This window comes from Kribbella sp. NPDC049227 (genome assembly GCF_043197265.1).
Taxonomy (GTDB): Bacteria; Actinomycetota; Actinomycetes; order Propionibacteriales; family Kribbellaceae; genus Kribbella.
This window is the reverse complement of record NZ_JBICST010000008.1, coordinates 564,818-676,074: the sequence shown is the minus strand read 5'-3', so window position 1 is coordinate 676,074 and position 111,257 is coordinate 564,818. Positions and strand designations below refer to the sequence as shown.

Genomic DNA, 111,257 nt, shown 5'->3' with positions numbered 1-111,257 from the left:
AGGGGATAGCCCCGGAGGTTGTCCCTTGTCGCCCCGTATTTCGGGCAGAGGACGGGGCAGCTGAAGGGATATCCGCTCAAATGCGCGTGAGGCGGAGCCTCGGCGCGCCTGGCTGTCTGACCCGCAGGCCGGGGCCGGTGCAGGGTGGTGGAGTCAGGCTGAGGGGATGTCCCCTCAGGTTGTGGGTTCTCTCCTCGCACACGAGGGGAGAACCCGGCATTCGAGGGGTTATCGCCTCGGGGTGGGTGGGTGGGATTAACCCCGGGCGAATTTGGTGTAGGCGGCGACGACTTCTTCGGCGGTGCCGTCGAGGCGCAGTACGCCGCCGTCCAGCCAGATCGCGCGGTTACAGGTGTCGAGTACGACGTCGAGGCTGTGGCTGACCAGGAACACCGTGCCGGCCTGGTCGCGCAGCTCGCGGATCTTCCGTTCGGATCGGACCCGGAACTCGGCGTCCCCTGTGGCCAGGGCCTCGTCGACGAGCAGGATGTCGTGCGTCTTCGCCGACGCGATCGCGAACTTCAGCCGGGCCGCCATGCCGGACGAGTACGTCGACATCGGCAGGTCGATGAAGTCGCCGATCCCGGAGAACTCGACGATGTCGTCGTACCGCTGGTGGATCTCGGCCGCCGACATGCCCATCGCGAGACAGCCGAGTACGACGTTCCGGTCACCGGTCAGGTCGTTCATCATCGCCGCGTTGACGCCGAGCAGCGAGGGCCGCCCGCCGGTGTAGACGACACCGGCAGCGGGCGGCAGCAGCCCGGCGATCGCCCGCAGCAGCGTCGACTTGCCGGAGCCGTTGCGGCCGATGACGCCGATCGCATCGCCCTTGTAGGCAGTGAAGCTGACGTCCTTGACCGCATGCACCTCGCGGATCGTCGGCCGGTCCTGCCGCTTCAGGATCCGCCGGAACGCCGTCGCCGCCGTACCCTTGCCGCCCTGCCCGGCGATCACCTTGTAGATGATGTCCAGGTGGTCGGCGATCACTGTCGGTTCAGCCCCGGAGTCAGCCACGCCCATAGCGGTCCTCCGCACGCCAGAAGTACACCAGTCCGGCGGCCAGCATCACGAACGACCAGACGATCGCGATCTTCCACGCATTCGGCAACTGGTTCGCCTCGTGCTCCGCGAGCAGCGATCTCCGGAAGATGTCGATGTACGCCGAGATCGGGTTGAGCGCGAGCACCTTGACCACCCAGCTCGGCGCGTCCACCTCAGTGAGCTTGGCCGGCAGGGAGAAGAAGATCCCGGACGCGTACAGCCAGGTGCGGGTGACGAACGGTAGCAACTGACTGATGTCGGACACGAACGTGCCGACCCGGGCGCAGACCAGGGTGATCCCGATGTTGAACATGGTCTGCAGCAGCATGGCCGGCGCGACGAGCACCCAGCGCCAGGTGACTCCGTCGGTGAACCCGACGATCACGAACAGCAGGCCCAGCGAGACCAGCATCTGGTTCAGCTCGTTCACCACGTAGGCGAGCGGCAGGGTCGCGCGCGGGAAGTGCAGGGTGCGGATCAGCGACAGGTTCAGCGCCAGCGAGCGGGACCCCTCGGTCATGCAGCGCTGGGTGTAGGTGAAGACGAAGATCCCGCTGAGCAGGAACGCGACGTAGTTGTCGATCCCGTTCTTGGTGCCGAGGAGGACACCGAAGGCGAGGTAGTAGACGGCCGCATTGAGCAGCGGCGTCAGTACCTGCCAGAGGGACCCGAGGCGGGCCCCGGCGTACATGGCATAGGTGCGGGCTCGGGCATAGCTGAGGACGAACTGGCGACGGCTCCACAACTCCCGCAGGTAGGAGTTGAGCGGCGGGCGGATCGAGCTCTGGGAGAGTCCGTAGCGTTCGGCCAGTGCCGCCGGGTCGGTCGCCCCGGTCGGCTCTGCGGCGGTCGGCATGAGCGCCAATGTACTGCCTTCGGTGACACCGCCGTCACTGCGGTCGGCTCCAGGTCAGCCGATCAGACGCCGGCGGAGGCGGTCGAGATCGTCGTCGGTGAGACCACCGTGCCGCAGGTATGGCTCGGGTCCGCCGTACTTTTCGTCGAGATGACGCAGGATCGCGACCATCGACTCGGCCCGGGTGTCGCGGAACTCGATCAGTTCCGGATGCTGTGAGGTGTCCGGTTCGGCCGCAAGTTGCTCGGCCAGCAGTCCGGCCATCCGCTCCTGGGTGAGGAAGTAGTCGGCCACGATCTCGTCCTCGGGCACGCCGGCGATGCTCAGGGCCAGCGCGACCACCATGCCGGTCCGGTCCTTGCCGCCGTGGCAGTGCACGACGACCGCGCCGTCGGGCTCGTCCGCGATGGCCTTCACGGCGGCCGCGAACAGCTCCGGCCGCCGATCCAGCATCCACGTGCACGCCGCGACGATCGTCGGCTGCCCGTGATCCGGGTCGGCCGGATCCTGCAGCGACTGCGCGACCAGCAGCGGATCGCCGACGAACGGGCTCGGCGCGGCGGCCGCCTCGGCCTCGCCCCGCAGATCCAGGATCCGGCTGACACCGGAACGCCGTACCGCCTCGACTCCCTCGGCGGTGAGATAGTGCAAGCTGTCCGACCGGATCAGCACCCCTTCGCGAACCCTCGCGCCGTTCGCCGTCGGCAATCCACCCACATCCCGCACATTCCGGCACCCCGGCCAGTCAAGATCCATACGCCCCATCCAAACAGAAACCTTGCTTGTCAGCGGTCCTGGGGACGGTCGGGGTTGGGACCGGGGTGGTAGGGGGGTGGGGGTGGGAAGGTGTTGGTCTGGGGGCCGGGTGGCGGCGGGTAGTTGCCGGGGGCACCTGGTGGTTGCTGCGGCGGGTAGGTGTTCGGCGGGCGGTTGCGGCGGCGGTTGCGGACGGCGCCGATGGTGAGCAGGACGCCGCCGAGGACGAAGAAGATCAGGAACGAGCCGATGGCACCGAAGATCGACAGCACGAACGCCACGACCGAGGACTTCGGTCCGGCGGCGTACGTGGCTCCGGTCGTGTCGTCGGTGCAGGAGATGCTGTAGTCCCCCGCGGGGACGGTGTCCACCGACCGCGCGACGACGTACCATGTCTCGTCGTTGATCGTGATCTGCTCGGAGCCGGTCGGCGCCTTCAGCGGTACGTCGCCACCGGACGCGTCCTTCGCCTCGCACGGCGGATTGAGCACCGGGACGGACGAGTAGATCGTCAGCCCCTCCTCCTTCAGGTGGACCACGCCGCCCTCGACCGACTGCGGCGACTCCGGCACCGTCTCGACGATCCGCCAGACGAAGAACAAGGTCAGCAGGGTACCGATCGCGAAGCACGCGATCGCGATCCAGGTCAGCGTCTTCTTCGGCGCAGCCGGCTGCCCGGGATAAGTGCTCATGGCAGCACCGTAGCCGCTGGAGTGGTTCGCTACGGTACGCCGAGCAGCCTCAGGCCCGCCGCGGTCGCGGCAGCCGCCACGACGACCAGCACGAACGGCGCCTTGCGCCACGCCAGTACGCCACCGACCAGTACGCCGGCCGGACGCGCGACGCCGGCAGGCCCGTGGCCGTCCGTCAGGGCAGAGGTCGCGACCAAGGCGGTGAGCAGCACGATCGCCGCCGCGGCAAGGAACTGCTGGGCCCGCTCGGGCAGCTCGAACCGGCTGCGCATCACCGGCCCGGCGAACCGCAGCGAAAAGGTGCCCACAGCAAGGATTAGGATGCCGACCAGCACCAGGGGCGTGTTGGTCATCGCGATACCTCCAGCGCAGGCTTGCCCGCGCGGTAGAAGAGCAGCCCCGCCAATGCGAGCAACACAGGCAGACCGGCCGGCAGGAAGGGAGTCGCCGCCAACGCGAACACGACCCCGACCAAGGCCGCCGTACGCGTCGCGCGATCACGCAATGCGGGCAGAACAAGGGCCAGCAGCACCGCTGGGAACGCGGCGTCCAGCCCGAACACGTCGGTGTCTGTGATGACCGATCCCGCCGCACCGCCCACGACGACGCCGATGTTCCAGCACACGAAGATGCCGATCCCACCAGCCCAGTACGCCGCCCGCTTCTGCCGCAGATCGTCCTGGCCCATGGCGAACGCGACGTTCTCGTCCGTCATCAGGTGGCTGCCCGGCAAGCGCCGCCAGCCGCTACCGATCACGTCACTGACCGCAAGGCCGAAGGCAACGTGTCGGGTGTTCACCAGCAGTCCGGCGACCATCGCCGCGATCGGACTGCCGCCTGCCGCCACGATCCCGACGAACAGGAACTGCGACGCGCCGGCGAAGACGACCAGCGACAGCAGCACCGGAACCCACAACGGCAGCCCACCGCCGACGCTGATCGCGCCGTACGAGAGACCGACCACGCCGTCGGCCAGGCAGACCAGCCCGATGTCCCGGGCCAGTCCACGGTCGAGTGTTCGCCAGATCGAACGCATGAGCATTATGATGAACAACACGCCCTGCGTTCGTCAAGCCGAACAAGTAGACCGATGGAGCGAACACGGATGGACACCAAGGCACCGCTCGACGTGATCGCGGCCTCGCTGCGCCGGTACCGCGCGCGAGCCGGACTGTCGTTGACCGAGGTGGCCAAGCGGGCCGGGGTCGCGAAGTCCACGCTGTCCCAACTGGAGTCGGGGTCCGGCAATCCGAGCGTGGAGACGTTGTGGGCGCTGGCGGTCGCGTTGGACACGCCGTTCGCCACGTTGCTCGATCCGCCGCGGCCGAAGGTGCAGGTGATCCGCGCGGGCGAGGGGCCGGTCCTGTACTCCGATCAGGCCGAGTACAGCGCGACCCTGGTCGCGTCCTGCCCACCGAACGCCCGCCGCGACATCTACCGCATCGTCGCCTCCCCCGGCCCCGGCCGGAAGTCCGAGCCGCACATGCCCGGCGTGGTCGAGCACGTCGTCCTCAGCTCGGGCCGTGCCCTGGTGGGCCCGGCCGACGACCCGATCGAACTCACTCCCGGCGACTACCTCGCCTATCCCGGCGATCTCCCGCACGTCTTCCAGGCCCTCGAGGAGTCCACCGCCGTCCTCGTCTCCGAACACGTCTGACGCTTGCCCTGAGCAACGAAACGCCCGGAACCACTGTGGTTCCGGGCGTTTCGGCGTACTGCGAGGTGTCAGAGTTTGCGGCCGACGGCGCCGGCGATGCACTCCTCCACCTGGTTGAGCGGCTTGATGCGCGGTCCGTCCGGCCACCAGTCGTCACACAGGACCAGGCCCGGCGGGACGAGCTCCTGGCCGGGGAACAGTTCGAGAAGTTGCTCGCGGGTGCGGAACACCCCGCTGCCCATCGGGCTGTGGACGAACCTCTCCTCCATCTTCCGGGCGACCTCGGAGTGCTCCGGCGTTTGCGGATCGTAGAAGTGCGCGATCACCGTGTACGACCCCGGCACCACCGCGTCGACGTACTTCTGCATGATCTGCGGGCCGTCGTTGCCGATGTAGTGGTGCAGCGTGCCGTTCTGGATCACTGCGATCGGCTTGCTGAAGTCGAGGAACTCCCGCACTTCGTCCCGGCCGAGCACCTGGTCGGGGTCGAAGATGTCGGCGCTGACGAACAGCGTGTTCTCGTTCTCCTCCAGCAGCGCGCGGCCGTGCGCGAGCACCACCGGGTCGTTGTCGATGTAGAGAACCTTCGACTCCGGCCGCAACCGCTGCACCACCTGGTGCGTGTTCTCCGCGGTCGGCAGGCCGGAACCGCAGTCGAGGTACTGCGTGATGTTCGTCTGGCCGGCCAGGAAGCGGCACGCCCGGATCAGGAAGTTCCGGTTCGACCAGGCCAGGTCGTTGACCTGGGGCGCGACGGTGGCGACCTGCCGCAGCACCTCGCGGTCGATCTCGAAGTTGTCCTTGCCGTTCAGCGCGGCGTCGTACACCCGGGCGATGCTGGCCCTCGTGGTGTCCACACCCACCGGAATCGAACTGGGTGCGTTGGTGGCATCGGGCATCAGCAGGACCTCGCAAAATGATCGGGATGTCGGTGGGACGACTCTACTGACAGTAGGGGCCGGTGAACACATGGTGTAAGCGCAAGGGCGTGCGGGTGGACGCGTTCACGTTCCGTTGTGAAATGATCTACCTGCTGTCTGCACCGGGTAGCTTGCTGTGGGAGGCGAGGCGTGACGGAACCGGGCGCGTACGGCGGTCCGACCGCCCTGCGCATCATGCTCGGCGTGCACCTGCGCCGTCTGCGGGAGGAGGCCGGGATCAGCCGGACCGACGCCGGCTGGGCGATCCGCGGCTCGGAGTCGAAGATCAGCCGGCTCGAACTCGGCCGCGTGGGCTTCAAGGTGCGCGACGTCGACGATCTGCTCACCCTCTACAAACTCGAGGACGAGAACGAGCGCGATCGCCTGCTGGCACTGGCGCGGGAGGCGAACAACCCTGGCTGGTGGCAACGGTACGACGACCTCACGCCGACCTGGTTCCATGCGTACCTCGGCCTGGAGATGGCGGCCGATCTGATTCGTACGTTCGAGTTGCAGTTCGTGCCCGGCTTGCTGCAGACGCCCGACTACGCGCGCGCCGTGGTCAGCCTCGGCCGGCTGGACGAGCCACTGGCGAAGGCCGAGGAGGACCGGCTGGTCGCGCTACGGACGACGCGCCAGCAGGTGCTCACCCGCCGGCGCCCGGCGCGGTTGTGGGCGGTCATCGACGAGTCGGTCCTGCGACGGCCGATCGGCAGCAAGAAGGTGCTCAAGGAGCAACTGGAGTACCTGATCGAGGCGTCGAAGCGGCACAACGTCACGCTGCAGATCATCCCGTTCGACAAGGGCGGTTACACCGCGACAGGTGGAGCCTTCACGCTGCTCCGCTTCACCGACACGGATCTGCCGGACATCGTCTACATCGAGCACCTGACCAGTGCGGTGTACCTCGACAAACGCGAGGAACTCGACGCGTACGTCGTCACCATGGACGCGCTGTCCATCGCCGCCTCCCAGCCCCGCCAGACCGAAGGCCTCATCCGCGCTGCCATCGACGCGCTCTGACCCACGGGTGGTTCAGCCCGCCAGTGCGCGGGGTTTCGCTGTGGGGCCGGGGCGGAGGGCAACTTCGCGCGGCGCGGGCTCGTGGCCGGCTTCGCAGCGGAGGACGACTGTGACGTGTGCGTCGCAGTCGCCGCGGTGGCGCGACTCGATGGGTGGGCCGCCGTCCAGTGGCAGGTACTGATCGCCCCACTGGATCATCGCGACCAGCACGGGATACAGATCCAGGCCGGCCTGGGTAAGGCGGTACTCGTAGCGTTCCCGCTGACCGGGCAGACGGTAGGGATGCCGGCGGATCAGGCCGCGCTCGATCAGCGCGGCGAGCCGATCGGTCAGGACCTGGCGGGGCACTCCGGCCCGCGTGCGGATGTCCTCGAAGCGCCGTACGCCGACGAAGAGTTCGCGCAGCACGTGGAACGTCCATTTGTCGCCCAGGATCTCCATCGTCCGGGAGATCGTGCAGTTCTCGGTCGACCAGCGCATCGCCTCAGGCACCTGCTCGTTCATGAGATCCAGGATAAGTCCGCTTGACAGACTCAGCCAACCCGAGCCAGGCTGAATCCGTGAACCAGACTCAGATGGGTACGCCGCTCATCCGCCGCGCCGGGGAACCCGACGCGGACGAGCTGGCGCGAATGCTGACCGGGCTGACCGACCTCAGCCTCTACTTCCGGTTCCAGACCGCGATCGGCCGGCCACCCCGGCCCGCGCTCTTGCTCCGGCTGCTCTGCCCCACCGGCGCGTCCTGGGTCGCGACCCGGGGTGACACGATCGTCGGGCACTCGATGTGGGCGTGGGCTCACGGCTACGAATCGACCGCCGAACTCGCGGTGATCATCAGGGAGGACGAACAGGGCCGCGGGCTCGGCGTGCGGATGCTGGCGACGGCCGCGGCCGGCGCGATCGCGGCAGGTGCCACCCGGTTCCTGTTCGTGGTCAGTCCGGCGAACGACCGGAGCCTCCGCATGATCCGCCGCCGGTGGCCGGAGGCAACGGTCGAGCGCGACGGCACGTTGCTGAACTTCGTCGTCGCGGCCCGCCTAACGGACCAGCCGGAAGAAGGCACGGATGTCGTCGACGAGCAGGTCCGGAGCCTCCAGCGCGGCGAAGTGCCCGCCGCGGTCGAACTCCGACCAATGGACGATGCGGTGCCGGCGGTCTAGCACCCGCCGGATCGCCGGATCGGTCGGGAACACCGCCACACCGGTCGGCACTCCGGACGGTTCGAGCGCGTCGTCGGCCGCGACCCGGTTCTCGTAGTACAGGTTGGCCGATGAGGCACTCGTGTTGGTGAACCAGTAGATCGATGCGTCCGTCAACAGATGGTCGAGGTCGACGGCGTCCTCGGGCAGCGCACGCGCCGGATCCGTCCACTCCCAGAACTTCTCCAGGATCCAGGCCAGTTGCCCGACCGGCGAGTCGCTCAACCCGAACGACACCGTCTGCGGTCGCGTGCCCTGCAGCTCGGCGTACCCGGTCCCGACCTCACGCAGCCGTTCGGCCGCCGCGAGCCGCTCCCGCTCGACCTCGGTCAGGTGCTCGACGTCCTCCGGCAGGATCGGTGGAAACGCCAGGCCGCCGTTGATGTGTACGCCGACGACGTGCGACGGATCGACGGACCCGAGCAGCGGGGACACGACCGATCCGGTGTCGCCACCCTGAGCGCCGTACCGCCGGTAACCCAACTCCCGCATCAGGACCGCCCACGCCTGCGCGATCCGGCGATGGTTCCAACCGGGGCTCTCGAGCGGGATCGAGAAGCCGTGTCCCGGCACCGACGGCGCCACGACATGGAAGGCGTCGCGCGGATCACCGCCGTACGACGCGGGGTCGGTGAGCGGACCGAGAATTGGGAGGAACTCCGCGACCGACCCCGGCCAGCCGTGCGTGAGGATCAACGGCAACGCAGCGGGCTCCGGCGAACGCACATGGAGGAAGTGGATCGTCTGCTCATCGATCCGCGTCGTGTACTGCGGATACGCGTTCAGCCGCGCTTCCCACGCCCGCCAGTCGTACGCCTGCCACCGCGCGACGATCCCCTGCAGGTACTCGACCGGTACGCCGCGATCCCACCCACTGCCCGGCAGTTGCCGTGGCCACCGAATCTGCCGCAACCGCGCGGCCAGATCCTCCAGTGCGGCGTCCGGAACGTCGATCCTGAAGTCGATCACGACTCAGAGATCGTGCGCGCGCTCATGCAACGGCTCGTAGAGCCCGAGCTCGCTTCCACCGGGCAACCGGATCGACGTCAGCACTCCCCACGGCTGGCGCTCCGGCGGCTTCACGAATTCCACCCCGTTCGCCGTCAACTCGGCGATCGTCGCGTCGAGGTCGTCGCACATCAGGAACAACTCGTGCGAGTCCACCTCGGCCGGATGCACCGCCACCTCGGCGGGCGGCAACTTGAAGATCAGCCAGCCGTGTCCGGCATCCACATGGGGATACCCGAGCACGTCCCGGAAGAAGTCCCGATCGGCCTCAGCATCGCGGCTGTAGATGATCACATGCGCACCGTTGATCATCTTCCGCACTGTAGTCGGCCCGCGCGGTTGGCGCGCGGGCCGACCGGTTCACGCTCAACCCCAATGTGCGCGTGGTGGCAGCGATCTCGGCTCCGAGTACGCCGTCACCCACGACAGCTCGGCGCCGAGGACGGCGATCGTGTCCCGATATCCCTTGCGCCGCAGGGCTTCCACAGTGGACAGCCCGGCCGCCGATGCACCGATGACCAGTGCCGTCACCGAGTCACCGGTGCGGTCCAGAGGCCTACGATGCCGTCGATCAGACCGGTCGCCATCTCCTGCCAACTGGCGCGCGCGGTCGGAGTGCCGTCGGCCAGAGCACGCTCGTACTCCGCCATCATCTGCACGATGAGGTTGCGAGCCATGTCGCCGCGCTCGATCCGCACCGGCAGCGGCAGCTCGGCGAGGCAACCGTTCAGGCCGTCGAGCACCTGCCGCATGGTCGGCGATGTCAGCGACTGCTCGACGATCACCTCGCGCAGCGACGGGTCCGTCATCAGTTGGGCGCTGAACCGGGCCAGCCAGGTCGGGCTGTCCAGACTGCCCAGGTAGTCCGTCGTCGACCGGACCAGGCAGGTGACCCAGTCCCGCACGTCGGGACTGCCGTCGATCCCGGCCAGCAGCTCGCGCCGCCGCTCCTCGATCGGCTCGGAGTGCCGCTGCATGATCGCCCGGATCAGATCGAGCTTGGTGCCGAAGTGGTACCCGACCGCGGTGTTGTTGCCCTGGCCGGCCGCCTCGCTGATCTGCCGGTTGGACACCTCGTGCACCCCGCGCTCGGCGAACAGCCGCTCGGCCGTGGTCAGGATCAGCTCGCGGGTCGCGTTCACCCGCTGGGTCCGCACCGTCTTCGCCATCATGCGACCGGACACCTCCCGTCTTCGTCACCGCGCGTCACGGACGATCACCTCCGCGTCGACTTCTCTTCCAGCTTGCCTCGCCGTCTTGTTTAAGTCAACCGCCTGACTTAACGTATGGTTGCGCAAACCAACTATCTTCTCGTCCCCTTCGGAGGCGTCGATGTCCGCTGTTCCCACCGAGGTCGATCCCGCCCCGGCGCCGGTTCGCACCGGTGCCGTCGTACCGGTGCTCGCTTCGGCCGGCATCACGGTCGCGCTGATGCAGACGCTGGTGATCCCACTGGTCCCGGAGTTGCCGCGGCTGCTGCACGCCTCGGCCGCCGGTACGGCGTGGGCGATCACCGCCACCCTGCTCGCGGCCGCCGTGGCCACGCCGATCATGGGCCGGCTCGGCGACATGTACGGCAAGCGCCGGATGCTGCTGATCAGCGTCGCGATGCTGGTCACGGGCTCAGTCGTCGCGGCGCTGAGCAGTTCGCTCACGCCGATGATCGTCGGCCGCGCCCTGCAGGGTCTGGCGTCCGGCGTGATCCCACTCGGCATCAGCATCATGCGCGACGAACTCCCCAGCGAGAAGCTCGGTACGGCGACCGCGCAGATGAGCGCGTCCCTCGGCGTCGGCGGTGCGCTCGGTCTGCCCGCGGCCGCGCTGCTCGCCGAGAACACCAACTGGCACAACCTGTTCTGGGTGTCGGCCGGCCTCGGGCTCGTCGTCTTCGGGCTGGTCCTGCGGTTCGTGCCGGAGTCGTCGGTGCGCTCCGGCGGACGGTTCGACGTACTCGGGGGTGTCGGCCTGTCGGCCGGACTGATCTCGTTGCTGCTGGCGATCTCCCAGGGCGCCGGCTGGGGCTGGACCAGCGGGCGGACGCTCGGTCTGTTCGCGTTCGCAGTCGTCGTACTGCTGGTGTGGGGCTGGTGGGAGCGCCGTACGACCGAGCCGCTGGTCGACCTGCGGACCACGGCGCGGCCGCAGGTGCTGCTGACCAACCTCGCGTCGATGGTGTTCGGGTTCGCGATGTTCGCGATGTCGCTGGTCCTGCCGCAGCTGTTGCAGATGCCCAAGGCAACCGGTTTCGGGCTGGGGCAGTCGATGCTCGCGTCCGGCCTGGTGATGGGCCCGTCCGGCCTGGTCATGCTGCTCACCGCGCCGCTGTCGGCCCGGATCTCGAAGACCCGCGGCCCGAAGGTCACGCTGATGCTCGGCGCCGTCGTCGTCGCGGCCGGCTACGGCTTCGGCAGCGTGCTGATGGGCTCGGTGTGGGAGCTCGTCCTGGTGTCACTGCTGATCGGCGCGGGCATCGGCCTCGCGTACGGCGCGATGCCGGCGCTGATCATGGCCGCCGTCCCGGTGTCGGAGACGGCGGCCGCGAACAGCTTCAACACCCTGATGCGCTCGATCGGTACGTCGGTGTCCAGTGCGGTGGCGGGCGTCATCCTGGCCCAGCTCACCATCAACCTCGGTGGCTACACGCTGCCGTCCCAGACCGGCTTCCGCGTGGTCCTGATCATCGGCGCCGGCGCGGCCCTGTCCGCCCTGGCCATCGCCTCGTTCATCCCGGCCCGCGGGGTCAGCGGATCGGTTCGAGGAAGGTGAGCACCCGGCTCGTCAGCAGCTTCGCCGCGGCTTCGTCGTACCCGGGCAGCGAGGAGTCGGCGAACAGGTGCACCTTGCCGGGGTAGAGGAAGAGTTCCGCCTCGTCGGTGCCGGCGACCAGGGCCCGTGCGGAGTCCAGGTCGCCGCCTTCCTCGGTGAAGAACGGGTCCTCGTCCATCCCATGGATCTGGACCGGTACGCCGGCCGGCCAGGACTCGCCGTACTCGGACACCGGCAGGCAGGCGTCGAAGAACAGCGCGCCCTTCGCGCCGGGACGCGTCTGCGCCAACTGCTGCGCCGGCATCACCCCAAGGGAGAAGCCCGCGTAGACGAGACCTTCGCCGAGCCCCTGGGCGGCCTGCACCCCGCGCTCGTGGACCACGCCGAAGCCGGTCTCCCGCGCGTACCCGATGCCTTCGTCGAGGGTGGCGAACGTGCGCCCCTCGTAGAGATCCGGCAGGTGGACGGTGTGGCCCGCCTGCCGTAGCTCGTCGGCGAAGGTCTTCACCCCGTCGGTGAGTCCCTGCGCGTGGTGGTACAGCACGACCTCGGCCATGATCCGCTCCAATGATCCAGATATTTCGAACAATCCGTGATGCTAGTCTAATCCGATCATGTCGATCAACAGCCCGGTGCCGGATTACGAGCTCGAGGACACCATCGAGCTGACGACGGCCGAGCAGGTCAGGGCGATCAGCGACCCGCTGCGGACGACGATCCTCGGCCTGTTGCACGAGCGCGCCGCGACCGTGACCGAGCTGGCCACCGCCGTCAAACGCCCGAAGAGCACCGTGGCTCATCACGTGAAGGTGCTGGCGGATGCCGGGATCCTGAAGGTCGTCCGGACCCGGCGGGTCCGCGCCATCGAGGAGCGGTTCTACGGCCGGGCCGCGCGGATGTTCTACGTCGGCCTCGGCCGGCGGGTGGACGGGGTCGAACTGCCGCCGGACTTCAACGACTTCGAGGTCGCCGCCGAGGAGTCCAGGACGGCGTACGACGCCGGACAGTTGCGGTCGTTCATCCGCCACGCCCGGATCCCGGAGGAACGCGCTGCGGAGTTCTGGCGTGCGGTCGACCGGCTGATCCACAGCTTCGACAAGCTGCCGCGCTCCGGCGACACCACCTATGGCTTCACTGTCGGTCTCTACCCGATCATCGATTACCCGACCCTGCCCCCACCGCCAGAGGACTGACTTGCTCCGCCGCCGCCCGATCGTCTCGGCCACGGCCACCTACCTGCTGGCGAGCGGTGTACCTCGGGATCGACCGCCGTGCTCGCGCCGCTGGAGTCACTCGCGCGCTGAGCGGTAGGCGCTCGGGGTGGTGTTGGTCAGTTGGCGGAAGACCCGGGCGAAGTGCTGGCTCGAGCTGAAGCCAAGGGACAGGGCCAGTGCGGTGATGGTCAGGTCGCTGGACTCCAGGAGCTGCCGGGCGCGGTCGATGCGGCGCTCGTTGAGGTAGCGGTGCGGCGGTTGACCGAGATGGTCGGCGAACAGCTCGGCCAGGTACGACGGCGCGAGGCCGACCCGGTCAGCGAGCCGTCGAAGCGTCCAGTGTTCGTGGAACTCCTGCTCCAGCAGGCGTTTCACGGTCCGCACCGCCGGATGCATCGCCAGTTGTGGCGCGGCGGTCGGCGCCATCGCCCGCGCGACCGACAGCACCAGGTGATCGACCGCGAGCGCCAGCCCGGTGTCGGAGTACTCGTAGCGGGTGGTCAGCTCCCGGACGAGTTGCGCGAAGGCATGCGCGACCTCGCCCGCCTCGCGGTGCACGACGGTTGTGGGCCAATCCAGGGTCAGCGCGGGCTGGCGTCGTACGACGGGATCCAGGTCGATGGCGGCGAAGTAGAAGTGGTGGTTGCCCGAACGACCGGCCAGATGATGCACGAGACCAGGAGGTACGGCGAACAGATGGCCGGGCTGGAGGAGGTAGCTCGCCTCACCGGCCACCCAGCGCGTCACACCGTGCAACTGCAGGTAGATCTCCCACACCGGATGCTGGTGTGGCTCGATCAGGAACTGCTCCGGGACCCACTGCTCACCGGCGTGCACGAGACCGCTGACAGGGTCGTGTACGTCGGCGTGGAAGCCCGCGCGCAGCCCATGAGGCTGGGTCAGAGACACCTGAAGATTGTGTCCAGTCGACTGAACAACGGCAACGCGGCGGATCGTCGCGCTTTCCTACAGTTGCCGGCATGACAGAACTTCCCGGGCCTGACGACATCGCCTTCTATCGCGAGCACGGCTACTGGATCTCGCCGGTGATCGTGCCACCCGACGTACTCGACGCGGCCGAGCGCGGCATGGAGCGCTTCTACGCCGGCGACCACGACCACTCCCTCCCCGACCTGCCGGCGACACGTGGCTGGCAGCCGTCGGACGGCGACGTACTGCGGAAGAACGACTACTCCTCGCTCCGCGTCGACGAACTCGCGGCGCTGGTCCGGCACCCGGCGATCGGTGCGACGGCCGCCACACTGTCCGGTGCGGACGGGATCCGGCTGTGGCACGACCAACTGCTCCGGAAGCCGGTGGGCGGCTCGGCGCGCGTGGGGTGGCACACGGACCGGCAGTACTGGCAGTCGTGTACGTCGGACGACATGCTCACCGCGTGGGTCGGGTTCCACGACGTCGACGAGGTCAACGGCGCAGTGTCGTTCCTGCCCGGCAGTCACCGCTGGGACATCACCGGCCTCGACTTCTTCTCCCAGGACGCCGATGCCCTCGAGGCCTCGATCGTCGCGCAGGGCTTCGACCCGACTCCCGTCGTACCCCGGATGCGCCGCGGCCAGGTCAGCTTCCACCACTGCCGCACCGTCCACGGCAGCTCCGCCAACCGCAGTACGTCGGCCCGCCGCGCGCTGGCCATCCACCTCCAACCCACCACCAACCGTTGGCGCCCCGGCGCGAGTCACCCGAACGACACCCTGGCCCGCACCGACCCCACCATCGACGGCCCCGACTACACCGACCCCGCGATCCAGCCGTTGCTCTGGCCAACCGATCCGAAATAGCCCCCAACGCCCCGTGGCCGCTGTTCGTCTGGATAGGTGACAGGACGGCGGCAGGAAGGTGTCGATGGCTGACTGGGAGCACGTCTTCAGAGACCTGCTGGCGGCGCGCGGCGCGTCCTTGCGGGCGTACGCGTACCTGCTGACGGGTGAGTCCGCCGCGGCGGCCGACCTGGTGCAGGACGCGCTGCTGCGGGTCTTCAGCCGGCTGCGGGTCAGCGACGACGTCTCACAGCTGGAGAGCTATGTCCGGCGCGCGATGCTCAACCAGTACGTCGACGGACACCGCCGAGCGCGGTTGTGGCGGGCGAACCGGCACCTGCTGGTGGACCCGGTCGAGTACCACGACGACGACCGGACCACCACCGACGAGGTCCGGCAGGCGCTCGCCACCCTGTCCCCCAAGCAGCGTGCCTGCGTCGTACTGCGGTACTACGAGGATCTGTCCGTCCTCGAGATCGCGGACCAGCTCGGCTGCGCGGAGGGCACGGTGAAGCGCCATCTCGCCGACGCCCGCGCCAAGCTCGCCACCCAACTCGCCGTACCAGAGGAGACGACGCGATGACTTCCGACAACCTGAGACACCTCTTCAAGACCGTGGCGGCCGAGGGCACCGACAAGGTCCAGCTCGACCAGGACCACCTGCTCCCACGCATCCGCCAGCGCCGCCGCCGGCGTTTCGCGATCACCGGCCTCACCGCCGTGGCCGCCACGGCCGTGATCGCCGCCGGCGCGTACGCCGTACTCCCGGGTGGAACCGATGCCGAGGTGGCCAAGAAGCCCGCTCCGGCCAGCCCGGCGGCGATGCCCCTGCCCAAGTGCGGATCGACGATCGCCAAGGGGTTCCCTCCGCACGTGCCGTCGGGTTTGGAGGGTCTGGTGCTGACCAGCCCGGCGGTAAAGGGAACCAAAACGGGCTGGGGTGGAAGCCTGAGCTTCGACGTCACGCTCCCACGTTCCCTCGAGTTCCTGGCCGACTCGGCGGAGCTGGCAGTGCTGCAGAACCACAAGGTGGTCGGGCATGCGGTCCTGACCTTCACGAAGCCTCCCGCCTCGCCGGAGCTCCTGACCAACCTCGACCTCCGGGCCTGCGGCTCCGGCCGCCCGGTGCCCGGCCCCGTCATCCTGTACGGCAAGTTGTTCCCGGGCCAGCACCCGGTCAGCTTCTTCCAGCTGGAGCTGGTTCCGCGCTGACCTTGAGAAACGGACCACGGTCCGTTAAGGTCGCTGGCATGGATGTCCGTGCGGGACTCGAGCTGATCAGGGAGCTCGGCAGCCAGGACTACTGGCTGGCCGTGCTCGTCACCCGTCGCCGGTCCGGGGAGCCGGCTGTCTCGGTCGTGAATGCGGGCGTCCTGCCGCATCCACTCACCGGTGAGCCGGTCGTCGCCCTGGTCGCACGCGGCCGGACGGCCAAACTCACCTATCTGCGCCGGGATCCGAATGCGACGCTCGTGTTCCGGGCGGGCTGGCGGTGGATCGGGGTCAGCGGGCCGGTCGAGCTGGCCGGGCCTGACGACCCGCTGCCCGGACTCGACGCGGAGCAGTTGCGGCTACTGCTGCGCGACATCTACCACGCGGCGGGCGGACAGCATCCGGATCTCGACGAGTACGACCGCGAGATGGTCGCGGACCGACGTACGGCGGTTCTGCTCAAGCCCGAGCACTTCACCAACAACCCGGCCGGGGCCGACCACGTGGAGGACGAATGATCGCGCCGGTTCCCGGGCCCGGGACGATCCAGGTCTGGTCGGATTTGCTGTGTCCGTTCGCGTTCGTGGCCGTTCATCGGCTCCGGACGGCGCGGGAGCGGCTCGGTCTTGACGGCCAGGTGCACCTCGATCACCACACGTTCGCGCTCGAGTTGTTCAACGGTCCGCACTCGAGGCCGGGCACCGACAGCGAGGCCGTCGGTCTCGGTCAGGTGGCGCCGGAGCTCGAGTTCCGGCTGTGGACGCAGCCGGACTGGACCTATCCGTCGACCGTGCTGCTCGCGGCCGAAGCCGTGCATGCGGCGAAGGAACAGGGGCTGCGCGAGTCGGAGGATCTCGACTACGCGTTGCGCTGCGCCTTCTGGCAGGAGTCGCGCTCGATCGGGCACCGCCAGGTGATCCTCGACGTCGCCAAGGAGGCCGGCTCGATCGACGTCACCGCACTCGCCGCGGCCCTGGACGACGGCCGCGCCCGAGCCACCGTCACGGCCGACCACGCCGTCGCGACCACCGACGCCATCCAAGGCAGCCCTCACCTGTTCCTCCCCGACGGCACCAACATCCACAACCCCGGCATCACCGTCCACTGGGAAGGTCCGTACGCCTCCGGCTACCCGATAGCCCAGAACACCAACCCCACCTGGCCCGACCACCTCCTGAAGCAGGCCGTCTGAGCTCCCAGCCACCCGTGATCCGGCCGAGGGTTACTGACGCGCCTCGGGGTGACTGACGACGTAGTCGCGGAAGCGGCGGGCGGCTGGGGAGGCGGCTGGGCCGGTGGGGAGGACGAGGTCTACTCGGCGGCGGAGGTCGGGGCCGGCTAGCGGGACCAGGCGTACGGCGGAGGTGTCGAGGGCCAGGCCCTCGGGGATGAGAGCGATGCCGACGCCGGCCGAGACGAGGTCGAGCAGCATCGTCCACTCGTTCACCTCGCACACGACGTCGCGCTCGATACCTGCCTCGTCGAAGGCGGTGTCGAGCACCTGACGAATCGCCCACTGGGGAGGCGTTTCGACGAAGCGCTCGGTGGCGAGATCGGTGAGCTTGACGGCGTCCGCCGAGCTGAGCGGATGAGTCGGAGTACAGGCGAGCACCAGCGGCTCGGCAACGAGCGGAACGACCTCGAGACCGGCGACCCGATCCGACACGAGTGACACGAGCGCACAATCAAGGTGGCCGTCGGCAACCATCTCCACCATCGCCAGCGCCGGCAGTTGCTGCACACGGATCCGCACCGACGGGTGATCAACAGCGAACGCGGCCAGCCAGGACGACACCGGTAGCGTGTGCCCGGCGGTCTGCAGGGCGCCGATGCGCAGTTCGCCGGCCATCACCCCCTGCGTGTCCTGCACGGCCTGCCGCGCGTTGACCGCCGCCTCCAAGGCCAGGCGCGCCGCCGGCAGCATCGCGAGCCCCTCGGCCGTCAGCCGGACCGGACGAGTGCCGCGCACGAAGAGCGGCGCACCGACTTCCTTCTCCAGCGCCCGGATCGACGTGGACAGACCGGACTGCACGATGTGCTCACGCTCCGCCGCCCGGGTGAAGCTCCGCTCCTCCGCGAGCGCGACGAAGTGGCGCAGATGCCGAAACTCCATCCCTCGACTGTATCTCTCTCAGAGATGGAATCCATCTAGAACTGTCCCACCAGAGCTGGTATGCCCGGGCAGCGCGGCCCTGTTCGGTCTCAGTAGACCGATGTCCCTCCAGAGAGGCCACGCCCGCGATGACTACCACCGCCGCACCTACGATCGCCCGTACGACGAGAGCCCGGCACCTGACCGGGTTCTGGTTCGTCGCCGCCGCGTTCCTGACCCTGATGGCGTTCGGGACCGTCCCGACGCCGCTCTGGCCGATCTACCAGGACCGCGACCACTTCGGTGCCACCACGGTCACCGTCGCCTTCGCGGTCCTGGTGATCGGCGCCGCGGCGGCCTTCCACCTACTCGGCCATCTGTCCGACCGGCTCGGCCGTCGGCGCATCATCGTCCCCGCGCTGCTCACCGGCATCCTGTCGTCCGCCGTACTCGCGATCTGGCCAGGCCTGCCGGCCTTGCTGGTGGGCCGCGTGCTCACGGGCGTCGCGGTCGGACTGATGGCGTCCACGGCGACGGTGTATCTGACCGACCTCCATCACGCCGCTCACCCCGACGAGCCTCGGTCGTCGATGCCGGCGCTGGTGGCGACCGCGTCGAATCTGGGTGGCCTCGCACTCGGTCCCCTGGTGGCTGGTGCGCTCGCGCAATGGGCACCGGCTCCGCTGCGGACGTCGTACACGATCTTCGGCGCGCTGATGATCGTGCTGCTCCTGCTCGTCCTGTCGACGCCGGAGACGGTGGACATCGAGGCCAGAGGCAACGATCGGCCGGCCAGGTTCGCACTGCTCCCCGGCCGGGGTGCGGCCTTCGGGTCCGCGGCCGCGGTGGGGTTCTTCGCCTTCGCGGTGATGGGGCTGTTCTCGTCGCTCGGCGCGATCATCGTCCGCGGTCAGCTTGGCATCACGTCGTACTTCGTCGCGGGACTGGCGCCGTTCACGGCGTTCGCGGCCTCGGCCCTCGCACAACTCGCCCTGCTCCGCGCGAGCCAGGCCGTGGCGCTCGTGACCGGGACCATCACCTTCCCGGTCGGCCTTGCCCTGACCGCGGTCTCGCTCTACCACCCGATGCTCTGGCTGGCGCTCGTCGCGGCGGCCTTGAGCGGTGGCGGCGCCGGCCTGCTCTTCAAGAGCGCGGTCGCCGAAACCGTCGGCGCCGCCGCCCCGGCCTCACGTGCGGGTGTGCTGGCGACGTTCTTCGTCATCGCCTACCTCGGCATGAGCCTCCCGTCGATCGCGTTCAGCATCGTGATCCACCAGGTCGCACTCCAGCCCGCGATGATCGGCTTCGCCGCAGTCCTGTCCCTCGGGGCGATCGCGGCCGTCATCACCGCGCGCCGACACAAGTGATCGCTTGACCTGGAGTGCACTCCAGATCGGATGATGGGAGGCATGACGTCATACGCACCGGCCGAGGCGTCCGAGCGCACCGGCCTCAGCCTGGACACCCTGCGCTACTACGAACGCCTCGGCCTCTTCGGTCCGGTACGGCGTACGACCGGAGGCAAGCGGATCTACAGCGAGCACGACGTGGCGTGGCTGCGGCTGCTGATCTGCCTGCGCCAAGCCGGCCTGGGGATCACCGACCTGCAGCGGTTCATGGGCAGCCTGCGGAACCGCACGAACGGCAACGCGGGCGTGGTCCAGCTGCTGGAGAGCCACCGCGACCGGCTGCGCGACGAGATCGCGAAGATGAACGTCGCGCTGGGTGTCCTGGACGACAAGCTCAACTACTACAGGACGGCGGACGCCCGTGAAACCGCTGATTCCACTCAGAGGAAGTAGGGGTACGGCAGCTCCGGCTCACTGGCCGTGTCCAGCCGTTCCACCTGTTCCGGCGTCAGCGACCATCCGACCGCGCCGAGGAGATCGTCGAGGTACCTCGGCAACCGCGGGCCGATGATGGGCGCGGTGACGCCGGGCCGCTGCATCAGCCAGCGGACGGCCACCTGCGGCATCGTCCGGCCGGCGTCCTTCGCGACCGCCTCCAGCTCGTCGATCACACCCCAGGTGTGGTCGTTGGCGTACCGGTCCCAGGAATGCGTTCCGGGCCCTGCGGCCTTGCTGTCCGCGGGCGGCGCCGTCATGCCACGCCGGAAGGCGCCCGACAACCAACCGGAACGCAGCGGGGACCAGGTGATCACGCCGAGGCCTTCGTTCCGGCAGACCGGAAGCAGTTCCCACTCCGGACTCCGGTCGAGCAGGGTGTAGAGCGGCTGCAGACTGGCGAAGGACTCCCAGCCGTTCTGCCGGCACAGGTCGATCGCCTTCTGCAGATGCCACGCGTGGAAGTTGCTGGCTCCGATGTAGCGGACCTTGCCGGACCGCACCAGGGTGTCGAGGGTCGACAGTGTCTCGGTGAGCGGCGTGTCGTTGTCCCACAGATGCAGCTGGTAGAGGTCGATGTAGTCCGTCCCGAGACGGCGCAGGCTCGCGTCGACGGCGTCGAGGATGTGCTTGCGGGACAGTCCGCGGTCGTTCGGCTGTGATCCCATCGGGCCCCAGACCTTGGTCGCGATGACGAGGTCCTCCCGCCGTTGCGTCTTCAGCCAGCCGCCGAGCACCTCCTCCGACCGGCCGGCGCCGTACACATCGGCGGTGTCGATGAACGTTCCGCCCGCGTTCGTGAACTTGTTCAGGATCTCCGCGCTGTCCTGCTCGTCCGTCTGCCCGCCGAACATCATCGCGCCGAGACACAGTTCGCTGACCTTCAGCCCGGTTGCTCCGAGGTTTCTGTATTCCATGTGTCGACGTTAGAACCTGGAGTGCACACCAGCTCAAGCCTTTTTCTGTTGACTTCACCGGTGCCTGGCGACCCTCGGATCCACCGATCGGGGGACGGTGGATCAGCCGGTGGATCGGCCGGTCGGTGGATCGTGGCGGCGGCCGGACGGGCGCACTGTTGCCTTATCGGGACGGATCAGCCGGACCCACAGCAGAAAGAAGAACCGAAATGCCCAGCACGACCGCAGCCGGCAGGCCGAAGGCCTGGATCATCGCTACCGTCGCCGCCAGCTGCCTCGCGGTGGCGGGTATCGCCACCGCCGCCGTCATCGGAGTCCGGGAGCCCGCGCACGCAAGTGCCGCGACCCCGCCGACCGGCGCCAGCTCGTCCGGCCAGTACCAGCCGGGCACTGGCGGCCACGGCCTGACGCCGGCGAACAATCCCGTTGTGGTCCCGTCGGCTGCCGTGAAGTCGCTGCAGCAGCAGCTCGCGCAGCTCAATTACTACGACGGGCCTGTCACGGGGATCGAGAACACGAACACCATGTACGCCATCCAGTACCTGCAGCGCGACGCGCACCTGCCGCAGACCGGCCAGCTGAACGCCGCGACCCGGGCCGCGCTGAACTCGATGCTGGTGCACGGCAACAACCAGATGGCCAACTGACCACAGACTTGCGGCCCGCTCCGGCGGGCCGCAAGCGCTGGGGAACTTAAAGGTATTCAGATTCTGAGTTATGCTCAGATCATGGCTCGATGGACCGCAGCCGACGTACCCGATCAGTCCGGGCGGATCGCCGTGGTGACCGGCGCGAGTGCAGGGCTGGGCCTGGAGACCGCGAGAGTGCTGGCCGCGCGTGGTGCAACGGTCGTGCTCGCTTGCCGCGACACCGCGAAGGGGGCGGCGGCGCTCGGTGGGGCGCGTGTGGTGGAACTCGACCTGGCCTCGCTGCGGTCGGTTCGTGAGGCCGCCGAGAACATCCGTTCGACCTGTCCGCGGCTGGATCTGCTGGTCAACAACGCCGGTGTGATGAATGTGCCGTTCCAGCGCACCGAGGACGGCTTCGAGCTCACGTTCGGCACCAACCATCTCGGACATTTCGCACTCACCGGGCTGTTGCTCACCCACCTGTTGCGGACGGCCGGATCGCGGGTCGTCACCGTCACCAGCAACGCCCACCGGCGTGGACGCCTCGACCTGGATCCAGAGCAGGAGTACAAGCCTGGTACGGCGTACGACCGCTCGAAGCTGGCAAACCTCTTGTTCGCCTACGAACTGCAGCACCGCCTGGATGCCGCCGGAGCCACGACCGCCTCGCTGGCCACGCACCCAGGCAACGCCCGCACCGACCTGTGGCGAACGAGCTCGCGACTCGAACGGGTCCTGATCGGGCGAGCCCTGCGACCGGTCAACTTCTGGCTCGCCCAGGACGCCCACCAAGGCGCGCTGCCGCAGCTCCGCGCGGCGACCGACCTGTCCGCGCGCGGCGGCGAGTGCTACGGGCCGGACGGTTGGTTCCAGTACGCCGGCTCGCCGGTCCGGGTCCGGACGAGCCCTTCGTCGTACGACGGTGAGGCGGCGATGCGGCTGTGGACACTGTCCGAGCAGCTCACCGGGGTCAGCTATCCGGTGGCCGCATGAGTCGGCCGTCCTACCACCACGGGAGTCTCAGGGCGGCACTGATCGACGACGCGATCGAGCTCATCACCGAGCGCGGCGTCGCGGCCTTCTCCCTCGCGGAGTCCAGCCGCCGGCTGGGGGTCGCCGTCAGCGCGCCGTACGCACACTTCGCCGGCCGCGCCGACCTGCTCGCCGCGGTGTGCGTCCACGCCCTCGAACTCTTCCGCGACGAGCTGGAGCCGAGACTCGCACGGTCGGCCACACCGGCCGACCGGCTCGCGGCGATCGCGCGGGCGTACGTCCGTTTCGCCTCTTCTCACCGGGCGTTGTTCCAGCTGTTGTTCTCGACCGAGTTCGGATCGAGCTTGGACAAGACCCGTCATCCCGAGATCGCGGCTGCCGAACGGCCGATCGACGAAGTGTTCCTGGACTCGGTGAAGGCCTTCACCCCGGACGGACTCGCGGCGGAAGCCCTGGCCGGCGCCGTCGAGGCGACCGCTCATGGTCACGCGACGCTTCTCCTCGACGGCCGCTTCGGCACCGGACCCCGCGCGACCACCCGGGCCGCCACCTCCGCCGCCCGCGCCACTCTCGCGCTACTCGACGGCCGCGACCAGCTCCGCCCACCACGACCCGCCCGGAAGCCGACGTAGTATCCAGCCGGTTGGCAGCAGTGAACCAAGGAGGGCACATGACCGATCGACCGAGCACCGACGCGGACCGCGGTGCCTCGTCCTCACCAGTGCCGGTGATCGACGCGGTGGCCTTCGACGCATCGGACCCGGACGCGCTCGCACGTTTCTGGCAGTCACTGCTCGGCGGCGAACTGCGCCCGGCCGAGGACGGCGTCACCGAGCTGCACGGCGCCGCCGTCCGCCTCGACTTCGTCCGGGTCCCGGAGACCAAGCAGGCCAAGAACCGCCAGCACCTGGACCTGTACGTCCCACCCGACACCCGCAACGACGCCATCGACCGCGCCCTCCAGCTAGGCGCCTCCAAAGCCGACGACATCTACGACGGCGGCCTCTGGCAATGCATGCGAGACCCCGAAGGCAACGAATTCTGCTTCGTCTGGGGCGCAACCTCCGGCCCGGCCGGCGACTAGCGGTCCTCGGCGACCACAAGGATGGCGCCGGCGGGTACGACGACTCGGCCGGCGACTCGGTCGCCGCTCACCAGGTCGGTGCCGGTGGTGACGACGTGACCGTCCGCATCCTCGTGATTGATGACGAAGAGGTAGCGTCCGCTCTCCCCGCTGCGGCGTACCACCTCCACGCCGTCCGACGCCTCGGCGACCGGAGCGACGTCGACGTACTCGAGCACCAGATCGGCGAAGCGCTGCAGGTCGTCCTCCTCGAGGTGAACCGAAAGGTAGGTCACGCTGCCCAACCCGAGCGTGCGGCGGGTGACGGCCGGCACGCCCTCGAGCTCGCCCTCGGCGATCGACGCGAGTACGTCGGCGTCGCGGACGTGCAGGTGCTCCGTCCAGACCGTGGCGGTCCAGCCGTTGTCGAGGCGGCGGCTGTCGCCGTGCAGCAGCGGGTGGAACTCCTCCGCGACGACACCGACGAGGTCCCGGAACGCGCCCGGGTAGCCGCCCGCGATGATGCGGTTGGCGGGGTCGGCGATCCCGGACAGGTAGGTGACGACGACATGGGCACCGGCGCGCGCCGCGCGCTCGAGCCGCCCGGCGAGCCCGGGCTGCTGCAGGAACAAGTTCGGAACGACGATCAGGCCGTAGCCGTCCAGTGCGGTGTCGGGCGCCACGACGTCGACGACACGGTGGCGGCGGGTCAGGGCACGGTGCAGCAGCATGGGTGTCTCGAGGTAGTCGACGTCGACCGTCGGCTTGCGGCCCGAGCGCAGCGCCCAGAGCGACGAGTAGTCCCAGAGCATCGCGATCGAGCCGCGGTCGACGGTGGTACCACGAACTTCACCCAGCCGCTCCAGCATGGCGCCGAGATCCCGCGACTCGCGCCAGACCTTCGACGACGTGCCGGCGTGCGGCAGCATCGCCGAGTGGAACTGCTCGGCACCCGCCGTCGACTGCCGCCACTGGAAGAACATCACGCCGTCGGCGCCGCGGGCCACGTGCGCGATGCTGTTGCGCAGCATCTCGCCCGAGGCTTTGGCGCGGTTGCGCGGCTGCCAGTTCACGGCGCTTGTCGAGTGCTCCATCAGCAGCCACGGCCGGCCGCCGGCCAGGCCGCGGCACCGGTCGGCGCTCATCGCGAGCTCCCAGTGCCGCTCGGAGTCGTCGGCCCGGGTGTAGTGGTCGTTCGAGACGAGGTCGACCTCCTGCGCCCAGCGCGCGTAGTCGACGACGGCAACGTCGCGGTTGACCATGAAGTTCGTGGTCACCGGTACGTCGGGGGTGAGACGGCGCAACTGGTCACGCTCGGCCTCGTAGTGGGCGAGCAGTGCGTCCGAGGAGAAGCGCTCGAAGTCGAGCAGCAGGCCCGGGTTGTGCGAGCCGGCGTGCACCGACGGCGCCGGCACCTGATCGAAAGAGGCGTACCGGTGCCCCCAGAAGGCGGTGCCCCAGGCGTCGTTGAGGGTCGCGGGGTCGCCGTACCGCTCGCGCAACCACACCTGGAACGCGGCCGTCGAGGTCTCGCAGTAGCACCGCGCGTTCTCGTTGCCGATCTCGTTGCTGACATGCCACATCCGGAGCGCCGGGTGGTCGCCGTACCTCTCGGCGAGCACGCGGCCGATCCGCAGCGCGTACTCACGCAGCGCCGGAGAGCTCGGGCACCAGCCCAGCCGCGCACCGGGAGCGGAGCGCATCCCGCGCACGTCGACGCGGAGCATCTCCGGGTGGTCGCGGTACAGCCAGTGCGGCGGCACCGCGGTCGGAGTGGCCAGGATGGTGCCGATGCCGTGTTCGTGCAGCAGGTCGATGATGCGATCGAGCCAGCCGAACTCGTAGACACCGTCGGCGAGCTCGAGCTCGCCCCAGGCGAAGATGCCGAGGTTGACGGTGGTGACGCCGGCCTCGCGCATCAGGCGCGCGTCTTCGAGCCAGACTTCCTCGGACCACTGCTCGGGGTAGTAGTCGGCGCCGTAGGCCAGACCGGCCGCGAGCCAGCGGAACTCGCGGGGCGCGGTCTGGTCGGCGGCGACGCTGACGAAGGTTCCGCGCTGTTCGAGGGGCGGCTCCATGCGAGCCGGGGCGGGGGGTGTGGTGGTCATCGGATCACGATCGCGTCGAGGAGGCCGAGCTCGGGCAGGCGGAAACGCACCGTCTTGCCGTCGCCGGACTCGGTGGGGTGGATGGTGAAAGGGAGGTCCTGGCCGAGCGCGAGCGAGCGCACCTCGGCGGGCGTGACGTCCACGAGCAGCTCTACCTCGAGGTCGGCCAGGGTGGCGGGAGCGGTGAACTCGCGCCCGTGGTGCCCGGTGTAGTTGACGGCGTGCAGCACCGTCTCGCCGTCGGGGCGGCACATCACGGTGAACTCGACGTACGGCGAAGTGTTCGACTCGAGCTGACGGACCCCGCGCGCGGCCGCGACGACCGCACGGCAGATCACATCGCGGTGACCGGGCAGCCCGAGGTCGTGGAACAGCGCACCAGGCAACCACGGCAGGTACGCGACCCGGCCGCGACCGTGCTCGCGCCACAGCAGGCCGCTCACCTCGGTCTCGTGCTCAGGACTCCAGTGGATCTTCTCCGGCGGGCCGTACGGCGCCGGTGGGATCAGGCGCATCGCGCTGACGGCGTCCGGATGCGGCTCCACCTCGGCGAAGCGGCGATCCAGCATGAGCAGCTCGCGGCCGAGCACGGCCGCGCCGAAGCCTGGTACCTCGTCGCCGGGCAGCACGCGCAGGTACGAGCCACGCACGTCCTTCTCCGCGGTGAGCCGGCGCAGCACGCGGCTCGCGGGCAGGCTCGCGAGGGCGAACTCGTCGCCCTCCCCCGTGACGGGGTCGCCGAGCCCGGGCTCGCCCGTGACGACGAGCCCGCCGCCCGCGGCGACGTACTCGTCGAGCACCGCGGCGTCGGCCTCGCTGAGGCTGATCACGTTGGGCAGCACGACCACGTCGTAGCGGGCGAGCCGGCCGTCACCGATCGATGTCTCGGGCAACAGATCGAAGGGGAGGTGCCCTTCTCGCAGCGCCTTCGTGATGCCACGGCGCTCCGAACGTCCGCGGTCGATGCCGTCGGGTACGCCGAGGCGCCGCTCGGTGTCCGCGGAGGAGACGACCGCGACCCGGGCGGCCGGCACCGCATCGGTGTAGTGCTCGGCGTGATCGCGGTGGAACCGCAGCACGGCGCCCATCGCGTCGAAGCTCCCGGCCGGAATCGTGGCAGGAATGCCGATCTGGTACACGCACGGGTTTCCGCCGTACGCGATGGTTTGAGCGGCCTGCAGCCCGAGGAAGTCCTGCTGCTCGATCTCGAAGCGGTACGTCATGTCGGCGAACACGCCGAGCGTCAGCCACACCGGCCGCTCGGGGCGTTCGGTGCGATAGCGCAGTACGTCGTCGCCGGCGCCGTGGATCCAGAACGGCGCCGAGAGATACACACCGGTGCCCGACTCGCTGAACGCGATGTCCGCGTCCTGCCGCAGGCTCAGCGCGATCCCGGGGTCGCGGTCCGCGATGAACCGCCGGATGCGCGTCGACAGCGCGCTCATGACGTGGGCGATGTAGCGCTTCCACTCCAGGTACGCCGGGTCGTTCCAGTCCCGCTCGGCCGGCAGGGCCGACCCGGCGAAGTCGCGGAAGCCCGCCACGCAGCTGTCACAGCGGCAGATGTCGTACGGGTGGAGGGAGTAGTCGTGCTCGGTGAAGTGGAACCAGTTGAAGAACACGCCGTCCAGCGAGTACCGGTCGAGCGCCTCGGTGAGGATGTCGAACAGGCGCTCCTGGTAGTAGGGACCGCTCGGGCAGGTGCTGACCAGCCCGTTGTAGACAGGCGAGTTGCCGTTCCGGTCGCGGAACAACCACTCCGGATGCCGCAGCCCGATCTCCAGGTCCACCTTCGCGAAGTCGAAGCGCCCGATCAGCCGGATGCCGGCCGCGTGTGCGGCCTCGACGGCGTCGCCGATCAGGTCGCCGCTCGCCCGCTCCGCCAGCCACGGACTCCGGTGCTGGTACTCGAGGTCGCTCGGGTAGAACGAGACGATGCCGCCGGCGTTCAGCAGCCAGGCGTCGGCCCCGATCGAGCGCATGTGCGCGATGATCGCGTCCACGTCCAGGCCGGCATCGATCTCGCGAATGTTGGACTGGTACGCGCGCCATGGCCGCGACCACCACGGCGCGCGTTGCGGCATCTCCACCTGCCCTCTCGAACCGGTCACTTCGCCGCCGCGTAGGAGGCAGCGAATTCCTTCTTCATGGCGTCGCCGCCACCGGACTTCCAGCGCGAGCGGAGGTCGGCCAGCTCCTGGATGGAACGGCGGCCGGTCACGATGCCCGACTCGTAGTCGACGATCAGTTGCTTGAGCGCCGCCGCCTTCGAGATGGCGGTGTTGCTGACGAGGCCGATCGACGGGTCCGCGACCGCCACCGGTACGACGCGCTCGAGCTGCTTCTGCGCTTCGTTCGCGCGCTCCGGGTGACCCGGGAAGTAGACCTGTGCCTCGTACGTCTCGACCAGGTAGTAGAGGTTGCGCTCCGTCTGGATCTTCTCGTCCTCGGTCGGGACCGGCTGGTTGTCCTGCATGGCGAAGTGGCGACCCTGTTGGCCGTACATGAGGAACAGGTACTCCTCGCTCCCGAACGGCGAGGCCCACCAGTTCATGATCTGCAGCAGCTCGTCGATCCGCTGGTCGTCCTTGACGCTCGACGGGATCCCGGCGAAGCCGAACGCGCCGCTGTTGGACCACACGCCGGGCTTGCCGCCGTCGTGGCCCGGGGGCACGATCGTCTTCGCGCCCTCGACGAAGAAGCGATCGAAGAGCGGCACGATGCTCACGCCGTAGTACCCGGCCCGGCCGCTGAGCCAGAGGTCGTCGGCCGTGTTGTTGTCCTCGGCCGGCGCATCCGGATACCAGACGCCCGCCTTCCAGAGGTCAGCGGCGTAGGTCAGGGCCTGCTCGTACTCGTCCGACTCGACGAAGTGGCTGAACGCGCCGTTGTCCACGCGCCAGTTGTTGGGCACGCGGAACGACTCCTTGATGAAGTTCAGGCCGTTGCTCAGCGTCGAGAAGGCGTAGGTGTCGCCGGTGGTCTTGCCCTTCGGGTTGGCCTTGGTGAAGGCCACGAGCACCTGCTTGAGCTCGTCGGAGTTCTTCGGCTCGTTCGGGTACCCGAGCGCCGCCGCCCAGTCCTGCCGGTACAGCTTTCCGCCCAGCGGCTTGGTGATGGCGTGCGGTACGCCGTAGATCCGGTTCTCGACGGAGGCGTCCTGCCAGGCGTACGTCGGGATGCCGGCCAGGTTCGGGTAGGCCTTGACGCCGTCACCGGACAGCCGATCGGTCAGGTCGAGGAACGCACCCTGCTTGATGCTGCGAGCCGCGGCCGGGGCGATCACCGTCGTGACGAAGGTGAGGTCGGGCAGGTCGTTCCCGGCGATCGACGCGGCGAGCTTGTCGGCGTACGACGCGCTCGGGGCGAGCGTCGGCTTGATCTCGACCCCGAGGCGCTTGTTGAGCTCCTGCCACCACGGGTTGTCGCCGAGAGCCGGAGGCGGGGAGCGGAAGAGCGGCTGGAACGTGGTCACCGTGCCGCCCTTGCCCGGCACGTTCGGCACCGACTTGAACGGTGTGCCGAAGCTCGGGTAGGCGTTCGGGACGCCGTCGACCTTGCTGACGATCGCGCCGTCGACCTGCTTCGGCGCGACGTACGTGGGAAGCACGAGCTTCTTGCCGGCGGCGCCGGAACTCGACCCGGCGGTGTTCTGCGAGCAGGCCCCCAAGACCCCCGCGGCAGCGACGCCGAGCCCCAGCCTGAGTGCCGTACGACGCGAGAACGCGCGCGGCAGCCCAGGGACAGGTGTCCTCGAACTGTTCATCGTTTTCCTTTCGGTACAGGTGGATCCGTCAGCCTTTGATGGCTCCGGTGAGGACGCCCTTGGTGAAGTAGCGCTGCGCGAAGGGGTAGGCGATCAGGATCGGCAAGGTGGCCAGCGTGACGATCGCCATCTGAATGGTGCGCGGGGTCGTCAGTGAGTCCTGACGGTTGGAGAGCGCCAGCTGGTCGAGCGGCGATCCCTGGATGACGTACTGGTTCAGCACGAGCTGGATCGGCCACTTGCCGGCATCGTTGAGGTAGATCATCGCGTTGAAGAACTCGTTCCAGTACGAGACCGCGTAGAAGAGCGAGAGCACCGCGATGACCGCCCGCGAGAGCGGCACGACGACCCGCCACAGGATCTGCCACTCGTTCGCGCCGTCGAGGCGGGCCGAGTCGATCAGTTCCTGCGGCAGCTCCATGAAGAAGTTGCGGATGACAACGAGGTTGAAGGCACTCACGAGCCCGGGGAGGATCAGCGAGGCGAGTTGGTCGATCAGCCCGAGCTGCTTGACCAGAAGGTAGTTGGGGATGATGCCGGCCGAGAACAGCATCGTGAACAACACCATCAGCAGTACGGCGCGCGAGCCCGGCACCTCCTTGGTCCGGGTGAGGCCGTACGCGAGCAGGATCGTGAAGACCATCGACAGCACGGTGCCGACGGCGGTCACCCCGACGCTGACGATCAGCGCCTTGAGTACGACGTTGCCCGCGAGCACGGACTGGTAGGCGGCGAGTGTGAGCTCACGCGGCCAGAGCAGGAACCCCCGTGTCTCCCGCAGCGCGTGCGCGGTGGACAGGCTCGCCATCACCACGTAGATGAACGGGTACAGCATGACCACGACGATGATCGCGATGACGATCGCCTTGATCGCCCTGGTCCACCAGTGCGTCGGCTCCTGCCAGGCCGGGCGCAGACTGGGTTTGCGCACCCGGCGGACAGTGGCGTTGAGCTGTGCCATCAGAAGACCCCCTGCCCGCCGAACCGCTTGGCGACGCGGTTCGCCGCGATGACCAGCGCCGTACCGACGAGGCCCTTGGCGACTCCCGCCGCGGTGGCTATTCCCCAGTCGCCGCCGACGATGCCGCGGTAGTAGACGAAGGTGTCGAGCACCTGGGCGTTGTCCTGGCCGACCGAGTTCTGCTGCAGCAGGATCTGCTCGAAGCCGACGGTGAGCACGCTGCCCAGCCGCAGGATGAACAGCAGCACGATGACCGAGGTGATCCCTGGCAGCGTCACGTGCCACATCCGCTTCCACGGTCCCGCGCCGTCGACCGACGCCGACTCGTACTGCTCGGCGGGGATGAGGCTGATGGCGGCGAAGAAGATGATCGTGCCCCAGCCGATCTCCTTCCAGATGACCTGCGAGGTGACGAGCACCGGGAACAGGTCCGGGTTGGCCATGATGTTGATCGGACTTCCACCGAGCGACTCGACGAAACCGGTGAGCATGCCGTCGCCGCCGAGCACCTCCTGCCAGATCGAGACCACGACGACCCAGCCGATGAAGTGCGGCAGGTAGACGATCGCCTGCACGACGCGCTTGGTGCGTTCGGAGATCAGGCTGTTGAGCAGCAGCGCGAGGGCGATGGGCGCCGGGAACGCGAACACCAGCTGCAGGAAGCTCAGCACCAGGGTGTTGCGCAGCGCGATGCCGACGTCGGGGTCGGTGAACAGCGCGGCGAAGTTCTGCAGACCCACCCACGGGCTCGCGAAGCCCTGGAACGGCGAGTAGTCCTGGAACGCGATCACGTTGCCCAGGAGCGGCACGTACTTGAAGACGACGAAGAACAGGAACCCCGGGAGGATGAACAGGTACATCCAGCGCGCCGACCAGATCCGCTTGCGCAGCGGGTGTTTGGCGGCCGGCCGAACGGGCGCGCGACCGGCCGGCACGACCGGCGCGGGATCCGGCCGGGGTGCTGTGCCGGAGGCGGGCCGCACGGCTGCCGGTGATCCTCGGGGCATCTGGCACTCCAGGGTTCGGGCCGGCTGACTGCCGGTGGCATCTTCGCGATTGCCCGCCACAATGGCGCATTAGACCGGTAAAATCAACGGTTCTGAGGTCTTGATTTGACCGGTCAAACAGAGGCAGAGTGTGCAGGATGCGCCCGAGACCGCATCCCAGGGAGCCACCGATGCCTCGATCCGAGCGCCCCGTCACGCTCGTGATGCTGCCGCCCCAGACGGCCGCCACCCGCGCCTGGGCCCGCCGCCTCGAGCAGGATGTACCCAAGCTCGCCGTCCACGTTCCCGAGGACGAGGCCGGGGTGCGCGCGCTGCTGCCCGAGGCCGACGCCGCCTTCGGCACGCTCACGCCTGACCTGCTCGCGCTCGCCCCGCGGCTGCGCTGGCTGCAGGCACCCGCCGCCGGCCCCGTGCCCGGGTACTTCTTCCCCGAGATGGCCGGTCACCCGATGACCGTCACGAACCTGCGCGGCATCCACCGCGACGTCGTGGCGACCCACGCGGTCGCGCTCGTGCTCGCCCTGGCGCGACAACTCCCCCTGTATCTGCATCACCAGGTACGCCGGGAGTGGGTGCCGCATCCGGCCGCCCGCTCACCACTGCACTTGCCGAAGGCAACGGTCGTCCTCGTGGGCAGCGGCGAGATCGGTGCGGAGGTCGCCCGGATGCTCGCAGCCTTCGGCTGCCGCATCCTCGCGGTCGACGAACGCCGTACTTCGCCGCCGGCCGGCGCCGCCGAGTTGCACCCGGCCGCGGACCTCGACCAACTGCTACCCGCCGCGGACGTCGTGGTCGTGACCGTGCCGCACACTCCGGAGACCGAGAACATGTTCGACGCCAGCCGGTTCGCCCTCCTGCGCGACCACGCGTTCTTCGTGAACGTCGGTCGGGGTCCGGTCGTCGACGTGGACGCGTTGGCCGACGCGATCGAATCCGGCCGGCTGGGCGGGGCGGGCATGGATGTGTTCCCCGAGGAGCCGTTGCCCGCCGACCATCCACTCTGGGGTCTGCCGCAGGTGATCGTCACGCCGCACTCGGCGTCGTTCGGTGTCGACGACGTACTCGACGACCGGATCTACGACATCATCCGTACAAACGCCGAGTGCTTCGCGAACGACCGCGAGCTCGTCAACGTCGTCGACCCGGCACGCTGGTTCTGACGATGCGCATAGTCGACGCGCAGGTGCACATCTGGTCAGCGGACCCCACCGACTGGGTGCCGCTCGACGGCACAGCGCAGGCCCGCGCGTGGGGGCGGCGTTTTTCCCTCGACGAGCTGCTCGAAGCGATGCGAGCGGCCGGCGTCGCGGGCGCGGCGCTGATTCCACCGCGGTGGGAGGGCAGGGGCGACGCCGTCGTACTCGAGGCGGCCGACCGGCACCCCGAGGCGTTCATCGCGGTGAGCCGGCTCGACCCCTTCGCGCCTCACGCCGTCGGTCGCGCGGGCGACCCGGCGCGCGGCATCCGGGCTGTGCGCACGATGCTCGGCTCGCCTGCCGAGCACGAGCGGATCCTGAGCGGCCACGCGGACCCGGTGTGGGCCGCCGCCGAGTCCCGCGGCACACCGGTGATGATCTACCCGCCGCACGACCTCGGCGTGGTGGAGCGGCTGGCGGAGGCGTTCCCGCGCCTGCGGATCGCCGTCGACCACCTGGGGCTGCCGGTAGGCACCCGGATCGCGGAAGCGACCGACCGGCTGCGCCGGCTCGTCCGGTTGGCGCGGCATCCAAGCGTGTCGGTCAAGGCCACGGCGCTGCCCACAACCGCTGACGATGCCTTCCCGTTCGCGTCGACGCATGACGCGCTGCGCCGAGTAGTCGACGCGTTCGGGCCCGAGCGCGTGTTCTGGGGCTCAGACCTCAGCCGGCTGGAGTGCCCCTACGAGGACGCGGTCGGGCTCGCGCTCGAAGCGCTCGAGGACCACGGTGCAGCCGCTCGCGAACTCGTCATGGGCGGGGCGCTCGAGGCCTGGCTCAGCCCGCGGACCGCCGCCGGGACCGCCGCGTGACCGGCTTCGTGTCGACAGCCTTGGTGTCGAGCGCGCGCGTACTGAGGCGCTGCACCAGCATCGGCTCGAGGGTCGTGATCGCCTGCTCGGGCGGCACGGTGCCCCCGGTCGCGACCGTCAGGAGCCTGTCCACCGCCTCCCGAGCCATCGCCTGCGTCGGCAGCGCGACCGTCGACAGCGGCGGATGTGACTGGTGAGCCGCCTGGATGTCGTCGATCGAGACGATCGACAGGTCGTCGGGCACCGAGCGGCCGGACGCACGGGCTGCCTCGAGCATCCCCAGGGCCGCGATGTCGTGGGAGGCGACGATGCCCGTCACCTCCGGGTGCTCCTGCAGCAGCCGTACGCCGGCCTCGTAGGCGAGCGCCGCGGACGGGCCACCCGTCGCCTGCACCAAGTCGTCGGGCAGCTCGCCACCGAGATCCACGAGCTCTGCCCGCACGGCATCGAGGCGGCGGCGGTGCTCAGGCAGCTGGCCGAGCATGGCGATGCTGCGGTGGCCGAGGTCGTGCAGGTGCCGCGCGGCGAGGCGGCCGGCCGCTTCGAAGTCGAAGGTGACCGCGATGCCACCCTCGGGGATCTCGCCCTCCCAGGAGCAGAACACGTGCGGCACCCGGACGCGCTCCAGTACGTCGAGGTGCTCGGCCACCTGGTGCTCGGCGATCAGCAGCCCGTCGATCGAACGGCGCCTGAGGATGGTGAGCTGCTTCTGGATGCGATCGCTGTCCTCGCCGGTCGTACACAGCACGAGGTTGTAGCCCTGGTCCTCGAGCTGCCGGGCGACCGACTCGACGAGCTCGGCGTAGAACGCGTTCGAGATCGTCGGCAGCATGAACCCGACCATCATGGTGCGCCCGGTGGCGAGCCCGCGAGCGAGCAGGTTGGGCGTGAAGCCGAGCTCGTCGATCGCCTTGTCGATGCGCTCCAGAGTGCGCGGATCCACCAGGTGTGGGCGGTTCAGGGCGTTCGAGACGGTCTGCTTGGTCACGCCCGCGCGCGCCGCGACCTCTCGCATCGTCACCATGTCGGTCCCCTAGCCCTCGATCCGGCCGGCACGGGCCCGCTCTCTCGAATACTAACGCCACCCGCGCCGGGAACGAGCCCGAGCGCTTCCGTTGGACGAAAGGACGTCATGTCGCACCAGCCGCTGGTCCGGACCGATCCCGAGACTCCGATCACTACTCAGCCCGCCGCCACCTGGGCGGCCAACGCCCTCACCGAGCGGCTGCGGCAGCACCCTGGCGACGGCATCGGTTCCGTGCTCGTCCTCGGCACTGACTCGGAACGCGGAGCGGAGCTGTGGCGCGAGGCAACCGGCGACACCCCGTCGGGCGCTGAGGCCTTCGTCGTCATGGCCGATCCTGCCGAGCCCGGACGAACCGTGGTGGTCGGGTCCGATGCGCGCGGCATCGTCTACGGCACATTGGAGATCCTCGATCGGCTCCAGTACGGCGATTGGCAGCCCCTCGACCCCGGACAGCCACTGATCGGCACACCGGACAACCGCGTGCGCGGAATCTTCAGGTCGTATGTCAGCCGGGTCGAGGACTCGCCGTGGTTCCTGGACCGCGGATTCTGGGACGACTACCTCACCGAACTGGCCACCCATCGCTTCAACCGGCTGCAACTGGCCTTCGGGATCGGCGTCGAGTACGGCCACGACCCGGGCGTGACCGAGAACTACCTCCTGTTCTCCTATCCGTTCCTCGTCGACCTGCCCGAGTTCGGCGTCCGTGTGGCCGGACTCGACGACGCTGAACGCCGCGCCAACCTCGACGCCCTTCGCTACGCGAGCTCGGAGGCGGCACGCCGCGGCATCGACTTCTTCGTCGGCTTCTGGACCGCGGGGGTCGAACTGGACGACGGCATTGCCGGGGACTACACGATCGAGGGCATCACGTCCGACAACCACGCGGCGTACGTCGCCGCGGCGATCGAGACGATCCTGACCGAATGCCCCGGCATCGCCGGCATCACGCTGCGCGTGCACTACGAAAGTGGTATCCCCGAGCCTGCCACCGAATTCTGGAAGACCGCCTTCTCCGGCATCGCCGCGGTCGATCGACCGGTCGCGATCGACCTGCACTCCAAGGGACTCGAGGCTGCCACCATCGACGCCGCTCTGACGACGGGCGCGGACGTGTTCATCACGGCCAAGTTCCTCGCCGAGCACCTCGGACTGCCGTACCACCAGACCGCGATCCGGGCCAGCGAGCTACCCATCGAGACCTCCGATGCCGACTTCGCCTCGGTGACCCGGGCCTCGCGGCGCTTCACCCGCTACGGGTACGCCGACTACCTGCGCGATGATCGCCAGTATCGGGTCGTGTACCGGCACTGGCCCGGCACCCAGCGACTACTGCTGTGGGGCGACCCGGCGCTCGCAGCCGGCTTCAGCCGGGTTGCGTCGTTCGGCGGCGCCGACGGTGCGGAGTTCTTCGAACCGCTGTCCTACAAGGGACGCAAGGGCTCCGGGCGTCCCGGCGGACGACAGGTCTACCGCGACAAACATCTGGCCGACGGCGCCGCGGAATGGCGCAAGTATCGCTACACCTATCGGTTGCTCGGACGGCTGATGTACGACGCCAACGCCGATCCTGGCCAGTGGCGCCGGCTGCTCCGGTCCGAGTTCGGCCAAGCGGCGGGGTACGCCGAGGAGGCCCTGGCTGCCGCGAGCAGGATCCTGCCGCTGGTCACGATCGCCCACGGTGTCTCGGCCGCCAACAGTGTCTACTGGGCGGAGATGTACGAGAACCTCGGGATCGCCCGCGGCGGCTCGCCGAACCCCTTCTACATCAGCGATTCGCGGCCACCGCACACCTTCGGCGCCGCCGCCTCCCTCGACCCGGAAGCGTTCACCACGATCATCGAGTTCGTCGACGAGGTCCTCACCGGCACGCCGAGCGGACGGCTCACCACCTTCGACGTCGCCCGCATCCTCGACGACCTCGCGTCGCACGCCGAGCAGCAAGCGGCCGCCCTCGCCGGCTCCTTCACCGAGCCCCGGCCCGCCGAGGTGGATCGCTGGCTCGTCGACATCCGCGCACAGGTCGGTCTGGGCCGGTTCTTCGCCGACAAACTGCGGGCCGGCGCCGGTTACGAGTTCCATCAGCGCACCGGCGTACGCGATCACCTCGGCTATGCCGTGGATCGGCTGACCGAGGCATCAGAGCACTGGCGAGAGGTCGTCGCGGCGACCAGCGGGTACGAGCGTGATCTTGCCTTCGGCAAGGATTCGCACCTGCGAGGTCACTGGGCCGACCGCCAGGAGTCGATCGATCGCGATCTGACCGAACTACAGGCGGAGTACGCCGAAGCTCCGGAGTCCGCCGAGACGTCGATCAGCCTCGACGAGCTCGCTGCTCAATCGCCCGTCCCGCCGCCGGCGGTCACTCACATCCCGCCCTCCCACTTCACACCCGGCGAGGAACTCATCATCGAAGCGACGGCACCGGCCGGCCTGCAACTCGAGCTCCGCTACCGATCCGCCAACCAAGCCGAGTCCTACCGCTCCACGCCGTTCACGGGCAACAGCGACCGCCTACGCGCCACTATCCCTGGCCCGGAGACCGATTCCCCCTTTGACCTCATCTACTACCTCATCGCCCGAGACCCCGCCGGTCACACGTGGCACCTCCCCACCCACGGCCCCGACCTAGCCAACCAGCCCTACCACGCCATCCCCCGCCACACACCCGCCTAACCTCCCCAGCGCGGCTCGTGAGCCGACGGGTGTTCGGCTCGGGGGCCGTTCGAGCCGTCAGGTCCGTGCTGGGCTCGACCCGGTCGCCGATGAGCCGGGGGGCCCTGGTGGAAGGGGTCCCCGGGCTTGGCGCGCTTCGACGATGCCGAACCAGATTGCCCAAGCGGGATAGGCGAGGTAGATCCCGAGCCAGCCGAGCTGCGCGATCCAGATCCAGCCGGGTGCGGTCGCCATGTCGTCGAGACGGAGGAGAATCCCGGGCACCGCGACTACGCCGAGGGCCATCAGCGCACCGGCGAGAACACCCAGCGACCGGAGTCCTCGAGGCCACGCGCCGGCTTGGGGGTTGCTCCGGTTGAAGGTCACGAGCCACGCTCCGATTCCGGCGAACCCCAGGCTCGACACGAGCCCGGCGAGGAAGAAGCCGGTCGTCTCGGACATCACGAGCGCTGACCCGGCCACCGTGATCGGCGCACCGATGAGCGCCGCGCCGACGGCGAGTCGACCGGCGCGGCCCGCAATGTGCCGCCGGAGCTTCCACGCAAGGCAGGCACTCAGTACGCCGGTCGCAGCGTTGCCGATGTCGTTGATCGCGCCGAACGGACCACCCACGACGAAGTACGTCCCGAGCAACACCGCGCTGCCGGCGGCAACGACGCCGACGGCGACGGCCAGCCGCCCCGTGTCCCGATCCTCCGCGTAATTCATGCTCGACCTCCCCCGCCGAATGTGAACCTTCGTCCCCAGCAGCGAGTATTATTTGTCTGCCACCAACAGTCAATAGAATGGGACCATCGAATGCCTCGTCCCTACAACCTCGGCCGACGGGCCACCCCGAAGGCCGAAACCCGGGCACGGATCGTCGCCGCGGCCCTCGAGATCTATCGCGATCGCGGCCTGGCCGCCGCGTCCAACCTGGCGATCGCCCAGGCAGCGGACGTCGCCCCGGCCACGGTGCGAAACCACTTCCCGCAGCAGGACGACCTGGCGCGAGCGACGTTCGACGCCATGCTCGCCCAGCTCCGGATCCCGACCGCGGCGATCTTCGACGGTCTCGGAGGCATTCGCGAGCGCATCGAGCGGCTGGCCCGCGAACTGGCGGCTTTCTACGAGCGGAGCCGGCCCTGGTGGCGGGTGTACGAGCGAGAGCCGGAACTGATCCGGGCCTGGGGCGGCGGCGTCGACCGGTACTACGCCGACGTCGAGCGCCTGATGCTCGCCGCGCTCGGCGACCTGTCGTCGGACGAACGGTCGCTGGCGATCGTCGCATCATTCATCGGACCGCCGGCGTTCTTCGCCCTCAAGGAACGCGGCTTCAGCTCGGACGAAGCCGTCGAGTTGACGCTCGAGCTCGTACTCCCCTGGCTCGAACGGCGCCGCGACGACCTGGCTACCCGGAGTTGACGCAACCCTCCACGAGGCAACCCGGCAAAGCGCCGAGCAGAGGTCATCCGGCTGGGAGGATGTCGCGGCGTGCTCGCCGGGACCACACTCGAGGCGCGCGTCCAGCGAGACCGCCTTGTTTGGGGGTACGGATGTTCTTCGCCCTGCCCAGCCTGCTACTCGCCGTCACCCTGCTCGTCATCGTGCTCGGATCCTGCACCCTCGGCGTACTCATCGGCCGCCGGCTCCGCGGCCACCACGAACCCTGGCGCGAACCCATCGGAGTCATCCAAGCCGCCCTCCTCGGATTCGTCGCCCTCATCCTCGCCTTCGGACTCACCATGGCCGTCGGCCGCTACGAAACCCGACGCGTCGAACTCGTCACCGAAACCAACGCCATCGGCACCACCTACCTCCGCGCACAAACCCTGCCAGAACCCGTCCGCAGCCAGTCGCTGGAACTCCTCAAGCGCTACACCGACCTGGAGATCCGCCTGTCGACCACCCGCCCCGGCTCCCCCGCGGCCCGCCGCGTCATCGCCGACGGCGAAACCATCCAACGCCAACTCTGGGCACTGGCCGACGACGCACTCCGAGACGCCCCCGTCGCGAGCGCCCCACGCCTGTACGTCGACAGCCTCAACACCATGATCGACAGCCAAACCTCCCGCGTCGCCGCCCTCGGCAACCGCGTCCCCACCTCCGTCCTCATCCTCGAAGTCGTCGGCGCATCCGTAGCACTCGCACTACTCGGCCTCTACCTCACCGTCCTCGGCCGCGGCCTCCTCCCCGTCACACTCGCCGCCGTCTTCGTAACCCTCCTCCTACTAGTCACCTTCGACCTCGACCGCCCCACCCGCGGCATCATCACCGTCCCCTACACACCACTCACAGAACTACGCGCCTCAATGGACCTCCCACCCGCAGCCGGAGGCGGCTAGCCTCGGTCGGCTGGGTGCCGTGATTGGGTCATCGGTTGGTGGTTGCGATGAGGCGCTCGGCTACGTCGCGCAGCTTCACGTTGCCGTCCTGGGACAAGCGGGCCAGGAACGCGAAGGCGCGATCGTCGCGCAGGTGATAGCGCTCCATCACGATGCCGACCGCCGTACCGATCCGGCCACGGGTCCGGACCGCCTCGCGCAGATTGTGGATCTCGCGGGCGTAGTCGATCGCCATCGCCGCCTGGTGCCGGAACAGCTCACCGATCGTCCCGAGATCGCTGAACGCACCGAGCGTGCGTGCGTACAGGTTCAGTGCGCCACGCGACTTCGGAGCATCGAACAGGCGGATCCCCGCCTGTGCCTGGATCCCTTCGGCCACCGCGCTGACCGCGTAGCGCGGAAATCGCTCGTCGTGCGCCAGGTCAGGCGCCGCGACATGAACGGCGTCCGCCGCGGCGTCGTAGCACGGACCTTCACGCAGTTCGTACTGCGCAGCGTCGAGACCCCACAGCATGTCGTCGGTCGGCGCAGCCGTCTCCAGCCGGCCGTCGCTGTGCAGGATCGTGATGCTCGCGTAGTCGGTGTCCGGCAACGATTCGACCGCGGCGGCCGTGATGCGACTCAGCGTGTGGTCGAGGTCGCCAGGAGTCAGCGTCTTCGCCAGCTGCTGGGCGAGGTCCAGAAGTCCGTCGTCATTCACGGCATTCCCAGTACCCCGGATAACGACCCGAATGCACGCTCGTGCCTGGCATACATGGTCGGGGGATCGGCGGGAACCGGGCCGGCAGGTAGTTGAAAGGCCCGCGGGCTCGTCAGGTGCTGAGGTCGCGCGCGTTGAAGGAAGCAGCGCGCGCGACCGCCCAAAGTATCGCGCTGGAGGCCGGGTCGCATGGCCGTGGGTACAGCGCGGCCACCACACCCAGGGGAAAGGACACTGAGATGCCCGGAGATGTTGTCGATCTGATCATGCAGGACCACCGGGAGGTCGAGCGGCTGTTCGACGAGCTCAAGGACAGCCCGGAGAAGCGCCCGAACCTGCTGCCGGTGCTGACCACTCTGCTGACCGCGCACAGCCGCGCCGAGGAGGCCGAGGTCTACCCGGTCGCTGCCTCGGAGGCCGGTGAGAAGGAAGAGGTCTCGCACAGTCAGCAGGAGCACATCGAGGCCGACCAACTGCTCGCCAAGCTCGCCTCGACCGATCCGGAGTCGGCGAAGTTCGACAAGGTGCTGCAGAACCTCATCGATGCGGTGTCACACCACGTCGACGAAGAAGAGACGAAGGTCCTGCCCGGCATGCGCGCCAACCTCTCGGACGAACGCCGTGAGCAGCTCGGTGCAGCGTTCGTTGCCAGCCGCAAGCAACATCTCGGCGAACAGCCTGGCGACATGACCCGCGACCAGCTCGCCCAGCAGGCCAGCAACGCGGACATCCCCGGCACCTCGGGCCTCAGCAAAGCTGCCCTGAAGAAGAAGGTCGAACGCCAAGCCGACCTCTGATCCTGGTTCTGCACACAGACCGGATTCAGAAGCGCTACGGCCAGGTGCCGGCTGCGGTGAATCGCAGCCGTCTGAGTCGCGCGATGGTGTCGGGAGTCGAGTGATGGTGGATGGTCAGCCACCCGTGGTGTTCGGCGGCCGCACAGTTGGCGGGGTCGTCGTCGATGAGTAGTGCGCGCTGTCGGTCCGGTGCCGGCAGGACGGTGTCGGCGTACCGGAAGATCGCGGAGTCCGGTTTGGCGAGCCGGATCTCGTGGGACTTCACCGTCGCGGTGAAGACCTCCTGTCCGGCCAGCATGCGGGCGCGATGGGGTTCCCACTCGGCGACGCTGTTGGTGAGGAGACCGACCGGTACGCCGTGACCGGCGATGCGCTGCAGTTCGTCGAGGAAGGCCTGGCCGACCGGCCGATCGGCGTACCAGTACTCGTCCCACTGACGCAGGTCGATGCGCGGCGTCGTGGACAGGCACGCGGTGAGCCGGTCGGCCCACTCGCGCTGGGACAGGATTCCCAGTTCGAGCGGGCCCAGTCCGTGCAGGCCGAGCCGGCCCGCGACCTGCTCGGCGGCCGCGGCCAGTTCGGGCCACGAGACACCGCTCGCGGCGGCGACCCGTTCCGCGGCCTGCGCCACAGGTGGCGTCAGTACGCCGCCGAAGTCGGACCACACGACGCCCACCGTCGTACTGCTCATGGCAGCCGCGTGCCGTCGGGGCCGAAGCGATGCAGGCGTTCGGTCGGAACCGCGACGCGCGCGCTGTCGCCGGGCACGAGCCACCGCTCGCCCTCGCGCTGCACGAGCGTGAATCCGCCGTCCGGTCCAGTGCACCGCACGTGCTGCCCGTCGCCGGTGTACTCGCACGACTCGACGACGCCTTCGATCAGCAACGCATCGGCCGATCCGGGCTCCAGCTGACCGTCGGTGGGCCGCCAGCCGATCCGCAGACCATCCCGGTCGTGCAGGTTCATCGGCGGGAAGCCGAGGAACGCGGCGACGAACTCGCTGGCCGGACGCCGGTAGAGCTCGTCCGGGCTCCCGCTCTGCGCGACGACACCGCGGTCCATCACGACGAGATGGGTCGCCATCGAGAGCGCTTCCTGCTGGTCGTGCGTGACGAGGACGAGCGTCGTACCCAATTCCCTGTGCAGGCGGGTGATCTCGGCACGGGCCGACGCGCGCAGTTGCGGATCGAGTGCGGACAACGGTTCGTCCAGAAGCAGGAGCGAGGGCCGGCGCACGATGGCCCGGGCGAGCGCTACCCGCTGGCGCTGACCGCCGCTGAGTTGGGCCGGACGCCGTCCCAGCAGGTCGTCGAGCCCGAGGAGTGCGGCGACTTCGCCGACCCGGGTACGGATCTGCTGCCGCGTCGGCCCCGACCGCCGGTCGTGCCGGGCCTGGAGGCGGAGCCCGAACGAGATGTTGTCCTCGACGGTCATGTGTGGAAACAGGGCGTAGTCCTGGAACACCATCGCCACGTCACGCTCGCCGGGAGACCGCATAGTCACCTCGTCGGCTCCGATCCGCAGTACGCCGCGGTCCGGGACCTCGAGACCCGCGATCGTCCGCAGGATTGTCGACTTACCGCATCCCGACGGCCCGACGATCACGGTCAGCGAGCCGGCCGGGATGGTGAGGTCGACGCCGTCCAGAGCGACAACAGCGCCGAAGGATCGGGTCACGCCGACGAGTTCGACCTGGGCCGGGACGAGCGTCGGTCGGGGCGGGGACGAGAGAATGGTCATCGCAGTCCTGAGGTGAGGAAGGCGTCGGTGATCCGGCGCGAGGCGGCGAAGTACACGACCACGATGGGCAGACTCGTCAGGGTGGCGGCGGCGAGCAGGCCGCCGTAGTTGATGCCCTCGGCCGTCTCGAACTGGGCGAGTCCGACCTGCACGGTGGTGTGCAGCGCGTCGGGAGTGATGAGCAACGGCCACAGGTACTCGTTCCAGGTGGTGATGAACACCAGGATGCCGAGCGCCGCAATCGCCGGCCGCAGTCCGGGCAGCACCACGTGCCACAGCACCTCATGTGGGCGGGCGCCCTCCAGCCGCGCGGCAGCGGTCAGCGACGGCGGTAGCGCCTCGACGTGCTGCAGCAGCACCAGTACGGCGAGCGCCGACGAACCGAGCTGCGGAACGATGAGTCCCGCCTCGGTGTTCAGCCAGCCGAGCCGAGCCGCGAGCAGGAACTGCGGAACGATGAGCGCCTGCGGCGGGATCGCGAGCGAGAGCGTCGTGAGCAGGAGTACGACCGAGCGCGCCCGCCGCCGGGCGTGCGCGAGCGCGAAGGCGGCGAGTACGGCGATCACCAGTTGCCCGACGGCGACGCCGGTCGCCATCACCGCGGTGCGTCCGATCAGCTCGCCGGCCGGCCAGCGGGTCAGGACGTCGGTGTAGTTGGCGATCGTCGGATGAGAGCTGACCGGAGCGAGGTCGAACACCTCGTTCGCCGGTTTGAACGACGTCAGGATCGCCCACAGCAGTGGGAATACGGTCACCAGGGACAGCGCGACGAGGACGACGTGCCACCCGGCCGCGGCGAGCGGAACGGTTCGGTGGGTGGTCCGGCGCAGGTCAGTCATGCCGGCGTCCTCGCTGGACCAGCAGCACGGCCGCGCCGACGACGGTGAGCGCGAGCAGAACGAGCATCGCGGCAGCGGAGGCCTGGCCGATCTGGAAGAAGCCGAAGCCGAGCGTGTAGATGCGGTAGTACACGGAGTCCGTCGTGTGGTCGGGACCGCCCTGGGTGAGCACCGCGACATTCGTGAAGGGCCATTGCCCGGCCAGTACCAGGCTGAGCAGAGCAAGCACGATGGTCGGCCGGACCAGCTGTGGCAGGACGACGAACCGCATGGTCTCCCACGTGCTCGCCCGTTCGAGGCGGGCCGCTTCGAGCAGCCGCCGGTCGAGCCCCGACAGCGCAGCGCCGTACAGCAGCATGTTGAACGCCGTCACCCGGGCGGCCGTGATCACGACGATCGTGAGCAGTGCGGTCGACGGTGAGCCCAGGAGGTCGACCGGCGGCATACCCATCGCCTCGAGCACCCTGGCCAGCAGGCCTTGCAGCGGGTTGAGCAGGAACCGCCACGCCACGGCTGCGGAGACGGGGGCGATCATGACCGGAAGGAAGAGCAGCGATCGGTAGACCAGCGCGGAGCGCCCGGGACGCATCCACAGCATGGTCGCGATGCCGAGCGGTACGACCGTTGCGAACGGCAACAGCCCGAGCGCGTAGAGTACGGTCTGCACCGCGGAGCGGACGAAGTCGCGGTCGCCGAGCACGGCGCGGAGGTTGTCGAGTCCGGACCAGCTCGGGGCGTCGGTGAGACGCCAGTCGGCGAAGCTCAGTGCGAGGGTGACCAGCGCCGGCCCGTAGATCCACACCCCGAGCGCGACGAGCAGCGGGGCGAGGTAGCCCCACCCGCTGCGCGGCGTCGTACGAGTGGTCGCCTGAGTGCTCACTGACCGACCAGGTCGCGGATCCGGCCGGCCGTCGTGCCGAGGGTCGAGCGGACGTCCGCCCCGCGCATCACGATCGGCTCGATCGCGTCGTCCTGCATCATCACCACCGCCTGGTTGGCCCGCGGTCCGGAGAACGACTGGTACGGGCTCACCGCGGCGAGCTGCTTCAGCGGCGGAAGCAGCAGCTGGTGGTCCTCGAAGTACTTGCCCAGGTACTGTGGGTCGGCCACGATGTCGGCGCGCAGCGGCAGGTAGCCGAGGTCCTTGGTGATCATCGTGTATCCCTCCTTGCTGGTAAGGAACTTCACGAACTGCCAGGCCGCCGCCTGCTTCGCGGGATCCTTGCTCAGCACGATCAGGCCGGCCCCGGAGAAGGTCGGTCGCGGGACCGACCGGCCGAACGCGGGGAACCCGGTGCTGCGCAGCTCGAACTTGCCCTTGGCCGCGGCCTCGAGCTGACCGGACAGCGCCGTACTGACGACGAACATGCCGAGGTTGGCCTTCGCGAAGTCGCTCAGCGCGTCCTCCACCCGGACGGCGGGCTGCAGGCCCGAGGTGGTCAGGCCTTGCACGGCTTCGAGCCCCGCGACGGCCTGGTCGGAGTCGAGCGCCACCGAACCGTTCGCGCCGATCAGCGAGCCGCCGGCCGAGTCGATCACCGACTGGGTCAGGTAGTCCGACTTGCCTGGGTCGACGATCCCGAAGTACACGCCGTGATGACCGGCGGCGACGATCGCCTTGGCGCTGGTGCGGACCTCGTCGATCGTGGTCGGCGGGTGCGCCGGATCCAGGCCCGCGCGCTTGAACAGATCGGCGTTGTAGAACAGGGTCGGCACCGAGACGGTGTACGGCAGCGCACGGACCTCACCGCCGGAGGTCCCGGCCGTGAGGAAGCCTTGCTCGATGCCTTTGACCGACGCGTCCCAGTCGTTGCCGGCCACGGACTTCAGTGACTGCGTGGGCAGGGTCTCGAATGCTTCGGCGAGCTTGCTGTACCCGATCTGCACACGTCCGGTGCCGCCCCTGCCGCGACGGCGGCCTTGGTCTTGGTGAGAACGTCGGCGGTCGCCACACCCTGCGGCTTCACCGTGATCTCGGGGTGCAGTTGCGCGAAGCGGTCCAGCAGAGCCTGGGTGCCGGTACCCGCCGCGCCCTGGGTGCCGTAGTTGTACGACGTGAAAGTGATGGTGGTGTGGCCGGCAGCGGCCGAGCCGGACTGCTCGGCCGGCGAGCAGGCGACCAGGCCGAGCAGCGTGCCGGCCCCGAGCACTGCTGCGGACACGGTGTGAAGGCGCTTCATGCGGAGACCTTTCGAGTCGGTACGACGGGAATGCGGTGACCGGGATCGGCGATCCGGACCGGTCCCCCGAACTCGCCGGCGGCACGTTCGCGGTGCCACTCGAGGTCGAGTGGATCGGTCGACGAGAAATGCGTGAGGACGAGTTCAGCGGCCCCGGAGTCGGCCGCGGCCCGGCCGGCGTCACGCGAGCTGAGGTGGCCGTGGCCGCTGCGGTCGGATTCCCGCAGCGTGCTCTCGCTCAGCAAGAGTCCGGTGCCTGCGGCAAGGACTGGGAGAGTGTCGGTGACTCCGGTGTCGCCGGTGTAGACCAGGCTCGTCCGCGCGGACTCGACCCGGATACCGCAGTTCGGGGCGGCGTGGCGGAGCAGCTCGAACCGGACCGAGAGGTGGCCGACGGCAACTGTCTCGCCGGGCTCGTACTCATGGACGGCGAAGGCGACGTCGAAGGCGCGATCGAGCAACGGATGAGTGGTCACCGGGAAGAGCCCAGCCAGCGACTCGAGCACTTTGGTGGATCCACGAGGCACGAACAACGGCGTCCGTGGGACAGATTCGTCGAGTTCGAGGTCCGCGCTCTCGTCGGTCTGGCGGATCCGGCGGCGGAGGAGCAGTTTGCCCAACGGCAGCAGGTCGTAGACGTGGTCGGAGTGCAGATGGGTGATGGCGACCGCGTCGGGCAGGCTCGCCGGGCTGACGGTGCCGAGGCGCAGCGCCGTACCGGGGCCGGCGTCGAGTTGCAGCGCGATGTCGCCGTCGCGCACGAGGTAGCCGCTGCTCGCGTGGCCGCCGGCGGGCATACCGGCCATGATGCCGAGGGGATGAAGGTCCATGAACCGCTCTCGATCCGGGACGCCCGGGGCGGCGTCGCGGACCCATGCTCGGACGGGTCTCCGGCCGTCATCAACGACCGATTCGTGATCGGCCGATCGGTGCGGCCGATCGGTGATCAGGCTTTACGCACGGTCTCGGCCAGGCGGACGAGTTGTGCGACCGTGCTGTTCACCAGAGGTTCATCGGCCGACTCGCTCCAGGCCACGTGAATTGGCAGGCTCGGCTCGGCCGGGGCGAGCCGGAGCACGTGTACGCCGTTCGCCCGGTGCTGCTCCGCACGGGGCAGCGAGCAGAAGCCGATCGCGTCGCTGGTCTCCAGTTCGAGCAGGTAGCCCGACAGTTCGGTGGTGCTCGGCGTCCGCGGCAACTCGGTTCCGTAGCGGGCCGCGGTGGCGACGAGGGCTTCCTCGATCACGGTGCCACCGCCTTGGTATCCGGTCATCCTGGGGAAGCTGAGCACCTCGTCGTACCGCAGTCGCTCGCGCCCGGCCAGCGGGTGTCCCGGCCGGACCATCGCGACGACCGGTACGTCGAGCAGGTGTGCGCTGGTGACCCCGGGAACGACGACCGGCCCGTAGACGAGCGCGAGGTCGAGGTCGCCGCGACGCAACGCCCGGAGCTGTTCCGGCGAACCCATCTCCCGCAGCATCGTGGCCAGGCCCGGGTTCTGGGCACGCAGGTCCTCGAGCAACGGGAGCAGCAACAGCCGGCTGGCCGGGTAGTTGGTGGCGATCCGCAATGCGTCGTACCGGCCGGCCGCGACCTCACGGGCCCGATGTACGGCGTGGTCCGCCGCGGACAGCACTCGCTCGGCCTCGGCGAGGAACACCTTGCCCGCCGGCGTCAGCCGTACTGTCCGCGAACTGCGGTCCACGAGCCGTACGCCGACGTCGCTCTCCAACCGCTGCAACTGCTGGCTCACCGACGCCTGCGCCAGAAACATCCGCTCCGCCGCCCGGCCGAAGTGCAGTTCCTCGGCGATCGCCCGAAAGATCTCCAGCTGCCGCAACTCCATGCCCCCACGCAAACCGAACCACGTGAACAACAGGAGACCGGTCCGGCGGAGCTAGGTCGTGGCAACCTGGCGGGCATCTGACGAACGGGGCAGGCTCAGGACGGCACCGATGAGGAAGCACAGGGCGCCGAGTGCGGTGCACCAGTTCGCGGCGGCCAGGTCGAGGATCGAACCGGTGGACGGTACGACGAACGAGGCGATGGCCGAGATCCCGAACAGGACGCATCCGAGCAGGTTCACGGCGACCGTCGTCCACTCCCGGTCCAGGCGCTTCGGGCGCAGCCCAGGTCCGGCCGTGACCCGGTAGGCCAGCCAGCCGGACACGAGGAAGCATGCCGAGCCGAAGACGTCGGGCGTCCAGATCAGCCGGTTCTCCTGCTGCGTCGACAGGCTCTCCTGCATCGCGGAGAACGTACTGAGGTTGAACAGGAGAGTGCCGATGAACTGAACCGCGGCACTCCACCATGACGGGTCGCGACCCCAGCGATGCCCGCGCCGGACGGTTCCCTCCCGCAGTTCCATGGCTGCGGCGAGGGTGAAGAAGATCGAGCCGACGAAGAAGACCACACCGTCCGCCGCGGCCCCCACCAGCTGGACGAACCCGGGGAACGGTCCGATGAGGAAACAGGCCGACCCCACCGCGAACCCCACCGCGATCGCGCGGTCCCAACCCACCCGGGTGGCCGGCCTCCGAACGGAAACCAGCGCGTGACCTATCACGTGCACACCACCCTCACCCGCCGACCGTAGAGCCGCCCCCGGCACACACGCTTCCCCCGGCACGGATGACCTCAGCGGGAGACACCGGTTCCGCAAAGGCGCCGGCGTGCGGACACGCCGGCGCCTGGGTCGCTGAACCCGCTCACGGGCAAGGCGTCACCGGGAACGACGTACTCGGTCCCGACGATCAACCGTCAGCTGAGTGTTCCGTTCAGCCTGGTCAGGGTTGGGTGTTGGTCAGGAGGTGGTGCTTCGGTGGGGCGACGCGCATCGCCGCGGCTGTGGTGTCGGCCGGCACCTGGATGGTGTCCTTGCTGACCCACTCGGTGATGTTGCCGACGATCGCGCCGACGGCCTGCTGCGAGGCCAGGGACGGTGCGGGAACTGTCCAGTTGGAGGGGCAGCGGCGGACGAGGAAGCAGCCGTAGGCGAACGTCGAGCCGTTGACCACCCGGGCACCGGACGGTGCGGTATAGGCGGTCGTGTGCATCGGCACGGCCTGGTTGTTCGAGTGGCAGTTGCCGGTACCGCTCGCGATCGTGGTCAGCCCCGGATGCTTGTACAGCCCTGGCCAGACGTAGTCGACCTCGCCCGCGATGAACCCTGGCAGGGCCGTGCCTGCCGGGACGCCCGCGAACATCCAGCTCGTCCCCGTGGTCAGCGTTTGTCCCAGCACCGGACAGATGTACTCCGCACCGAGCAGCGGCTGCGAGGCATAGGCATCGCCCTGGTACCGCCACGTTGTCGAGTTGTAGCCGTCGGTGTACCGGTCGATGTCCCACGCCCGCCGGCTGTCGTCGGTGAACGTGATCAGCCGGTACGCCGTGTTCGCGCCGAGATTCGCCACATTCACACCACGAGTGATCGCCTGACTCAGCGCCGCACGCATCCGCAGCGAGTAGTACTCGTCGTGCCCCGGCAGGAAGATCGTCCCGGCCCGCGCAGGCAGCTGACCGCCGAACTCGTCCAGGTCGTTGTTGGTCCAGTACGTGACGTCGAGACCCTTCGACTCGGCCCAGAACACCAGCCCCTGCTCCAGCGTCAGGTACTGCCCCGACCCCTGGCCCTCGTTGTACGGACGATCGAAGGTCAGCCGACCGGAACCTCCGGCCACACCCCCGGAGTAGAAACCCAAGCCACCGTAGGAGTTGTAGGCCTGCCAGGTCGCGGTCGCCTGCTGGATCATCAGGGCGTGCTTGGTCCCGGTGTCGTCCCTGACGGTCAGCGGTGCGTACGACGCGTACTGGCCATCACTGACCTTGATCAGATACGTGCCAGGGATCCAGTCCTTGTCCACGGCAAGGGTCAGCGTCTTGGTCCAGTTCGCCGCGGACGTCATCCGCAACGCTTTCCCGTTGGCGGTGCCACCCGTGGTCGGTGCCGCCTGCACGACGGTCGGTACGTCGTCCTGCCGCCAGACCTCACGGGCACCGAGGCCCTGGTAGTAGCCCATCCGGTAGGCCACAACACTGACCGGTTTGCCCGAGGTCACCTTGAGGTCAACGGTGTCGCCACAGGTCGCCGAGACTTCGGTGAGGTACGCCGCGAGCGGGCCGTTCATCGACGTCGGGATGACCCACTCGTCGTCACCAGGCTTCGCGTTCTCCGCGGCGGTCGTCGGCCAGCTCGTCGGGCATCCCTCCGGGACAGCCGCGAAGCCCGCCGCCGACACCGCCGGCATCGCGGCCGGCGGAGCGATCAACGAGATGGTGCCAGACCCGGACAGCAGCAACGTTCCTGTCGAGGTCTGGGCGGACATGGCGAGGGTGAGGACACCGCCGTACTTGGACAGCACAAGTCCGTAGATCGGAATCCCCAGGCGCGCGCCGGCGGCAACGTTGATGGGGGCCTTGGGCGTCCAGATCACATAGCCGCTCGATGTCCTCAGCGTTCCGTTCACGCTGGTGATCGCACCGCGCGATCCCGCCGGCAGCTGCATGCGCACAGAAGACAGAACGCCGGCCCGCGTCACAGTACCTGAGTAGGTCAGCGTCGTCGTCTGACCGGGAATCGGTTTGGTCGCGGTGATGCGCACATCGGCCGTGTAGGTCTTGATCGGCTGAAGGACCCCAGTGCCGGAGGTCAGGATCTGCCCGGCCGTTCCGGTCGCCTTGAAGCTGAGCGTCCACGGCCCGCCGGCGGGCAACCGCAGCCCGTACAACGGGATGGAGAAACGGGCGCCGACGGCAACGGTCACGGTCTTGCTGGGCCGCCACCTCAGTACGCCGGGTGACACGGTGCTCATCGTCCCGTTGACCGAGGTGATCTGCCCGGTCGAGCCGGAAGGAATCGAGACGACGATGTCGCGCACGGTCCCGGCCCGGAGCACGCTCGCCTGGTACGTCACGGTCGTCGTACCGTTCGAGGCTCTGGTCGCCGTGATGGCCACATTGGCGCCGGCCGCGTCCGCGGACCGCAGAACGAACAACGTGGCTGACGCCACCACCAGGACGACGACAGCAGACGCCATCAACTTGCGGAACATGGAGACCCTTTCAGACCTTGCTCGACAATCCGGGCCAGCGGTTCCGCGCACGCCTCAGATCCGGGCCGGGCCCGACGCGTGAACAGTCGATCCCTACCCGTTCGCGGCCTATATCGGTCCAGACCACCCGTCCGTTACAAGATCAGGAAAGTTTTTTACGTAGCCCTGAGGCGTATCGGGAACGTGGTCAGCCGAGGCCCTTCAGGAGCTGCCTCGCCATGACGATGCGCTGGACCTGGTTGGTGCCTTCGTAGATCTGGGTGATCTTGGCGTCGCGCATCATGCGTTCGACCGGGTAGTCGTGGGTGTAGCCGTAGCCGCCGAGGAGTTGGACGGCGTCGGTGGTGACGGCCATCGCGACGTCGGAGGCGAAGCACTTGGCGGCGGCGCCGAAGTAGGTGAGGTCGGCGGCGTTGCGCTCGGAGCGGGCGGCGGCGGAGTACGTGAGCTGGCGGGCCGCCTCGATCTTCATGCCCATGTCGGCGAGCATGAACTGCAGGCCCTGGAACTCGGCGATCGCCTTGCCGAACTGCTTGCGCTCCTTGACGTACCCGAGCGCGTAGTCGAGCGCGCCCTGCGCGATCCCGAGCGCCTGCGCGGCGATCGTCACCCGGGTGTGGTCCAGCGTCGCCATCGCGGTGGCGAACCCGGTGCCGGGGTCGCCGATCATCCGGTCGGCGGGGATCCGGACGTTGTCGAGGTACACCTCGCGCGTCGGTGACCCCTTGATGCCGAGCTTCTTCTCCGGCGCACCGAAGGACACCCCGTCGTCGGCCTTCTCGACGACGAACGCCGAGATCCCGCGAGACCGCGCGTCCGGGTCGGTCACCGCGAAGACGGTGTAGTAGTCGCTGACCCCGGCGTTGGTGATCCACCGCTTCACGCCGTTCAGCACGTACGAGTCACCGTCGAGTACCGCGCGGGTCCTCATCGAGACCGCGTCCGAGCCGGCCTCGGGCTCGGACAGGCAGTACGAGAACATCGCGTCGCCCGCGGCCACCGGCGGCAGGTAGCGCTGCTTGACCTGGTCCGACGCGGACAGCAGCAGCGGCAGCGAGCCGAGTTTGTTCACCGCCGGGATCAGCGAGGTCGAGGCGCAGGCGCGGGCGACCTCCTCGATCACGATCACCGTCGCGAGCGCGTCCGCCCCGGCGCCGCCGTACTCCTCCGGGATGTGCGGCGCGTGGAAGTCCGACGCCTTCAGCGCGTCGTACGACGCCTTCGGGAACTCGGCCAGCTCGTCCACATCGCCCGCGTGCGGGGCGACCTTGGCGTCGCAGACGTCGCGGACCGCGGCCCGGATCGCCTCGTGCTCCTCGGACAGCGCGTACAGGTCGAATGAGTTACTCACGAGTTGCACTGTACGACGTACGCCCGTCCGCGGGGAGCCGAAAGTGACCAACAGCGCACGGCCCGGAGACTCCGTGGCCATGAGCCGGTCACCGGCTGATAACCGCGGTGGGTAGAGTCCCGGACATGAGTGAAGCGACCTCCCGCCCCCTGCGGATCGCCGTGATCGGCACCAGCTACCTCGGCGCGAACACCGCCGCGGGGATGGCCGAGTTCGGTTTCGACGTGATCGGGGTCGAGATCGACGAACACCGGCTGAAGCTGCTGAACGACGGCAAAGCGCCGCTGTACGAACCCGGTCTGGACCCGCTGCTGAAGAAGCACACCGACTCCGGCCGGCTGCGGTTCACCAAGGACTACCGCGAGATCGCGGACTGGGCCGACGTGCACTTCATCAGCGTCGGCACCCCGCAGCTCGAGGGCAGCGAGGCGGCCGACCTGTCCCAGGTCAACTCGGTCGTCGACATGCTGGCCCCGCTGCTGACCCGGCCGACCCTGGTGGTGGGCCGGTCGACGGTCCCGGTCGGTACGGCGAAGCACATCGAGCACCGTTTCCACACCGAGGCCCCGGCCGGTACGGCGATCGAGCTCGCCTGGCAGCCCGAGTTCCTCCGTGAGGCGCACGGCGTGGACGACACGCTGCACCCGGATCGGCTCGTATTCGGCGTGGAGTCGGCGACCGCGGAAGCCAAGCTGCGCGAGGTCTTCGCCACCCCCATCGCCGAGGGTTCGCCGGTCGTCGTGTGCAACCGGCCGACCGCGGAGCTGGTGAAGGGCGGGGCGAACGCCTTCCTGGCCACGAAGATCTCGTTCATCAACGCACTCGCCGAGCTGGCCGACGCGACCGGTGCCGACGTCACCCAGCTCGCCGACGCGCTCGGCTACGACAAGCGGATCGGCCGCGGCATGCTGAACGCCGGTCCCGGGTACGGCGGCGGCTGCCTGCCGAAGGACCTGCGCGCATTCATGCACCGCGCCGGTGAGCTCGGGGTCGAAGAGGTGATCACGTTCCTGCGTGAGGTCGACGACATCAACCAGCACCGCCGGGCCCGGATCGTCGACGTCACCCACGAGGTGCTCGGCGGCGAGTGGGTCGGCCGGAACGTCACCGTCCTCGGGGCCGCCTTCAAGGCCGGCACCGACGACGTACGCGACTCGCCGGCCCTCGACGTCGCCGGCCGCATCCAGCTCCACGGCGCGAACGTCACGGTCTACGACCCGGAGGCGATGGAGAACGCCCGCAAGGTCCGTCCGACGCTGCGCTACGCCGGCTCCGCCACGGAGGCGTGCGAGGGCGCTCACGCCGTACTGCACCTGACCGAGTGGCCCGAGTTCCGCGAGCTCGACCCGGCCGCACTGCGGGGAGTCGTCACCGCGCCGGCGATCATCGACGCCCGTCTCCTGCTCGACGCGGCGAAATGGCGCGCCGCCGGCTGGATCTACCGCGCCCCCGGCAAGCCGTAACCGCCGGCCCGCTGGCGGGTTGTTTCATCACTGGCGGCCTAGAACCGGTCAGCGAGCGAACAACCCGCTAGCCACCGGCGTCAGGTGACGGTGGCGTCGCGGAGGACGGGGCGGGTCAGTACGACGAGACCGGTGAGGGCGGCGGCGATGGAGATGCCGAGGCAGACGCCGTTGATGCCCACCGACTCCGCGAGGCTGCCGAGCACCGGGTTCATCACCACGAGCGCGAGGCTCTGGCAGAGCACCACGACGGACTGCAGGCGGGACTGGTAGTCGCGCTCGACCGAGTTCATCAGCATCGGCAGCACGTGGCCGGTGAACGTACCGACGCCGATCCCGCTCAGCACGCCGGCAGCGAACGCCAGCGGCAACGGATCGAGGAACGAGAGGCCGAGCAGACCCGCGGCCGCCACCAGCAGTCCGAGGGCGGCGAAGATCCCCGGCCGGGGAAACGCGCCGCGCAACAGGATGCGCAACGCGATCACCCCGACTCCGAGGCTCCGGCTCGCCACCAGCAGACCCGCGGTCGCGGCGTCCCAGCCGTGCGACCGGGCGAGCAGTGGGAAGAGCAGCGCGTCCAACGGCATCAGCAGACCGGCCGCGACCGTCATCGTGATCAGCAGCGCCCGGGTCAGCGGCCGGCCGAAGGCGACCCTGATCCCGTCCACGATCGACCGGAACATGCCGGTCTGCATCCGCCGGGGTGGGCTGATCGTGTTCCGGAGCAGCAGCAGTACGCCGATCATCACCGCGAAGGTGACGGCGTCGAACCCCGCCGCCGCGGTGAGCCCGGCCCAGCCGACCAGGACACCGCCGACCGCCGTACCGGTCACGGCGAAGACCACGCCGGTGACCTGGAAGCTCGCCAGCGCGCGCGGGACCTGCTCCGGCGGGACGAGCAGCCGGGGCATCGAGCGCGACGACGGCAGGAAGAACGCATCGATCACGCCGACGGTCAGCGCCAGCCCGAGCAGCAGCCAGATCGGCTCGCCGACGGCCAGGGTGGCCGGCACCAGCGCCACCGTCAGCAGGAACATCGCGGCACAACTGGCCAGCAGCACGCGGGGGGCGCCGAAGCGGTCGCCGACCGCACCGCCCACCAGCAGCAGGGCGGCCCGTGGCGCGGCGGCCAGGAGCAGGACAAGTCCGGCGATACGGCCACCGTGTTGGCTGGCCGACCATCCGATGGCGAACGTCATCGTCAGGTCGCCGAGGAGGGACACGGCAGCACCGAACAGCCAGATCCAGTAACGGACCGGGATGCGCTGCGTATCCGGTTCAGCGGGCGGAGTCACGATCGACGACCTTAGACGACATCGGTTGGGATCTCACGATCTACCCTGACCGGCCTGTGGAAAACAATTACATCGTCAGGATTTACGGAGCTCTGTCGCCCCGTCACGCACCGTGGCGCCCTTCGCCCGGGCCAGGTCGGCCAGCGACTCCTGGAAGGCGATCATCCGGTCCCGCAGCTTCTCGTCGGACGCGGCCAGGATCCGGACCGCCAGCAGGCCCGCGTTCCGGGCGTTCCCGATCGACACCGTCGCCACCGGGACCCCGGCCGGCATCTGCACGATCGACAGCAGCGAGTCCATCCCGTCCAGGTACTTCAGCGGCACCGGTACGCCGATCACCGGCAGCGGAGTCACCGACGCGAGCATGCCGGGCAGGTGCGCGGCCCCGCCTGCGCCCGCGATCAGCACCTTCAGGCCGCGCTCGTGCGCTGACCGTCCGTAGTCGAGCATCTCGGCCGGCATCCGGTGCGCCGAGATGACGTCTGCCTCAAAGGGCACGTCGAATTCCGCGCAGACCTCGGCGGCCGCTTTCATCGTCGGCCAGTCCGAATCCGACCCCATCACGATTCCCACGCTCATGCCGCAATCCCTTACTCGTCGATGGTTCCGGTCAGGTACGCCGCCGCGTGCCGGGCGCGCTCCCGGGTCTCCTCGAGGTCGTCGCCGTACGCCGTGACGTGGCCGACCTTGCGTCCGGGCTTCACCGACTTCCCGTAGAAGTGGACCTTCAACCCGGGGTCGCGAGCCAGGCAGTGCAGTAGCCCACGGTGCATGTCCTCGACGTCGCCGCCGAGCACGTTGACCATCACCGTGTACGGCGCCCGTGCGGCGGGCGACCCGAGTGGCAGGTCCAGCACCGCGCGCAGGTGGTTCTCGAACTGGGAGGTGACCGCGCCGTCGATCGACCAGTGGCCGGTGTTGTGCGGGCGCATCGCCAACTCGTTCACCAGCAGCCGGCCGTCGCGGGCCTCGAACATCTCGACCGCGAGGATCCCGACCACGCCGAGCTCGCCGGCGATCTTCAACGCGGTCTGCTGCGCCTGAGCGGCCTTGTCCGGCGCGAGACCGGGAGCGGGTGCGGTGACCTCGACACAGATGCCGTCCTTCTGCACCGACTCGACGATCGGGTACGCCACCGCCTGACCGTGCGGCGAACGGGCGACGATCGCCGACAGTTCGCGGACGAAGTCCACCTTCTCCTCGGCCAGGATCGGTACGCCGCTGCCGAACGCGGCCGCGACCGCCTCGTCGTCCGGGCCGTCGACGAACCAGACGCCCTTGCCGTCGTACCCGCCGCGGGTGGTCTTCAGGATGATCGGGAATCCGCCGACCCGCTTGGCGAAGTCGGCGATATCGGCCGGCGTCTCGACCACCTGGTGGGCCGGCGACGGTGCGTCGAACGTATCGAGGCGCCGGCGCATGACCGCCTTGTCCTGGGCGTGGACGAGGGCGTCCGGACCGGGGTGGACCTTGACCCCGTCGGCCTCGAGCGTGTGCAGCAGGTCGGTGGGCACGTGCTCGTGGTCGAACGTGACCACGTCACACTCCGCCGCGAACCGGCGTACCGTCTCGGGGTCCTTGTAGTCGCCGACGGGCGCGTCCGCGACCGCCTGGGCCGCCGACACCGTCGGGCCCTCGGCCAGCACCCGGAGCTGGATGCCGAGCGCGACCGCGGTCTCCTGCGTCATCCGGGCCAACTGTCCACCGCCGACCATGCCGACCACGGGCGTGCCGGCCGGGAGGTCCTTCCGCTCGAACTTCACAGGTTGGAGCCTAATGTCCATACAACAACCCGCCTGCAGGGGGCCACCGCGGCGCGCGGGCGATTTCGGAACCAGACCGTTCGCCGGGTACCGTGGGAAGCTGCCCTCCCGTCGCGGTGTGATCACAGAAGGTTCCGGAGACCTTGAAGCTCGTCACGAAGCTCTACGGCCAGGTCGAGCACCTGGTCCACGAAGTGGCCAAGTTCGGTCTTGTCGGTCTGCTCGGTCTGGTCGTCGATCTGCCGATCTACAACTGGCTGGTCTTCAACAACCCGCTGGTGCTCGCCGACTCCGGCGAGGGCATGCTGCACCACAAGCCGCTGACGGCGAAGCTGATCTCGACCACGGTGGCGACCGTCGCGACGTACTTCGGGAACCGGTACTGGACCTGGAAGCACCGTGAGCGCAGCGGGCTGCACCGCGAGTACGTGCTGTTCTTCGTGCTGAACGGGATCGGCCTGCTGATCGCGGCCGGCTGCCTGGCCTTCTCCCGCTACGTGCTCGACCTGCACAGCTGGCTGTCCGACAACATCGCCGCCAACTTCGTCGGCCTCGGACTCGGCACCCTGTTCCGCTTCTGGTCGTACCGCAAGTTCGTCTTCCGCGAGGAGATCGAACTCGACGAGGCCGAGCACACCCCGGACTCCCCCGCCGCGCTCGACCCGGAGAACACCGGCGACCTACCCGCCGTCCGCTGACCTCTGCGGCCGAAAGGCCGTTGGTTCCGTCGGCCGGTCGTGTGAGGATGCGGACGTGACCGACTTTGACGTGCGTCCGGCGGTGGACGGGGAGTACGACGACGTGCAGGCCGTGTTCGGCGGGGCGATGATGTTCGATCCGTCGCCGGACGATCTGAGCCGGCGGCTGTTCGAGCCGGACCGCGCACTGGTCGCGACCGACGGGCCGGCCATCATCGGCACCACGAGAGCGCTGACCCGTGATCTGTCCGTGCCGGGTGCGGTGGTGCCCGCCGCGCACGTGACCGGGGTCGGGGTGCGGCCGACTCACCGCCGCCGGGGCGTCATGGCGGAGTTGATCGTCCGCCAGCTGCGCGAGGTGCCGGAAGCGATCGCGGTGCTGTGGGCCAGCGAGCCGGGCATCTACGGACGGTTCGGGTACGGCGCCGCCGCCTGGGGTACGTCGTACGAGATCGACCTGCGCCGGGTCGGGCCGCCGGACGTCCGGATCCGTCCCGGAGAGATCACCGAGCTGGCCGCGGACGAGGCGATCAAGGAGCTGGCGCCGATCCTGCGGAGTCTGCAGGAACGGCGACCCGGTGTGTCCGGCCGGTCGGAGCTCCGGTGGGAAGGGCACCTCCAGGACAAGAAGGACGATCGCGACGGCCGGACGGCCCGCCAGATCCTGGTCCACCGCGACGAGACCGGGACCATCGACGGGTACGCGCTGTGGCGCGGCAAGCTCGAGTGGGGTCCCACGGGTCCGGCCAACCAAGTGATGCTGGAGGAGCTGGTCGCGCTCACCCCAGCGGCGTACAAGGCGCTGTGGCACTACGTGCTGACGCTCGATCTGGCCGCCACGCTCGGTTACGGGTACGCGGCCATGGACGAGCCACTGCAGCAACTGGTCGTCACCCCGACCGCGCTGAACCGGCGGGTGAACGAATCGCTCTGGGTTCGGGTGACGGACGTCGTCCGTGCCCTCGGGCAACGCCGGTACGCCGTCCCCGTGGACCTGGTGCTCGACGTGACCGACGAGCTGATCCCGGCGAACACCGGACGCTTCCGGCTCACCGCGGACGGCCCGAAGGTCCGGTGTGAGCGGACCGAGGACCCCGCCGACCTGAGCCTGTCGGTGACCGAGCTCGGCGCGGCGTACCTCGGCGGTCGTCCGCTCGCCGAATTCGCGGCGACCGGCCGGGTCACCGAGCACACTCCGGGTGCAATCGACGCCGCGACTGCCGCGTTCGCCTGGCCGGTCCTCCCGGTCAGCCTCGAGATCTTCTGATCAGCGCCTAACGGTCGCCGTCGTCGGAGCTGAACAGCGTCTCGCCGTCGTCGGACGTCGACCGCTTCTCCTCCTGCTGCGGCCGGCGGCGCATGTGCTCCGGCGGATCCTCGTCGGACAGGATGCCGTCGCCCGGCCGGCCCTCAGGCCCACCGAAGAGCAGGTCGGACATCTGCAGGTGGACGTGCTCGACATGCGGTACGTCGGGCAGGACCACCTGACCGCGCTCGCCCGCGGACTCGATGTGCAGGGTGCCGCAGCCGAGGATCCGGTCGACCAGACCGTGCTCGTAGGAGACGTCGTTGATCCGCATCAGCGGGATGTCCCGGCCGGTCCGGGTCAGGATGCCGTGCCGGGTGATCAGCCGCCGGTTCGTCACCGTGTACGTCGAGAAGAACCAGTTCAGGAAGGGCTTCAGCGCGAACGCCACCAGGATCACCACGCCGACCGCGAGGATCGCGATCCGGCCCGGCGTCTGCAGCGACCCCGACGGCACGATCGCGGCCAGGAACCCGCCCGCACCCGCCACCACCAGCAGCAGGAACACCGGGAAGATCAGCGCCTTCCAGTGCGTCCGGGTGCTGACGACGACGTACTCGTCCTCACCCAACAACTTCGCCGAGATCGCCATGCCCCCAGTGTCACAGTTCCCGGGTTCGGTTGTCCCGCCCCGACACGTTCGCCGAAAAAGTGGTTTAACACTTCACAAAGTGCATACAGTCCGCGAAGATGCGCGAGGGGTAAGCATCCGAACACCCTGGGGGGCCGAGAGAAGGAGCCGTGATGGGCATCTTGTCGGTACTGGATCGGGAGCACACCGTCGCACCACCGGGGTACAGCCGCTGGCTGATCCCGCCGGCTGCACTGGCGGTCCACCTGTGTATCGGCCAGGCGTACGCGACCAGCGTGTACAAGACGTCGATGGTCAAACACTTCGACACCAGCCAGACCGCGGTCGGTGTGGTGTTCAGCATCGCGATCGTGATGCTGGGCCTGTCCGCCGCCGTCGGCGGCACCTGGGTGGAGCGCAACGGCCCACGCAAGGCGATGTTCGTCGCCGCCTGCTTCTGGGCCTGCGGGTTCCTGGTCGGTGCCCTCGGCATCGGCACCGGGCAGCTCTGGCTGGTCTACCTCGGGTACGGCTTCATCGGCGGCATCGGCCTCGGCATCGGGTACATCTCGCCGGTGTCCACGCTGATCAAGTGGTTCCCGGACCGTCCGGGCCTGGCGACCGGACTGGCGATCATGGGCTTCGGCGGCGGCGCGCTGGTCGCGAGCCCGTTGTCGCGTCAGTTGCTGAGCCTGTACGACTCGGGCTACGACCCGGACGTCAGTACGTCGGTCGCCGGTGGCGGCGCGCTGGTCGGGCTGTTCCTCACCCTCGGCATCGTCTACTTCGCGATCATGATGTTCGGCGTCTTCAACATCCGGGTGCCGGCCGACGGCTGGGTCCCCGACGGCTTCGACCCGGCGACGGTCAAGCAGAAGACCATGGTGACCACCGCGAACGTGTCCGCCGCGAACGCGATCAAGACCCCGCAGTTCTGGCTGCTCTGGGTGGTCCTGTTCTGCAACGTGACCGCGGGCATCGGCATCCTCGAGCAGGCCAGCCCGATGATCCAGGACTTCTTCCGCGGGGACGACGGCAAGTCGAGCGTCGCGGTCGCCGCGGCGGCCGGCTTCGTCGGGCTGCTGTCGATCTTCAACATGGCCGGCCGGTTCGGCTGGTCGACCACGTCGGACGTGATCGGCCGCAAGCCCATCTACATGATGTATCTGGGCGTCGGCATCATCGCCTACTTCCTGCTCGCCACCGTCGGGCACAACAGCACGGCGATCTTCGTCCTGCTGGCCGCGGTGATCATCTCGTTCTACGGCGGTGGTTTCGCGACCGTTCCGGCGTACCTGCGGGATCTCTTCGGCACCTACCAGGTGGGCGCGATCCACGGCCGGCTGCTGACCGCGTGGTCGGCGGCGGGCATCGCCGGGCCGCTGATCATCAACGGCTTCCTGGACCGGGAGGGCAAGCCCGGCACGCTGACGGCCGCGGCGTACCGGCCGGCGCTGTTCACGATGGTCGGCGTGCTGGCCGTCGGGTTCGTCGCCAACCTGCTGATCCGGGCGGTCGCCGACAAGTTCCACGAAAGCTCCGAGACGACCGTGGAGGCATCACGATGAACCAGACCCCGCGCCTGGTGGTCTCCTGGCTGCTGGTCGCCGTGCTGCTCGGGTACGGCGTGATCGAGACCCTGATCACCGCAGTCAAGATCTTCACCAGCTGAAACAGCGAAAACGATCAAGTACTACGACGCAGGCGGCGGCACGATGGTGGCATGAGCACCGACGTGTTCGCCGCCTTCGTCGACGTACTGGCCGAAGCGCTGGACGACCCTGAGGCGAAGGCCTCCGACCTGGCCGCCCGGGTGCGGCTGTCCCGGTCGCATCTCGACCGGGTGGTCGCGACGGCCGCGGGCGAGCGGCCGGGGGCCTTCCGGCGCCGGATCCTGCTGGAGCGGGCGGCGTACCGGCTGCTGACCGGGCCGGGGCACATCCTCGACGTCGCGGTCGAGGCCGGGTACGGATCCCACGAGGCGTTCACCCGTGCCTTCCGCCGGGCGTACGGCGTACCACCGGCGGCTTGGCGTGGCCGCCCGGACCGGATCCGGATCGACGCGCCGAGTGGCATCCACTTCCATCCGCCGAACGGCCTGCGCGTGCCGGCCAGGGACAAGGTGAGCTCCATGGATCTTCTCCGCACGATCGTCGACCACCACGTCTGGCTCCTGGGCAGGATGCTCGACGAAGCCGGGACGCTGACCGACGAGCAGCTCGACACCAGGATCGAGATCTCGGTCGAGGGCATCGACGCCGATCCGACCCTCCGCTCGCTGCTGTCCCGGCTGATCGGTCAGCTGGGCATGTGGCACGCGGCGCTGGCCGGTCAGGAGTACGACTTCTCCGTCGAGCAGCGCGAAAGCGTGCAGAGCATGCGCCGCCGCCTCGACGAGGTCGGGCCGGCGTTCGCGGCCGAGATCGGCGAACTCTGCGCACAGGACCGCCTGGACGAACTGATCGTGTGCCCGGGCGAGAACGTCGAGGTCTACACGGCCGGCGCGATGATCGCCCACGTCATCACGTTCGCGTCGTACCGCCGTACCCTCGTCGCCGGCGCCCTCCACGACGCCGGGCGCGACGACTTCGACGGCGGCGACCCCATCCGCTGGATCACCACCCAGTCCCGCTGATGTCCGCGCGACTCCTGGCGGTCAACGTCGTCCACGAACTCATCCGCGGCCCGACCCGTTGGACGGCGATCGACAAGCGCCCGGTCAGCGGAACGGTCGCAGTCACCGAACTCGGGCTGGCCGGGGACGAGCAGTGCGACACCCGGTACCACGGCGGCCCGGACAAGGCCCTCTACGCGTACGCCGAGGAGGACGCCGACTGGTGGTCCGCCGAACTGGATCGCGAGATCCCACCAGGCCTGTTCGGCGAGAACCTGACCACCCACGGCCTCGACATCACCGGCGCCCGGATCGGCGAACGCTGGCGGATCGGCGGCCCGAAGACCGGCATCCTCGTCGAGGTCCGGTCGCCCCGCGACCCGTGCGGCAACCTGTCCGCCCGGATGGGGATCCCAAAGTTCCATCGCAGCTTCGTGGCGACCGGCCGCGTCGGCGCCTACCTCAAGGTGCTCTCCACCGGCTCGGTCCGGCCCGGCAACCGCATCACCGTCGTCCACCGCCCGAGCCACGGCCGGACCATCGGCGAGATCTCAACCCGCGCGTAGGTGGGTGACGTCGCCGGCAGCCAGGGGGCGGGGGCCTTCGGGGGTGTCGATGATGAGGCGGCCGTCGTCGGCCAGGTCGCGGGCGGTGCCTTCGAGGTAGGTGCCGTCGGGGAGTTCGACGCGGACCGACCGGCCCAGGGTGGCGGAGAGCTCGTGGTACTCCGGGAGGATCGTGTCCGGGTCGCCGTCCGCGGCGACCCACGCCTGGTAGCGCGTGGACAGCTCGCGCAGTACGGCGGCCAGGACGGTAGCGCGGTCGGTGGTCGCGGCGCCCTCCAGTGCAAGGGACGTCGCGGCTGGATGAGGCTTCTCGGCCTCGCGCAGCGTCACGTTGAGGCCGATGCCGACCACAGCGGCCGGACCTTCGACGCGCTCGAGCAGGATGCCCGCAAGCTTCCGATCCTCGACCAGTACGTCGTTCGGCCACTTCACCAACGCCGGGACCTCGCCAACCCGTCGTACGGCGGCTGCCACGGCCAACGGCACCAGCAGCCCCAGCCAAGGCCACCGCGCAGGGCTCACACCCGTTGGGCGCAGCAGAGCCGACATCAGCACCGCGGACCGGGCCGGAGTGGTCCACGTGCGCCCCAGCCGCCCGCGACCGGACGACTGGTGCTCGGCAGCGACCACCAGCCCCTCTGGAGCCCCAGCACTCGCAGCCGCCGCGACAACAGCGTTCGTCGACTCCGTCTCTTCCAGTACGTCGATCTGCGTCCAGAACGAGCCAGGTCGCACCAGCCGCCCGGCCAGAAAGCGTGCATTGAGAGGCGGCCGATCCAGGTCGCTGAACATCAGCCGGTGTTCTGCAGGCCGGCGGCGACGCCCGAGACGGTCAGCAACAGCAGCCGCCTGGTGCGGACGATCTGGTCTTCGTCGAGGGAGTCATCGGTACGCAGCGTCCGGAGCGCCCGCAACTGCAGGTAGCTAAGGGCGTCGACGTACGGGTTCCGCAGCTCGACCGCACGGCCCAGCACGCGACGCCCGGCCAGCAGCCGGTCCTGGTCGAGCACTCGCAGCACCCACTCCGTGGTCAGCTCGTGCTCGTCCAGCATCAGCTGGGTCAGGTCGGGCCGGTCGCCCAGCTCCAGGTAGCGCCCGAGGATGCGCCGGTCGGTCTTCGCCAGCGACATCTCGGCGTTCTCCAGCATCACCTGGAACAGCGGCCAGTTCTGGTTCGCGTCCCGCAGTACGGCGACGTCACCGACGGCCGACAGCGCGGACCCGAGGCCGTACCAGCCCGGTGCGTTCACGCGCGCCTGCGACCAGGCGAACACCCACGGGATCGCCCGCAGGTCCTCCAGCGACGAGACCGCCACACCGCGACGGGCGGGACGCGAGCCGAGAGGCAGCTGACCGAGCTCCTCCAGCGGAGTCACCCGGCCGAACCAGTCCGCGAAGCCATCCGCCTTCACCAGCCGGTGGTACGTCGTACGCGCCGCCTCGTCGAGCGTCTTCTCCATCACGGCGAACCGGTCCGCGGCCACGGCCGCCCGCTCCTCGACAGCAGGTGTGGACGCCAGCAGCGTCGCCGCGGTCACCTGCTCGATGTGCCGCTGCGCGATCGGAGCGTTGCCGTAGCGAGCCGGGATCGCCTCACCCTGCTCGGTGAGCTTGAACCGGCCGGCCACCGATCCAGGAGCCTGCGCCAGTACGGCGCGGTTCGCCGGACCACCGCCACGGCCGAGGGCACCACCACGACCGTGGAACAGCGTCAGCCGGATCGCGTTGCGCTGCGCCCACGCGGTGATGCGCGCCTGGGCGTCGTACAGCGCCAGCGTCGCCGACACCGGTCCGACGTCCTTGGCAGAGTCGGAGTACCCGAGCATGACCTCGAAGCGCCGGTCGTTGGCCGTGAGCCGGTGCCGGACGCGGGTGAGCTGGATCGCGTTGTCCAGCACCTCCACCGAGTTCTGCAGGTCCTCACCGGTCTCGAACAGCGGTACGACGTCCAGCTCGATCGGGCGACCGTCCATCGCGGCGTCCGCGAGCTCGTAGACGGCCGCGAGGTCACCGGCGTTCCGGGTGAACGAGACGACGTACCGGCGGCAGGCCTCGGGGCCGAAGCGCTGCTGGATCTGACCGATCACCCGCAGCGTCGCCAGCACCTCCTCGGTCTGGTCGGACAGCTCGCCGCCACCCAGCACCTCTTCCAGGGCCTTGGTGTGGACCGACGAGTGCTGACGGACCTCCAGCTCGGCCAGGTGGAACCCGAACGACGTCACCTGCCAGATGAGCTGCTGCAGCTCGCCGTACGCCTGCCGCGGGGCGCCTGCGGTGACCAGCGAGTCCTGCAGCACCTTGAGCTCGTGCGCGAAGTCGGCCGCCCGCGGGTAGCCGAAGTCGGCGTCGCGAGCGCGGGTCGCGGCCAGTCGGCGCGCGGCGAGAAGCAGGAGCTGCCGGTGAGGCTCGGCAGGCGAGCGGGTCTCGATGTCCGCGATCAGATCGGGGTTGACCGCCCGGGCGTCCTCCAGGATGCGGCGCACCGGCGCGGACGGCGGTGTGGTCGCGGCGTCGAGCGTCAGGGCCCGGCCGAGCTCGTCCGTGGCCTGTTCGAGCGCCCGCAGGACGTGGTCGGCCTGGATCTGCATCGCCTCGCGGGTGATCGCGGCAGTGACGTTCGGGTTGCCGTCGCGGTCGCCGCCGATCCATGAACCGAGCCGGACGAACGGCGCCACCACCGGTGGCCTGGTCCCGGCCGAGTCACCGGCCAGCGCGTCGTCGAGGCGGCGGTACACGTTGCCCACCACATCGAACAGCGTCTCCTCGAACACCGCCATCGCGGACCGCACCTCGTCCAGCGGCGACGGCCGGCTGGTGCGCAGTTGCGACGTACGCCAGAGGATGTCGACCTGCTCGATCAGGCGACGCCGGTTCTCGGCCAGTTCGCTGTCGCCGGCGCGCGGGTCGCTGCGCTCCTCCAGCAACGACGAGATGCGCCGGATCGTCGCCAGTACGGCGCGGCGGCGAGCCTCGGTCGGGTGGGCGGTCAGCACCGGGCGGAACTCCAGCCCGTTCAGCAGTGCGCGGGCCTGCTGCTCGCCGCTGTCCCGGGCGATCTGCTCGACCGCCTGGGCCAGCTCGGACACCGCCGGCGCGTCACCCGCGCGGTCGCGCTCGCGCAGGACGCGGGCCCGGTGCAGCTCCTCGCTGAGGTTGGTCAAGTGGAAGTAGCAGGTGAAGGCCCGGGCCACGTCCTCGGCCCGCTCGTGCGGCCAGGAGGCCACCAGCTGCTCGGCCGCGGCGCCGTCGCCGGCGATGGTGAGTTCGCGCAGCTTCTCCACGTCGTCGAGCAGCGGCTGTCCGGCGTACTCGACGAGGACACGTCCGAGCAGTTCGCCGAGCAGCCGTACGTCGGCACGGAGCTCCTCGGGGACTTCGAAACGTGCGCGGGTACGGGTGCGCGCGGTTGCCTGACTACCGGTCTCGGTCACGTTCGCCCACCCTATCGGCGGGGGCACATCGGCGCCGCTCAGTCCAACAGCTGGAAGCCGATCGTGACCGACTGCTCAGCTACTTCACAGTAAGGCGATCAGACGTTACGGAAGCCGCCACCGACGACCTGGGAGACCACCTTGGCCAGCTCGGGCGGGGTCCGGTCGGTGCCGTCGACCACGAGCATCCGGGCGCACGCCTCGGTCATCGAGGCGAGCAGCTCGGCCAGCACCGGCAGGTTCGCATCGGGATCGGTGACGCCCGGCAACGACTTGAGGAGGGTCAGACGCAGGCCCTCGACCAGGAACGCCCTGGCCGCGCGGACTCGCTCCGACACCGCCGGGGCGGCGCCGTACTGGGCTCCGAACACGATCCGCCAGGACTGCGGGTTCTTCGCGGCGGTGGTGAGGAACGCGGTCAGGCCGTCGAGCACCTGCTCCTCGGGGGTGCCGATGCTCGGATCGGCCGGCAGCGCGCTGACGATCGAGATGACGAGATGCTGCTCCTCACGAGCGAGCAGGGCCAGCAGCAGTTCGTCGCGGTTGGCGAAGCAGTCGTAGACGACCGGCTTGGTCACGCCGGCGGCGTCCGCGACCGACTGCATCGTCGTCCCGGCGTAGCCGTTCGCGGAGAACACCTCGAGTGCCGCGTCCAGGAGCATCGGGCGCCGCCGCTCCGGGCCCAGATGGGCCGCCCGGCGGCGTTTTTCCGTGTCCTCCACCACTTGACAAACCTACCAGCTCGTAGGAAATTCCTACAGTCCGGTAGGAACTGCCGCGGGGGTGGTCGATGGCCGAGCGAGGCAGTGCCGGTTGGCTCGAGTCCGAGGGCCTCACCGCCCTGGACGCGAGTGAGCTGGCCCGGCTGGTCGACCGGACCTCGGAGCGGGAGCTTCGGCATCGGCTCATCGGGGGTGTGCGAGAGATCGCGTTGCGCGAGATCTTTCGCCGGATGCCGGAGTATCTCCGCCCCGCCCGGGCCGCCGGGTTCGATGCGATCGTCGCCTGGCAGATCACGGGGGCCGGCGGGGACGGTCGTCCCGACGGCGTGGACGAGTACTGGATCCGGGTCTGCGACGGCCGCTGCCGGCTGCTGTCCGAGCCACCCGAGGCCGCCGACATCTCGATCCGGACCGACCCGGCCACCCTGCTGCGGGTTGTCACCGGCAACGAAGACCCCGTCCTCGCCGTGCTCAAGCAACGCCTGTCGGTCCGCGGTGACCTGGCGCTGGCGGCCCGGCTGACCAAGATCTTCGCCGTCGGGCCGGCCTGAGGACGGCGTACCCCTGGAAGCGGTGCGGCCGACGTCACAACACGTCACGGCGCGCTGCCGTTAGGCTGCCCGATTATGGGAGAGACCGTGAACATCCACACCACCGCCGGGAAGCTCGCGGACCTCGAGCACCGGCTCGACGAGGCGGTGCACGCCGGGTCGGAGCGCGCGGTGGAGAAGCAGCACGCCCGCGGGAAGAAGACCGCCCGGGAGCGGATCGCGCTGCTGCTGGACGAGGGCTCCTTCTCCGAGCTGGACGAGTTCGCCCGGCACCGCTCGACCTCCTTCGGCCTGGACGGCAACCGCCCGTACGGCGACGGCGTGGTGACCGGGTTCGGCACCATCGACGGCCGGCAGGTGTGCGTGTTCGCGCAGGACTTCACCGTCTTCGGCGGCAGCCTCGGTGAGGTCTTCGGCGAGAAGATCGTCAAGGTGATGGACCTGGCGATGAAGATCGGCTGCCCGCTGATCGGCATCAACGACTCCGGCGGCGCCCGGATCCAGGAGGGCGTGGTCAGCCTCGGCCTGTACGGCGAGATCTTCCGCCGCAACGTCCGTGCCTCCGGTGTGATCCCGCAGATCTCACTGATCATGGGCCCGTGCGCGGGCGGCGCGGTCTACTCCCCCGCGGTCACCGACTTCACCGTGATGGTGGACGAATCGTCGTACATGTTCATCACCGGGCCGGACGTGATCAAGACCGTCACCGGTGAGGACGTCAGCCAGGAGGAGCTCGGCGGCGCCCGGACCCACAACACCAAGTCCGGCAACGCGCACTACCTCGGCAGCGACGAGGAGGACGCGATCGAGTGGGTGAAGGCGCTCGTCGGCCACCTGCCGCAGAACAACCTCGAGGACCCGCCGGTGTACGACGCGCCCGCCGACCTCGAGGTGACCGAGACCGACCTGGCGCTGGACACGCTGATCCCGGACTCGCCGAACCAGCCGTACGACATGCACACCGCGATCGAGGCGGTGGTCGACGACGGCGACTTCCTCGAGGTACAGACGCTGTTCGCGCCGAACATGATCGTCGGGTTCGGCCGGGTCGAGGGCCGCCCGGTCGGCGTGGTCGCGAACCAGCCGATGCAGTTCGCCGGCACGCTCGACATCGACGCGTCCGAGAAGGCGGCCCGGTTCGTCCGCACCTGCGACGCGTTCAACCTGCCGATCCTGACCTTCGTCGACGTCCCCGGCTTCCTGCCCGGCACCGACCAGGAGTGGAACGGCATCATCCGCCGCGGCGCGAAGCTGATCTACGCGTACGCCGAGGCGACCGTGCCGATGATCACCGTGATCACCCGCAAGGCCTACGGCGGCGCGTACGACGTGATGGGCTCGAAGCACCTGGGCGCGGACATGAACATCGCCTGGCCGACCGCCCAGATCGCGGTGATGGGCGCGCAGGGCGCGGTGAACATCCTGTACCGCAGGGAACTGGCCGGCTCCGAGGATGCCGAGTCCCGCCGGCAGCAGCTGATCACGGAGTACGAGGACCACCTGGCGAACCCGTACATCGCGGCCGAGCGCGGCTACATCGACGCGGTCATCAAGCCGAGCGAGACCCGCGCCGAGATCATCCGGGCCCTGCGCCTGCTGCGCACGAAGCGCGACACCCTGCCGCCGAAGAAGCATGGGAACATCCCACTGTGAACAGCGAGCCGATTCTGCAGGTCGTCAAGGGTGATCCGACGCCCGAGGAGCTCGCCGCCGTGGTCGCCGTCGTCACGGCCCGCTTGTCGGCGGCCGCCGTACCGGCTGACCCGGACCGCGCGTCGGGCCGGGCGTCGGACTGGGCGACGTACTGGCGGCACGCCCGCCGGCCGCTGCACCCCGGCCCGGGTCGTTGGCGCGCGTCCGCTCATCCGTGACACTGAGGGCATGGCCAGATACGAGGTCAACCCTGAAGCCGTCGAGTACGCACGGAAGCTGATCGACGGACGGCAGTACGTGCTGGACAGTGACTGGGGCGAGGTCCAGCCGCGGGCGGACGACCAGAACGCCTTCCTGGACAAGCACAGCTGGGACGAGTACGCCGCCTGGCACCTCGGGCTGACCGACGGCGCGGGCGACGAGACCAAGGCGCGGTACGCCTTCGTCATGGGCGACTTCCGGCGCATCCATCGGACCGGGCTGATCGCCTGCGTCTACCGAGCCTCCGAATGGCGCCACAAGGCGGTCGAACTGGCCGCCCACGACCTCCTCCAGGAGCTGGACGCGAAGGCCGGCCTGACCGCCTAGTGCGGGGCACTAGAGACGCCGGAAGCGGACCAGGGGGTAGATCGGGGTCTGGTCGGTGTTGCGGGGTGGGCCGGGGAAGGTGGTGGCGCCGTCCAGGGTGAGGCCGTGGTGGGCTGCCCGGGCGACGAGGTGGGTGATGGCGTCCTCGGCGCGGGTGTCGTTGAGACCTCGGCCGTCGGCGTAGCGACCGGCGTCGGTCTTGTCGGTGGTGGTGACGAAGACACCGTCCGGGCGCAGGACTCGCGCTACCTCGGCCAGTGCGGCGTCGCTGTCCTCCAGCAGATGCAAGAACCACACGGCGACCACCGCGTCACACCGTCGGTCGGCGATCGGAAGCTTGGCGGCGTCGGCCGCCGCAACATGCCCGGGCAACCGGACCCGCGCCCGCCGGAGCATCGCGCTCGACAGGTCGACGCCGTGCACCAAGTTGCCCAGAGCAACAAGCTCCGCGCCCACGATCCCAGTACCTACAGCCAGTTCCAGCACTCTCCCACCCTTCGGCAGGAGCGAGTGGACGGCGAAGGCTGCCGCCTTGGCGCGTTCTGCGCCGCCGCGGGTGTCGTCGTAGCGGGCTGCTTCGGGTTCGTCGTAGGCGAAGGGGGTGGTGGATCGCCAGAGCGCCGGCCAGGGAATGCCTACCTCGGCCAGCATGCGGCGGAGCAACGGGAGGGAGAGACCGACAACATTGTGGTAGTCGCCCTGGATGCCGGTGACGAACGGACCGCCGAGACCATCGACGGTGAACGACCCCGCGACCACCAGCGGTTCACCGGTGGCGACGTACGCGTCGATCTCGTCGTCGGTCAGGTCGGCGAAGAACACCTCGGTCGACTCCAGCTCCCGCAGTTCCTGCTTGGAGTTCGTGTCGATCAGGCAGTGCCCGGTGTGCAGTACGCCGCTCCGCCCGCGCATCGACCGCAGTCGTTCCCGCGCGACCTCCGGCGTACCGGGCTTGCCGTAGGCGACACCGTCCAGCTCCAGCACCGAGTCGCATCCGAGCACGGTCGCGTGTTCGGTCAGGCTTGCCACGACTGCCCGTGCCTTCAGTGTCGCCAGCAGCCGGGCCAGCTCACCCGGGCTCTCCGCGGTGATGTCGTCCTCGTCAACGCCGGACACGATCACCTCGGGCTCGACCCCGGCACCACGCAACGTCTTCAGCCGCGCCGGCGACGCCGACGCGAGCACGAACCGCACGTTCACAGCCGCGTTGCTCACAGCCGCGTCGCTCACAGCTTGGCGAGGGCCCGGCGCAGCGGGTCCAGTCCGATCGAGCCCAGGTTCAGCGCGTCGGAGTGGAACGCCCGCAGGTCGAACGCGGCCCCCTTGCGCTGCTTGGCCTCCTCTCGCGCCTGCAGCCAGATCCGCTCGCCCACCTTGTACGACGGCGCCTGTCCCGGCCAGCCGAGGTAGCGGTTCAGCTCGGCCCGCAGGAACTCGGTCTCCATCCGGCAGTGGGCCCGGAGGAACTCGAACCCGAGCTCGGCGTTCCACCGCTCGCCCGGCCGCCAGCCGAACGGGTTGTCGCGCGGGATCTCCAACTCCAGGTGCATGCCGATGTCGATGATCACCCGGGCCGCGCGGAAGCCCTGCGCGTCCAGCATGCCGAAGCGCGCACCCGGGTCCTCGAGGTAACCCAGCTCCTCCATCAGGCGTTCGGCGTACAGGGCCCAGCCCTCGCCGTGGCCGGAGACCCAGCAGTCGAGCCGCTGCCACCGGTTGAGCAGGTCGGTGCGCAGCATGGTCTGCGCGCACTGGAGGTGATGCCCGGGCACGCCCTCGTGGTAGACAGTGGTGACCTCGCGCCAGGTCGCGAAGTCCTCGATGCCGCTCGGCACCGCCCACCACATCCGGCCCGGCCGGGTGGTCAGGTCCTCGCTCGGCTGCGTGTAGTAGATCGAGCCGTCCGAGGTCGGCGCGATCATGCACTCGAGCGTGCGGATCTCGTCCGGGATGTCGAAGTGCGTGGCGCCCAGCTCGGCCACGGCCGCGTTGGACATCTCCTGCATCCAGTCGCGGAACGCCTCCTTGCCGTGGATCTTGCGGCCCGGGTCGTTGTCCAGCAGCGTCGCGGCCGCCTCGATGGAGCGGTCGCCGCCGTTCAGGCCGGCCGCAATCGCCTGCATGTCCGCCTCGATCCGGGCGAGTTCCTCCCAGCCCCAGGCGTAGGTCTCCTCGAAGTCGATCGCGGCGCCGAGGAAGCTGCGCGAGGCCAGCTCGTACACCTCCCGGCCGCAGGCGTCCCGCTGCGGTGCACGCGGCGCGATCTCCGCGGTCAGCCAGGCCCCGAACTGCTCGTACGCCTTCCGCGCCGAGGCGGCCGCGGCGTCGACCTGCGACTTGACCGCGCCGTCGGGTGCCTGCGCGGCCAGTCCGGCGAAGAAGTCGTCGCCTTCGGCGCCGGTCCAGCTGGCGATCCGGGCGGCCAGGTCGTTCACCTGACGCAGCGCCGACACACGTCCGAGCCCGGCCTGCTCCAGCAACGTCTCGCGGTACCCGTCGAGCGCCGTACCGACCTGGTTGAGCCGGATCGCGACGGTCTCCCAGTCCTGCTCGGTCGCGGTCGGCATCAGGTCGAACACCGAGCGGATCTCGGACGGGACCGAGGCGATCGCGTTCAGCTGGTGCTGCGGGACGCCTGCCTGGTATCGCTCCAGCTCCAGTCCGAGTCGCTCGAGGAACGCGTCCTTGGCGACCTCCTCGCGCGGGCCGCTGGTCGCGGTGGCCTCGGCCTCGGCGACGGTCCGTTGCGTCAGCTCGGTCAGCGCCTCGAAGCCGGACGGCGTGTAGTCCGGCAACTCGTGGTCATGACCGGTGATGCCCAGGTAGGTCGCGGAGATCGGCTGCAGGACGACGTACTGCTCCAGATACCGCTCGGAGAGCTGGTCGATCGGGCTGTCCGGTGTGGTGGCTTCGCTCACCTGGCCGACCCTACCCGCAGCCGAGCTCGGAGCTGACCTGATATTCCCGGTACTGTGGCGACCGCTATCCATGGCTCTCCAGCGAAAGGAACGGGGTTGAGCCAGACACCGTACGGCGGGCCACCTGGCCAGAATCCGCCGTACCAGCAGCAGCCCGGCCCACCGCCGCAGCCAGGACCTTACGGACCGCCACCCGGCCAGTACGGCGGGCAGCCGCAGTACGGGCCACCGCAGTACGGGCCACCTCAGTACGGGCAGTCGCAGTACGGGCAGCTCTACCCGCCGGTGCACGTGGCGCCGCAGCAGGGATTCGGATGGGGACCCAACGTCGGACCGCCGCCGCGGAAGAAGTCCAAGGGCCCGGCGTTCCTGGTGCTGAGCCTGGTGGTGCTGGCCGTCGCCGGCGCGTGGATCTTCGGCACGATCAAGAAGAACGCCGACAACAACTACACGCCTCCGGTGAGTTCCGGCCGCCACACGCCCGCACCGACCGGGCCGACGTCCGAGCCGACCGAGCAGCCCACCGAGGAACCGACGTCGAGTACGACGACGCAGCCGAACGGATCGTCCGACGCGATGATCGTTGCCAAGAACAAGCTGTACACGGTCGGCCAGATGGCACCAGTGAACTGCAAGGAGCCGGGCGTCCGGCCGAACAACGCCCGCAACGCGGCGGCGTACTGGGCCGCGATCAAGCCGTGCCTGGACAGGTCCTGGGCGCCGATGGTGGCCAAGGCGGGCTACACGTTCCGGGCTCCGCAGATGGTCTACTGGTCCGGCACGAGCGTGTCGAACCCGTGCTCCGGCGGCGCGGTCAACGTGCCGTTCTACTGCTCGGCGAACCACATGATGTACATGAAGGTCGACGTCTTCGTGAAGGCGTACAACGAGTACTCCGATCCGGAGGCGAAGGCCTACGCGCGGATGTGGTACACCCGGTCGATCGCTCACGAGTACGGCCACAGCGTCCAGAACGAGACCGGGATCCTGCAGGCCTCCAGCCGGATGCGGTACGACGCTCCGGACACCGCGAGCCAGATGCGGATGACACGGCGGATGGAGCTGCAGGCGAACTGTTTCGCCGGGGTCTTCCTGGCCGTGAACAAGCGCAGCTACCCGATCAACGGCCTGATGCTCAGCGTCTGGAACAAGTACGTCGTCACCGCCGGCGACCCGCCGGAGCAGGGCGACCACGGCAGCAAGGCCAGCCAGGCGCGCTTCATGGGCAGGTCGTTCCGCACCGGGAACCCGGCCACCTGCAACACGTTCTCGGCCTCAGCGGCCAACGTCAGCTGACGGTCAACCCGGGCGGCGCGACCTGTCGCCAGGAGTCGATCAGGATGTCGTGCAGTTCGCCGGCGTCCTCGAGCGCGTCGAGGCGGGCCCGAACCCAGTTCGAACCCGCCTCGTGCGGCGGAACCCAGAACTTCCCGGGTTCCGCCGCGATCAGCTCTTCCCGCTCCAGCCGGGGACACCGGACCGCGAACGAGGTCTGGTCGTCCGGCACCGTCACGAACATCCGCCCCGCGACGTCGAACGTCGGGTGCCCCCACCGCTGCTTCTCCACCGTCTCCGGGAAGGACAGCGCAATCCGTCGTACGTCGTCAGCGTCCAGCACGCTGACACATTAACGCTGCTTGCGGCCTGGCAGCAGGAGCGCGACGACCGCACCGGCTGCAACGATCGCGGCACCGGTCCAGACCGCGGGGACCAGGCCGTCCGCGTACCGCGCCGGCGACTCGTAGGAGCCGGCCGAAGCGAACACGGAGGCCAGTACAGCCACGCCCATCGCGACACCGACCTCACGAATGGTGTTGTTCGTCCCCGAAGCCACACCGCGGTCGGCATCGGACGCACTCGCCATCACGACGCTCGCGGACGGTGCGAAGGTCAGTCCCATCCCGACACCGGCCAGGATGAACGGCAGCACCATCTCGCTGTACTGCGTCGACGCAGTGGTGATCAGAGCGAGCCAGCCGAGCGCCACCGCCAGGAACACCTGCCCGGACGCGATCAACGTGCGTGCCCCGACCCGGTCCACGATCAGACCGGCGATCGGCGCGACCACCATCGGCGCCATCGTCCACGGCATCGTTCGTACGCCGGACTCCAGCGGGCTGTAGCCCTGCACGACCTGGAAGAACTGCGCCAGCAGGAACACCGACCCGAACACGCCGACCGAGAACGTGAACGACGTGATGTTGATGACGCTGAACGCCCGTACCGAGAACAACCGCAGCGGCAGCATCGGCGACGTGGTCCGCCGCTCCCATCCGACGAACGCGGCCAGCAACGCCACACCGGCGACCAGCGAGCCCAGCACACCGGCAGAGGTCCAGCCGTCGTCAGCACCGTGCACAACGCCCCAGACGATGGAGAGTACGCCGGCAGCGGCCAGGACCAAGCCGAGCAGGTCGAGCCGCTTCGCCGTACCCCTGGACTCGGTCAGGACGCGTGCGGCCAGCACCACTGCGACCACGCCGACCGGCACGTTCAGCCAGAAGATCCACTGCCAGTTCAGACCGTCGACGACGGCTCCACCGACGACCGGACCGACTGCGACGCCCAGTCCGGAGATGCCACCCCAGATGCCGATCGCGGCACTCCGCATCCGCTCCGGTACGGCGCCTGCCAGCAGCGTGAGCGACAGCGGCATCACCGCGGCCGCGCCGACACCCTGGATCGCCCGGGCACCGATCAGCATCCACGGCTCGGTGGCCAGCGCACAGGCCGCCGAGGCGAGCGTGAAGAGGACGATCCCGGCGAGGAAGATCCGCCGGCGCCCGAGGCGGTCACCGATCGCGGCGGCCGTCAGCAGCAGGGCCGCGAAGGACAGCGTGTAGGCGTTCACGAACCACTGCAGGTCGGACAGCGACGCGCCGAGTTCCGCCTTGATCACGGGCAGCGCGTTCGTCACGACCAGGTTGTCCAGCGTGACCATGAAGGTCGGGATCCCCACCGCGGCGAGTACGGCGCCCAGCCCGGCGCGGCGAGCCCGCTGCGCGGGAGGTTCCAGCGTGGGTCCCAGCTCATCGAGAGCGGTCGACGTCATCTCGGTCTCCTAGTTGTAATTCACTGATAACAAGTTCGGTGAGACCAAAGTATGCATCCACTGATAACATGTCAAGCAGTAGCGCCCAGCTCGTCGCCTCTGGCGACGAAAAGACGAACGGCGCCGTCGGCGCCGGGAGTGCGAGGAGGCGTCGACCGTCGGAGAGGAGAGCGATGGGCACCAAGATGCGATTGACGGCGGCCGAGCGGGGTGCGGAGGTGCTGGAGGCGGCTGTGCAGGCGTTCGGCGCGTCCGGGTACGAGGGCACCAAGACGGACGAGATCGCCCGGCTGGCCGGCGTCTCGCAGCCCTACGTGATCCGCCTGTTCGGCACCAAGCAGCAGCTGTTCCTGGCCGCCGTTCAGTCGGTGTGCGACCGGATCGAGCAGATCTTCCGCGAGGCGGCCGAGGAATCACCCGAACTGCGCACCCTCGGGCACAACTACGAACGGCTCCTGGCCGAGCCCGAGCTGCTCCTCGTCCTGCTGCACGGCTTCTCGGCCAGCCGCGACCCGGCCATCGGCGACGCGGTCCGCGAGCGCTTCGGCCGCATCTACAGCCTCGTCCGTGAGCTCACCGGCGCGTCACCGACGGAGGCCCGCGAGTTCCTCGCCACCGGCATGCTGCTGACGGTGATGTCGGCCATGCAGGTGATCGGTCCCGACGCGGCGAGCCTGCCCTGGGCCGAGGAGCTCGCGTCCACCCTGGGCGACGCGAAGTAGTCAGTCCCGCCCGAGCTTCTGCCCGGAGGCGAACCAGATCGCCACCGTCGACAGCACCAGCGCACCCACGGTCACCACCAACGACCCACGCACGTCCACCCCACGCACCACCCCGACCGCCACCGCGACCACCGGCCCGATCAGCACAGCGATTGCCCCCGGCAACAACCATCGCCGGAGCGAATCCCGGTGCACCCGCGCGTATGACGGGATCTGTGCGGTGAACGCGGTGGCCAGATGCACCACCAGCAAGGCGATCCCGGTCACGACCAGGTTCCAGTTCACCTCGCTCGGCGCACGGAAGACCCAGCCGAGGGCGACCACGATGATGAAGACCAGCCCGGCCAGCGAGTCCGGCAGGATGACGGTTGCCACCAGCATCGGAATCGCGATCAGCGGGATCAGGTCCAGCTGATCCCACGGCTGCAGCCAGGAGATCAGCAGCGCGACGCCGCCCGCGACAGCGATCACCAACCGGGCGAGGAATGCCGCCTCCCCGGCCGCCCGCAGCTGCACCAGCCACAGGCTGATCCTCTCGGCGGCGGTCATGACCGCATCCTCGGCGCCGCCGCGAGTCGCGAGGCATCCCGCAGTACTTCGTCCAGCGTTCCCGCTCCCTGCCACGGCACAGTCGGTACGCCGAGGTCGCCGAGCCGGTCGAGCTCGCGCCGGCGCTCCAGCAACCGCAGTCGCCAGGCCAGCGGCCACGTCCGCGCGTCGTGCTCCTCGAGGTCGATCACCGACGCGACGTCCGGCGGCAGCGTGTCCACGGCGATCACCGTGCATCCCGAGTGCACCAGCGTCACGACGTACCCGAGGACTGTCTGCCGGAGCAGCGGGCTGAGCACCAGCACGAGGCTGTCGGACCTGATCCGGTGCCGCCGGGCCAACTGCTGCTCGTCCTGCTGGCGGCCCTGGCGGTCGGCGTGGGTCAGCGCGTCCAGGATCCGGCGCAGGTGACCGCGACCGCTGCCGGACCTGACGCCGCGGACCGTGTTCCCGGTGTCGATCAACCGGACCCGGTCGCCGTGCCGTAGGTAGTGCTCGGCGATCGAGGCCGCGGCACGGACTCCGGTGTCCAGGCTGCTGGACCGCCCGTCGATCCCTTCGCTGATGCCGATCTCGCCGCCGGTGTCGAGCAGGATCACGACCTCGGTGTCGCGGTCCGACCACGTCGACGTCACGTGCAACTCGCGGGTGCGCGCCGACACCGACCAGTTGATCCGGCGGAGCCGGTCACCGGTGCGGAACGGACGGACGCCGGCCAGCTCGGTCCCCTCACCCGGCCGCCGCGATCGGTGCAGCCCGACCAGGCCGGCCGGACGTGGCATGGCGTCGACCGCTTCGAAGCCCTCGCGCAACGGCAGCGTGGTCACGGACATCGCGCTGGCGGAGACCACCGGGACGCGATACGCACCCAGCATCGAGGTCGCGATGACCGTCGGCCGCTCCAGGGCACGGATCCCCCACCGCTTGGACCGCAGCCCGACCTCGAGGGTCACAGCCCCTTCGGACACCGGCTCAGCGATCGCGGCCTGCGCCGGGTCGTACTGGAACCACTGCGACCGCGGCAGCGCGGCCACGATCAGGTCGATGTCCGGATCGATCGTCCCGGCCACCTCCAACCGGTAGGTCGTCGCCTGGCCCTCGAACAGCACGTCGGTGTCCAGCTCGGTGCGCACCTCGGGGCGCTCCCGCGGACGGAAGTACCGGCCCCAGACCGCGACGAACGCCAGCGGCAAACCCAGCACGGCCGCATCGGGCCGTCGTGCCAGCACTGCGAGCACCAGCAACACCGCAGCCACGCTGACCGCGCGGATCTGCGCGTGCGTGGGCTTCCATCTCATCGGAGCGTTCCACTCACTGCGACGCGCCCTGGGATACGTCCTGGGTCCCGCCGACCACGGTGGGCGGGGTCGCGACCGAGCCCAGCACCGTGCGGACCACCGTCGCACCGGTCACCTCGTGCAGCCACAGCTCTGGACGGACCGTGATCCGGTGCGCTAGCGCCGGCACCGCGACTGCCTTCACATCCTCCGGTACGACGTAGTCCCGGCCCTGGATCACGGCGTACGACCGAGCTGTCAGCAGCAGCGCGAGAGAGCCACGCGGCGAGGCACCGACGAGGACCTGGGAGTCGCGCCGGGTGGCAGCGGCCAGGTCGACGCAGTACTGCCCGACGGTGTCGTCGACGGTGACGGTCTCGATCGCACGCTGCGCAGCGTGCAGTCCGGACGCGTCGGTGACCGCCTCGACGGTCTGGTCCTCCGTACGGCGGCTCATCCGGCGCCGCAGTACCTCCCACTCCTCCGCGGCGCTCGGGTAGCCGAAGCCGATCCGCAGCATGAAGCGGTCGAGCTGTGCTTCGGGCAGCGGATAGGTGCCTTCGTACTCGACCGGGTTCGCTGTCGCGAGGACGTGGAACGGGGTCGGCAGCGGGAAGGTCTGGCCCTCGACGGTGACCTGGTGTTCCTGCATCGACTCCAGCAGCGCTGCCTGCGTCTTCGGCGGGGTCCGGTTGATCTCGTCGGCGAGCAGCAACCCGGTGAAGATCGGGCCGGGCCGGAAGACGAACTCGGACTCCTTCTGGTCGTACACGAACGCACCAGTGACGTCCGACGGCAGCAGGTCCGGAGTGAACTGCACCCGCCGGAACTCCAGCCCGAGCGCCTGTGCGAACGACCGCGCCGCCAGCGTCTTGGCGAGCCCCGGGTAGTCCTCCAGCAGGACGTGCCCACCGGCCAGGATGCCCGCGAGCACGAGCTCGAGCGCCTCGGCCTTGCCGACCACTGCCTGGCTCACCCGGTCCAGCACCTGACGGCTCAGGTCGGACACCTCACCGAGCTTCAGCTCGCGATCAGTCACAGTTCCTCACAGGTTCTCGATGGTCTGGATCGCGTCCTCGATCTCGTCGAGGGACGCGGTGCGCTTGTCGTCTGCCGTGACCAGGGCCCACAGCCGGTCGCCGGTGATCGCGCGGGCGCGGTCCGGCTCCAGTGCGGGGTCGACGCCGTGCCGGTGCACCAGCCGGTCGGTGGTCAGCTCGAGCAGCAGCGGCCGGATCCGGCGGGCGAACGTCTGCGATCCCTCGCCGGCCCGGCGTTCGCGGCTCGACTCCTGCAGCCAGGTCGCGACGAACTGGGTCCTGTTGTCCGTGCTCCGGGTCCGCAGCGCGGCCAGCTTCTCGTCCTGCCGCGCCGGCCAGTTGGTCTCCAGCACCTGCGGAACGATCAGCCGCAGCGCCAGCGATCCGAAGCCGATGGCCAGCGCCATCGCCACGAACCACAGCGGCCGCGGCGCCATCCCGGCCGCACCGAACGCACCGATCAGCAGCAGACTCGCCAGCACGGTGAGCCCGACGTGTTGCACCAGCGCCTTGTCCAGCCGCATCGACCGACGACGCCGTTTCTGCCCGCCGCCTTGGTCACTGTTCCGTGGCGCGCTCTCGTCCAAGGGAGTCCAGCGGTACGACGTCATCCGGGCACCGCCTCGCTCTCGCTCGCCTGCTTCGCGGCCCGCGCGGAGCGAACGGCGGCCAACTCGTCACGCAGGCGCATCAACGCCGCCCGCGCCTCGGCCCTGGCCTGTTCGGTCGACCCGTGCGTCGAGTAGCGGGCCTCGCGGTACAGCTCACCGAGGCGATTCAGCTCCGGCTCGGAGATGCCGCCGACCCCCAGGACCCGGACCGTGAACTCGGCCGGTGTCTCCGACTGGTCCCGCGCCAGTCCCGCGGACGCGGCCGCTTCCTCCAGTGCGACCCAGCAAGCGATCACCGCATCGGTCGCCGTACCGGTGTCGATGCGCGCGAGGCCGGTGTCGACCGCCTCGGCCAGCCGGTCGGCCTTCATCCGCTCCCAGTCCGCGTCCGCGGTCTCGGCCTGCGGCAGCTCGACCTTGCGGAGGATCCGGTAGAGCAACCGGCCAAGGAGGAGCGCGATGGCCGCGATCACGAGGTAGATCAGCGCCTGCCACAGAGCCTTCAGCCAATCGGGCATCGGCCGGTTTTCCTTGTCCTTCTTCTCCGGCGGGACGAACGGCGTGGGCGGCTGGGCCCGGTCCGTCGGAGTCAGCGTCGGCAACGGCCTGGGCGACGACTTCAGCGTGCTCTCGCTGATCGGCCGCACCGAACCGCCGGCCGAGGCGAGCACCACGAATCCGGCCGCGGTGACCCCCAGGATCAGCACGACAGCCAGCGTCCACGCGCCCCGACGGTGGGTGTGCATCCAGGAAGGCTAACCGATCAGAAGCCCGTATCGAGCCACGGAAGCCGGCTCGTGGAAAACGCTTGCGCCGCGGCCTCGAGCGCACCGGCCGTGTGCTCCTGCGCCAGCCCGGCCGCACCGAGCCGGACGAACGACGGCTTGCCGAGATAGACCGAGGCCAGATCGCGGACGTCGACGGTGAGATCGGCCGGCCGGGTGGTCGACTCGCAGGTCGCCCCGGTCGGACCACCCGCGAGGTGCCACTTGCCCGCGTTCCAGGGAAGGAACCCGTCGGTCACCTCGAGGACGACGTCGATATCGCGGGCGTACGTCCGAGCCGCAAGCGCAGGGGCCAGGTCGACGAACCGCAGCCAGAGACCGTCGCGGGTGATCGGCGAGGGCGCCCGCTGGTCGACCAGCAGGTCCAGCAGCGGGTCGTCCGACGGCAGTGCCTCGTACCGCGTCTCGCTCAACAGGTCGGGCTCCAGCAGGTAGCGCCAGAGCGCCGCATGCGATGCCAGGTCCACGGCGTGCACGCGCCGTACCTCGACGAACCCCTTGTCGGCGCGCTTGGTCCGGTAGTGCGCGAACCCGGTCAGCTCGCCGCCACGCTCGGCCAGCACGCAGCGCAGCGCGGAGGCGTTGGACGGGTCGACCATCACGTTGTCGCTGACAACGAGCTCCTGCCACCGCTCGTTGTGCTCGAACATGCCGACCCGCTCGGTCGCCAACTTGTTGCGCAACGCGGCGGTCTCGGCCAGCGTCTCGCGCACACCGACGTACCTGATCCGTACGTCGTCGATGCCGGCGACCGGCCGCAGCTCGCGAGCGGGCTTCGGTACGACGATCTCCTGGTGGTCGCTGGCCAGGCCGTACCCGAACCGGCCGTAGATCACCGCTTCGCTCGCGGTCAGCCCGGCGAGCGGCTCGGTCCCGGCCTCGTGGATCTCGTTCAGCTGGGCCCGCATCAGGTCGCGCAGGATGCCACGCCGGCGGTGGGTCGCGCGGACCCCGACCATGGTCACCCCGGCCATCGGCACCTGCGCACCCGGCACAGTCATCCGGTGCGAGAACGCCGCGGTGTGGCCGACCAGTTGCTTCTCGTCGACCGCGACGATGCTGCGGTCCGGCTCCCAGACCTGCCGCTCCGCCTCGAGTTGCGCCTCACTCCACGGCGCCGAGAACGCCACGTCAATGAGCTCCAGGAGCTCGCCCCACTCACCCTCGAACCGCCCGATCTCGATCGCCATGCCCAACACCTACCAGACCCCGAGAACCACCCGCCCCACCTTTTGCGCGCGAAAACGCGGCAGGGCCGGGAATTTCCCGTCGCGACGGGAAAGTCGCGCGACTCCCGGTCTGGACTGATGAAAATCGTTTTCATATACTCGGGAGATGACCGCCCACTCGAAGACGCCGTTGTCCCTGCTGGTCGGGCTTTCCACGACACTGCGGGAACCTGTGCTGGACGCGATGCTGGACACCACCAGCGTGGCCGTGGTGGTGGACCAGGACGAGCTGCCCGGGCGGGGCGTGCTGTCCTGGCGCGTGCTGGACGCGTCCGGGCCGATCGACGCCGGCGAGTTCTCCGTGGGCGACGACTGTGGGGCGTGTCAGCTGATCGAGTCGCTGCTGCCGTTGCTCGAGGCCCTGGTCGCGCGGAGACACTGGGATCACGTCGTACTGGCGGCGCCGCCGGCGATGGAGGCACGGCCGCTCGCGGGCTCGCTGGTCGCGGCGCTGCCGGAGATCGTCGTCGACACGATCACCTGCGTGGTGGACGCCGTGCTGCTGGTCGAGCAACTGTCAGGTGACGAGCTCCTCGACGAGCGCGGTCTCGCACTCGGGCCGCCGGACCGCCGCAACGTCGCCGAGCTCACCGCGCGGCAGATCGAGTACGCCGACGTCTGCGTACTCGCCAACCTGCATCGCAACGCGGCGCCGGATCGACTGCACAACCTGCTGCTGCACCTCAACCCGCGGACCACAGTCGTCGCGGCGGACCCGGCCGGCGTACCGGAAGGGCCGGTGGCGCGGACCGGGCTTTTCGAGTTCGTCGCCGCCGAGGCGTGGGCCGGTGAGCTGGCGTCGTCCGATCGGGTCCAGCCGAGCGGTGACGGCGTGACCACCGTGCTCTGGCGGTCGACGCGGCCGATGCATCCGTCGCGGTTGAACGACGCACTCGAGGACATCGTGAACGGCGTCGTCCGCAGCCGTGGCGTGGTCTGGCTGGCGAACCGGCCGACGCAGCGCGTCCGCTGGGAGTCCGCCGGGTACAGCGCGTCGCTCGGCATGCTCGGCGAGTGGTCGGACACCGAGCACCTGGCCGAATGCACAGTGGTTGCGACCGGCATGGGTCTGGATCCGGCGCGGCTGCAGTCGATCCTCGACGCCTGCCTGCTGACCGAGTCCGAGCTGGCCAGCCTGGACTGGAACGACCTCGACGACCCGTTCGCCGGACTGCTCTGACGCCGCGGCCGGCTAGCCCAGCAACGGCAGCCGGTCCGCGTGTGGACCGAGCATGTCCAGGTCGTCCTCGTCCAGCGGCACCCGGCCGGTCGCCTTCAGCACGTACGTCGTCGTGTCCCAGCCGATCAGGTCCCACGCCTCCGGACCGAACAGTCCATCCAGCGTCCGCGCAGTGACCTGCAGCGCCTCCGGATCAGGCTCCGGTGCGTCCGGCAGGCCGACGGTCAGGTCGAGATGGTGGACCGTTGCCTCCAGCACCAACGTGGCCACGAAGTCGGTCGCCCGCAGTACGTGCCCCTGCGTCTCGATCCGCCGCCCCTTCTCCGACAGCCCGGCAGCGGCCGCCCGCACAGCAGCCTCGGACACCTCCCGCCAGTGCTGCACCAGCATCCCCGGCCTCCGGTACGAGGACGCGACGCCGCGGACGAAGCTCGTGTCCGGATTGTCGCCGTCCATCCGCGGCGGGAAGTCCTGCCAGTACGTGACGAAATCCCGGTCCGGCCCGACCACCGCCGGGCTCGCGAACGCGATCAAGGCACGCTCGGCGTCGTACAGCAGATGGACCAGCAGCGGCCCGACCGGCATCCCCGGGCACCTGGTCGCGAGCCCGAAGTCGGCGTCGCTCAGCCCCTGCACGACCTCCGTCAGCCGCCCGTACTCCCGGCCCAGCGTCGCCGCCAGCCCCAGCGGCAACGCCCCTCGCTCGGGTGCCTTCATCCACGGCCTCCTCGGTGTGCTCCCTTGAAGAAACCTAACCCGGGAGTACGCCGTGATGTTCCTAGGCGCGTGCGGTATCTAGGTGAGCCGCGGCGCTCGCCTCGAGGTGGCTGAGGTCCGACGCGACGGTCGCGAAGGTGTACCCCTGGCTCAGCCGCCGCCGGGCGGACTGCCCGTCCTGGGTGTGGATGCCCGCCGCGACCCCGGCCTCCTGCGCGGTCCGCGCGATCAGTGCGACCGCTTCCTCGAACGGCCCCTCGACCTCGGGGTCACCGGGGAAGCGAGCCCCGACCGACAGTCCGAGATCCGACGGCCCGACGTAGATCCCGTCAAGTCCCGGCGTCGCGCAGATCTCGACCACGTTCTTCAGCCCGAGCGGCGTCTCGATCATCGCGAGTACGACGGTCGCCGCGTCCGCGTCGGCCGGGACCGGGCCGATCCGCAGCGACGCCCGCATCGGCCCGAAGGACCGGACTCCGGTCGGCGGATACTTCGCCGCCTGCACGGCCCGGGTGACGTCCTCCGAGTTGTCCACGAGCGGCACGATCACGCCGGTCGCACCCGCGTCCAGGGCCCGGCCGATCGGCGTCGGATGGTTCGCCTCGACCCGCACGATCCCCACCGTCCCGCCGCCACCAAGAGCAGCGCCCGCGTCCACCGCGAGCAGCCCGTTCAGCAGGCCCTGGTACCCCAGCAGACCGTGCTGCCCGTCCAGTACGACGTAGTCGTATCCCAGCCTCGCGATCCGCTCGGTCGCCACCGGTGCATCCATCACCACCCAGTAACCGATCAACTGCTCCCGGGCCCGGATCCTGTTGGCGAAATCGTTTGCGCTCACACCGAGGAGACTATCTAGACCGGCGGTACGCCGTGGCGGCGGGTGGAGAAGTGGCGGTCTTTGGTCTGGGCCGCGGCGAGCCGGGCGATCAGGTCGGTGCGGAGGTCTTCCGGCTCGACGATCGCGTCGATGACGAGGTCGGCGGCCAGCCGGAGGATGTCGATGTCGGTCTCGTACTCCTCCCGCAGCCGGGACACGTACTCGACCCGTTCACCCTCGTCGGCGATCTCCTGGATCTTGTTGTAGTAGACGGCGTTGATCGCTGCCTCCGGACCCATCACCGCGATCTTCGCAGTTGGCAGCGCGACGCACGCGTCCGGCGAGAAGCCCGGTCCACACATCGCGTAGAGGCCGGCGCCGTACGCCTTGCGGACGATCACCGACACCGTCGGCACGGTCGCCTCCGACACCGCGGTGATCATCTTCGCGCCGTGCCGGATGATCCCCGCGCGCTCGACCTCGCTGCCGATCATGAACCCCGGTACGTCGCACAGGTACACCAGCGGCACGTTGAACGCATCGCACAGCCAGATGAACCGGGCCGCCTTGTCCGCGGAGTCGACGAACAGCACGCCGCCCTTGACGGCCGGCTGGTTCGCCACGATCCCGACCACCTGCCCCGCCAGCAGCCCGAACCCGGTGACGAGCTCCGGGGCGTACGCCGGTTTGACCTCGAAGAACGTGTCCGCGTCCACCAGCGCGTCGATCACGTCGTGGATGTCGAACCCGACGCTCTCCTCGGCCGGAACCAGGTCCCGGGTGAAGTCCCTGGCCGGCGGCGCGGCGTCGTACGACGGCGGCCGCGACTGCCACGAACCGGGCAGGTAGGAGAAGTACGTGCGGGCCAACTCGATCGCCTCGGCGTCGTCGGAGGCGAGCAGGTCGCCGCAACCGGAGACGCTGGTGTGCATCCGGGCGCCGCCCATCTCCTCCAGCGTGACCTTCTCGCCGACCACCATCTCGGCCATCCGCGGCGAGCCCAGGTACATCGAGGCGTTCCCGTCGACCATGATCACCAGGTCGCAGAACGCCGGGATGTACGCGCCGCCGGCCGCCGACGGACCGAACAGGCAGCAGATCTGCGGCACCTTGCCGGACAGCGCGACCTGGTTGTGGAAGATCCGCCCGGCACCACGCCGCCCCGGGAACAGGTCCACCTGGTCGGTGATCCGCGCCCCGGCGGAGTCGATCAGCCAGAAGATCGGCAGCTCGTCGCGGAGCGCGACCTCGGTGATCCGGACGATCTTCTCCACCGTCCGGGCACCCCACGACCCCGCCTTCACGGTCGGGTCGTTCGCGACGATCAGCGCCGGCCGGCCGTCGATCAGCGCGCGGCCGGTGACCACGCCGTCGGCGGGCAGGCCGGCGTTCAGGGCGTTGGCCAGCTGCGCGTCCTCGACGAAGCTGCCCTCGTCGACGAGCAAGGCGATCCGGTCCCGCACGTACAGCTTGTTCTGGCTGGCCAGCTTGGCCGCCGCCTTCTCCGGTGGCGCCATCGTCGCCTCGCGGGCGACCTTGACCTCGGTCCAGTGGTCGTGGGTCATTCAGCCATCATTCCACTGGGAGGCCGAGGCTTCGGGCGATCAGCATGCGCTGAACCTCCGACGTACCCTCGCCGATCTCGAGGATCTTGGCGTCCCGGTAGAAGCGCGTCACCGGGTACTCCTCCATGAATCCGTAGCCGCCGAACACCTGGGTGGCGATCCGGGTCGCGGTCACCGCGGACTCGGTCGCGTACAGCTTCGCCACCGACGCGGCCTGCTTGAACTCCTGCACCGACGCGCCGGCGTCCTTCAACGCCGCCGCCCGGTAGACGAGAAGCTCCGCCGCGTCCGCCATCACCTTGAGATCGGCGATCTGGAACGCGACACCCTGCTTGCGCCCGATCGGCACCCCGAACGTCGTGCGCTCACCGGCGTACTGGACCGACATCTCCAGGCAGGCCCGGATGCAGCCGAGCGCGACCGCGGCGATCGCCACCCGCCCGTCGTCCAGCGTCGCGAGGAACTGCGCGAAGCCCTTGCCGCGCTCGCCCAGCAGGTTCGCCTCGGGGACCCGGCAGCCGGTGAACGCGAGTGGATGCGTGTCCGAGGCATGCCAGCCGAGCTTGTCGTACGCCGCCTCGGCCGCGAAGCCCGGCGTACCACTCGGGACGATGATGGTGGAGATCTCCGCCTTGCCGTCCGCCTTCTCACCGGTCCGCGCGGTCACCGTCACGCACGAGGTGATGGACGAGCCGGAGTTGGTGATGAACTGCTTCGAGCCGTCGATCACCCACTCGCCTTGGTCGAGGACGGCCCGGGTCTTGGTCGCGCCGGCGTCCGACCCGGAATCGGGCTCGGTCAGGCCGAACCCGGCCAGCTTCTGGCCGGCCACCAGGTCGGGCAGCCAGGTGGCCTTCTGCTCGTCGGTGCCGAAGGTGAGGATCGGGTTGATCCCGAGCCCGACCGCCGCCTCCAGGGTGATGCCCATCGACTGGTCGACGCGGGAGATCTCCTCGATCGCCACGCACAGACTGGTGAAGTCACCGGCCGAGCCGCCGTACTCCTCTGGGGCGGTCAGCCCGAACAGGCCGAGCCGGCCCATCTTCTGCACGACCTCCACCGGGAAGTAGTGCTTGCGGTCCCACTCGGCCGCGTGCGGGGCGATCTCCGCCTCGGCGAAGTCGCGCACGCTGCGGCGGAACTCGCGGTGCTCCTCGGACAGCTCGTACATGACGCACTCCTCTGTGCTTGACGCTTACGTAAACGTAAAGCACAGTGGGGTGCGTGCACAATATCCGGGTGCCCGCTCAGACCTGGTCGATCGCCGAACTGGCGGCCGAGTACGACGTCACCCTGCGCACGATCCGGTTCTACGAGGACCGCGGCCTGCTCACGCCCGAGCGCCGCGGCACCGTCCGCGTGTACCACTCCCGCGACAAGGTCCGCCTCGGCCTGATCCTGCGCGGCAAACGCCTCGGCTTCTCCCTCGACGAGATCGCCACCATCGTCGACATGTACGACGCCGAGCCCGGCGAGGAGGGTCAACTCGTCTACCTGCTGGACCAGATCACCCACCGCCGCGCCGACCTCGAACAACGCCGCCGCGACATCGACGAAACCCTCCAGGAACTCGCCGAAGTCGAAGCCCGCTGCCAGTCCGACCTCAAGTCACTCCGCGGGTAGGACTCCGGACAGCTCGACAGGAGGTGTCCGGCCGTCTGCGCCCGACACGCCGTCACTCGCACCGAATTGAGGCAGACCTCCTGTCGATCTGCACGCTCGTGGTTCGTGTAGGGGGCGAGAAACCTACAAGGAGGTAGTCATGGGTGAGATCACGGTGGTGTGCAACGTGAGCCTGGATGGTGTGATGCAGGCGCCGGGCAGGCCGGACGAGGACCCGCGCGACGGATTCCGGTACGGCGGGTGGGCAACGCCGTACAGCCAGGACGCGATGGGTCGCGTGCTCGGGAGGGGCCGCGGGTTCGGCGGGATGCTGCTCGGGCGCCGCACGTACGAGGACTTCGCCGGCTTCTGGCCGAACCAGCCGGACAACCCGTACACCGAGGCGCTCAACAACCAGCAGAAGTACGTCGTCTCGTCGACCCTGCAGAACCCCGCCTGGGCCAACTCCCACGTCATCACGCTCGACGACATCCCCAAACTGAAGACCGAGCAGGACCTCATCGTCCTGGGCAGCGGCCACCTGATCCGCTCAATCCCCGACCTGATCGACCACTACATCCTCCTCATCCACCCCCTGACCCTCGGCTCCGGCCACCACCTCTTCGGCACCCACCACCAGCCCCTAACCCTGAACCACTCCGAAACCACCACAACCGGCGTAGTAATCAACACCTACAGCCCGGCGGCCTGAGCCAGCACCTGGACTTCGTCGTACCTGCGCAGGGCTAGTTCGGCTAGGCGGGGGTCGGGGCCCAGGGGTGGGCTGATGTGGTGGGTGGGGGCTCGGCGGTGGAGGAGGGTTTCGAAGAAGCCTGGGGCCAGGAGGTACGTCGCTATGGCTGTGCGGGCTGGGGTTCGGGAGAGGACTGTGGTGAGAGGGGCGGCGGTGCCGGAGATGTAGGCGACGTCGACCGGGCGGTCGATGCGGGTGGAGAGGAGTGAGGCCGCGGACGAGCAGTCCTGGTGGGCTCGGGGGTCTGAGGAGCCGGCTGCGGCGAGGACCACGTGGTCGACTCGGGAGAGGTCGCCCAGGCGGTCGGCGAGGATGTCGGCCAGGACCGGATCAGGGCCGAGTGCCGCCGCCGCGCGGACCCGGCCCGGGTAGCGCTCCATCTCAGCCGCCACGTCGACGTACACGTGATAGCCGGAGCTGAGCAGCAGCGGCACCACGACCGCCTGGTTGCTGTCGGCAACGACCCTCCGTACCAACGACGGCAACGCCGGTACGTCGACATCCACGAAGCCCAGCGACATCGGTACGCCGGGACGCTGCCGCGCCATCATCCGGACCAGTTCGTGGACGACCCGGATGCCCCGCGGATCGGCGGTCCCGTGCGCCACCGCGACCAGGTCGATCACGAAGGAACCCCGGCCGCCTCGACCGCCAGCCGGTACCCGCGCCGGACCACCGTCCGGACCAGTTCCGGTTTCCCGATCGCCGTCCGGAGTCTGTTCACCGTGACCTCCACCGCGTGCACGTCCTCAGCACCTGGGAGCACCGCGAGCAACGCCGGTCGCGACACCACATCACCTCCGGCCGCCACCAGTGCGGCCAGCACGGCCCGCGGACCCGGACCCAGTGGCAGTACGACGCCGTCCAGGACCGCGGCGCCACCACGGATCACCAACTGCCCGTGCTCGGTCTCGATCGACCGCGCGTTGTCGTCGGTGAGCCGGTCGGTCACGATCCGGATCAACGCACCCAACCTGAAACGGTCCGGCACCAGCGGCTCCAGCCCGAGGTTCACGAATGGCCCGGCGGTCACCGGACCCACACAGGCGTTCAGCACCCGGCCGGACTTCAGCGCCGCGATCAGAGCGTCGTACTGCCCGGTCAGATCCGCCGAGTCGAGCATGGCCTGCGCACCGGGCGCCGACGTGTGCACCACCGCGTCCACCGCACCCGCGCCGATCTGACCGATCATCCGCTCCACCAGAGCTGGGTCGGGCGCCGGACCCCAGCGGTACACCTCCAGCCCACGCACCGACGCCCCGGCCGCGCGCAGCGAATCCTGCAGCGCCGGATCCGACAACCCATGCAGTTGTACGACGATCTTCCGGCCGATGACACCCTGGTCGCGCAGCCAGTCCACCACCTCGGCCGTCGTCTCGGACCGCGCGGACCAGTGCTCGACCAGTCCGGCGGCCCGGATCGCGCCACGCGCTTTCGGCCCACGCGCCAGGATCCGCGACTGCTCCAGCGTGCCGAGCAGGTCCGCCGCCAGGCCGGCGCTGTCCGCGGCCTCGATCCATCCGCGGAACCCGACCGCGGTGGTGACGACGACGTCGTCCGGCGGGTTCGCGATCACCCGCCGGGTCGCCTCGAGCAGCGCGTGGTCGTCGCCGACCGGCACGATCTGCAGCGTCGGCGCGTGCAGGACCTTCGCGCCCCGCCGCTCGAACGCCGCGATCAGGTCGTCCGCGCGCCGGTGCGCGGTGACCGCGATCGTGCAGCCACTGAGTGGCCCGGGCCTAGCCGTGCTCACCGAGATTCACCATCACCTGTCCGTCGACGATCTCGACCTCGTACACGGGCAGCGACACCGACGGATCGTCCAGGCACTGGCCGGTGCGCAGGTCGAAGACCTGCTTGAACATCGGCGACGCCACCGTCGGCACCTCGCCTCTGCTCCCCACGATGCCACGCGACATCACGTTCGCCCCGCTGAACGGATCCTGGTTGCCCAGAGCAAACACCTCGCCATCGTGGGTCCGGAACACCGCGAGCTGCAGCTCGCCGGCCAGGGCGGCGACCCCACGCTCCGGCAGCAGTACGTCGTACTCACAGACCACAAACGCAGTCACCACGCTCATCGGCGTACCTCCAATCGGGGGCCGGCCAGCAGCACCGGCTCCAGCTGTCCGCGTTCGGCCGGGGTGGCGGGTCGCGGCTGGTTGCGCTCGACCACGTACCGCAGGTCGGCGTCCGGCTGGTCCGGCGCGTTCACGAAGGAGACGAACCGGGCCAGCTTGTCGGGGTCGTTGAGCGTGGCCCGCCACTCGTCGACGTACGAGTCGACGTGCGCGGCCATCGCGGCGTCCAGGTCGGCGGCGATACCGAGGCTGTCGTTCAGTACGACGTCGCGGACGTGGTCCAGACCGCCCTCGATGTCGTTGATCCACACCGCGGTCCGCTGCAGCCGGTCGCCGGTGCGGATGTAGTACATGAGGAACCGGTCGATCGCCTGGAACAGCTCTTCGTCGGTCAGGTCGGACGCGAGCAGTTCCGCGTGCCGCGGCGTCATGCCACCGTTGCCACCGACGTACAGGTTCCAGCCCTTCTCGGTCGCGATCACGCCGACGTCCTTGCCACGCGCCTCGGCACACTCCCGCGCGCACCCGGACACCCCGAGCTTGAGCTTGTGCGGCGACCGCAGCCCGCGGTACCGCAGCTCCAGCGCGATCGCCATCCCGACAGAGTCCTGTACGCCGTACCTGCACCAGGTGGAGCCGACACACGACTTCACGGTCCGCAGCGCCTTGCCGTACGCGTGCCCGGACTCGAAGCCTGCGTCGACCAGCCGCTTCCAGATCGCCGGCAACTGCTCGATCCGGGCACCGAACAGGTCGACCCGCTGGCCGCCGGTGATCTTCGTGTACAGGCCGAAGTCGCGGGCCACCTCGCCGATCGTGATCAGGCCCTCAGGGGTGATCTCACCGCCCGGGATCCGCGGGACGACGGAGTACGTGCCGTCCTTCTGCAGGTTCGCCATCACGTGGTCGTTGGTGTCCTGCAGCGTCGCCCGCTCGCCGTCGAGGACGTGACCGGCCGGGTCCAGGCTGGCCAGGATCGACGCGACCACCGGCTTGCAGATGTCGCAGCCACGTCCGGTGCCGTGCCGCTCGACGATCTCGCTGAACGTCCGCAGCCCGGTCACCCGGACGACGTCGAACAGCTCGGCGCGGGACAACGCGAAGTGCTCGCAGAGTGCCTTGCTGACCTCGACACCGGCCTTGGTGAGCTCGGAGTTCAGCAGGTTCTTCACGATCGGCAGGCAGGAGCCGCAGCTGGTCCCGGCCTTGGTCTTGCCGCACACCGACTTCATGTCGGTGCAGCCGTCGTCGCGGACCGAGCACCGGATCGCGCCGGCCGAGACGTTGTTGCACGAGCACACCGGCGCGTCGTCCGGCAACTCGAGCTTGACCGGCGCGGCGCCCTCGGGCAGCAGGAACGCGGCCGGGTCCGCCCCGAGCTCGCGCCCGACCATCGGGCGGAGACCGGAGTACGCCGACGCGTCGCCGACCAGGATGCCGCCGAGCAACGTCCGGGCATCGTCGGACAGCACGAGCTTCTTGTAGACGCCGGCGACCGGGTCGGCGTACACGATGTCCAGCGCGCCCTCGGTCGCGCCGAACGCGTCGCCGAAGCTGGCGACGTCGACACCGAGCAGCTTCAGCTTGGTCGAGGTGTCCGCACCCGGGAACGTCGCCGCACCACCGAGCAGCCGGTCGGCGACGATCTCGGCCATCGTGTAGCCGGGGGCAACCAATCCCCAGACCCGGCCCTCGATGCAGGCGACCTCACCGATCGCCCAGACACCCGGTACGGACGTCCGGCAGCCTTCGTCGACCACGACACCGCCGCGTTCGCCGATCTCCAGACCGGCCGCCCGGCCGAGCTCGTCCCGCGGCCGTACGCCGGTCGCGAACACGACCACGTCGGCCGGCAGATCGGGGCCGTCGGCAACGGCCATCGCCCGGGCCGCGCCTTGGGACGTGAGCTTCACCCGGTTGCACTGCGTCGACACCAGCACCTCGACGTCGAGTCCTTCGATCAGCCGGGCGAGTGCGGCGCCGCCGCCCTCGTCGACCTGCAGGGGCATCAGCCGCGGCGCGAACTCGACCACCTTCGTCGCAGCACCCAGCGCCCGCAGCGCCCCGGCCGCCTCCAGCCCCAGCAGGCCACCGCCGACGACCACACCGCTGACCTGCCGGCCCTCGGACTTCAGCCGCTCCACGTAGACGCGGAGCGCGGCCACGTCGTCGACGGTCCGGTAGACGAAGCAGCCCTGCGCGTCGTTGTTCTTCACCGGCGGGACGAACGCCGACGAACCCGTCGCCAGGACCAGCTCGTCGTACCCGATCTGCTCGCCGCGCGCTGTCGTCACAGTGCGAGCGGTGGTGTCGATCGACGTGACCTGCACGCCCTTGCGGAGCGTCACCGCCGGGTCGTCCCAGAGTTCCGGTTCGCCGAGCGACAGGTCGTGAGGGTCGCGGCCCGAGAAGTAGCTGGTCAGCGCGACCCGGTCGTAAGGCAGCCGGGGTTCCTCGGCCAGCACGGTGATGCGCCACTGGATCTCGGTGTCGCGGGATCGCAGTGCCTCCACGAGCCGGTGCGCGACCATGCCACCGCCCACCACAACCACGTGCCGGGCCTTCTTCAGCTCTGTCATCGTCGCCCTCCTGCTCGGAACTGGTTCGGTCTCGCCGCGCCGGAAGCGGTCGAGCAGTTCGCCGACGGCGCCGGTGCAACTGCCGCACCCGGTCGTCGCCCGCGTCGTGGCGGCGATGCCGGCGACACTGTCGGCACCCCCACGCCAGGCCGTCTCGATCGCGGCCCTGGTGACCCCGTTGCAACGGCAGACGGTGGTCACCTTCTTCTTGGGTACGACGGGTTCCGCCAGCAACCCGTCCGCCGCGACCGGCGTCCCGCGGTCCGCCAGCAGCACCAGCTCCGCGGCTACCTCCGGCGCCCCGATCGCGACCGCGGACCGGACCACGCCATCGCGCAGCACGGCCCGCACATACCGCTCCCCGTCCTCGAGCCGCACCACCTCCCCATCCTCGTCCTTGTTGCCCAAGGCAAGTACGTCGAGCCCGCCGGCGGTCAGCCGCAGTACGTCGTACTCCGGCACGCCGGCCGGCTCACCGTTCAGCTGCCGCGCCAGTGCCTCGGCCTGCCCCCACGCGGACGCGACCGTCCCGCTGACCCGGCCATCGATCTCGGCACAATCCCCGATCGCATGCACCCGCGGATCATCCGGACTCGTCAGCGTGCGGTCGACGACGATCCCGTCCCGCACCGTCAGCCCAGCCGCCAACTCAGTCCGCGCGCGCACCCCACAAGCCACCACCAACAAGTCCCCGAACACCTGTCGCCCGCCACGCAGGCTCAACGCCCGGAACCGCCCATCCCGCGACGCAACCCGTTCGACCGTCGCGTTGAGCAACACCTCCACGCCCAACTCGCGGACCGCCCGCGTGACCCGCCGCCCCGCTGATCCTCGAACCGCCTTGTCCAGCAGCGTTTCCCCGTCATGCACCAACGTGACCGGCACACCCCGCCCCCGCAGTGCACACGCAGTCTCAACGCCAAGCACACCACCACCAATCACGACCACCCGCCGCACCCGACCCGCCGCATCAACCAGGGCGCGGGCATCACCCACAGAACGCAAGGTATGCGCTCCGGTGGAACCAGCAACCTCGGAAGGCACCGCGCCGGTCGCAAACACCAGCCGGTCGTAGGACCACTCGTGTCCAGCGGAATCCGTTACAACGTGGCGGTTGCGGTCGACGGCTACTGCGGTGGTGACCGGCTCGTTGCCGAGGATTGGCTCGGGGGTGCGGCCGGCGACGTACTCGGTGAGGCGGCTGCGGTTGTACGACGGCTCGTCGCCCAGCACCGTCACGTCGTACGACGTCAACAGCTCGGCCAACCGCCGACCGGCCATCCCACCACCGATGATCACCACGCGCGGGCTCATGCTGAGACTCCAGTCGCCGGCAAACTCGCCGCGCTCACCTCGACCGCACACGCCTTGAACTCAGGCATCCGCGACACCGGGTCGAGCACATCGTTGGTCAGCTCGTTGACCGCCTCCGCACCACCGAAATGGAACGGCACGAACACCGTGTCCGGCCGCACGTCCGCCGTCACCCGCGCCGGCAACACCATCGACCCACGGGCGGTTCGCAACCGCATCGGCCGCCCGTCCGCGATCCCCAACTGCGCTGCCACCCGCGGATGGATCTCCGCGAACACTTCCGGCTCCGCGGACGCCAGCTCCGCCACCCGCCGCGTCTGCGCCCCACTCTGGTAGTGCTGCAACAACCGTCCGGTCACCAGATACATCGGCGCCGCGGCGTGAAGGTCATCCGCGACCGGCCGATGATCCACCGCCACCACGTGCGCCCGCCCATCCGGCGTACCGAACCCGTCCGCGAACAACCGCGGCGTCCCCGGGTGCCCTGGCGAGGGAACAGGCCAGAACAGCGCCTCCCCCGCATCGATCCGCTCCCAGGTGATCCCCGAGTAGTCAGCCTTCCCACCGGCGCTGGCCCGTCGCAGTTCCTCGAACACCTCGGCCGGATCAGTCGAGAACGCCGCCCCACACCCCAGCCGCGAGGCCAACCCGGCAAACACAGCCAGATCACTCCGTACGTCGCCAGGCGGTGCGACAGCAGCCCGCCGCCGCAGTACCCGCCCCTCGAGCGACGTCATGGTGCCCTCTTCCTCGGCCCACTGCGTCACCGGAAAGACGACATCCGCCAGCAGAGCGGTCTCGGACGGTACGACGTCCGCCACCACCAGCAAGTCCAATGCGGCGAGGCGTTCCCGCACCGAGGCGAGCCGCGGCGCCGACACCAGCAGATTGCTCCCGTGAACGAGCAGCGCCCGCGGACCACCCGTCGTACCCAGCGCGTTGATCAACTCGACCGCGCTCTTGCCAGGACCAGGCAGGTCGTCGGGATCCACACCCCACACCCGAGCAACGTGAGCCCGGGCGGCCGGATCGGCGATGCTGCGGTACCCGGGCAACTGATCGGCCTTCTGCCCATGCTCCCGACCGCCCTGACCGTTCCCCTGCCCGGTGATGCAGCCGTACCCACTGCCCAGCCGCCCGGGCAGGCCCAGCGCCAGAGCAAGGTTGATACAAGCAGTCACCGTGTCCGTGCCTTTGCTGTGCTGCTCAGCACCGCGCCCGGTCAGAATGAACACTCCGGCACCGCCGTGCACCGGTGCAGCAGCCGCAAGTACCCGGGCCGCCCGACGGATCGTCGAGGCCGGCACACCAGTCACCCGCTCGGCCCGCTCAGGCCACCAAGCCGCGGTCGAGCGGAACAACCCCTCCGGGTCGTCCGTCCGCTCACTGAGGTACGCCGTGTCCGCAAGCCCTTCCTGCAGTACGACGTGCGTCAGCGCGAGTACCAACGCCAGATCGGTCCCCGGAGTCGCCTGGAGGTGGATCCCCGCGGCTTCCGCAGTCAGCCCGGCAGTCGCCGTACGACGCGGATCGACGACCAGCAGCCCACCCGCGTCCCGCGCGCCCTGCAGATGCGCGACCGCCGGCGGCATCGTCTCGGCGATGTTGCTGCCGACCAGCAGCACCGCACCCGCACCACCGAGGTCGGCCAGCGGGAACGGCAGCCCACGATCGATACCGAAGGCACGGTTCGTCGCGGCCGCTGCGGACGACATGCAGAACCGTCCGTTGTAGTCGACGTTCGCGGTCTTGAGCGCGACCCGGGCGAACTTGCCCAGCGCGTACGCCTTCTCGTTGGTCAGCCCACCACCACCGAAGACCGCGACCGCGTCCTGACCGTACGAGGCCTGCAACGACCGGATCCGGTCGGCAACGAAGTCCAACGCCTCGTCCCAAGTCGCCTCCACCAACTCACCCGTCGCGTTCCGCAGCAGCGGCGTCGTGAGCCGGTCCGGCACCGTGAGAACCTCCGGCGCCGTCCAGCCCTTCCGGCACAGCCCGCCGCGGTTGGTCGGGCCACCCTCAAATGCTTGAATGGCTCGCGGCTGCACCGACACCGCACCCGGCCGGTCGACCGGGTGCAGGGTCGTCGCGCACTGCAGAGCGCAGTACGGGCAGTGAGTAGGGACAGCCGTCACACGCGCTCCCCACTCAGCGGGCCGCCCTTGCGCAGGTAGCAGAAGTACGTCACTGCCAGGCAGACCACATAGAAGCCGCAGAAGACGTACAGCGCCGGGATCAGCGAACCGAAGTGGCTCGTCGACATCGCGAAGCCGCGCGGGACCAGGAAGCCGCCGTACGCGCCGACCGCGGAGGCGATCCCGATGCAGGCCGCCGCCTCGCGACGTGCCCGGCCCGGGTCGCCCGGCGTGGTCAGCCGGAACACCGCCGGGATCATCCGGTACGTCGATCCGTTCGCGGCGCCACTGGCGACGAACAGGAACAGGAAGCTGATCAGGAACCCGGCGAAGCTGCCCGCGTTCAGCGAGACGATCGCGGCCAGGATGCCCAGGCCCATCACCACGAACGAGCAGACCGTCACCCGGGCCCCGCCGACCAGGTCGGCCAGCTTGCCGCCGAACGGCCGCGCCACCGACCCGACGAGCGCGCCGAGGAAGGCGATGTTGGCCCCGGTGACGTCCGGGAACGTGGTCTTGATCAGCAGCGGGAACGCGGCCGAGAACCCGATGAACGACCCGAAGGTGCCGATGTAGAGGAACGAGATGATCCAGGTGTGCGGCCGCTTCGCCGCCGTCACCGAGGCCCGGAACGACGAGGTCGCGACGGACAGGTTCGCCATCACCTTCCACGCCAGTACGGCGGCCAGCACGATCAGCGGGATCCACAGCAGCCCGGCCCGGTTCAGCGACAACCCGGCTCCGGCGACGATCACGATCGGCACCACCAGTTGGACCACGGCGACACCGAGGTTCCCGCCGGCCGCGTTGATGCCGAGTGCGAAGCCCTTCTCCTTCTCCGGGAAGAAGAACGAGATGTTCGTCATACTGCTCGCGAAGTTGCCGCCGCCGACACCGGCGGTGGCCGCGACCAGCGCCATCAGCCAGAACGGGGTGTCCGGCTGGGTCAGGAAGTAGGACAGTCCGGCCGTCGGGACCAGCAGGAGCAGCGCCGAGACGATCGTCCAGTTCCGGCCGCCGAACCGCGGTACCGCGAACGTGTACGGCAGCCGCAGCGTCGCACCGACCAGGCTGGGCAGCGCGACCAGCCAGAACAACTGGTCCGTGCTGTAGGTGAAGCCCGCCTTGGGCATCGACACCACGACGATGCTCCACAGCTGCCAGACCGAGAAGCCGAGGAACTCGGCGAAAATCGACGGCCACAGGTTGCGCTGGGCCACCCGGCGCCCGGTCCGCGCCCAGAAGGTGGCGTCCTCGGGGTCCCACACATCGATCCAGCGGCCGCGGCGCGGCGCGTCGACCGTGCCGACCGTCCCGGTCCGGTCGCGGGGAGTGACGACCTCCGGTCGTGCCTCGAGCGTCATCGTGCGTCTCCGATCATCCGGCCTCACTTAGTAGGCCAGGACGCTATGACCGGGGTGTTTCCGAGCGGTCATCTCGTTGTTACGCCGCAGAAACGGCTCCCGCACACCGGTCGCGGGGTGGTGAGAGATGACTGGGTACTGTGCCCGTACCGACGGCGAGGGGACAGCGGTGGAACAGGACGAACAGCGGGGCCCGGACAACGGCAACGGGCTTCGGAAGGGCCGGGGCAAAGGGCGCTGGGCGTGGCGGGCCGCGATCGCGGCGGTCCTGATCGGCTGGCTGGTGCTGGGGTCGCTCGGCGGCCCCACGGTCGGCAAGCTGAGCGAGGTTCAGGAGAACGACAACGCGAACTTCCTGCCCAAACAGGCCGAGTCGACCCTGGTCGCCAACGAGTCGGCCAAGTTCGTCGACTCCAAGGCCCTGCCGTACTTCGTCCTGATCGTGCGCGACTCCGGCATCACGCCGACGGACCTGGCCAACGCCAAGGCCTTCCTCGCCTCCGTCCCGGCGATGGACCTCGGCGACGGCAAGACCATCGGCGACTACCTCGCCGCACCGGCCACGACGATCGTCCCGTCCGAGGACAAGAAGGCGCTGCTGCTCACGGTCGAAATCGACGGCGACCGGGCCGATGAAGTGGTCAAGAACGGGGAGACCGTGCTGTTCGCGGTCGCCGACACGATGCGCACCGACATCAAACAGACCCTCACTCCGACCGGTCTCGAGGTCTACGTCACCGGTCCGGGTGGGGTGTTCGCGGACTTCGTGGTGGCGTTCAGCGGCATCGACGGGATCCTGCTCGGTGTCGCGCTCGCGGTCGTCTTCGTCATCCTGCTCATCGTCTACCGCAGCCCGGTGCTGCCGATCGCCGTTCTGCTCACCGCCGTCTTCGGTCTCGCCCTGGCCGCGCTGGTGGTGTACCCGCTGGCCAAGAGCGACGTACTCGAACTGAACGGGCAGAGTCAGGGCATCCTGTTCATCCTGGTCGTCGGGGCCGCGACCGACTACTCGCTGCTGCTGGTGTCGCGCTACAAGGAAGAGCTGCACGACTACGCCAGCAAGTACCAGGCGATGCGGATCGCGTGGCGGGCCGCGGTCGAGCCGATCGCGGCCAGCGCGGCGACCGTCATCCTCGGTCTGCTCTGCCTGCTGCTCTCCCAGCTCGGCAGCACCAAGGGCCTCGGCCCGGTCGGCGCGATCGGTATCGCCGGCGCCTTCGTCTCCGCGATGACCTTCCTGCCCGCGATCCTGCTGGCGTTCGGGCGGCGGATCTTCTGGCCGTCGATCCCGCGGCTCGACCACGTGCACGCCCGCGACCAGGTCGGCGGCCGCAAGCTCTGGGGCCGGGTCTCCGGACTGGTCGGCCGCCACCCGCGCCGGGTCTGGGTGACCACCGCGCTGGCCCTGCTCGCCTGTGCCGCGTTCCTGCCGACGTTCCAGGCCAGTGGCACATCGCAGGAGGACCTGTTCCTGAACAAGGTCGAGTCCGTCACCGGCCAGGAGGTGCTCGGCCGGCACTTCGACGCCGGCGCCGGTACGCCGGTCCAGATCCTCACACCGGCCGACCAGGCCGACCAGGTGGTCCAGACCGCGACGAAGGTCGACGGCGTCGCCACAGCGTCCGCCTCCGTCGCTCCCGGCGTACCGCCGAAGGTCGTCGACGGGAAGGTGCTGGTCCAGGCCACACTGAACGTCCCAGCGGACTCACCGGAAGCCACCAAGGTGGTCGAGCATCTGCGGACCGAGCTGGACACGGTCGGTCAGGACGTCCTGGTCGGCGGCAGTACGGCGATCAACCTCGACGTACTCGACGCCAGCAAACGCGATCTGCGCGTGATCATCCCGACCATCCTGGCGGTGATCTTCGTCGTGCTGATGCTGTTGCTGCGCTCGATCGTCGCGGCGGTGCTGCTGGTGGTCGCGAACGTGCTCTCGTTCGGCGCGACCGTCGGAGTGAGCGCGATCGCGTTCAACCACATCTTCGACTTCCCCGGCGCGGACCCGAGCATCCCGCTCTACGCGTTCGTCTTCCTGGTTGCCCTCGGCATCGACTATTCGATCTTCCTGATGACCAGGGTGCGGGAGGAATCCCAGGAACAGGGCACCAGACCGGGCATCCTGGTCGGCCTCGCGGTCACCGGTGGCGTGATCACCTCCGCCGGGGTGGTGCTCGCGGCCACGTTCTCGGCGCTCGCGGTGCTGCCGATCCTGTTCCTGGTCCAGATCGCGTTCATGGTCGCGTTCGGCGTACTGCTGGACACGACCGTGGTCCGCTCGCTGCTGGTGCCGTCGCTGGCCTACGACATCGGCAAGCGGGTCTGGTGGCCCAGCAAGCTCTCGTCCTAGTGCCCTGCGCCAAGGGATCTCCGACGCAGGGCACTAGGGTGCGAGACATGGAGACGTTCGAGGGCACGATCGTGGTGAACGACGGGGGCGGCGCCTGGGTGGAGGTGCCGGCCGAGGTGATCGCCGGGCTCGGCGGCGGCGGGCGGATCCCGGTGCACGCGACGTTCGACGGCGTCGCGTACCGCGGCTCGATCGCGTCGATGGGCGGCTGCATGGCGCTCGGCATCCTGAAGAGCATCCGCACCGAGCTCGGCAAGGGCGCCGGGGACCAGGTCACAGTCACGCTGGAGCGGGACGCGGCCGAGCGGACGGTGGAGGTGCCGGCGGATCTCGCCGCCGCGCTCGAGGAGGCCGGGCTGCGGAAGGCGTTCGACGCGCTGAGTTACAGTCACCGCCGCGAGCACGTGAACGCGATCAATGACGCGAAGAAACCGGAGACCCGCGCCCGCCGGATCGGCAAGGCGCTGGAGATGCTCAACCCCGCTTGAGCGACGCTCTTTTCCTGTAGTTGAAGCGATCTCGAAGATTCGCTCCCGCCGATACCCCGATCGCCGCCTCACACCTCACCTCATGACGCGCAGTCTGTCACCACGCCTGTGTCGGGTCGCTCGTGTCGACAGTATTCGTTAACCTCCGGAAAAGGGGGTCGAGGAAGTGAGGAGCCCGATGGCAGACACGAGAACGACTGACCACGGCAGATTCGCACTGCCCACCAAGAACCTGCCCGCACCGCAGGTCCGTGACCTACCCGAACCACCCAGCCAGACCTGGAAGATCGTCGGCCCCGGCATGGTCGGCGCGGGTGTCGGCCTGGCCTCCGGTGAGTTCATCCTCTGGCCGTACATCTCCAGTCAGGTCGGCCTGGTGTTCCTCTGGGGCGCCGTCGTCGGCGTGGTCGTCCAGTGGTTCCTGAACATGGAGATCGAGCGGTACACGCTGGCCACTGGTGAGACAGCGTTGACCGGCTTCAACCGCTACGGCAAGCACTGGGGCCTGTTCTTCGCGATCATGACCTACTTCGCGAACATGTGGCCCGGCTGGGCGACCAGCTCGGCCGCGATGCTGACGTACCTGTTCGGCGCCGGCGATCCGCGCTGGATCGCGATCGGCATCCTGCTCGTCATCGGCGTGATCCTGACCTTGGCACCGGTCGTCTACGTCATGCTGGAGCGGCTGATCCTGGTCAAGATCCTCGCCGTCACCCTGCTGGTGATCCTGGCGCTGGCCTTCGCGATCCGGGCGAAGACCTACCACGCGCTCGGCGACGCGGTCACCCACCCGGAGTTCCCGGCCGACCAGCTCGGATTCGCCCTGATCATGGGTGCGATCGCGTACGCCGGAGCCGGCGGCGGCCAGAACCTGGTGCAGAGCAACTGGATCCGGGACAAGGGTTTCGGCATGGGTGTCCACGTGCCGCGGCTGACGTCGCCGATCACCGGCGAGACCGAGGCCGACCCGACCGCGAACGGCTACGTGTTCGAGCCCGACGAGGCGAACATGGCCCGCTGGCGGCGCTGGTGGAAGTTCGCCAACATCGAGCAGCTCGCGACGTTCGTGGCGATCACGGTGCTCACGATCGTGTTCACCTCGATGCTGGCGCACGCGACGCTGTTCGGCGACGAGACCGTCAAGAACAGCATCAGCTTCCTGAAGATCGAGGGCACCACGCTGCAGTCCGCGGTCGGCGACTGGTTCGGCTACCTGTTCTGGGCGATCGGCGCGTTCGCACTGTTCGCGGCAGCGGCCGGCATCGTCGACTACACCTCGCGGCTGGCCTCGGACATGATCAAGGCCCGCTATCTGCGCGACTCGGCGGTCAGCGAGTCCAAGCTGTACTTCTGGCTGGTCTGGGGACTGGTTGCCTTCGGCATCATCGTGCTGCTGGCCGGCCTGGACCAGCCGCTGGTGCTGCTGGTGATCTCCGCCTGCACCGCGGGCACGATGATGTTCGTGTACTCCGGCCTGCTGTGGTACATGAACTCGCGCGCCCTGCCGCAGGCCATCCGGATCAACCTGGTCCGCACGCTGGTGATGGCCTTCGCCTTCCTGGCGTTCGGGTTCCTCGCCGTGTTCACCGTCATCGACCAGATCAAGAACAACTTCTAGTTCCTGGGACCCCGGGGTACGCCGTACCCCGGGGTCACTTGAAGTCGGTCAAGTAGTCGGTGACGACCTGCTCGGCCTCGGTACGGCGTTCGACCGCGACGCCACTGCGGTCGCGGACCTTGCGGTACAGCTCCACGCACGCCTTCAACGCCCGCAGGCAATCGTCTCGGTCCGCCGTCGCCACGGTCTCCCGCAACTCCGGCACAAGCTCCGGCACCAACGTCTCCAACCGCCGTACGCCGGACGGCTTCGGCGTACGACCGTGGACGGCGAGCGGCGCGATCGCGGCCGAACGCAGCGCACCCAGGCCTTCGATCGCCTCGAACAACTCGCCCCGCGCGATCTTCACGCCGATGTAGTGGACCCAGCCCCAGAACCGGTCCTCGATCCATTGCGGGTCCCGGTGCGGCCACTGGGCCGGGCCACCAGGAGTCAGGTCGACGGTGTCGTCCCGCTGCCATAGCACCAGGCCGTCCTCCACCCGTTCGCGCAGGTCCTCCTGCGTGACGAACTTCAGATCGACGTGCAGCAGGGGCGGGCCGTAGAGCGCGATCAGCAGCCGCCGCTCGCCGACGTGTTCGCCGGTAAAGCTCGTCAGCAGCGGGCCGAGCCGGCCGGCGAAGGTGCGGGCGTCGGCCAGGAGCGCCGCATGGCCCTCCGGAGTACAGACCAGCACCAGATCGAGATCCGAGTACTCGTCGCTCGTCCCGGTCGCGATCGATCCGCCGGCGACGACGGCCAGCAGCCGCTCGTCGGCCACGGCCTCGGCGACGACAGCCGCCGCGATCTCCCGAAGGTGCGCAGGAACCTGGTCGATCGGTGTGGTCACAACTCCTCCTCGGGATGCGTGGTCAGTGCGTGAGCATCAGGATCAGCCGGACGACGAAGGACAGCGCGAGGACCGCGACACAGGCGATCCGCCACGGCGTCGTACTCGGTCGCAGCGGCAGGAACACGCCCAGCAGCAACGGAATCGAGGCGATCATCATCCAGGTGTACGAGTCGTCCATGACGTCGAGAGTGCGGTGACTGCACTCCAGGTACTCCGTGACGTCCGTCGGGCAACTGGCGTCCGCTCCGGCGTAGTGGACGATCTCGACCACCGCGAGCACGAGATTCGCGATCACGATCAGAAAGGCCGTTGTCCGCCACACCTGATCCTTCGTCCGTACGTCGTCCTGAACCCACACCGCAGTCACGCTACTGCTTGTCCGGCGCAATCTCCTGGCAATTACCGGACGGCAAGACCGCCCCAGCGCGGCGCGTACGACGGCACGACCGACTGGCAGTCGACGATCTGCGGAGCGTCGGCGGCGAAGCCCCAGATCCAGCCCAGGCGGTCGATCCGCCCGTCCTTCAGCGAGAACGAGACCGGCTTGCCGACCTTCGCCGGGTCGTTCGACGCGGTCACCACGCCGGTCGCGACCGCAACGGGTCCGCCGGCGACCAGGCAGTCGATCCGGCCCTCGACGTCCACCCCGGACCCGCGCCGGTCCACGAAGTGGAAGTCCCCTTGAACTTCCGTCGGGTTGCCGCCGGCCGGGACCCGGGCCGCGAACTGGAACCGCAGCGTGGCATCACCGAGCAGCGCGGCGACCGTGGTCCCGTCGCCGGCGGCTTTGACCGCGACCGTCGTACCGCTCGCCTTCGCCGCGTGTCCGGTGCCGTGTACCTGGAAGCCGCCTTCGGTCAGCGGGAACGTCGGCGCGGTGCCTTGCAGCAGGCTCACCGGTGCGTCGAAGAATCCCCAGATCCAGCTGATCCGGTCCTGCCGGCCGCCGTCGTACACGGTCAGTGAGATGTTCTTGCCGATCATCTCCCGCGGCAGTCCCGGATGGTCGGCCGAGTCGATCACGCCGGTGACCACGGCCACCTCGTCGACCGCCTTCAGGCTGGTGATCGGGCCGCTGAACTCCGCGAGCAACTTCCCGTCCGGCTTGCGGTGTACGACGTGGAAGGTTCCGGACGGATGCAGCGGGTCGGTGGCCCGCCCGTCGATCTCGAACCTGACCGGATCGCCGGCGAAGGCAGGGCCCCACTCCGGTCCGAGCGTGCCACCACCTGCTCCGACCACCCGCATGACGCCCGTCGAACCGCCATGGTCGTTGCCAGCAGCAACCGCCGACGGCACGGCACCGGCCGTCACCGCCAACGCCACCGCCCCGACGACCAGCCGCCGTACGAATCTCCGGCTTTCCACGCGAACCCCTCCTCGGTCGGGCCCGCCGCGTGCGGGCCACCGAGAAGAGGCTTCCATCCGGACAGCGGCCGGGGATCCATCCCGAGAACCAACTGTCTCCCTCCGCCGGGGGAGATCAGCGCTGGTACGGCTGCGGTGCTCCGTTGACGGTGGTGAAGATCGAGTAGACCGAGGTGGTCGCGGTCACGAAGAGGCGGTTGCGCTTGGCGCCGCCGAACGTCAGGTTGGACACCGTCTCGGGGACGAGGAGCTTGCCGAGCAGCATGCCGTCGGGGTGGTAGACGTGCACCCCGTCCGCCGCCGAGGCCCAGATGCGGCCCTCGGTGTCGAGGCGGATGCCGTCGAAGATCCCGTTGCCGCACTCGGCGAACACTTCGCCGCCGGACAGCTTGTCGCCCTCGACGGTGAAGACGCGGATCGTCCCCTCCTCCGAGTCGGTGATGTAGAGCAACGATTCGTCCAGCGAGAAGACCAGCCCGTTCGGGCGGTTGAAGTCGTCGGCGACCCGGGTCAGCACACCGTCGGTCGAGACCCGGTAGACGTGACAGCCGCCGGTCTCGATCTGGCCCTTGTACCCCTCGTAGTCGCTGTCGATCCCGTACGCCGGGTCGGTGAACCAGACCGAGCCGTCCCGCTTCACCACGACGTCGTTCGGGCTGTTCAGCCGCTTCCCGTCGTACTCCGAGGCCAGCACCGTGATCGCGCCGTGGTGCGCGGTCCGGGTGACCCGCCGGTTCCCGTGCTCGCAGCTGACGAGGCGGCCCTCGGTGTCGAGCGTGTGCCCATTGGTGTTCCCGGCCGGCTGCCGGAACACCGACACCTGGTACGACGTCTCGTCCCAGCGCAGGATGCGGTCGTTCGGGATGTCACTCCAGAGCAGGTAACGGCCGGCCGGCGAGTACACCGGGCCCTCCACCCACCGGCCTCCGGTCCACAACCGCTCGAGCAACTTGTCCCCACGGATGCCGGCGAACCGGTCGTCCAGCGATTCCCAGACGGCCGGCGCGGTGCCGGCCAACGGCTCGAGGATGGTCATCAGCACTCTCCAAGGGCTCGACTGTGCGTCAGCCGGGAAGCCTATTCCCTCGGGGCCGCCCATGGTTGCGGTGCGCCGGATGCGGTCAACAGCCAAGACCAGACCGCGTTCGTCGCGGTGATGAACAGCCGGTTGCCTTTCGGTCCGCCGAACGTCAGGTTGGAGACGACGTCGGGCAGCAGGAGCTTGCCGATCAGCGTGCCGTCGGGGTCGAAGCAGTGCACACCCTCGTGCGTCGCGGCCCAGACCCGGCCCGCGTCGTCCAGCCGGATGCCGTCGAACATGCCGGCCTCGCAGGGCGCGAACACCTCGCCGCCGATCAACTTGTCGCCGTCCACCTCGAACCGGCGGATGTGCTTGCCCGGGGTGTCGACGACGTACAACTGGGACTCGTCGAGCGAGAACGCCAGCCCGTTCGGCCGGATGAAGTCGTCCGCGACCACGCTCAGCGCGCCGTCCGGGGCGATCCGGTAGACGTGGCAGCCGTCGATCTCCTGCCGGGCCTCGTGACCCTCGTAGTTCGAGGTGATCCCGTACGGCGGGTCGGTGAACCAGATCGAGCCGTCCCGCCTGACGACCACGTCGTTCGGGCTGTTCAGCCGCTTCCCGTCCAGGTGTGACGCCAGCGCCGTCCTCGTCCCGTCGTACTCGGTCCGGACGACCTGGCGCTCGCCCTGGGAACAGCTGACCAGGCGGCCCTCGCGGTCGATCGTGTTGCCGTTGACGTACCCCGACGGCTGGCGGAAGACGCTCACGTCGCCCGAGACCTCGTCCCAGCGCAGCAGCCGGTCGTTGGGGATGTCGCTGAAGATCAGGCAGCGCCAGGCCGGTGAGTACGCCGGTCCTTCCAGCCAGCGGCCGCCGTCGTACAGGCACTCGACGTACTCGTCCCCCGCGATCTTGCGGAACCGCTCGTCGAGCACCTCGAGCTCGGCCCGGATCCGGGTCGGTGCGGCGGACAGCGTGATGGTCATTTCCCTCCTTTGTCGAATGTCATCCTGCTACAGTTCTAGAGCACAGGATGAGGTTTGGTAAAGGGTGACAATGACCATAGACGAGACCGACCGCAAGCTGCTCGCCGAACTCCAGTTGAACGCGACCCAGTCGTACGCGACGCTCGGCCAGGTGGTCGGGATGTCGGCCGGGGCCACGCACGAGCGGGTCCGGAAGCTGAAGGCGGCCGGCGTGATCCGGCGCACCGCGGTCGAGGTCGACCCGGCCGCCGTCGGGCAGGGCGTACTGGCGTTCGTCCTGCTGGACGCGGACGCCTGGATGGGCGACGAGCCGACCCTCCGCGCACTGGAGGAGATCCCGGCGGTCCAGGAGGCGCACATCATCGCCGGCCCGGCGTCCGTCCTGGTGAAGGTGCGCACGGCGACCACCGAGGACCTGCAGGCGACCCTGCGCGCTCTGCACCAGGTGGACGGCGTCACCAGCACGCAGACCATCGTCGTGCTGGAGTCCTGCTTCGAGCGGCCGCCCGCTGTGATGTAGCCGGGATGTGAGGAACACCCTCCCCGCTGGAGGCCCGCTTCACCCTAGACTCAGGCTGGCCGAAGGGAGTCAGCTGTGTCCGACAGCAAGAAGATCACCAAGGTGCTGATCGCCAACCGTGGCGAGATCGCCGTCCGGGTCGTCCGGGCCGCCGCCGACGCGGGGCTCGGGAGCGTTGCCCTGTACGCCGACCAGGACCGCGACGCCCTGTTCGTCCGGCTCGCCGACGAGGCGTACGCGCTGGACGGGTCGACACCGGCCGACTCCTACCTGAACATCGCCAAGATCCTCGACGTCGCGGCCCGGTCCGGCGCCGACGCCGTCCACCCCGGCTACGGCTTCCTGGCCGAGAACGCTTCCTTCGCACAGGCCGTCCTGGATGCCGGACTGATCTGGATCGGCCCGCCGCCGTCGGCGATCGACTCCCTCGGCGACAAGGTCAAGGCGCGGCACATCGCCGAGAAGGTCGGCGCACCGCAGGTTCCCGGTACTCCGGACCCGGTCGGTGGGGCCGACGAGGTGGTGGCCTTCGCCGAGGAGTACGGGCTGCCGATCGCGATCAAGGCGGCGTACGGCGGTGGCGGCCGCGGGATGAAGGTCGCGCGGACGCTGGAGGAGATTCCCGAGCTGTTCGAGTCCGCGACGCGCGAGGCTGTGAGCGCGTTCGGCCGGGGTGAGTGCTTCGTCGAGCGGTACCTGGACAAGCCGCGGCACGTCGAGACCCAATGCCTGGCCGATGCCCACGGCAACGTTGTGGTCGTCTCCACCCGGGACTGCTCACTGCAGCGCCGGTACCAGAAGCTGGTCGAGGAAGCGCCCGCGCCTTTCCTGACCGCTGAGCAGCTCGAGACGCTGTACACGTCCTCCAAGGCGATCCTGCGTGAGGCCGGGTACGTCGGCGCCGGCACCTGTGAGTTCCTGGTCGGTCAGGACGGGCTGATCTCGTTCCTCGAAGTGAACACCCGCCTGCAGGTGGAGCACCCGGTCAGCGAAGAGGTCACCGGCCTCGACCTGGTCCGGGAGATGTTCCGGATCGCCGACGGCGAGGAGCTCGGGTACGACGATCCCCTCGTGGCGGGGCACTCGATCGAGTTCCGGATCAACGCCGAGGACGGTGGACGCGGCTTCCTGCCCGCACCGGGCACGCTGACCCGCTGGCACGCGCCGTCCGGCCCGGGCATCCGGCTCGACGGCGGCTACGACCAGGGCGAGACCGTGCCGGGCGCGTTCGACTCGCTGGTCGCGAAGCTGATCGTCACCGGCCGGGACCGGACCCAGGCGCTGGAGCGGTCGCGGCGCGCGCTCCGCGAGTTCGTCGTCGAGGGCATGCCGACGGTCATCCCGTTCCACTCCGCCGTGGTGTCCGACCCGGCCTTCGTCGGCGACGACGGCTTCAAGGTCCACACCCGCTGGATCGAGACCGAGTACGACAACCAACTCACGCCGTACGACGGACCCACCGCTGAGATCCCGGAACCCACCGAACGCGAGAAGGTGACCGTCGAGGTCGGCGGCAAGCGCCTCGAGGTCGTGCTGCCTGCTGGACTCGGCGCGTCCTCGGTCGCGGCGGCCGGCGGCGCCGGTGCTGGCGCTGGCGCTGGCGCCAGGAAGAAGCCTGCACGTCGGGCGGGCGGCTCGGGCAAGGCCTCGGCCGCCTCCGGCGACTCGCTGACCTCGCCGATGCAGGGCACCATCGTCAAGATCGCCGTAGAGGAAGGCGCGACGGTGGCCGAAGGCGACCTCATCGTCGTCCTCGAGGCCATGAAAATGGAACAACCCCTCAACGCCCACAAGTCCGGCACCATCACCGGCCTCACCGCCGAGGTAGGCGCCACCGTCACCGCCGGCGCAATCCTCTGCGAAATCAAGGACTGATCAAGCGCGCCTCGAGACCGTCGAGGATCGACTGCAGGCCGAACTCGAAGGTGCTGTCGGGTTCGGCGAGTTAGCCGGCCTCGCGGTCGTGCGCAACGGGGGCTCGCAGGCGGGGAACTCCCTGTCGAACTCTTCCCGACAGCCGGCCCGCCGGTGCGGCGACCTCACTGCTTTCGTCAGAGTTTCCTGCGTCGCCTGCTCGGGATCCCGTCCACCGCGGGCGCTGGGTGAGCGAGACGTTCGCCGCTGTCCCTCGTACGGCTGCCCACGAAGATGAAGACGACCGCCGCCGCGCGATCAGCTCGTGCTAGGTCTTGATGTGCCGGTAGATCGCGGTTTCCCCGATCCCAGCCTCTGGCCGAGCGCTCGCATGTTTGCTCGTCGAACCCTTCACTGTCTGGCGCCCCACAATCTGTTCCACTGTCAACGTGTTCCCACAGGCGTACCTCACGCTGGTCGAGCCAGTGCTCTCCGACCTGTTCCGGTTGTTGCTTTAGGCAACTTCCACAGGGATCCGCGACTGTGGAGAGCCATCACTCGTCTTGTGGACAACGAAGTACGTTGAAAACAAGGCCTTCTGGCGCCAGAAACTGTCGGAGGCGGTGTCTAGAGTTCGTGGCATGGAACTACTGGGTGAGCGACCGGTGTGGTCGATGAGTGGCGCGGAGAGACTCGCCACTCTCGACGCGCTGCATGCCGAGCTCGCACGCTTGGAGACCTACCGACTCCACGTGATCTCCGGCCTGGACGACATCGGATACGCCCAGGAGATCGGCGCCCACGACACCGCCCAGTTGCTGGCCTTCCGCTACCGGATCGACCGCCCCGAGGCGCGACGCGACGTACGTCTCGCCCTGGCTCTGTCCAAGTACGCCGAGGTGAACGCTGCCCTCCCCGCACCCGACCACCCCGTCGAGCTCCATCCGCCGGGAGACCCAACTCCGGATGACCCGAATGCCCACGATCCGGACCTGCGCGACGCCGCGAATGACGAGCGGTCCGAGGCGGCCGACGTGCACCTGCGTCCCGCCCAGGCCGACGCGATCGTCTCCGCGCTCGAGCGAGTCCCGTCCACGGTCCCGGCCGCGGACATCGCCGTCGCCGAACAGCAACTGGTCAACCTCGCCCGCCACCTGTCACCCGGCGAGCTCCGCAACGCCGGCCAGCGGATCCGCGACGTACTCGACACCGACGGCCCCGAGCCGGACGAACGGAAGGCGTACGACCGGGAGAGCCTGGTCCTGTCCACCGCGCCCAAGGGCGTCAAGTTCCGCGGGTACCTCGCCAACGAGAACGCCGAACTCCTCCGATCCCTCGTCCACGCCGGCGCCCGCCCCCGCCGCACCGTCGACGGCCAACTGGACCCCCGCCCCCGCGACAAACGCCAAGCCGACGCCCTGACCACCACCCTCACCATCGCAGCCACCGCCTATGACACCAGCCCAACCCATCCCCGGAAGCCCTCCACGCCCGCTCCCGCCACACCAGCCGCCGACCGCGCCCAAGGCGCCTACACACCAGACGCCAAGGGCAACTCGGGCAGCCACGCGACAACTGCTGACGGCAACCCAGCCGACCGCCCGGCAGGTGCTGACGGCAACCCAGGCGATCGGGCGGCAGGAGCTGACGGCAACCCAGGCGATCGGGCGGCAGGGGCTGTTCCTGGGTTTGGCGCGAAGGCGACGATCACGGTCACGATCGATCTGCAGGATCTGAAGTCGGCTGCCGCGGATGCGACCGGCGAGGTGGTGTACGGCGACAACCTGTCCGCGGCCGCGATCCGGCGGCTCGCGTGCGACGCAAAGATCATCCCGCTCGTCCTCGGTTCCCACTCCGAACCACTCGACGTCGGCCGCGCCGAACGCCTCGTCAACCGCGCGATGCGCCGCGCCCTGAACGCCCGCGACAAAGGCTGCGTGGTCTGCGGCGCCCCTCCGATCCAGTGCGACGCGCACCACGTACGCTCCTGGATCGACGGCGGCCCTACCGCGGTCTCGAACCTGGTACTTCTCTGCCGCCGCCACCACATCGACCTCCACGCAGGCGACTGGACCGTCACGATCACCGACGGCGTGGTCCATGTCTCCCGCCCCACCTGGGCCGACCCACCACCCATCCGGAGGGCGACACCGGCATCCCTCCGAGAAGCCGCGACCCGCGCGATCTGGGGCGAACCCTCCTCGACCGATCCGCGCGCGATCAAGCACACACCATCCCCCGACGATCGACCGCTCGAGCTCCATCCAGCCGGCGCCGTCCACACAGATCGCCCGTTCGATCCCTGGCGCGACGCCGCGACCACCTCAGGGCCCGCGCCGTAGCGGCCCGTGATCATCGCCGCCATCCCAGGACGACCGCTCGCCGAACCTTGCGCAGCTAACGGCCGCGACACGGCGAGGTGGTGGGCGACCACGCCCTCGCACGGGCTCCACCACCGCAGCCCGACGCAACGGCACCGACCCGGCGCAACGGCATAGACCCGACAC

At 69.2% G+C, this 111,257-nt stretch carries 108 protein-coding genes and 2 pseudogenes; 43 read left to right on the top strand and 67 right to left on the bottom strand.

The features are described 5' to 3' along the window. Window positions 1-255: 255 nt before the first annotated feature. The 6 genes from ACGFH6_RS36400 to ACGFH6_RS36375 are packed head-to-tail and all read right to left on the bottom strand — an operon-like array spanning window position 256 to window position 4,384. Window positions 256-1,017 (bottom strand): ABC transporter ATP-binding protein, encoded by a 762-nt coding sequence (locus tag ACGFH6_RS36400; RefSeq protein WP_393393523.1) that lies wholly within the window; start codon window positions 1,015-1,017, stop codon window positions 256-258. Continuing rightward, window positions 1,010-1,900: an ABC transporter permease gene (locus ACGFH6_RS36395; protein ID WP_393393520.1), complete on the bottom strand. Its 891-nt coding sequence runs from the start codon at window positions 1,898-1,900 to the stop codon at window positions 1,010-1,012. The genes ACGFH6_RS36400 and ACGFH6_RS36395 overlap by 8 nt, the downstream gene beginning before the upstream one ends. A 54-nt stretch (window positions 1,901-1,954) precedes the next feature. Then, window positions 1,955-2,656 carry a tyrosine-protein phosphatase gene (locus tag ACGFH6_RS36390; RefSeq protein WP_393393517.1) on the bottom strand — a complete coding sequence of 234 codons (702 nt, stop codon included), beginning with the start codon at window positions 2,654-2,656 and terminating at the stop codon, window positions 1,955-1,957. 29 nt (window positions 2,657-2,685) lie between these two features. Next, the gene (locus ACGFH6_RS36385) at window positions 2,686-3,348 is read right to left on the bottom strand and encodes a hypothetical protein (protein ID WP_393393514.1); all 663 of its coding nucleotides are present in this window, start codon (window positions 3,346-3,348) and stop codon (window positions 2,686-2,688) included. Between the two features lie 29 nt (window positions 3,349-3,377). Continuing rightward, window positions 3,378-3,701, bottom strand: a complete 324-nt coding sequence (locus tag ACGFH6_RS36380) for an AzlD domain-containing protein (protein ID WP_393393511.1) — start codon at window positions 3,699-3,701, stop codon at window positions 3,378-3,380. After that, entirely contained in the window at window positions 3,698-4,384 is a 687-nt protein-coding gene (locus ACGFH6_RS36375) for an AzlC family ABC transporter permease (protein ID WP_393393508.1), read from the bottom strand. The genes ACGFH6_RS36380 and ACGFH6_RS36375 overlap by 4 nt, the downstream gene beginning before the upstream one ends. Before the next feature lie 69 nt (window positions 4,385-4,453). Here ACGFH6_RS36375 and ACGFH6_RS36370 point away from each other — a divergent pair, with 69 nt between their 5' ends. Next, window positions 4,454-5,005: a helix-turn-helix domain-containing protein gene (locus ACGFH6_RS36370; protein WP_393393505.1), complete on the top strand. Its 552-nt coding sequence runs from the start codon at window positions 4,454-4,456 to the stop codon at window positions 5,003-5,005. 68 nt (window positions 5,006-5,073) lie between these two features. Here the strand turns inward: ACGFH6_RS36370 and ACGFH6_RS36365 are convergent, their stop codons facing one another. Beyond that, entirely contained in the window at window positions 5,074-5,904 is an 831-nt protein-coding gene (locus ACGFH6_RS36365; protein ID WP_393393503.1) for an SAM-dependent methyltransferase, read from the bottom strand. A 171-nt stretch (window positions 5,905-6,075) separates the two neighbouring features. Here ACGFH6_RS36365 and ACGFH6_RS36360 point away from each other — a divergent pair, with 171 nt between their 5' ends. After that, window positions 6,076-6,948, top strand: a complete 873-nt coding sequence (locus ACGFH6_RS36360) for a helix-turn-helix domain-containing protein (protein ID WP_393393500.1) — start codon at window positions 6,076-6,078, stop codon at window positions 6,946-6,948. Window positions 6,949-6,960: 12 nt separating this feature from the next. Here the strand turns inward: ACGFH6_RS36360 and ACGFH6_RS36355 are convergent, their stop codons facing one another. Continuing rightward, entirely contained in the window at window positions 6,961-7,452 is a 492-nt protein-coding gene (locus ACGFH6_RS36355) for a winged helix-turn-helix transcriptional regulator (protein ID WP_393393497.1), read from the bottom strand. Between the two features lie 71 nt (window positions 7,453-7,523). On the opposite strand from ACGFH6_RS36355, the pseudogene ACGFH6_RS36350 reads away from it, so the two are divergent. Next, window positions 7,524-7,907, top strand: a pseudogene (locus ACGFH6_RS36350) (GNAT family N-acetyltransferase); the annotation flags it as partial. 78 nt (window positions 7,908-7,985) lie between these two features. Here ACGFH6_RS36350 and ACGFH6_RS36345 read toward each other — a convergent pair. The 4 genes from ACGFH6_RS36345 to ACGFH6_RS36330 are packed head-to-tail and all read right to left on the bottom strand — an operon-like array spanning window position 7,986 to window position 10,327. Beyond that, a complete protein-coding gene (locus ACGFH6_RS36345; RefSeq protein ID WP_393393495.1) occupies window positions 7,986-9,116 on the bottom strand; it encodes an epoxide hydrolase family protein in 1,131 nt (376 codons plus the stop codon). A 3-nt stretch (window positions 9,117-9,119) separates the two neighbouring features. Next, on the bottom strand, window positions 9,120-9,467 hold the full coding sequence (locus ACGFH6_RS36340; protein WP_393393493.1) for a VOC family protein: 348 nt from the start codon (window positions 9,465-9,467) through the stop codon (window positions 9,120-9,122). Window positions 9,468-9,521: 54 nt separating this feature from the next. After that, on the bottom strand, window positions 9,522-9,686 hold the full coding sequence (locus tag ACGFH6_RS36335) for a hypothetical protein (RefSeq protein WP_393393491.1): 165 nt from the start codon (window positions 9,684-9,686) through the stop codon (window positions 9,522-9,524). Further along, window positions 9,683-10,327, bottom strand: a complete 645-nt coding sequence (locus ACGFH6_RS36330) for a TetR/AcrR family transcriptional regulator (protein WP_393393489.1) — start codon at window positions 10,325-10,327, stop codon at window positions 9,683-9,685. Before ACGFH6_RS36330 ends, ACGFH6_RS36335 begins: the two co-directional genes overlap by 4 nt. Before the next feature lie 160 nt (window positions 10,328-10,487). Between ACGFH6_RS36330 and ACGFH6_RS36325 the strand changes: the two genes are divergently transcribed. Beyond that, a complete protein-coding gene (locus ACGFH6_RS36325; protein WP_393393487.1) occupies window positions 10,488-11,921 on the top strand; it encodes an MFS transporter in 1,434 nt (477 codons plus the stop codon). Here the strand turns inward: ACGFH6_RS36325 and ACGFH6_RS36320 are convergent. Beyond that, the gene (locus ACGFH6_RS36320) at window positions 11,896-12,477 is read right to left on the bottom strand and encodes a dienelactone hydrolase family protein (RefSeq protein ID WP_393393484.1); all 582 of its coding nucleotides are present in this window, start codon (window positions 12,475-12,477) and stop codon (window positions 11,896-11,898) included. The two genes, ACGFH6_RS36325 and ACGFH6_RS36320, sit on opposite strands and share 26 nt — an antisense overlap. 58 nt (window positions 12,478-12,535) lie before the next feature. On the opposite strand from ACGFH6_RS36320, the gene ACGFH6_RS36315 reads away from it, so the two are divergent. Then, window positions 12,536-13,114: an ArsR/SmtB family transcription factor gene (locus ACGFH6_RS36315; protein ID WP_393393481.1), complete on the top strand. Its 579-nt coding sequence runs from the start codon at window positions 12,536-12,538 to the stop codon at window positions 13,112-13,114. Between the two features lie 96 nt (window positions 13,115-13,210). On the opposite strand, the gene ACGFH6_RS36310 is transcribed toward ACGFH6_RS36315, so the two are convergent. Beyond that, complete coding sequence (locus ACGFH6_RS36310) at window positions 13,211-14,044, bottom strand: AraC family transcriptional regulator (RefSeq protein WP_393393479.1); 834 nt, start codon at window positions 14,042-14,044, stop codon at window positions 13,211-13,213. A 71-nt stretch (window positions 14,045-14,115) separates the two neighbouring features. On the opposite strand from ACGFH6_RS36310, the gene ACGFH6_RS36305 reads away from it, so the two are divergent. The 5 genes and pseudogenes from ACGFH6_RS36305 to ACGFH6_RS36285 all read left to right on the top strand — a co-directional run bounded on the left by ACGFH6_RS36305 (window position 14,116) and on the right by ACGFH6_RS36285 (window position 17,317). Continuing rightward, window positions 14,116-14,934 carry a phytanoyl-CoA dioxygenase family protein gene (locus tag ACGFH6_RS36305; protein ID WP_393393476.1) on the top strand — a complete coding sequence of 273 codons (819 nt, stop codon included), beginning with the start codon at window positions 14,116-14,118 and terminating at the stop codon, window positions 14,932-14,934. A gap of 55 nt (window positions 14,935-14,989) precedes the next feature. Then, window positions 14,990-15,496, top strand: a pseudogene (locus ACGFH6_RS36300) (RNA polymerase sigma factor); the annotation flags it as partial. Further along, window positions 15,493-16,125, top strand: a complete 633-nt coding sequence (locus ACGFH6_RS36295) for a hypothetical protein (protein WP_393393473.1) — start codon at window positions 15,493-15,495, stop codon at window positions 16,123-16,125. The pseudogene ACGFH6_RS36300 and the gene ACGFH6_RS36295, both read left to right, overlap by 4 nt. Before the next feature lie 38 nt (window positions 16,126-16,163). After that, complete coding sequence (locus ACGFH6_RS36290; protein WP_393393470.1) at window positions 16,164-16,643, top strand: pyridoxamine 5'-phosphate oxidase; 480 nt, start codon at window positions 16,164-16,166, stop codon at window positions 16,641-16,643. Beyond that, window positions 16,640-17,317, top strand: coding sequence for a DsbA family protein (locus ACGFH6_RS36285; RefSeq protein WP_393393467.1), 678 nt, complete (start codon window positions 16,640-16,642; stop codon window positions 17,315-17,317). Before ACGFH6_RS36290 ends, ACGFH6_RS36285 begins: the two co-directional genes overlap by 4 nt. Before the next feature lie 30 nt (window positions 17,318-17,347). On the opposite strand, the gene ACGFH6_RS36280 is transcribed toward ACGFH6_RS36285, so the two are convergent. Then, a complete protein-coding gene (locus tag ACGFH6_RS36280) occupies window positions 17,348-18,238 on the bottom strand; it encodes a LysR family transcriptional regulator (protein WP_393393464.1) in 891 nt (296 codons plus the stop codon). Window positions 18,239-18,366: 128 nt separating this feature from the next. On the opposite strand from ACGFH6_RS36280, the gene ACGFH6_RS36275 reads away from it, so the two are divergent. Both ACGFH6_RS36275 and ACGFH6_RS36270 read left to right on the top strand, forming a co-directional pair. Beyond that, window positions 18,367-19,584, top strand: coding sequence for an MFS transporter (locus ACGFH6_RS36275; RefSeq protein WP_393393461.1), 1,218 nt, complete (start codon window positions 18,367-18,369; stop codon window positions 19,582-19,584). Window positions 19,585-19,626: 42 nt separating this feature from the next. After that, on the top strand, window positions 19,627-20,019 hold the full coding sequence (locus ACGFH6_RS36270; protein WP_393393458.1) for a MerR family transcriptional regulator: 393 nt from the start codon (window positions 19,627-19,629) through the stop codon (window positions 20,017-20,019). Here ACGFH6_RS36270 and ACGFH6_RS36265 read toward each other — a convergent pair. Beyond that, window positions 20,007-20,978 carry an aldo/keto reductase gene (locus ACGFH6_RS36265; RefSeq protein ID WP_393393455.1) on the bottom strand — a complete coding sequence of 324 codons (972 nt, stop codon included), beginning with the start codon at window positions 20,976-20,978 and terminating at the stop codon, window positions 20,007-20,009. The two genes, ACGFH6_RS36270 and ACGFH6_RS36265, sit on opposite strands and share 13 nt — an antisense overlap. 209 nt (window positions 20,979-21,187) lie before the next feature. Between ACGFH6_RS36265 and ACGFH6_RS36260 the strand changes: the two genes are divergently transcribed. The 4 genes from ACGFH6_RS36260 to ACGFH6_RS36245 all read left to right on the top strand — a co-directional run bounded on the left by ACGFH6_RS36260 (window position 21,188) and on the right by ACGFH6_RS36245 (window position 23,684). Next, window positions 21,188-21,625, top strand: coding sequence for a peptidoglycan-binding protein (locus tag ACGFH6_RS36260; protein ID WP_393393452.1), 438 nt, complete (start codon window positions 21,188-21,190; stop codon window positions 21,623-21,625). 81 nt (window positions 21,626-21,706) lie between these two features. Next, window positions 21,707-22,600 (top strand): oxidoreductase, encoded by an 894-nt coding sequence (locus ACGFH6_RS36255; protein WP_393393450.1) that lies wholly within the window; start codon window positions 21,707-21,709, stop codon window positions 22,598-22,600. Beyond that, window positions 22,597-23,232, top strand: coding sequence for a TetR/AcrR family transcriptional regulator (locus ACGFH6_RS36250; protein ID WP_393393447.1), 636 nt, complete (start codon window positions 22,597-22,599; stop codon window positions 23,230-23,232). The genes ACGFH6_RS36255 and ACGFH6_RS36250 overlap by 4 nt, the downstream gene beginning before the upstream one ends. A gap of 38 nt (window positions 23,233-23,270) precedes the next feature. Then, window positions 23,271-23,684, top strand: coding sequence for a VOC family protein (locus tag ACGFH6_RS36245; RefSeq protein ID WP_393393444.1), 414 nt, complete (start codon window positions 23,271-23,273; stop codon window positions 23,682-23,684). Here ACGFH6_RS36245 and ACGFH6_RS36240 read toward each other — a convergent pair. From ACGFH6_RS36240 to ACGFH6_RS36220, 5 genes are read right to left on the bottom strand one after another with little or no spacing between them, the layout of a single operon-like run. After that, a complete protein-coding gene (locus tag ACGFH6_RS36240) occupies window positions 23,681-25,771 on the bottom strand; it encodes a beta-galactosidase (protein WP_393393441.1) in 2,091 nt (696 codons plus the stop codon). The two genes, ACGFH6_RS36245 and ACGFH6_RS36240, sit on opposite strands and share 4 nt — an antisense overlap. Beyond that, window positions 25,768-27,855 carry an alpha-amylase family protein gene (locus ACGFH6_RS36235; RefSeq protein ID WP_393393439.1) on the bottom strand — a complete coding sequence of 696 codons (2,088 nt, stop codon included), beginning with the start codon at window positions 27,853-27,855 and terminating at the stop codon, window positions 25,768-25,770. Before ACGFH6_RS36235 ends, ACGFH6_RS36240 begins: the two co-directional genes overlap by 4 nt. A gap of 23 nt (window positions 27,856-27,878) precedes the next feature. Then, window positions 27,879-29,537 (bottom strand): extracellular solute-binding protein, encoded by a 1,659-nt coding sequence (locus ACGFH6_RS36230; RefSeq protein WP_393393435.1) that lies wholly within the window; start codon window positions 29,535-29,537, stop codon window positions 27,879-27,881. Window positions 29,538-29,565: 28 nt separating this feature from the next. Further along, window positions 29,566-30,498: a carbohydrate ABC transporter permease gene (locus ACGFH6_RS36225; protein ID WP_393393432.1), complete on the bottom strand. Its 933-nt coding sequence runs from the start codon at window positions 30,496-30,498 to the stop codon at window positions 29,566-29,568. Next, on the bottom strand, window positions 30,498-31,505 hold the full coding sequence (locus ACGFH6_RS36220) for an ABC transporter permease (protein WP_393393429.1): 1,008 nt from the start codon (window positions 31,503-31,505) through the stop codon (window positions 30,498-30,500). The genes ACGFH6_RS36225 and ACGFH6_RS36220 overlap by 1 nt, the downstream gene beginning before the upstream one ends. 170 nt (window positions 31,506-31,675) lie before the next feature. Between ACGFH6_RS36220 and ACGFH6_RS36215 the strand changes: the two genes are divergently transcribed. Both ACGFH6_RS36215 and ACGFH6_RS36210 read left to right on the top strand, forming a co-directional pair. Then, a complete protein-coding gene (locus tag ACGFH6_RS36215; RefSeq protein ID WP_393393426.1) occupies window positions 31,676-32,665 on the top strand; it encodes a D-2-hydroxyacid dehydrogenase in 990 nt (329 codons plus the stop codon). Window positions 32,666-32,667: 2 nt separating this feature from the next. Next, complete coding sequence (locus tag ACGFH6_RS36210) at window positions 32,668-33,513, top strand: amidohydrolase family protein (RefSeq protein WP_393393424.1); 846 nt, start codon at window positions 32,668-32,670, stop codon at window positions 33,511-33,513. On the opposite strand, the gene ACGFH6_RS36205 is transcribed toward ACGFH6_RS36210, so the two are convergent. Then, window positions 33,479-34,537, bottom strand: coding sequence for a LacI family DNA-binding transcriptional regulator (locus ACGFH6_RS36205; protein ID WP_393393421.1), 1,059 nt, complete (start codon window positions 34,535-34,537; stop codon window positions 33,479-33,481). The two genes, ACGFH6_RS36210 and ACGFH6_RS36205, sit on opposite strands and share 35 nt — an antisense overlap. A gap of 108 nt (window positions 34,538-34,645) precedes the next feature. Between ACGFH6_RS36205 and ACGFH6_RS36200 the strand changes: the two genes are divergently transcribed. Further along, window positions 34,646-37,216, top strand: coding sequence for a hypothetical protein (locus ACGFH6_RS36200; RefSeq protein WP_393393418.1), 2,571 nt, complete (start codon window positions 34,646-34,648; stop codon window positions 37,214-37,216). 57 nt (window positions 37,217-37,273) lie between these two features. Here the strand turns inward: ACGFH6_RS36200 and ACGFH6_RS36195 are convergent, their stop codons facing one another. Continuing rightward, window positions 37,274-37,924, bottom strand: a complete 651-nt coding sequence (locus tag ACGFH6_RS36195) for a hypothetical protein (protein WP_393393415.1) — start codon at window positions 37,922-37,924, stop codon at window positions 37,274-37,276. A 90-nt stretch (window positions 37,925-38,014) separates the two neighbouring features. On the opposite strand from ACGFH6_RS36195, the gene ACGFH6_RS36190 reads away from it, so the two are divergent. Together ACGFH6_RS36190 and ACGFH6_RS36185 are read left to right on the top strand one after the other, a co-directional pair. Beyond that, window positions 38,015-38,620 carry a TetR/AcrR family transcriptional regulator gene (locus tag ACGFH6_RS36190; RefSeq protein ID WP_393393412.1) on the top strand — a complete coding sequence of 202 codons (606 nt, stop codon included), beginning with the start codon at window positions 38,015-38,017 and terminating at the stop codon, window positions 38,618-38,620. Between the two features lie 131 nt (window positions 38,621-38,751). Further along, window positions 38,752-39,540, top strand: a complete 789-nt coding sequence (locus ACGFH6_RS36185) for a hypothetical protein (protein ID WP_393393409.1) — start codon at window positions 38,752-38,754, stop codon at window positions 39,538-39,540. A 28-nt stretch (window positions 39,541-39,568) separates the two neighbouring features. Here the strand turns inward: ACGFH6_RS36185 and ACGFH6_RS36180 are convergent, their stop codons facing one another. Then, window positions 39,569-40,240 (bottom strand): ANTAR domain-containing protein, encoded by a 672-nt coding sequence (locus tag ACGFH6_RS36180; protein ID WP_393393405.1) that lies wholly within the window; start codon window positions 40,238-40,240, stop codon window positions 39,569-39,571. A 239-nt stretch (window positions 40,241-40,479) separates the two neighbouring features. Between ACGFH6_RS36180 and ACGFH6_RS36175 the strand changes: the two genes are divergently transcribed. Beyond that, window positions 40,480-41,037 carry a hemerythrin domain-containing protein gene (locus ACGFH6_RS36175; RefSeq protein ID WP_393393402.1) on the top strand — a complete coding sequence of 186 codons (558 nt, stop codon included), beginning with the start codon at window positions 40,480-40,482 and terminating at the stop codon, window positions 41,035-41,037. A 34-nt stretch (window positions 41,038-41,071) separates the two neighbouring features. Here ACGFH6_RS36175 and ACGFH6_RS36170 read toward each other — a convergent pair whose 3' ends face one another. From ACGFH6_RS36170 to ACGFH6_RS36120, 11 genes are all read right to left on the bottom strand, one after another. Further along, window positions 41,072-41,728: an HAD family hydrolase gene (locus tag ACGFH6_RS36170; protein ID WP_393393399.1), complete on the bottom strand. Its 657-nt coding sequence runs from the start codon at window positions 41,726-41,728 to the stop codon at window positions 41,072-41,074. After that, window positions 41,725-42,777, bottom strand: a complete 1,053-nt coding sequence (locus ACGFH6_RS36165; protein WP_393393397.1) for an ABC transporter ATP-binding protein — start codon at window positions 42,775-42,777, stop codon at window positions 41,725-41,727. Before ACGFH6_RS36165 ends, ACGFH6_RS36170 begins: the two co-directional genes overlap by 4 nt. Continuing rightward, the gene (locus ACGFH6_RS36160) at window positions 42,774-43,616 is read right to left on the bottom strand and encodes a carbohydrate ABC transporter permease (protein WP_393393394.1); all 843 of its coding nucleotides are present in this window, start codon (window positions 43,614-43,616) and stop codon (window positions 42,774-42,776) included. The genes ACGFH6_RS36165 and ACGFH6_RS36160 overlap by 4 nt, the downstream gene beginning before the upstream one ends. Continuing rightward, window positions 43,609-44,496: a carbohydrate ABC transporter permease gene (locus ACGFH6_RS36155; RefSeq protein ID WP_393393391.1), complete on the bottom strand. Its 888-nt coding sequence runs from the start codon at window positions 44,494-44,496 to the stop codon at window positions 43,609-43,611. Before ACGFH6_RS36155 ends, ACGFH6_RS36160 begins: the two co-directional genes overlap by 8 nt. After that, on the bottom strand, window positions 44,493-45,503 hold the full coding sequence (locus ACGFH6_RS36150; protein ID WP_393393388.1) for an extracellular solute-binding protein: 1,011 nt from the start codon (window positions 45,501-45,503) through the stop codon (window positions 44,493-44,495). The genes ACGFH6_RS36155 and ACGFH6_RS36150 overlap by 4 nt, the downstream gene beginning before the upstream one ends. Continuing rightward, complete coding sequence (locus tag ACGFH6_RS36145) at window positions 45,443-45,796, bottom strand: extracellular solute-binding protein (RefSeq protein ID WP_393393386.1); 354 nt, start codon at window positions 45,794-45,796, stop codon at window positions 45,443-45,445. The genes ACGFH6_RS36150 and ACGFH6_RS36145 overlap by 61 nt, the downstream gene beginning before the upstream one ends. Beyond that, window positions 45,793-46,626, bottom strand: a complete 834-nt coding sequence (locus ACGFH6_RS36140; protein ID WP_393393384.1) for an MBL fold metallo-hydrolase — start codon at window positions 46,624-46,626, stop codon at window positions 45,793-45,795. Before ACGFH6_RS36140 ends, ACGFH6_RS36145 begins: the two co-directional genes overlap by 4 nt. Before the next feature lie 116 nt (window positions 46,627-46,742). Next, on the bottom strand, window positions 46,743-47,642 hold the full coding sequence (locus tag ACGFH6_RS36135) for a LysR family transcriptional regulator (protein ID WP_393393382.1): 900 nt from the start codon (window positions 47,640-47,642) through the stop codon (window positions 46,743-46,745). A 51-nt stretch (window positions 47,643-47,693) separates the two neighbouring features. Next, a complete protein-coding gene (locus tag ACGFH6_RS36130; RefSeq protein WP_393393379.1) occupies window positions 47,694-48,317 on the bottom strand; it encodes a hypothetical protein in 624 nt (207 codons plus the stop codon). Window positions 48,318-48,582: 265 nt separating this feature from the next. Then, window positions 48,583-50,847 (bottom strand): N,N-dimethylformamidase beta subunit family domain-containing protein, encoded by a 2,265-nt coding sequence (locus tag ACGFH6_RS36125; protein ID WP_393393377.1) that lies wholly within the window; start codon window positions 50,845-50,847, stop codon window positions 48,583-48,585. Window positions 50,848-51,034: 187 nt separating this feature from the next. Continuing rightward, window positions 51,035-52,198 (bottom strand): acyl-CoA dehydrogenase family protein, encoded by a 1,164-nt coding sequence (locus ACGFH6_RS36120; RefSeq protein WP_393393373.1) that lies wholly within the window; start codon window positions 52,196-52,198, stop codon window positions 51,035-51,037. 125 nt (window positions 52,199-52,323) lie between these two features. Between ACGFH6_RS36120 and ACGFH6_RS36115 the strand changes: the two genes are divergently transcribed. Then, a complete protein-coding gene (locus ACGFH6_RS36115; RefSeq protein WP_393393370.1) occupies window positions 52,324-53,661 on the top strand; it encodes a UDP-glucose dehydrogenase family protein in 1,338 nt (445 codons plus the stop codon). Window positions 53,662-53,741: 80 nt separating this feature from the next. Here ACGFH6_RS36115 and ACGFH6_RS36110 read toward each other — a convergent pair whose 3' ends face one another. The 3 genes from ACGFH6_RS36110 to ACGFH6_RS36100 form a co-directional block, all read right to left on the bottom strand. Beyond that, window positions 53,742-54,956 (bottom strand): MFS transporter, encoded by a 1,215-nt coding sequence (locus tag ACGFH6_RS36110; protein ID WP_393393366.1) that lies wholly within the window; start codon window positions 54,954-54,956, stop codon window positions 53,742-53,744. A 75-nt stretch (window positions 54,957-55,031) separates the two neighbouring features. Further along, complete coding sequence (gene purE / locus ACGFH6_RS36105) at window positions 55,032-55,535, bottom strand: 5-(carboxyamino)imidazole ribonucleotide mutase (protein ID WP_393393363.1); 504 nt, start codon at window positions 55,533-55,535, stop codon at window positions 55,032-55,034. An 11-nt stretch (window positions 55,536-55,546) separates the two neighbouring features. Continuing rightward, window positions 55,547-56,719: a 5-(carboxyamino)imidazole ribonucleotide synthase gene (locus ACGFH6_RS36100; RefSeq protein WP_393393360.1), complete on the bottom strand. Its 1,173-nt coding sequence runs from the start codon at window positions 56,717-56,719 to the stop codon at window positions 55,547-55,549. A 143-nt stretch (window positions 56,720-56,862) separates the two neighbouring features. On the opposite strand from ACGFH6_RS36100, the gene ACGFH6_RS36095 reads away from it, so the two are divergent. Beyond that, on the top strand, window positions 56,863-57,417 hold the full coding sequence (locus ACGFH6_RS36095) for a GtrA family protein (protein WP_393393357.1): 555 nt from the start codon (window positions 56,863-56,865) through the stop codon (window positions 57,415-57,417). A gap of 55 nt (window positions 57,418-57,472) precedes the next feature. Further along, window positions 57,473-58,684: a GNAT family N-acetyltransferase gene (locus ACGFH6_RS36090; protein ID WP_393393353.1), complete on the top strand. Its 1,212-nt coding sequence runs from the start codon at window positions 57,473-57,475 to the stop codon at window positions 58,682-58,684. Window positions 58,685-58,691: 7 nt separating this feature from the next. Here the strand turns inward: ACGFH6_RS36090 and ACGFH6_RS36085 are convergent, their stop codons facing one another. Beyond that, entirely contained in the window at window positions 58,692-59,315 is a 624-nt protein-coding gene (locus ACGFH6_RS36085; RefSeq protein ID WP_393393350.1) for a PH domain-containing protein, read from the bottom strand. A 152-nt stretch (window positions 59,316-59,467) separates the two neighbouring features. On the opposite strand from ACGFH6_RS36085, the gene ACGFH6_RS36080 reads away from it, so the two are divergent. The 3 genes from ACGFH6_RS36080 to ACGFH6_RS36070 all read left to right on the top strand — a co-directional run bounded on the left by ACGFH6_RS36080 (window position 59,468) and on the right by ACGFH6_RS36070 (window position 62,474). Beyond that, window positions 59,468-60,862 carry an OFA family MFS transporter gene (locus tag ACGFH6_RS36080; RefSeq protein ID WP_393393347.1) on the top strand — a complete coding sequence of 465 codons (1,395 nt, stop codon included), beginning with the start codon at window positions 59,468-59,470 and terminating at the stop codon, window positions 60,860-60,862. 155 nt (window positions 60,863-61,017) lie between these two features. After that, window positions 61,018-61,929: a helix-turn-helix transcriptional regulator gene (locus ACGFH6_RS36075; RefSeq protein ID WP_393393344.1), complete on the top strand. Its 912-nt coding sequence runs from the start codon at window positions 61,018-61,020 to the stop codon at window positions 61,927-61,929. Next, entirely contained in the window at window positions 61,929-62,474 is a 546-nt protein-coding gene (locus ACGFH6_RS36070) for an MOSC domain-containing protein (RefSeq protein WP_393393341.1), read from the top strand. The genes ACGFH6_RS36075 and ACGFH6_RS36070 overlap by 1 nt, the downstream gene beginning before the upstream one ends. Here the strand turns inward: ACGFH6_RS36070 and ACGFH6_RS36065 are convergent. From ACGFH6_RS36065 to ACGFH6_RS36055, 3 genes are all read right to left on the bottom strand, one after another. Continuing rightward, window positions 62,460-63,266: a biotin--[acetyl-CoA-carboxylase] ligase gene (locus tag ACGFH6_RS36065; RefSeq protein ID WP_393393339.1), complete on the bottom strand. Its 807-nt coding sequence runs from the start codon at window positions 63,264-63,266 to the stop codon at window positions 62,460-62,462. The two genes, ACGFH6_RS36070 and ACGFH6_RS36065, sit on opposite strands and share 15 nt — an antisense overlap. Further along, the gene (locus tag ACGFH6_RS36060) at window positions 63,266-65,905 is read right to left on the bottom strand and encodes a phosphoenolpyruvate carboxylase (RefSeq protein WP_393393336.1); all 2,640 of its coding nucleotides are present in this window, start codon (window positions 65,903-65,905) and stop codon (window positions 63,266-63,268) included. The genes ACGFH6_RS36065 and ACGFH6_RS36060 overlap by 1 nt, the downstream gene beginning before the upstream one ends. Window positions 65,906-66,003: 98 nt before the next feature. Continuing rightward, window positions 66,004-66,627: a TetR/AcrR family transcriptional regulator gene (locus tag ACGFH6_RS36055; RefSeq protein ID WP_393393333.1), complete on the bottom strand. Its 624-nt coding sequence runs from the start codon at window positions 66,625-66,627 to the stop codon at window positions 66,004-66,006. Between the two features lie 68 nt (window positions 66,628-66,695). On the opposite strand from ACGFH6_RS36055, the gene ACGFH6_RS36050 reads away from it, so the two are divergent. The 4 genes from ACGFH6_RS36050 to ACGFH6_RS36035 all read left to right on the top strand — a co-directional run bounded on the left by ACGFH6_RS36050 (window position 66,696) and on the right by ACGFH6_RS36035 (window position 69,419). Then, a complete protein-coding gene (locus ACGFH6_RS36050) occupies window positions 66,696-67,178 on the top strand; it encodes an SCP2 sterol-binding domain-containing protein (RefSeq protein ID WP_393393330.1) in 483 nt (160 codons plus the stop codon). Between the two features lie 75 nt (window positions 67,179-67,253). Beyond that, window positions 67,254-68,831 (top strand): acyl-CoA carboxylase subunit beta, encoded by a 1,578-nt coding sequence (locus ACGFH6_RS36045; RefSeq protein WP_393393327.1) that lies wholly within the window; start codon window positions 67,254-67,256, stop codon window positions 68,829-68,831. After that, on the top strand, window positions 68,828-69,049 hold the full coding sequence (locus ACGFH6_RS36040; RefSeq protein WP_393393325.1) for an acyl-CoA carboxylase subunit epsilon: 222 nt from the start codon (window positions 68,828-68,830) through the stop codon (window positions 69,047-69,049). The genes ACGFH6_RS36045 and ACGFH6_RS36040 overlap by 4 nt, the downstream gene beginning before the upstream one ends. A 10-nt stretch (window positions 69,050-69,059) precedes the next feature. Beyond that, window positions 69,060-69,419: a hypothetical protein gene (locus ACGFH6_RS36035; RefSeq protein ID WP_360438490.1), complete on the top strand. Its 360-nt coding sequence runs from the start codon at window positions 69,060-69,062 to the stop codon at window positions 69,417-69,419. 9 nt (window positions 69,420-69,428) lie between these two features. On the opposite strand, the gene ACGFH6_RS36030 is transcribed toward ACGFH6_RS36035, so the two are convergent. Beyond that, the gene (locus tag ACGFH6_RS36030) at window positions 69,429-70,634 is read right to left on the bottom strand and encodes a Maf family nucleotide pyrophosphatase (protein ID WP_393393321.1); all 1,206 of its coding nucleotides are present in this window, start codon (window positions 70,632-70,634) and stop codon (window positions 69,429-69,431) included. A gap of 11 nt (window positions 70,635-70,645) precedes the next feature. Further along, window positions 70,646-72,337, bottom strand: a complete 1,692-nt coding sequence (locus tag ACGFH6_RS36025) for a DUF885 domain-containing protein (RefSeq protein ID WP_393393318.1) — start codon at window positions 72,335-72,337, stop codon at window positions 70,646-70,648. A 96-nt stretch (window positions 72,338-72,433) separates the two neighbouring features. Here ACGFH6_RS36025 and ACGFH6_RS36020 point away from each other — a divergent pair, with 96 nt between their 5' ends. Beyond that, the gene (locus ACGFH6_RS36020; RefSeq protein WP_393393315.1) at window positions 72,434-73,633 is read left to right on the top strand and encodes a neutral zinc metallopeptidase; all 1,200 of its coding nucleotides are present in this window, start codon (window positions 72,434-72,436) and stop codon (window positions 73,631-73,633) included. Here the strand turns inward: ACGFH6_RS36020 and ACGFH6_RS36015 are convergent. Continuing rightward, window positions 73,626-73,955: an MmcQ/YjbR family DNA-binding protein gene (locus ACGFH6_RS36015; RefSeq protein ID WP_393393313.1), complete on the bottom strand. Its 330-nt coding sequence runs from the start codon at window positions 73,953-73,955 to the stop codon at window positions 73,626-73,628. The genes ACGFH6_RS36020 and ACGFH6_RS36015 overlap by 8 nt on opposite strands. 9 nt (window positions 73,956-73,964) lie before the next feature. Then, complete coding sequence (locus tag ACGFH6_RS36010) at window positions 73,965-75,389, bottom strand: MFS transporter (protein ID WP_393393311.1); 1,425 nt, start codon at window positions 75,387-75,389, stop codon at window positions 73,965-73,967. Between the two features lie 173 nt (window positions 75,390-75,562). On the opposite strand from ACGFH6_RS36010, the gene ACGFH6_RS36005 reads away from it, so the two are divergent. Further along, window positions 75,563-76,111 (top strand): TetR/AcrR family transcriptional regulator, encoded by a 549-nt coding sequence (locus ACGFH6_RS36005; RefSeq protein ID WP_393393308.1) that lies wholly within the window; start codon window positions 75,563-75,565, stop codon window positions 76,109-76,111. Here the strand turns inward: ACGFH6_RS36005 and ACGFH6_RS36000 are convergent, their stop codons facing one another. From ACGFH6_RS36000 to ACGFH6_RS35975, 6 genes are read right to left on the bottom strand one after another with little or no spacing between them, the layout of a single operon-like run. Then, on the bottom strand, window positions 76,112-76,660 hold the full coding sequence (locus ACGFH6_RS36000; protein ID WP_393393306.1) for a hypothetical protein: 549 nt from the start codon (window positions 76,658-76,660) through the stop codon (window positions 76,112-76,114). Further along, window positions 76,657-77,958 (bottom strand): DUF58 domain-containing protein, encoded by a 1,302-nt coding sequence (locus ACGFH6_RS35995; protein WP_393393303.1) that lies wholly within the window; start codon window positions 77,956-77,958, stop codon window positions 76,657-76,659. The genes ACGFH6_RS36000 and ACGFH6_RS35995 overlap by 4 nt, the downstream gene beginning before the upstream one ends. Before the next feature lie 13 nt (window positions 77,959-77,971). After that, window positions 77,972-78,976, bottom strand: a complete 1,005-nt coding sequence (locus ACGFH6_RS35990) for an AAA family ATPase (protein WP_393393301.1) — start codon at window positions 78,974-78,976, stop codon at window positions 77,972-77,974. 6 nt (window positions 78,977-78,982) lie between these two features. After that, window positions 78,983-79,588 (bottom strand): hypothetical protein, encoded by a 606-nt coding sequence (locus ACGFH6_RS35985; protein ID WP_393393298.1) that lies wholly within the window; start codon window positions 79,586-79,588, stop codon window positions 78,983-78,985. Next, entirely contained in the window at window positions 79,585-80,334 is a 750-nt protein-coding gene (locus ACGFH6_RS35980) for a DUF4129 domain-containing protein (protein ID WP_393393295.1), read from the bottom strand. Before ACGFH6_RS35980 ends, ACGFH6_RS35985 begins: the two co-directional genes overlap by 4 nt. 17 nt (window positions 80,335-80,351) lie before the next feature. After that, window positions 80,352-81,563 carry a GNAT family N-acetyltransferase gene (locus tag ACGFH6_RS35975; RefSeq protein WP_393393292.1) on the bottom strand — a complete coding sequence of 404 codons (1,212 nt, stop codon included), beginning with the start codon at window positions 81,561-81,563 and terminating at the stop codon, window positions 80,352-80,354. Window positions 81,564-81,708: 145 nt separating this feature from the next. On the opposite strand from ACGFH6_RS35975, the gene ACGFH6_RS35970 reads away from it, so the two are divergent. Then, window positions 81,709-82,782: a CobW family GTP-binding protein gene (locus ACGFH6_RS35970; RefSeq protein WP_393393289.1), complete on the top strand. Its 1,074-nt coding sequence runs from the start codon at window positions 81,709-81,711 to the stop codon at window positions 82,780-82,782. 12 nt (window positions 82,783-82,794) lie between these two features. Here ACGFH6_RS35970 and ACGFH6_RS35965 read toward each other — a convergent pair whose 3' ends face one another. From ACGFH6_RS35965 to ACGFH6_RS35950, 4 genes are all read right to left on the bottom strand, one after another. Then, window positions 82,795-83,499 (bottom strand): maleylpyruvate isomerase N-terminal domain-containing protein, encoded by a 705-nt coding sequence (locus ACGFH6_RS35965; RefSeq protein ID WP_393393286.1) that lies wholly within the window; start codon window positions 83,497-83,499, stop codon window positions 82,795-82,797. Between the two features lie 61 nt (window positions 83,500-83,560). Then, window positions 83,561-84,337 carry an HpcH/HpaI aldolase/citrate lyase family protein gene (locus ACGFH6_RS35960; protein WP_393393283.1) on the bottom strand — a complete coding sequence of 259 codons (777 nt, stop codon included), beginning with the start codon at window positions 84,335-84,337 and terminating at the stop codon, window positions 83,561-83,563. Window positions 84,338-84,351: 14 nt separating this feature from the next. Then, window positions 84,352-85,881 (bottom strand): acyl-CoA carboxylase subunit beta, encoded by a 1,530-nt coding sequence (locus ACGFH6_RS35955; protein ID WP_393393280.1) that lies wholly within the window; start codon window positions 85,879-85,881, stop codon window positions 84,352-84,354. 7 nt (window positions 85,882-85,888) lie between these two features. Beyond that, window positions 85,889-87,052 (bottom strand): acyl-CoA dehydrogenase family protein, encoded by a 1,164-nt coding sequence (locus ACGFH6_RS35950; RefSeq protein WP_393393277.1) that lies wholly within the window; start codon window positions 87,050-87,052, stop codon window positions 85,889-85,891. A gap of 68 nt (window positions 87,053-87,120) precedes the next feature. Between ACGFH6_RS35950 and ACGFH6_RS35945 the strand changes: the two genes are divergently transcribed. Next, a complete protein-coding gene (locus ACGFH6_RS35945) occupies window positions 87,121-87,504 on the top strand; it encodes a MerR family DNA-binding transcriptional regulator (RefSeq protein ID WP_393393273.1) in 384 nt (127 codons plus the stop codon). Between the two features lie 139 nt (window positions 87,505-87,643). Beyond that, window positions 87,644-88,195 (top strand): dihydrofolate reductase family protein, encoded by a 552-nt coding sequence (locus ACGFH6_RS35940; protein ID WP_393393270.1) that lies wholly within the window; start codon window positions 87,644-87,646, stop codon window positions 88,193-88,195. Here ACGFH6_RS35940 and ACGFH6_RS35935 read toward each other — a convergent pair. From ACGFH6_RS35935 to ACGFH6_RS35910, 6 genes are read right to left on the bottom strand one after another with little or no spacing between them, the layout of a single operon-like run. Continuing rightward, a complete protein-coding gene (locus ACGFH6_RS35935) occupies window positions 88,177-88,863 on the bottom strand; it encodes a sirohydrochlorin chelatase (RefSeq protein ID WP_393393267.1) in 687 nt (228 codons plus the stop codon). The two genes, ACGFH6_RS35940 and ACGFH6_RS35935, sit on opposite strands and share 19 nt — an antisense overlap. Beyond that, entirely contained in the window at window positions 88,860-89,990 is a 1,131-nt protein-coding gene (locus ACGFH6_RS35930; protein ID WP_393393264.1) for a uroporphyrinogen-III synthase, read from the bottom strand. The genes ACGFH6_RS35935 and ACGFH6_RS35930 overlap by 4 nt, the downstream gene beginning before the upstream one ends. Then, window positions 89,977-90,318 (bottom strand): nitrite reductase small subunit NirD, encoded by a 342-nt coding sequence (nirD, locus tag ACGFH6_RS35925; RefSeq protein ID WP_393393261.1) that lies wholly within the window; start codon window positions 90,316-90,318, stop codon window positions 89,977-89,979. Before nirD ends, ACGFH6_RS35930 begins: the two co-directional genes overlap by 14 nt. Further along, window positions 90,315-94,211, bottom strand: coding sequence for a nitrite reductase large subunit NirB (gene nirB / locus ACGFH6_RS35920; protein ID WP_393393258.1), 3,897 nt, complete (start codon window positions 94,209-94,211; stop codon window positions 90,315-90,317). The genes nirD and nirB overlap by 4 nt, the downstream gene beginning before the upstream one ends. Beyond that, window positions 94,208-96,349: a molybdopterin oxidoreductase family protein gene (locus tag ACGFH6_RS35915; protein ID WP_393393256.1), complete on the bottom strand. Its 2,142-nt coding sequence runs from the start codon at window positions 96,347-96,349 to the stop codon at window positions 94,208-94,210. Before ACGFH6_RS35915 ends, nirB begins: the two co-directional genes overlap by 4 nt. Then, entirely contained in the window at window positions 96,346-97,713 is a 1,368-nt protein-coding gene (locus ACGFH6_RS35910) for an MFS transporter (protein WP_393393253.1), read from the bottom strand. Before ACGFH6_RS35910 ends, ACGFH6_RS35915 begins: the two co-directional genes overlap by 4 nt. A 127-nt stretch (window positions 97,714-97,840) precedes the next feature. On the opposite strand from ACGFH6_RS35910, the gene ACGFH6_RS35905 reads away from it, so the two are divergent. From ACGFH6_RS35905 to ACGFH6_RS35895, 3 genes are all read left to right on the top strand, one after another. Beyond that, window positions 97,841-100,060 (top strand): MMPL family transporter, encoded by a 2,220-nt coding sequence (locus ACGFH6_RS35905; RefSeq protein WP_393393250.1) that lies wholly within the window; start codon window positions 97,841-97,843, stop codon window positions 100,058-100,060. 47 nt (window positions 100,061-100,107) lie between these two features. Continuing rightward, window positions 100,108-100,548, top strand: coding sequence for a YdeI/OmpD-associated family protein (locus tag ACGFH6_RS35900; RefSeq protein ID WP_393393247.1), 441 nt, complete (start codon window positions 100,108-100,110; stop codon window positions 100,546-100,548). 178 nt (window positions 100,549-100,726) lie between these two features. Further along, window positions 100,727-102,166 carry an Nramp family divalent metal transporter gene (locus ACGFH6_RS35895; protein WP_393393244.1) on the top strand — a complete coding sequence of 480 codons (1,440 nt, stop codon included), beginning with the start codon at window positions 100,727-100,729 and terminating at the stop codon, window positions 102,164-102,166. Between the two features lie 34 nt (window positions 102,167-102,200). On the opposite strand, the gene ACGFH6_RS35890 is transcribed toward ACGFH6_RS35895, so the two are convergent. From ACGFH6_RS35890 to ACGFH6_RS35870, 5 genes are all read right to left on the bottom strand, one after another. Then, window positions 102,201-102,995 (bottom strand): hypothetical protein, encoded by a 795-nt coding sequence (locus ACGFH6_RS35890; protein ID WP_393393241.1) that lies wholly within the window; start codon window positions 102,993-102,995, stop codon window positions 102,201-102,203. 22 nt (window positions 102,996-103,017) lie between these two features. After that, window positions 103,018-103,356 (bottom strand): hypothetical protein, encoded by a 339-nt coding sequence (locus ACGFH6_RS35885; RefSeq protein ID WP_393393238.1) that lies wholly within the window; start codon window positions 103,354-103,356, stop codon window positions 103,018-103,020. A 41-nt stretch (window positions 103,357-103,397) separates the two neighbouring features. Continuing rightward, entirely contained in the window at window positions 103,398-104,366 is a 969-nt protein-coding gene (locus tag ACGFH6_RS35880) for a hypothetical protein (RefSeq protein ID WP_393393235.1), read from the bottom strand. 115 nt (window positions 104,367-104,481) lie between these two features. Next, window positions 104,482-105,402 carry an SMP-30/gluconolactonase/LRE family protein gene (locus ACGFH6_RS35875; protein WP_393393232.1) on the bottom strand — a complete coding sequence of 307 codons (921 nt, stop codon included), beginning with the start codon at window positions 105,400-105,402 and terminating at the stop codon, window positions 104,482-104,484. A gap of 41 nt (window positions 105,403-105,443) precedes the next feature. After that, complete coding sequence (locus ACGFH6_RS35870) at window positions 105,444-106,376, bottom strand: SMP-30/gluconolactonase/LRE family protein (protein WP_393393229.1); 933 nt, start codon at window positions 106,374-106,376, stop codon at window positions 105,444-105,446. A gap of 70 nt (window positions 106,377-106,446) precedes the next feature. On the opposite strand from ACGFH6_RS35870, the gene ACGFH6_RS35865 reads away from it, so the two are divergent. From ACGFH6_RS35865 to ACGFH6_RS35855, 3 genes are all read left to right on the top strand, one after another. Next, window positions 106,447-106,896 (top strand): Lrp/AsnC family transcriptional regulator, encoded by a 450-nt coding sequence (locus ACGFH6_RS35865; protein WP_393393226.1) that lies wholly within the window; start codon window positions 106,447-106,449, stop codon window positions 106,894-106,896. 75 nt (window positions 106,897-106,971) lie between these two features. Beyond that, a complete protein-coding gene (locus ACGFH6_RS35860; protein ID WP_393393223.1) occupies window positions 106,972-108,771 on the top strand; it encodes a biotin carboxylase N-terminal domain-containing protein in 1,800 nt (599 codons plus the stop codon). Between the two features lie 620 nt (window positions 108,772-109,391). Continuing rightward, a complete protein-coding gene (locus tag ACGFH6_RS35855) occupies window positions 109,392-111,092 on the top strand; it encodes a DUF222 domain-containing protein (RefSeq protein WP_393393220.1) in 1,701 nt (566 codons plus the stop codon). Window positions 111,093-111,257 lie beyond the last annotated feature (165 nt).

Excerpts from the sequence above, each read along its gene's own strand:
- ACGFH6_RS36320 (WP_393393484.1), bottom strand. The coding sequence starts at position 12,477 with ATGGCCGAGGTCGTGCTGTACCACCACGCGCAGGGACTCACCGACGGG.
- ACGFH6_RS36250 (WP_393393447.1), top strand. The coding sequence starts at position 22,597 with ATGAGTCGGCCGTCCTACCACCACGGGAGTCTCAGGGCGGCACTGATC.
- ACGFH6_RS36070 (WP_393393341.1), top strand. The coding sequence starts at position 61,929 with ATGTCCGCGCGACTCCTGGCGGTCAACGTCGTCCACGAACTCATCCGC.
- ACGFH6_RS36295 (WP_393393473.1), top strand. The coding sequence starts at position 15,493 with ATGACTTCCGACAACCTGAGACACCTCTTCAAGACCGTGGCGGCCGAG.
- ACGFH6_RS35905 (WP_393393250.1), top strand. The coding sequence starts at position 97,841 with ATGACTGGGTACTGTGCCCGTACCGACGGCGAGGGGACAGCGGTGGAA.
- purE (WP_393393363.1), bottom strand. The coding sequence starts at position 55,535 with ATGAGCGTGGGAATCGTGATGGGGTCGGATTCGGACTGGCCGACGATG.
- ACGFH6_RS36135 (WP_393393382.1), bottom strand. The coding sequence starts at position 47,642 with ATGGAGTTGCGGCAGCTGGAGATCTTTCGGGCGATCGCCGAGGAACTG.
- ACGFH6_RS36085 (WP_393393350.1), bottom strand. The coding sequence starts at position 59,315 with ATGGCGATCTCGGCGAAGTTGTTGGGTGAGGACGAGTACGTCGTCGTC.
- ACGFH6_RS35870 (WP_393393229.1), bottom strand. The coding sequence starts at position 106,376 with ATGACCATCACGCTGTCCGCCGCACCGACCCGGATCCGGGCCGAGCTC.
- ACGFH6_RS36220 (WP_393393429.1), bottom strand. The coding sequence starts at position 31,505 with ATGCCCCGAGGATCACCGGCAGCCGTGCGGCCCGCCTCCGGCACAGCA.
- ACGFH6_RS36325 (WP_393393487.1), top strand. The coding sequence starts at position 10,488 with ATGTCCGCTGTTCCCACCGAGGTCGATCCCGCCCCGGCGCCGGTTCGC.
- ACGFH6_RS36290 (WP_393393470.1), top strand. The coding sequence starts at position 16,164 with ATGGATGTCCGTGCGGGACTCGAGCTGATCAGGGAGCTCGGCAGCCAG.
- ACGFH6_RS36275 (WP_393393461.1), top strand. The coding sequence starts at position 18,367 with ATGACTACCACCGCCGCACCTACGATCGCCCGTACGACGAGAGCCCGG.
- ACGFH6_RS36145 (WP_393393386.1), bottom strand. The coding sequence starts at position 45,796 with ATGAAGCGCCTTCACACCGTGTCCGCAGCAGTGCTCGGGGCCGGCACG.
- ACGFH6_RS35940 (WP_393393270.1), top strand. The coding sequence starts at position 87,644 with ATGGGTGAGATCACGGTGGTGTGCAACGTGAGCCTGGATGGTGTGATG.
- ACGFH6_RS36395 (WP_393393520.1), bottom strand. The coding sequence starts at position 1,900 with ATGCCGACCGCCGCAGAGCCGACCGGGGCGACCGACCCGGCGGCACTG.
- ACGFH6_RS35910 (WP_393393253.1), bottom strand. The coding sequence starts at position 97,713 with ATGACGCTCGAGGCACGACCGGAGGTCGTCACTCCCCGCGACCGGACC.
- ACGFH6_RS36125 (WP_393393377.1), bottom strand. The coding sequence starts at position 50,847 with ATGTTCCGCAAGTTGATGGCGTCTGCTGTCGTCGTCCTGGTGGTGGCG.
- ACGFH6_RS36365 (WP_393393503.1), bottom strand. The coding sequence starts at position 5,904 with ATGCCCGATGCCACCAACGCACCCAGTTCGATTCCGGTGGGTGTGGAC.
- ACGFH6_RS36010 (WP_393393311.1), bottom strand. The coding sequence starts at position 75,389 with ATGACGTCGACCGCTCTCGATGAGCTGGGACCCACGCTGGAACCTCCC.
- ACGFH6_RS36205 (WP_393393421.1), bottom strand. The coding sequence starts at position 34,537 with ATGGTGACGATGCGAGAGGTCGCGGCGCGCGCGGGCGTGACCAAGCAG.
- ACGFH6_RS36000 (WP_393393306.1), bottom strand. The coding sequence starts at position 76,660 with ATGACCGCCGCCGAGAGGATCAGCCTGTGGCTGGTGCAGCTGCGGGCG.
- ACGFH6_RS36160 (WP_393393394.1), bottom strand. The coding sequence starts at position 43,616 with ATGACTGACCTGCGCCGGACCACCCACCGAACCGTTCCGCTCGCCGCG.
- ACGFH6_RS36245 (WP_393393444.1), top strand. The coding sequence starts at position 23,271 with ATGACCGATCGACCGAGCACCGACGCGGACCGCGGTGCCTCGTCCTCA.
- ACGFH6_RS36230 (WP_393393435.1), bottom strand. The coding sequence starts at position 29,537 with ATGAACAGTTCGAGGACACCTGTCCCTGGGCTGCCGCGCGCGTTCTCG.
- ACGFH6_RS36315 (WP_393393481.1), top strand. The coding sequence starts at position 12,536 with ATGTCGATCAACAGCCCGGTGCCGGATTACGAGCTCGAGGACACCATC.
- ACGFH6_RS35900 (WP_393393247.1), top strand. The coding sequence starts at position 100,108 with ATGGAGACGTTCGAGGGCACGATCGTGGTGAACGACGGGGGCGGCGCC.
- ACGFH6_RS35970 (WP_393393289.1), top strand. The coding sequence starts at position 81,709 with ATGACCGCCCACTCGAAGACGCCGTTGTCCCTGCTGGTCGGGCTTTCC.
- ACGFH6_RS36115 (WP_393393370.1), top strand. The coding sequence starts at position 52,324 with ATGAGTGAAGCGACCTCCCGCCCCCTGCGGATCGCCGTGATCGGCACC.
- ACGFH6_RS36080 (WP_393393347.1), top strand. The coding sequence starts at position 59,468 with ATGGGCATCTTGTCGGTACTGGATCGGGAGCACACCGTCGCACCACCG.
- ACGFH6_RS36170 (WP_393393399.1), bottom strand. The coding sequence starts at position 41,728 with ATGAGCAGTACGACGGTGGGCGTCGTGTGGTCCGACTTCGGCGGCGTA.
- ACGFH6_RS36075 (WP_393393344.1), top strand. The coding sequence starts at position 61,018 with ATGAGCACCGACGTGTTCGCCGCCTTCGTCGACGTACTGGCCGAAGCG.
- ACGFH6_RS36065 (WP_393393339.1), bottom strand. The coding sequence starts at position 63,266 with ATGTTCAGCGACCTGGATCGGCCGCCTCTCAATGCACGCTTTCTGGCC.
- ACGFH6_RS36235 (WP_393393439.1), bottom strand. The coding sequence starts at position 27,855 with ATGCCGCAACGCGCGCCGTGGTGGTCGCGGCCATGGCGCGCGTACCAG.
- ACGFH6_RS36190 (WP_393393412.1), top strand. The coding sequence starts at position 38,015 with ATGCCTCGTCCCTACAACCTCGGCCGACGGGCCACCCCGAAGGCCGAA.
- ACGFH6_RS35855 (WP_393393220.1), top strand. The coding sequence starts at position 109,392 with ATGGAACTACTGGGTGAGCGACCGGTGTGGTCGATGAGTGGCGCGGAG.
- ACGFH6_RS36225 (WP_393393432.1), bottom strand. The coding sequence starts at position 30,498 with ATGGCACAGCTCAACGCCACTGTCCGCCGGGTGCGCAAACCCAGTCTG.
- ACGFH6_RS36165 (WP_393393397.1), bottom strand. The coding sequence starts at position 42,777 with ATGACCATTCTCTCGTCCCCGCCCCGACCGACGCTCGTCCCGGCCCAG.
- ACGFH6_RS36270 (WP_393393458.1), top strand. The coding sequence starts at position 19,627 with ATGACGTCATACGCACCGGCCGAGGCGTCCGAGCGCACCGGCCTCAGC.
- ACGFH6_RS36385 (WP_393393514.1), bottom strand. The coding sequence starts at position 3,348 with ATGAGCACTTATCCCGGGCAGCCGGCTGCGCCGAAGAAGACGCTGACC.
- ACGFH6_RS36140 (WP_393393384.1), bottom strand. The coding sequence starts at position 46,626 with ATGGACCTTCATCCCCTCGGCATCATGGCCGGTATGCCCGCCGGCGGC.
- ACGFH6_RS36285 (WP_393393467.1), top strand. The coding sequence starts at position 16,640 with ATGATCGCGCCGGTTCCCGGGCCCGGGACGATCCAGGTCTGGTCGGAT.
- nirD (WP_393393261.1), bottom strand. The coding sequence starts at position 90,318 with ATGAGCGTGGTGACTGCGTTTGTGGTCTGTGAGTACGACGTACTGCTG.
- ACGFH6_RS36330 (WP_393393489.1), bottom strand. The coding sequence starts at position 10,327 with ATGATGGCGAAGACGGTGCGGACCCAGCGGGTGAACGCGACCCGCGAG.
- ACGFH6_RS35865 (WP_393393226.1), top strand. The coding sequence starts at position 106,447 with ATGACCATAGACGAGACCGACCGCAAGCTGCTCGCCGAACTCCAGTTG.
- ACGFH6_RS36305 (WP_393393476.1), top strand. The coding sequence starts at position 14,116 with ATGACAGAACTTCCCGGGCCTGACGACATCGCCTTCTATCGCGAGCAC.
- ACGFH6_RS36375 (WP_393393508.1), bottom strand. The coding sequence starts at position 4,384 with ATGCGTTCGATCTGGCGAACACTCGACCGTGGACTGGCCCGGGACATC.
- ACGFH6_RS36280 (WP_393393464.1), bottom strand. The coding sequence starts at position 18,238 with ATGGAGTTTCGGCATCTGCGCCACTTCGTCGCGCTCGCGGAGGAGCGG.
- ACGFH6_RS36215 (WP_393393426.1), top strand. The coding sequence starts at position 31,676 with ATGCCTCGATCCGAGCGCCCCGTCACGCTCGTGATGCTGCCGCCCCAG.
- nirB (WP_393393258.1), bottom strand. The coding sequence starts at position 94,211 with ATGAGCCCGCGCGTGGTGATCATCGGTGGTGGGATGGCCGGTCGGCGG.
- ACGFH6_RS36240 (WP_393393441.1), bottom strand. The coding sequence starts at position 25,771 with ATGACCACCACACCCCCCGCCCCGGCTCGCATGGAGCCGCCCCTCGAA.
- ACGFH6_RS35950 (WP_393393277.1), bottom strand. The coding sequence starts at position 87,052 with ATGTACGAGCTGTCCGAGGAGCACCGCGAGTTCCGCCGCAGCGTGCGC.
- ACGFH6_RS36370 (WP_393393505.1), top strand. The coding sequence starts at position 4,454 with ATGGACACCAAGGCACCGCTCGACGTGATCGCGGCCTCGCTGCGCCGG.
- ACGFH6_RS35985 (WP_393393298.1), bottom strand. The coding sequence starts at position 79,588 with ATGACGTCGTACCGCTGGACTCCCTTGGACGAGAGCGCGCCACGGAAC.
- ACGFH6_RS36340 (WP_393393493.1), bottom strand. The coding sequence starts at position 9,467 with ATGATCAACGGTGCGCATGTGATCATCTACAGCCGCGATGCTGAGGCC.
- ACGFH6_RS36035 (WP_360438490.1), top strand. The coding sequence starts at position 69,060 with ATGGCCAGATACGAGGTCAACCCTGAAGCCGTCGAGTACGCACGGAAG.
- ACGFH6_RS36005 (WP_393393308.1), top strand. The coding sequence starts at position 75,563 with ATGGGCACCAAGATGCGATTGACGGCGGCCGAGCGGGGTGCGGAGGTG.
- ACGFH6_RS36050 (WP_393393330.1), top strand. The coding sequence starts at position 66,696 with ATGGCCGAGCGAGGCAGTGCCGGTTGGCTCGAGTCCGAGGGCCTCACC.
- ACGFH6_RS36355 (WP_393393497.1), bottom strand. The coding sequence starts at position 7,452 with ATGAACGAGCAGGTGCCTGAGGCGATGCGCTGGTCGACCGAGAACTGC.
- ACGFH6_RS36210 (WP_393393424.1), top strand. The coding sequence starts at position 32,668 with ATGCGCATAGTCGACGCGCAGGTGCACATCTGGTCAGCGGACCCCACC.
- ACGFH6_RS35965 (WP_393393286.1), bottom strand. The coding sequence starts at position 83,499 with ATGAAGGCACCCGAGCGAGGGGCGTTGCCGCTGGGGCTGGCGGCGACG.
- ACGFH6_RS36200 (WP_393393418.1), top strand. The coding sequence starts at position 34,646 with ATGTCGCACCAGCCGCTGGTCCGGACCGATCCCGAGACTCCGATCACT.
- ACGFH6_RS35995 (WP_393393303.1), bottom strand. The coding sequence starts at position 77,958 with ATGAGATGGAAGCCCACGCACGCGCAGATCCGCGCGGTCAGCGTGGCT.
- ACGFH6_RS36045 (WP_393393327.1), top strand. The coding sequence starts at position 67,254 with ATGGGAGAGACCGTGAACATCCACACCACCGCCGGGAAGCTCGCGGAC.
- ACGFH6_RS36175 (WP_393393402.1), top strand. The coding sequence starts at position 40,480 with ATGCCCGGAGATGTTGTCGATCTGATCATGCAGGACCACCGGGAGGTC.
- ACGFH6_RS36185 (WP_393393409.1), top strand. The coding sequence starts at position 38,752 with ATGTTCTTCGCCCTGCCCAGCCTGCTACTCGCCGTCACCCTGCTCGTC.
- ACGFH6_RS35975 (WP_393393292.1), bottom strand. The coding sequence starts at position 81,563 with ATGGCGATCGAGATCGGGCGGTTCGAGGGTGAGTGGGGCGAGCTCCTG.
- ACGFH6_RS35875 (WP_393393232.1), bottom strand. The coding sequence starts at position 105,402 with ATGACCATCCTCGAGCCGTTGGCCGGCACCGCGCCGGCCGTCTGGGAA.
- ACGFH6_RS36195 (WP_393393415.1), bottom strand. The coding sequence starts at position 37,924 with ATGAATTACGCGGAGGATCGGGACACGGGGCGGCTGGCCGTCGCCGTC.
- ACGFH6_RS36255 (WP_393393450.1), top strand. The coding sequence starts at position 21,707 with ATGGCTCGATGGACCGCAGCCGACGTACCCGATCAGTCCGGGCGGATC.
- ACGFH6_RS36380 (WP_393393511.1), bottom strand. The coding sequence starts at position 3,701 with ATGACCAACACGCCCCTGGTGCTGGTCGGCATCCTAATCCTTGCTGTG.
- ACGFH6_RS36260 (WP_393393452.1), top strand. The coding sequence starts at position 21,188 with ATGCCCAGCACGACCGCAGCCGGCAGGCCGAAGGCCTGGATCATCGCT.
- ACGFH6_RS35980 (WP_393393295.1), bottom strand. The coding sequence starts at position 80,334 with ATGCACACCCACCGTCGGGGCGCGTGGACGCTGGCTGTCGTGCTGATC.
- ACGFH6_RS36265 (WP_393393455.1), bottom strand. The coding sequence starts at position 20,978 with ATGGAATACAGAAACCTCGGAGCAACCGGGCTGAAGGTCAGCGAACTG.
- ACGFH6_RS35955 (WP_393393280.1), bottom strand. The coding sequence starts at position 85,881 with ATGACCCACGACCACTGGACCGAGGTCAAGGTCGCCCGCGAGGCGACG.
- ACGFH6_RS35895 (WP_393393244.1), top strand. The coding sequence starts at position 100,727 with ATGGCAGACACGAGAACGACTGACCACGGCAGATTCGCACTGCCCACC.
- ACGFH6_RS36390 (WP_393393517.1), bottom strand. The coding sequence starts at position 2,656 with ATGGATCTTGACTGGCCGGGGTGCCGGAATGTGCGGGATGTGGGTGGA.